This window comes from Vibrio sp. 2132-1 (assembly GCF_033344315.1).
On record NZ_JAWPON010000001.1, the window covers coordinates 312,278 to 411,800 of the forward strand.

The window sequence follows — 99,523 nt, forward strand, 5'->3', positions numbered from 1 at the left end:
TCGCTTACGGCGATATCAACGGAATCTAATGGCGATGAAGCGCAGTCTTCACCTGTCCAAATTAGTTTGGATGTGAGTAGTGATAGCGACGATATTGACCAGTCAACCGCAGTGGACGACAGCTATTTAGTCGGCGGAGACACAGGTACCAACTTGATTGGTGGAGACGGTGACGACGTTATTCTGGGTGGTGATGGTGATGACGTGCTTATCGGTGGCTTAGGCTCAGATATCTTAACGGGTGGAGACGGCAGCGATATCTTCAAGTGGACGGTAGATTCCGTTGATGAAGGGGCAGTGGATACCATTACTGACTTCACTGTTAACGAAGACAGTATCGATTTACGTGAAGTTATCTCTGATCTCAATAACTCAATGATCGACATGGATGATCTGCTTGGTCACATTTCGGCAGACTACGATGCATCGACGGAAAGTGTTTCTCTGAACATTACGACGGATGCAAATGTTCAACAGACTATTGTCGTGGAAAACTTAGGTACTTCAATCGACTTCAACGGTCTCAGCTCCAACGAAATTGTAGAGTCATTGCTCAACAACGGTGTTATTGATAACGGATAAACCTGTATACAACACAAAAATGGGCGGCTCTGATAAGCCGCCCATTTTTTTCGGGAAAGCTTGATTTTAAACAGGAGATATTTGAATCGAAATAGAAATAAAGAGCGAAGCAAAGGGGTTATCTTGTTACTACGTTATAGTGATAGTTGGAAATTAAAATAGCGATAATTTGACGTTAAATCGCCTAAACGTGGATGTCTAGCAAGCTGCCAATGATTTCATTGTTTTTCTCTATGACAGACGCGCCAACTCGGTTATAACCAGCGGCTTGTGCGAGGTTGATGAGAGATTCAACTTTTTGAGAGGGAAGGCTAGGTGTTGAGGCTGTTATTGCGATATCCGCAACCGCAGCTAAATCGATGTTGTGATCAGAAAGCTCTTCTTTTACCTTACTTACATTATTGCTAATGCCATGTGCAGCTTTCTCGGCCATTTGTTGTGACATCTGAACGATGTGGTGTCCAGATTGAATTCCCGATACAGGCATATCACTACTCCCAACATTATGATAGTGAGAGCATAGGTGGAGTTTATAAAACGTTCAAGTGTTTTATATCAATGACTTGATTAGGCAAACAGTTTGGCAAGCATTTCTCTTTCTTCACCAGATAGAACCGGTTTTTGCGCTTTATTTAGTTTCACGCTGATCTCACCTTGTAATGACTTTAACTGACTTGCCGTTAAATCACTGAGCTTTTGCTTAAGTTCATTAAATTGTTGTGCGTTCATCTCAATACCTTCGTCATGATTCGGTTTATCCGTCGTTGCCCGAAATTCTTCATCCTTTGGATACAACATATTTATTCAACCAAAATAGATTAGAATTTGATCGATTGCTTTTTGTCCGAATATTGTCAAGGTGTGTTAAGTGATACGTCAGATTTTTCCTAAGAAGGTACATAATTACCCACTTTGGGGTAGATGGAAACGTAAAAAGAAAAAGGGAAGCGATATAGCGCTTCCCTCTTACATATGGTTTGAATGTTACTAACTTACCCTGACGGCAAACTTACTAGCAAGTGAATGAAGCTCTGGGAGCATGCGATAGATAAGATGAAGTTGCTGCAATACCATGCGGGCAGAGCTGTCGTCTTCATCGCGCCATTCGTTTAAGCGTTGCTCGAGTCCAGCATCATCAATATTAGATAGGTCACACTCCTCACAATGCTGGTGAAGCTGTTTATGAAGTACATCCAGATGCTGATGAATACAACGGTGAGCATCTAAAACGAGTTTATGAATTGACTCATCTTCGATGCGAGTTCTGTGCGCGCCTAATGCAGAAATATAGTTCAACATTGCGTGATTTAACGTTAGGAAGCGAAAACTTTCATCAACAGCTGCGCGATATTTGCCAGGCTCCGCCAGCATCGTACTAATCGCAGAAGATAGTGAGGCATCATTATTGTGGGCCTGGCGGCGAGCGATACGGTAACTCAAATTGTCTTTCTTGCCGATTCTATACTGACCAATGATCTGATCGAGATACTGCTTGTTCGCCTCTATCGCATCCGACATAACTTTGTGAAGCCTTCTCGACTGCCAGTCGGGCAAAATAACTAATACTGCTCCTACTGCAAGCACACACCCGATGAGGGTATCTGCTAGTCGAGGAAGGACAACTGCGTAACCTTCACCTAGTTGATTAAATAAGAAGAGGACGAGCAGTGTAATAAAACCAGTCGCGTACCCATAGTTGTTCATCCGGAAGGCGAAAAACATCACACCAGAGATAACGATAAATACTAACTGGCTTTCTTGAGAAGGGAAAAAAGTCAGCAATGGTACACCAATCAACAAACCAGCTAATGTACCTATTACTCTTGCCGTCAATTTTTGGCGAGTGGCACTGTAGTTCGGTTGGCATACGAATAAAGTGGTTAAGAGTATCCAGTAACCTCGGTCGATGTTGAATATTTGAATGATTCCATAGCCAATCGTTAAGGCAATTGACATACGTAATGCATGCCGAAACAGCATCGAATCTTTGTGTAAATTTGCTGATATACGCTGCCACATCGCCTTTAGCGTGTGTGGGTTGGTATCGGCGAGGGTATCTTCTTCGAGGCCTTCAACATCTGGGTTGTTAATGTTATTAAGTTGTTTTTCTACCGTCGCTAAGTTGTTGAATAAATATGTTAACTGCATCAGCAGACGTTTCCAGTGCCCTTGCTTTTGTTCTTCTAGATAAGCAAGAGAGTTCTGTACTTCAGCTAATGCCAGAATCGATTGATCGGTATGGGAGTATTCATTTCCTAGCTGAATGGCTAGTGCAATATCACGACACGCTTGGGCTTGAGACTCCAAAAGATATTTAAAACGAAACAGCACATCAGAACGTTCAAATTCGGTCGCTAAATCCTGATAGCGATAATGGCTAGAACTGACTCGTTCGTGAATGTCTTGAGCGATGAAATAAATATTTAAAAATCGGTCACTAGGCCCATCAATGTGACCCCGTTTCGATCGGTTAAGTAATGTGGTTTTACAAGCGTTTAGTGCCGTAACCGTGGCAGCATTGCATTTTGCAGCTTCAATCCGTAGCGGTTGTGGCGTCAAGTTGGTCACAGGATGAAAAAGCTTGGCTTTCGCATCAAGATAATTCGCCATTTGGAAGAACACATTGGCTAGGCTTTGTTGCACCGGTTGAAGGGGCCAAAATATCTGCCAAATCATGGACATGAAGTAATACCAGGCGGCACCGGTTAACAGCAGTAGTGGCTGAAACCAAATGTTGGTGCTTTCATGTGCGCCAAGCATAGTATAAATAGCGATTAGCAACGAACCAAAAGCAATACTCGCGTACTTAGGACCTATCGCCCCAAGAATGATGAAGCCGAAGGTTGAGACAAATAATCCCAACGCAAAAGCCCAAGGGGTATCGAACAAGATTTCAATTGAAAAAGCAGCAAGCGCAAAACAGAGAAAGGTGAGAATCAGAGCCTTGATGCGTCCAGTGAAACTGTCATCACTTTCAGCCAAAGCAGCAGCAATAACGCCTAATATTAATGGCGTTATCAGCGTGTTTTGCTCGAAGTACCAAGTTGGGATAACCACACCCAGTAAGGTAATAAGGATAAGAACGCTGTAATTTATCGTCTTGTTTGCCCAATATAGCCGAAATTTAGAAGTTGCTTGCACAATGCGCCTTATGTTTCCGATGAAGAACAGGGGGAATACTACCAGACCCACTATAGCGCGTTTATGATTTACTTTAAGAAAAATTCGTGGTTGCTGATAAAATCAGCAGGGATGTCATTGACTTATATTAAAACTGCCAGGTCATGTATTGAGGATTGTAAAGCCAGCTTCAAATAACCTCAGCTTTAGGTTATTAAATCGACAGTAATGTGAATTTTATTAAAGAATAGAAGAAGAAGCTTACTTAGGTGCTCGCCGTTGCTACAATTTAGCGCCTTAAAATGATATAAATCGACAACTTCTAAACTAAAAGGCGCACGTTTCATGCAGCTTACTGCCACTAACAAAGCACAGTTTTTTATTCAAAATGAGTACCATCACGTCGAAATAAAAGAGAACAGTGTTTTATTAAGCTCGATAGGCAGTGAAGAACATATTCCTTTTACGATCTGGAATGGCAAAGTTAGCGTAAAGCGTGGGTTATTATGGAGCTCTTTACAGTTTTTTGCTCATGAACACGAAGGCAAACAACAAAGCTGGCTAGTCCAAGGTTTACCGTGGCCACAATGCCGAAAGTTCGCGCTTGAGGCCGTTCGTCAATATCAAGAGTGGCACAACACTCAGTGCCGAAAACTGGCTGAGTATCTACCTAAGTGGGAAGAAGAGCTTTACAAACTAAAGCACTTGCCTGCTTACTTATCGCATTCTCAAGTGGTCTCCTGGGTTGAAAGTCTTAACCAAGAGTTAAGCGAGATGAAAACCACCCTAGAAGAAGCCAAAATGCGAATGCCGAATCGTATGTCGCAAATAGAGCCTTGGCTCATTGATACCTCTGAGGCGCTTGGTGAGCGTAATCGCGATTGGCTAGAAGCAGAACGTCCAAATTGGGAAGTGCTGTTTAATCAAATTGAATCCTCTCCTTTGAATTTATCCCAGCAATATGCGGTATTACTCAACGACGACCACAACTTAGTTCTTGCTGGTGCCGGCTCGGGCAAAACCAGCGTTTTAACCGCACGAGTTGCCTATTTGTTGCAAAGCCATCAAGCTCAAGCAGAAGAGCTTCTCATGTTAGCGTTCGGTCGTGATGCGGCGACTGAAATGAAAGAACGCTTAGTAGATAAAGTGGGCATGGCGGCAGACGGTGTGCGCGTAAACACATTCCATCAGTTGGGTTTGTATATTCTTAAACAAGTCGAAGAGCAACCTGTCGAAATTAGTCCTTTAGCGTTGGACGAAAATCAACGAACAGCATGGTGTGTAGACTGGTTGAAAAAACATTGGATGACACCCACCAACTTTAAACGTTGGCAAAAACATTTAGACAAATGGCCGATTGCGTACCTAAAAGGGGATGATGAGTTAGGAAGCCATTCAGAAAATCCAAAACTGATCGCTTGGCTAGATTCGCAGCTGTCTCATTTAGCGTCGGTAGGGTTGACCAAAAAGCAAGTACAAGAAAAGCTCGTAAACCACCAAGACTATACGCGTTTAAATAGTGAACTCGCCTTATGCTGGCCATGTTTTACAGCGTGGCAGAAAATGCTTAAAGAAAGCAACCAAGTGGATTTCCCAACCATGATCAGTCGTGCGACAGATTATGTGAATAAAGGGAAGTTTGTCTCGCCATGGCGCTTTATTATGGTCGATGAGTATCAAGATATCTCTCCAGATCGTCTGGCATTGATTGAAGCACTGTGTGAATCCACTCAGAAACAAGCAGGTGCCACGTTATTTGCTGTTGGCGACGATTGGCAAGCGATCTATCAGTTTGCAGGAGCGGATGTCGATCTTATCACTGGCTTTAAAGAACGCTTTGCTCACTCTACCGTTCATCACTTAGATACAACTTATCGTTTCAACAATCAGATTGGTGATGTAGCGAATACATTCGTGCAGCAAAACCCATCGCAGTTGCCGAAAACACTAAACAGCCACAAACAACGCAAGCAGAAGAGCGTACATACCGCGCCGAGCAATCAAGTGGAAAAGATCTTGGATCACTTGAATCAACAAGCCAAGCAAACCAAGTCAGTTTTATTGCTAGGACGTAACCATTATCATAAGCCCGATTTGTTCGACGATTGGTTGCGACGTTTCCCTAATCTCGATATTCGCTTTATGACTTGCCATGCGAGTAAAGGACGCGAAGCTGACTTTGTGATTATTCTTTCTGTGGATGAGGGGCAATTCCCCGCTAAGAAGAAGCAAATTCACATTGATGGTGCGTTGACGGAGTCCAAAGACAAATTCCCTTACGCAGAAGAGCGCAGGCTATTTTACGTGGCGATTACACGTGCGAAAGAGAAGGTTTGGATCACGCATACTGGCGCGGGATCTGCATTCGTTCAAGAGCTCGTTAATGGTGACTATCCCATCGTGACTTCCCGTTAAATGCAACGTTTAGAATGTTAAAAACAGCAAGGGCGATACTTGGTATCGCCCTTGCTTTATTTGGTTGGCATCAAAGCTTACATGCGCTCAGCAAGATAGGCTTCGTAATCTGGTACTTCGATGTCTACTTCTTGCTCAAGAAGAGGGGAGTTAAACAGGAACTTAGCGGTGGCTCGGTTCGTTGCTACAGGAATATTCCAAACACTAGCAATACGAAGAAGCGCTTTAACATCTGGGTCGTGAGGTACGGCATTCAGTGGATCCCAAAAGAAAACGAGAACGTCGATTTTGCCTTCTGAAATGAGAGCGCCTAGTTGTTGATCACCGCCCATCGGACCACTGATCATGCTCTTGATCGCAAGTCCAGTTTCTTTACTCAGCATGTGTCCTGTCGTGCCAGTTGCGTAAAGGAAGTGACTCTGTAGCTTTTCTTTGTTTTCTTTTACCCAGCGAAGTAGCTCAGGTTTGCAGTTGTCGTGAGCAACCAAAGCCACATGTTTATGGGTTGGCATGGTACGAATGGTTTTTTGCATCAAGATGTTTCCGTTTGTATGATTTTAAAATTGTTGTGACTCAATAGAACACGTTTTTGGTCTTTCAATCAACAGCCTTAACACGGAATGTCGGCCTATATTCTGACGGAGATAACGATTCTTCGATCGTGTCGTCATGAAGCGTCTTCGGAGTCAGTGGTTTGATGGTTGGTGAGGCATGTTTGTCATAAGCTTCACCTCTTAAGTAATGCGTTGCTTGCATCACGGAAAGCCGACCTTGCTGCACCATTTTATCTGTTGGTGCGAAGAGTACTTTGTTACGTAACAGGCCTCGATATACACCATGACTTAAGTACACAGAAACTAAACCGATCTCCTCAGCTTTGCCGGCACTGCGCAGCTCACTGATGGCCGCTTCAATCGCCACTGCACTGCCAACAATGTAATCTATATTTCCCATATCGATCACACGTTGAGCTAGGTTACGTTGTAACTCCTTGTCGTTGTCTGCCCAAAATGAGTCAACAATGTTGATATCACTTCCTTGTATCGCTTCATAAAATCCGGCAGTAACGGGTTTCGTACCACCACGAGTTCGCGGCCCCAAAAGTAAGGCAATGTTGGTTTTTCCTGACCCCTTTGGATGGCGAGCTGCCAAATATTGTCCCGCTTCGTATCCCATCCAATGCCAGTCAACACCAACAGTCCCTTTTAGCAACTCACTTTGTTCTTCATCCAAGTCGAGTTGGTTCACAGTAGCAAAAACGGGAGTATTCCCCACCCAATTTTTAAGTGAATGCTCGTAAGCCTGTGGGTCCACGGTCCCAAGGATAACCGCATCTGCTCCCCATTGGTTACACAGTGCGAGTTGTTGTTCTTGACGGGTTTTGTTTGGGTAGCCGCCCGCTTCAAGGACTCGTAGCTCGACACCTTCTCTTTTCGCTTCGGACACCATTCCATAGTTTACTGACAACCAGTATGAATCCTTTAGGTGAGGGTATATTGCACATATTTTCTCTGCGGCAACCGCTGGTAAAGAAGCAACTAGGGTTAAAATGGCTGCAGAATGTTTGAAAAATGTGCGAAATGCGTGTTGATTTTTAACCATGAAATGAAGTTCGTTGGCATAGATTAAGTAAACACTGCAAAATATAACGTAATATGTCGCTGAACACGAACATTAAGGTCATGAAAATATGCTGCTAGCAACTGCAAGCATCGGTCGTAAACTTTTGTTGTCTTTCATTGCGATGGCAATACTGGTCATGTTATCGGCACTTATTGGTGTGTCTGGATTTTCTTTGGTTGCCAAAACCGAAAGAAATGTCGTGGATTCTGCGATTCCCGCCATGATTGAGGCGAGACAAGTCTCTGAGTTGAGTACTCGTATTATTTCGTCTGTACAAATGTTGTCGAACGCAAGAAACGAGCAGGAAAGAAAGGAGTCAGGGCGAGTGCTGTTCGAACAGCTCGAGTCTTTACTCACTCACATCAAGGAGCTCGGGAGTGAGTCGTTCGATTCTCAATTGTTAGAAGCTTTAGAGAATAACGTCCAGAACGTTATCGACAATTTGGCAGAACTCGGTGTTTCGGTTGAAAAAAAGCTGTGGCTTGCAAAAGAGATAGATACTCGTGTTGAAGAAATGCGTCTGCTCAGTGAAGAGCTAGAACAACTAACTCGTACGCAAGTTCAGAATACAAGCACCATTGCTGTTGCTAACGTCACGCATATTTATGACTTATTAGAATCGAATAAAAAATCGCAAGTTTATCAGGCGCTAGATGCACTGGTGGAGGTCGATCTTGATCTGACTGAGCGATTGCATGAACTGCACTTGTTGGCCTTTAAAATGTTGAATCAGATTGAAGAGGCTCGGACATTAACGAATATTGAGCGAATTCAACAGGTTCAAAGTGATTTCGATAGCAACCTCAAAATCATGCAACGCCGTGTACTCGCTGTGGAAGATCCTACGCGCTCTAAGCAAATGAGCCAACTGCTCATAGAGCTTGGTAAGCGTCAGGTCGTATTTTCTATACTGATGCAGCAATACGAGAATAACGAACAGTCACAACAGCTGATGCAAAAGACATTAGAGTTGTTCTCAGAGCTTAATGGCACGGTCAACAAATTGGTTGATGATTCAAACAAAACCACTACCGTCGCTGTAGACCAATTGACCAGCACACTGAAATTCGCTCAGTGGTCTTTAACCGTTATTTCAATTGTTGGTTTGATTGTATTGGTGCTGATTTTATGGCGTGTGGTGTACCTTTCTGTTGTGAAGCGGTTAGCTGAATATTCCGCTGCGTTGCTGTCTGTGGCGCAGGGTAACTTAGCGGTTGAGTTGGAAGTGAAAGGCAAAGATGAGTTGGCGCATATGGGGCAGGCCATCATCACGGCTCGTAATACCGCGCAAGCACTAAAAGTGGTAGCAGAGGGTGAAGCTCAAGCCAAGCGAGAGCTTGAGGAGCATAAAGAGCATTTAGAAGAGCTCGTTGAGCAGCGCACTTCGCAGTTAAAACAAGCAAACCGCCGTTTGAATGAAGAGGTTTTGAATCACGCTAAAGCTCGCAAGCAAGCAGAGCAAGCGAGCCGAGCAAAATCGGCATTCTTGGCGACGATGAGCCATGAGATAAGAACGCCAATGAACGGAGTGTTGGGGACAGCACGCTTGTTGATTGACTCAGGCCTCAACCCAATTCAAAAGCGTTATGCGGAAATCATTAATCGTAGTGGTAAAACGTTGCTCGCGATCCTTAATGATGTACTGGATTACTCCAAGATTGAAGCGGGGCATTTAGAAATTCGTCACATGGGCTTTGATTTACACCAAATGGTGGAGGACACTTTCCAGTTAATGAACAGTCGAGCACAAGAGAAGAAGCTGCTGTTCTCCTACCATATTGAAAGTGATGTTAGTCGCTACTGGAAAGGGGATGTCACCAGAATCAGTCAGGTGCTGAACAATCTCGTTGGTAACGCGATTAAGTTCACTGACGAAGGAGAAATTGATATCTACGTTAGCCTGAACCCTGAGGACGAGTCGCAAGTCCTGTTTGAAGTATCAGACACTGGAATAGGAATTGCCAAAAAATACCAGAGAACGTTGTTTGATGCCTTCACGCAAGCTGAAGGTGGGATGAGCCAAACTGGAGGCACGGGGCTTGGACTTGCCATCAGTAAGCGAATCATTGAAGCGATGGGCGGTGTTTTAGAAGTCGATTCCGAAGAGGGAAATGGTAGCCGATTCTGGTTCTCTATTCCGTTAGAGGAAAGCGAACCTATTGAAACAGGAACCGTGGCAACCGCACGTTGCAAAGTGAAAGCAAAGGTCTTGCTAGTAGAAGATAATGAAGTCAACCGAGTGGTCGCGGAAGGCTTTCTAGAAAGCATGGGGCACCAAGTCGTGATGGCAGAAAACGGCTCACAAGCAGAGCAACTGATCAGCACACAAGATTTTGATATCGCTTTGGTCGACATCAACCTCCCTGATTGTGATGGAACTGAGTTGATCCAACGCTTAAAGCGGATTGAGTGTGATAAGCCGGCCAATAAAGCGCTTGCCGTCACGCCAATGATTGCAGTGTCTGCGCACGTTTTTGCGGAAGAAGTTGAGCGCTATCTAGCCGCTGGTTTTGACGGATACTTGCCTAAGCCATTGGCAAAAGAGGCACTCGCGGCATTGATTCAGGATGCGCTAGACGGAAAGCCGTTGTTGTTGCCACAAAATGCCGACTGTACCCCGTTTGATCAAATTTCGCCTCAAGAACAAGAGCTACAATCAAAGGTCGTTCAAGCACCTAAAACAAAGGAACCCGATGTGGTTATCATTAATCCGAGCGTGATTGAGTCCGATATGAAAATCTTGGGCAGAGATAAGATGTTGCACATTATTAATCTGTTTAGAGCCACCAGCACCGATGTATTAAGCAAGCTGCAAGCGTCTGCTGAGGACAATGATAGTAAAGAAGTAAAGAACCTTGCCCATAAATTAAAGGGCAGTGCAGGAAGTTTAGGACTAACTGCGCTAATGAACGCTTGCCAAGCAATTGAAGCCGCGCCTCAACCTCTAGATACCTATAATGCGACTAAAGATGATTTAGTTTCTCAAGTGTCTGCATCAATTCAAGCTCTGGATGAGTTAATGGCGAAGTAATCCATCGAGCATTGAAAATAAAAAAACCTCCGGCTTTCCGGAGGTTTTTTCTATTCGGTCATGTCATCTTCCCACTCGAATCGAGTGTCTAGGGCATAAGGGTCATCATCAAAAGGATGTTCCACTTTGCCACGCAAGTATTCGAGTTGATGCTCAAGCATATTGACCGTTTCGTAGTCTCCCTCAGAACAAGCAACGTAAATCTGTTGTTCAAGAGCGGCAATGTTATCTCGGATACCCATGAGAACCCCCTTTAAATCATCATCGATTCTCAAAACGATTATAGTCAAGTAATCCAAATTCGATCGGTTGTTTTGTACGGTACCAATTATGTAAACGATCGCTAAATGACCAGAATTTTTCTGAGCTTCTACGAATCGCAAAATTATCCAATAACTTAACGTAATCGGACTCGTTTTGGATGGCACTAAATTGATCGACAAAATCTTTTACTTGGTTTTCGTTGATCGAGAAAAATGCCGCAGGGTAGCTTCCCACAACGCCGCGTACAATGGTCATGTCATCGTTAGCAAAGTCACGGTTACTTTCTTCATCAAACAAGCTAGAGATGTTTGTGTGTGCATTGTTGTGAAGTAAGGTGAACAGTTCATCTTCCCCTGATTTACTTCTCACCATAAGCATAGTGATTTGCGGAACGGTTTTCAGGCCTTCACCACGAACGTGGTCAATACGTTTTAGTTGCTTTTCACTACTCGCAGAAAGAGCCGTGTCTTGAATTTCGTAGCGAGGCAGAAGCACATCTGAGACATGTTCTCTCAACAACTCCACCAACTCCGTTTTTGGATCGTCACTCTTATACTGAACGCTGGTTGGTTGGTTAAACGGCTTCACATTTCGTTGTAAAAAGTCACTCAACTGCGGGCTTTGATCTTTATACCAGCTAGATTGCAGTTCATGGCGCATATCGGCGGGTAACAACGAGATAAAGTTACTTTCGCCTTCTAGACGCAAGAAGTCCATAAACATTCGTGTCATGAGCTGATGGCCGAAGTTACCGTAAACGTCAAACCCAGCAACAAGCAAATAGTGGATACGCTCTAGTAGCGCGTAGTCAAGAATCCACACTGTTTTAGGCTGCTCACCAACTAACCCTTGAACAACAGAAGCACTATCAAAATGGCGGAATATCGTTAATGCCGCATTATGGTTGGTGCCATTACCGTCCCAAATTACATCGGTGGATAGGTTTTCACCTTCTTTAAACCAGTTATTAGTGAACTCAGATTTAGCCTCTAGGTAGCGAGCTTGCTGGCGCGCGTACTTGACCCAGTTGGTAACAGGTAGCGTGTTACTTTCTTGTTCTGCCGGTAGTTTTAGGTTATCAGCCTGAGATCGGTAAAACTCATTTACTTCTGGGATGTCTGCTTTATCTGGATCAAGGAAAAACACCCAAAAGCGATCATTGATAACATTCAATGCCAGTTGGCCACGACAAACTGGGCCTTTGATGTATGCCATTATTGTATTTTGTGCATTATCTAGCATGAACTTAAAGCGCGATTTCACTGGAAGGTCGATGAATGATGTCATCGGGTTTGCAGCAACTTCTGGTTCATAACTCGGTAGCTGACTAACCATGTAATCAGCATCAATAAACCAAGTTTTCCAGTTCTCTATGCGTTGCTTGTTTAACGCGAATGGCATGTGAGTTTTATCTACGATGGTCCCTTGCTCTGGAATAATTCGATAAAACACACGTTCAACCCCTGGATCATCGTACGGGCGACGCGTTGAAATACGTTTGACGGGCTGTCCTGGTGGTGTAGCAGAGCGGACGAGCGTGAAGAATCGGGGATCTTCATCGAGTTCCGAAAAGTAGAGATGAGATAAAAACAAATGCTCATATATATACCTAGCCATCAGCTGATTTTTCAAATCAGAGTGGTTAAGTAATGCTTCGTACTTATCTATTTGCGCTTGCTCTTTCTCACTAACAGGTCGGTGAACGTTCATTATTGCGCCGTTTTCCAACCAAGTCATGAGTGTGTGGTATTCACTGTTTGATAGGTTTGGCATACCAAAAGGCATTCCCCAGGTCGGGTTATCCTTTTCGTATTGCTCGTATTCTTCAATCGTTGGACAGGTTTGCTCTCGGTCTATCGAAAAGTCAAAGCCTTCTAACTGGACTTGGTCAGGCAATGGGTGGCGCTCTTTTTGTTGTAGCAAACGTGCGATAAGGCCTGCATCAATGTTGGCTGCCATGCTTTGATCACGTTCGTTGAGAACCGGATGAAAACCCGCATCGCGCCACTCTTGGGTTGTTTCTGCATCTTCGAATAAGCGTGTTGGTGCTGCGGCTGTGAGTCTTGTTCCTTCATATACCAGTGCTTTACTCGCACCACGGTCAATGCCCTCAACAGAAGAGAGCTTAAGTTGACATGGTGCATCGTAGCACGCGTGGCAGACGACACAGCGGTTATCCATAATGGGTTTAACTTCGCTTTGGAAGAAGTTTGCTTGAGGGGTTTCCACGTCAACTGTGCGTTCACGCACGAGCTGTGGACCAAACAGTTGGTCATAGTTAAGACCAGCATAGGTTGCACAGCCGGCAAACAAAGTAGCAATGCAAAGTGTAAAAATTAAGCGCAAATTCATTGAGTTATTTTACGTGATTCGAATTTGCATTAATTAAAGCAAAATAAGCGGTCAATTACCAAAAGTTGGGCCAATTAGCGTTAATTTTTCTGTTGATTGTCTGAGCGCTTGAAAATGTAACCCTGGCGGTGGACTGTCTGAATTCTGTCTGTTGGAACGCCTTCGTGAACTAGACGCTTTCTCATTCTGCTCATGTGCATATCGAGTGCTCGATCATGTTCAGTAAATTCACGTTTTAGTACTGTTTCGTAAAGAAAATGCTTACTTAGTACTTGATCTTGATGGTGAGTGAGAGTTTGCAGCAGCTTAAATTGAATGCTTGTTAACTGAACAGATTTCTTGTTTGGCAAGTAATTGAGTACCACAGAGTGAGTGCGCTTATCTAGTAATAGCTCCTCATCATTATGGTGAACGCCGTTGTGTTGGCATTGGTAAGTTTTTCCATTTGAAACCTTGGAGTCAAGCACACGGGTACCTTAATTATTAATAGTAGTAAAACGTATTATCATTAATATTTATATAAAAGCAATCAGGTACTTTATGGGCACTGTGATATGCGTAGACAATCTTAATATTTGAGATTAACAGTAGTGATGAATGGTGCGATGGCGCTCTGAACTAAAGTGCTATTGGAGTGCGTATTAGCTACAAATAACGGTGTAATGTTAGGCGAAGATAGAAAGAATTCTCATTTAGTAAATTCGCTTATCCGCTATTTGTGAACTATACATTCTGTTGCAGGAAGCACTTTTCTAATACACACAGAGGTTTATATGACAGCGAAATATGGCGTTAAACGCCGATTAGCGATTCTTGCCGCCGCTTTAATCGGTGCGACAAGTAGCAGTATCGCAGCAGAGAAACCAAATATTCTCGTCATTTGGGGTGATGATATTGGCCAGTCCAATCTCAGTGCTTACACGTTTGGCTTGATGGGGTACAAAACACCAAATATAGACAGTATCGCCAAAGAAGGCATGATGTTCACTGACTATTACGGTGAGCAATCTTGTACAGCGGGCCGTTCTACTTTCATTACGGGCCAAACCGTTCTTAGAACAGGTTTGAGTAAAGTGGGGCTTCCAGGTGCTGATCTTGGCTTGAAGGAAGAGGACGCAACCATTGCCGAAATGCTGAAGCCGATGGGCTATATGACAGGGCAATTTGGTAAAAACCACTTAGGTGATAAAGATGAGCACCTTCCTACTAATCACGGCTTCGATGAATTTTTTGGCAACCTTTATCACTTGAACGCCGAGGAGGAGCCAGAAAACGTCGATTATCCTAAAGATCCTGAGTTTCGTAAAAAGTTCGGTCCGCGCGGCGTTATCCGTTCGTACGCTGATGGCAAAATTGAGGATACAGGACCTCTAACCCGCAAGCGCATGGAAACCGTGGATGAAGAGACGTTAGATGCGGCACTCGACTTTATGGATCGTGCAGTCAAGGCTGAAAAACCTTTCTTTGTCTGGTGGAACGCAACTCGTATGCACTTCCGTACTCATGTGAAAGAAGAGAACTCTGGAAAAACAGGCATCAGCGAGTATGCAGATGGTATGGTCGAGCATGATAATCATGTAGGTCAGCTGCTGAAAAAAGTGGATGATTTGGGTATTAAAGACAACACAATCGTCTTTTACTCCACCGATAATGGCCCACACATGAACTCGTGGCCAGATGCAGGCACAACGCCATTCCGTGGAGAGAAAAATACCAACTGGGAAGGTGCGTACCGAGTTCCTGCGATGGTACGTTGGCCGGGTAAAATTAAAGCTGGCTCTGTTTCGAATGATATCATGCATCACATGGACTGGATGCCAACGTTCGTTGCTGCCGCGGGTGATGACAATATCAAAGAGAAATTGCTCAAAGGTTATAGTGCGAATGGTAAGAAATTCAAAGTTCACCTAGACGGCTATAACTTCCTACCATATTTGACTGGTAAAGAGGATAAGGCCCCACGTGAAGAAATTTTTTACTTCTCAGATGATGGAGACTTAACTGCACTTCGTTATAACAAATGGAAGCTGGTCTTTATGGAGCAACGAGCAAAAGGCACGTTGCGTATTTGGGCTGAACCATTCACCACACTTCGTGTTCCTAAGATCTTCAACTTGCGTATGGATCCTTACGAAGTGGCTGATATCACTTCTAACACTTACTATGATTGGATGCTAGACCGTGCTTACATGCTTGTTCCTGCGCAAGCTTACGTTGGCAGATTCCTTGAAACGTTTAAAGAGTTCCCACCAAGGCAAAAAGCAGCAAGCTTCTCGCTCGATCAAGTGATGGAGAAACTAAAAGAGAACCCAAATAAGTAAGAAAAGCTAAGTGAAGTTCCACATCTAGAAAGAGGCTCATTAACGTGAGCCTCTTTTTTTATCTGTAAAATTCTATCTATTAAGGTTTGTAGAAAGCTTGATGACGAAAACGCCTAACGCTTCAATTGACAAGATTTATAAACAAATTGGTTCGTAGTGGGCTGCCGTTAAGTTGGCTTTGATTTTTTCACGTAGAGCGATGTGGGCTGGGTTGTTTACCTCTCGCTTATGGTAAACGAACTTGTAAGGGATAGAGCGTATCGAAATGGGGCAGGGCAAAATTTGAAGTTTGAGCGCTTTGCTCCACTTGTTTGCAAAAGATTGAGACACGATCCCTAAACTGTCTCTTTGGGCGACATACAGCGCCATGCCCGCTAGCGAAGATGTGATCAAGTCGACTTTTCTTTCTTGAATTGTTTCCTTTGCTAGTTGCTCGAACCCCGACATGTTGTTCCATTTTCCTGAAAATAAACAGTGAGTTTCCTCATAAAATTGCTCTTTTGTGAGCGTGCCGTGTACACGGGGATGGTTCTCACGACAGATAACCACGGCTTCTTCCTCATAGGCATCTTCAATAATAAACGCTGCATCTTTCGTGATCACCGTATCGATTACTAGATCGACTTTTTGTTGTCTTAACAGCTCAAATAATAGGAATTTTTCGGGTGGTGATTCATAAAAAATAGTGTTCTTTATCGGGTCCATAATGTGCAACAAAATTTCCGAACAACACACTTCAAAATGATTTCTATCAGATATCGCATTGTCAATAATACTAACCGCTTGCTGGAATTGCGGCAGTAATTGATAAGCGGTGGAGGTTAGTGCGATACCTCGTCCTTTTTTAACGAATAATTGCTTATCTACGACTTGCTCTAAACGCTTTATTGCAGCGCTCACAGCAGGTTGTGTAAGCCCTAATTGTTCCGCGGCTTTTGTATAAGATTGAAACTCCGCAACAACAAGAAAAGTTTGGATCAAATTCAAGTCCATAACGTCACTCATAAATTTAATTTATAGGTTAACTAATTTTGACTGCATTTATCGCCTGAAATTAGTGCTTTATCTTATATCAACAATGGTATTGAAAAGCGAATACCGTTTTTTACGCACTAGCGAACTCTTGGAGATAATATGAAAAATGCGACCAAAACGAGCAGTAAAAAACTCGTACTTAACGCATGTACGTTAGCTTTGGGCGCTGCATCTGCAGTTGCACATGCAGCGGACAAACCCAACATTCTTGTCATCTTTGGTGATGATGTTGGTTACTGGAACCTTAGTACCTATAACCAAGGCATGATGGCGTACAACACGCCAAACATCGATAGCATTGCTAAAGAAGGTGCGAAGTTCACTAACTTCTACGCACAGCAAAGCTCGACAGCAGGCCGTTCTGCATTCATCACTGGTCAAATGCCAAAACGTACAGGTCTATCAAAAGTGGGCTTACCAGGCGCTCCGGAAGGTATCTCGGAAAAAGATCCGACGATTGCAACCGTGCTTAAACAAATGGGTTACGCAACCGGACAATTTGGTAAGAACCATTTAGGTGACCGAGACGAGCATCTTCCTACCAACCACGGTTTTGATGAATTCTTCGGCAACCTATACCACTTGAACGCAGAAGAAGAGCCAGAGAACGTGGATTACCCTAAAGATCCGGAGTTCAAGAAGAAATTTGGCCCTCGTGGCGTTATCCATTCTTACGCTGACGGCAAAATCGAAGATACCGGTCCACTAACGCGTAAGCGTATGGAAAATGTTGATGGTGAGTTTCTTGATGCCGCAGAGAGCTTCATAGAAAAGCAAGTAAAAGCGGACAAGCCGTTCTTTACTTGGTTTAACACCACTCGCATGCACAACTTCACACATGTTCCTGAAGAATACCAAGGTAAAACAGGTGCCGGTTTCTACGCGGATGGTGTTAAGCAGCACGATGACCAAATCGGTCAGCTACTTAACAAGATCAAAGAGTTAGGTGTGGATGACAATACAATCATTGTTTACACCACTGACAACGGCCCTATGGTTGATTTGTGGCCGGATGCAGGGATGACACCGTTCCGCTCAGAGAAAAACACTGGCTGGGAAGGGAGTTTCCGTGTGCCAATGTTGATTAAATGGCCTGGAAAAATTGAGGCAGGTAAAACATTCAACGGCATGATGTCATTAGAGGACTTTTTCCCGACACTAGTTGCTGCGGCAGGTGATACCAAAGTTAAAGACGAACTGCTAAAAGGCAAAAAAGTTGGCGATATGGACTACAAAGTTCACCTAGACGGTTACAACCAACTGCCATATTTAACGGGTAAGTCAGACAAATCCGCACGAAATGAGTTCGTTTACTGGAGCGACGACGGCGATCTTGTGGCATTGCGCCAAGGAAAGTACAAGTTCCACTTTATGATTCAAGAGAATGAAACGGGTATGGATGTATGGCGTAAGCCGTTCACTAAACTTCGTGTGCCACTGATCTTTGACTTGAGCATTGATCCATTTGAACGAGGCGATCAAGGCATGGGTTATTCTCGTTGGATGTACGAGCGTTCATTCTTAATGATGCCAGCAATGGATACAGTGAAAGAGGTGATGGGTACATTCAAAGAATTCCCGCCTCGTATGGAAGCAGGTTCGTTCGTACCTAAGTCTTCTAAGTAAATTAAGATTATATAGCGCTTTTTGGAGCGCTATATACCCAAATAGCTTCACTTTTGCTGTACAGCGCTCACGAGGTTATTTGGGTATATGTAATAGTGAGAAACGTATGAGTAAGATTTCCCCTCGCCATTCTACTACTATGCCTATTGTTCCTCTTAAAACGGCGTCTAAAGCGCCTGTTCTGGGCGCGTATGACCGTCGATTCCATGTGATGGCAAAGCCAGGTGGAGCAAAGTGCAACATCGATTGTCAGTACTGCTTTTATCTGCATAAAGAAAATCTACTGCACCAAGAAAAGCAGCCAAAAATGGACGACGCAACACTGGAAGCGTTCGTGAAAAGCTATATCGAAAGTCAGGATGGCGAAGAAATTGTATTCTCATGGCAGGGCGGGGAGCCGACGCTGCTTGGGTTGGACTATTTCCGCAATGTCGTAGCTTTGCAAAAGAAATATCAGCCGAAAGGCGTTCGCATTGAAAACGACCTTCAGACCAACGGCATTTTGCTAAACGATGAGTGGTGTGCGTTTTTAAAAGAGCACAACTTCCTAGTTGGCTTGTCGATTGATGGACCACGAGAGCTGCACGACAAATATCGCAAAACCCGCAGCGGTAAGCCAACGTTTGATCTCGTGATGAAAGCGGTAGATAAGCTCAAAGCGCATGGCGTGAAATTCAACGCGTTGGTCACGGTGAATCGTCACAATGCGAAATACCCGCTCGAAGTATATCGATTTTTAACCCAAGAATTGGGTGTGACTTATATTCAGTTTGCGCCGGTGGTAGAAGCCAACAACTTCCAAACAACCGCGCCGCAGTTTTGGAACGAACAGATGATCCCAACCAAAGGCAGTGATCTGGCTAAACCGGGGCATCCAATGTCGATTGTAACGGATTGGTCAGTCGATCCTGAAGACTGGGGACGCTTTTTAATGGCGACCTTTGAAGAGTGGGTGAATAACGATCTTGGCCGTGTGCTGGTTAATCTGTTTGAAACCGCGGTGGCGCAAGTAATGGGGAAACCGTCTCAGCTTTGCGTGACGGCGGAGTTTTGTGGCAAAGGGTTGGCGATTGAGCACAATGGCGACGTGTTCAGTTGCGACCACTATGTGTATCCAGAATACAAACTCGCCAACATTCATGAACACTCACTGAATGAAATGGCCTTCTCTACAAGACAATATACTTTTGGCATGGCAAAACGCGATTCATTGCCGACGTATTGTAAGCAATGCCCTTACTTGCCTTATTGTTGGGGTGAGTGCCCAAAAAACCGTTTGATCAAAACGCCGAATGGTGAGAGTGGTCTAAACTATTTGTGTTCGGGAGTCAAAATGTTCTTTGATTATGCGTTACCGATGTTGGTTGGTCTTGCACAACTTCTCCAATCTCAAGAACCGCAAAGATAACATAGTGAATATAACCTTAAGTTATTTCATTTGTTCTTATACTTAACTATCGAAAAGACGGCTTAAACCATTGAAAAGGTATCCTATGAACCACGCACAACAAGCGATAAAAGAACTCATCGAACAAACAGAAAAAAGCGTCATTGGACAAAGCCACGTGGTTCGAGCTTTAGTCATCGGGTTATTAACAAATGGGCATATTCTGCTAGAAGGTTTACCGGGAACGGCAAAAACACGTTCCGTAAAATCGTTGGCGAACTTGTTAAACACCAGTTTTGGTCGAATCCAGTTTACGCCGGATCTTTTACCATCTGATGTGACGGGCACTGAGGTTTATCAAGAGCTGGATGGCAAGCCGCAACTACACTTTCAGCCAGGGCCAATTTTTAACAGCATTGTACTTGCTGATGAGGTCAACCGTGCACCAGCCAAAGTACAAGCGGCACTGCTTGAAGCCATGGCCGAAGGCACAATCACGGTAGGCGATAAAACTCACGTATTGCCAGACTTATTTATGGTGCTTGCAACGCAAAACCCTGTAGAGCAAGAGGGCACGTACCCGCTGCCAGAAGCGCAAATGGACCGCTTTATCATGAAGGTTACCGTCGATTATCCAGAAGATGACGCCGAACGTGACATCATTCGTTTGGTGCGCAGTGAAGAATTGGGGGCGGAAACCAGCAGCGAAATTATTACGCCAAAACACATCGAGCCAGACGTGGTGCTAGAAGCGCGTCGTCAGTTACCAAACATCGTGGTATCAGACCTAGTGGAAAACTACATCGTTGCGTTAGTGATGGCGACTCGTAAGCCAGAGCGTTATGCCGATTCAAACTTAGCAAAATGGATTGAGATTGGCTCTAGTCCTCGTGCTTCCATCGCACTCGACAAATGCGCTCGTGCGTATGCGTGGATGCAAGGACGTGACCACGTTACTCCTGACGATGTGCGTGCCATGGTTCCGTCTGTATTGGGCCACCGTTTTTCTTTGACCTACGATGCACTGGCAGATGGGGTCGATCATCAACGAGTCGTACAAGAGCTGCTAGATTGTGTAGAAATTGGGTAAGTGGGAGGCATTATGGCTAAGCCAACTCTTGCGCCAACATCACAGGGGATGGATCCCCGTTTGTACTGCGATTATGCTCGTTTAGTATGTCTGCAAGCACAAGCAGAATCGTTCAGTTTACTTCCTCATCTAAAAGCGGGTAGCGTACTCTCTGGCCGACACAATTCGTTGTTTCGCGGTCGTGGATTGAACTTCGAAGAGCTGCGCCATTACCAATTGGGTGACGATATTCGTAACCTTGATTGGAAAGTTACGATGCGTACAGGTAAGCCGCACGTGCGCAGCTATACAGAAGAAAAAGATCGCAACGTAATCGTGTGTGTCGACCAGAGAAGCACAATGTTTTTTGCTTCGACGCAAGTAATGAAATCGGTTGTCGCGGCAGAGATCGCAGCGATGTGTGGGTGGCGAGTATTAAAAGATGGCGACCGAGTCGGTTTTGTCATCGCATCCCCGCAGGCGTTGTTTCACAGCAAGGCACAGCGTTCGCAAAACGATCTTCTGGCGCAACTTAAACGTCTCGCTAAAGCCAATCAATCGCTCAATGTGGACTCCCGCAACTCCGAAAAAGTAACGTTCAGTCAATGGATTGAGCTCATTAAACGCATGAAGCTCAAGCAATCCACTTTGATTTTTATCAGCGACTGGAGCGACTGCGAGGAGCACCATCTTGATCACCTTAAACAGCTACAACAGCACAACGATGTTCTTGCAGTGATGGTCAGTGACCCATTAGAACAAGCGCTACCAGACGATTTGGCAAAATCGAAATGGGTGGTTGGTGATGGGCAGTATCAACTCAATTTAGACAGCAAAGCAAAGGTAGAAGCTGCGAGCGCAAAGCTTGAGGCTCGAACTAGCTTACAGCGTCAATCACTCTCTCAACTTATGGCGATGAAACACCTTCCGCACATCGAACTCGATACGACAGGTGAGCACATTAAACAATTCCAAAAACTGGTAGGAGGGCGTTAAATGAGTGATCTTCCTACGCCTCCGAGTACCTACATACTCAGAGAGCTGCATGATGTGGCTGTACCACCCAGCGTGAGTTGGTACCCGCAAACTATTGGCTGGAAAATTTTAGCGGCGGTTGTGCTCATTGCATTGGTGTATGTCGTATATCGATTGGCTCGGCAATGGTGGCATAATCGTTACCGAAAAGAAGCTCTACTGGCGATTTCGCAAATCAAATCGAGCGACAAAGACATGCCAAAAGTATTGTTCTCTGTGCTTAAAGTAGTGCTGATTCATATTGATAGCCGCAACGCGAAATTGTTTGATACCGCCTTTCTGCGCAAGCTCGATGCGCTGTATCCGCAAACCGAAGATTCTCAAGCAAACTCGCTTGTGGTCTTTAACGATGAGCTTTCAAAGCGCTGGCTACAAAGTATTGTCGACCCAAGCGTTATGCTAACCAACGAAGATCGTGTAACGCTAATTGCTCGTGCGAAAAACTGGGTGAGTGAACACCGTGGTGATGCTCAAAAAAGCGCGGCAAAGAAATCACCACGATTGAAACGCAAATCACATCAGGGAGGTCAACATGAATGATCTTCTTGCATCGATAACTGGTTTGTCTGGTTTTGAATTTGCTCACCCAATGTGGTTTCTGGTTTTGCCCTTGCCGTTGGTGGTGTACTACTTGGTGCCTGCATATCGCACTAAGCAAATGGCGATCAAAGTGCCGTTTTTTAGTCAGCTGGTGGAAGCGATTGGCGAGACGCCATCAGAAGGTGCAAGCCAGTTGACCCCGAGTTGGTGGCAACGAGCAACGTTAATTCTCTCATGGCTTTTGGTGGTGTGTGCGATGGCAAAACCCACCGTGTTAGGCGAGCCTCAAGTTCGCGAGAGTTTAGGTCGCGATGTGATGGTGGTGGTGGATCTTTCGGGCTCCATGGCCGAGCCAGATTTTACCTCACGTACAGGCGAAAAAATTTCTCGTCTTGATGCGGCAAAAGAAGTGCTGTCGGAGTTTGTTCAGTCTCGTAAAGGTGACCGATTAGGCTTGGTGCTTTTTGGTGATGCTGCTTTCGTGCAAACGCCATTTACCGCAGACCAAAAAGTGTGGCTCGAACTGCTTAACCAAACCGATGTGGCAATGGCAGGGCAGAGTACCCATCTTGGTGATGCGATTGGCTTAGCGATTAAAGTTTTTGAGCAAAGCGATAAGTCGCGTGGTGCTTTAGAACAAGACCAAAACCGTGAAAAAGTCGCGATTGTATTAACCGATGGTAACGACACGGGCAGTTTTGTTGAACCGATTGATGCGGCGAAAGTTGCGAAAGCCAAAGGCGTGAGAGTGCACGTGATTGCGATGGGTGATCCGGAAACGATAGGTGAAACCGCGTTGGATATGGACACAATTCATCGCATTGCGAAAGAATCCGGCGGTGAAGCGTTTGAAGCACTCAACCGTGATGAACTATCGGCTGCCTACGACGAAATTGGCAAACTGGAACCTCAACTTTACGAAAGTACTACATACCGCCCAAAACAAAGCCTTCATCATTACTTGATGGCGTTAGTGGTCATCATGCATTTGCTCGCGTTCAGCGTCGCAACACTCAAAAGAAGGGCTGTTACACGATCATCATTAGGAGAGAGCGATGTTTGATTCTCTTAGTTGGACGCAATTCTTTACGCAGTTTCATTTTATTCGACCACTGTGGTTACTGGCTTTGGTCCCCATGTTTTTCTTGGTGTGGTTACGCTGGCGAGAAGAAAGCAAGCCAAGCTGGAAGGATATTCTGCCCGAACATTTACGCAATGCTTTGACGATAGGTGAGCGAGGCTGGCGTAAGCAACTGCCGCTTAAGCTCTTGATGCTGATTGTGTTCATCGCCATTGTGATTTGTGCAGGCCCAACGTGGCAACGTGAATCTTCCCCCTTTGGCGAAGATAAAGCCTCTATGCTTGTGGTGCTTGATAACAGTGACTCGATGCTGCAAAAAGATCTCCCACCAAGCCGCCTTGAGCGTTCCAAACAGAAAATACGCGATTTGCTAGCCGCGCGAAAAGGCGGAAAAACGGGTTTAGTCGTGTTCGCGGGCAGTGCTCATGTCGCGATGCCTATAACTCAAGACAGCAAAGTATTTGACCCGTTTTTGGCGGCCATCACGCCAGAAATTATGCCCGTGCAAGGTAAGCTTGCCGAAAAAGCATTGCCGTTAATTGACCAACAATTGCAAGGTCAACCAGGCTCCACTGTTCTGTTGGTGAGTGATGGCGTTAATCCAGCCACGATTGAGCAATACCAAGCGTATTTCTCGGGCAAACCTTATCAACTGTTAATTCTTGCGGCAGGGAATGCTGACATTGTGAGTAACAACCCAATGGATTTGGATTCTCTACAAAAACTGGCTAGTCAGACTAACGGTCGATTGGTGGAAGTGACCGTCGATAATAGTGATATCGAGCAACTGAATCGATACGTTGAGCGCAATATGCAGCTTAATGGCGAATCTTCAATGCCTTGGAAAGACATGGGGTATCAACTTCTGTTCCCAATCGCGCTGATCATGATGCTGTGGTTTAGAAAAGGGTGGTTAGTGCAGTGGTGCGTGATTGTAATGGTGAGCGGCACGTTATTGATGCCAACAAGTGCATTGGCCGAGAACATTTCAGTTAAAGCCGAGCAGCCACAAGTTGTGCAAAAAGTGACGGCTTTCGACAAGGTGACGCAATGGTGGTGGGATTTGTGGCTAACGCCAGATCAACAAGGACAGCGTTTGTTCAACCAACAAGCGTATTTAGAAGCCGCGAAACACTTTGTCGATCCATTACGCAAAGGGACGGCGTACTACTACGCTAGCGAGTTTGAACTCGCCCACAGTGCGTTTTTGGAAATGCAAAACGACCCGTCCGAAGAGGTTCGAGATTACGGTCTTTATAATGCGGCGAGTGCATTGGCGCGTCAGCGTGAATATTTGGCTGCACGTGACTTGTTAAAATCCCTAGCCAACAAGCCAACATTAAGCGAGAGGCTAAGACCGGATGTTGAGCATAACTTGAAAGTGATTGGTGGTATTGTAGAGGACATCAACCGGATGAGTGAGAGTCAGGCAGGAACGGAGCAAGAAGCATCAACCGAGCTAGGCGATAACCCTCAAACCGCAGAAGGGGCGGATGAAAAAACGTCAGCGGAGTTGATGATTAAAGAGACGTTAAGTGCAGACGACATCTTAGGTAGCCAAGAATTAGCCGACAAATGGTTAAAGCGAGTCGAAGCGGATCCTAAATACTTCTTAAATGCGAAGTTTCAGATTCAATTGCGTTCAATAGAAACCGGAGAATCAACCTCTACTGCGAACGAAAATACAGAGGAGGCGGTGCAATGATGAAAAGCCACCGTTTTACGCCCTTTGCTTTACCCTTGTGGTTAGTTATCTGTTTCGGTTTCCTCCTGAGCAGTAGTGTGTTGGCTCAAGATATTCGTGACGTTCAACGAGAGCATGGTGTTGAGTTACAAGCGTGGGTTGGTAAACAACCAACGGCTGGAGAGAAGCGTAAAACACCAAGTTTTAGCGTCAATGAGCAAGTTATTTTAACCATCGAAGTGGCAACGCCGCGTTGGTTTACGGGTGGTACGAGAATTGGCAATATTGAAATACCCAATGTTATCGCCAAACAGCGTAATCAACTAGCAACCAACTTTACTGAGCAAAAAGAGGGACAAACTTGGTCGCGTCAACGCTGGGAAGTGACTTTGTATCCACAAGCATCTGGTGATTTTGTGATTCCACCTGTCGCTGTGGGCGTTCAGGTGTCGGCGCCGGATGGCGAGAAGGTGTCAGGCACACTTTATACGCAGCCGATTAAGTTCAAAACTGTCTTGCCATCGGGATTGTTGAGCGGTGATACGCCTTGGTTTTCTGCAACGCACGTAGACGTAAAACAAGAGTGGGAAACCTCCACTGAGTCACTCAAAGTTGGGGATGCAATCACGCGTAAAATCACCATTTTGGCTCATGATTCGCTATCTGTGTTGCTACCAGACTTGTTGAAAGGAGAATCAACAACCCGTTACCAAGCGTATCCTCAACCGCACCGTCTTACAGATACGCAAACACGTGGTGACTACCAGTCAACACGCACAGAAGAGAGTGTGTACGTGATTCAACAAGGTGGTGAATTAACCCTGCCAGATTATGAGTTCCGTTGGTGGAACAGTAAGACTCAACAAGTGGAAACGGTGGTGTTAGAGGGCAAAACATTTGCTGCGAAGCACACGTTGAAATCCTTCATCAAAACGTACTTTGCATGGATTGTATCCACGCTTGTATTTCTGGGTTTTGTGATTATTTCATTGGTAGCCATTAAACGTTACTACCGCAACAGACCGACACCAGCATGGCTGACGTTCCACCGTTTGTTAAAGGCTAAACGTTGGTCTGAAGCAAGGACCATATTGTACAAACAATTGCGTTTAAATACGGCCGAGCTAGAAATGACCAAAGCCGATACGAGTGAATCGTGGCAAAAAAGTGCGTCGCGAATGCAAAATGGTGAAAATAGCGCTCATTTACTGAAGTCGATGTGGCGCAAAGTCCAGACCAAACAAAAACGCTTTAAATTCCGTATTCCGCGAGCGTTACCAGAACTGGACAAAGTCATTGGAAGAGATGGCAATGAATAAAACGGGGCGCTAATATAGCGCCTCGTTTTTATTAGAGAATAGAGTTCAAATGAGCCAAGAGTTTATGCGCCGCGCATTGGAAGTGTCCAAAAATGCGCTTCCTGAATGTCAACCCAACCCGCCGGTTGGCTGCGTGTTAGTGAAAGACAATCAAATCGTTTCTGAAGGTCATACTCAAGCGATTGGTGGCAATCACGCGGAAGTGGAAGCGCTAAATGCGTATCAAGGCTCGTTAGAATCGGTGACGGCATACGTTACGCTGGAACCGTGTTCGTTTGTTGGTCGCACGCCAGCTTGCGCGGTGACATTAGTCAAATCCGGCATAAGCAAAGTCGTCGTAGCCATATTGGACCCCGACCCGCGCAACAGTGGTCGAGGTATCGAGATTCTAAAACAAGCAGGTATAGAGGTAGAAACGGGTTTGTGCGGCGAGGAAGTCAGCGAGTTTCTTACCCCTTACCTAGGCAAAGCCTAAGTCAAGCTTTACGTTGCACTATGGTGCCAGTTTATGTGGTGAATGAAGTGCGTCAAAATTGAGTTAAAACTCATTAAAACAAGCGATACCGCCCATTTATTGCACTTGGCTACGTGAAGGATCATGCTGTTAGATTAAAATAGAGAAAGTGACTTTTGAAAAATTTAATAGCATGAAACCGACCGACCTTAATCTTATTCCCATTTTCACTGCCATCTATGAAGAGCGTAACTTGTCTCGGGCGGCGTCGCGTTTAAACATCACCCAGCCTGCGGTGAGTAAAGCGCTTGCAAGGCTACGTGATATCTACGATGACCCATTGTTTCATCGTTGCGTTAAAGGTGTCGAGCCTACCTCGTTTGCGATGGATATTTATCCTGCTCTTCTAGCTTCAGTACAAAATTTCACTTCGACATTATCGGCCTCTAGTGAGTTTGACCCTAAAGTGTCGAATAGAGTGTTTTCTATTGCCTGTGTGTCCGTTGCAAGCTTTGAGTTGCTACCTCAAGTCATGAAACAAATCCGTGTGTCGGCACCAAATGTTGCATTAGAAGTACATCCGCTTTTTACGGAAGATTTTGAAAGTGATCTGAGGTTACAACGATACGATTTGATCATTGATATCACACCAAGAGCAAGAACGGTGCTAAAACTGGAAACTGTACTTACGGAGCGTTTGGTGGTGGTATGTAGCGAAGCGCATCCACGCCTGAATGACGAGATTACGGCTGAACAATTTTTTGAAGAAGAACACGTAGTGGTTTCGCAGTGGCAGAGTCGTAAGAGCTTGTTAAACGCCGATGACATTGTCGACTTGGATAAGAGAAAGATTAAGTATCGAGCCTCAGGCGTACTAGAAATGCTCCCAATTATTTGTGGTAGTGAATACATTGGTTTAATGCCAGAGTCGATGATCAACTTGTTCAATAACACCTATCATGTTAAATCTTTATCAATGCCATTTGATGAACAAATGTATGAGCTTTGTACAATCTGGCATCCTAGTCGCACAAACGACAGCGCCCATCAGTGGTTGCGTTCACAGATTAAGCAAGCAGGAAAAGTCATCAACCAATAGGAAGTGCAATGAAAAAGACAATACGTGCCATCCTTAACGGAAAAAAAGCTGGGAATACAGAGTTAAGAGATGCAATCATGAAAATGAGAGACAAAGGCATCGACGTACAGGTGCGTGTGACGTGGGAATCTCAAGACATGCCACGGCTAGTAAAAGAAGCGGTTGCTGAAGGCATTGAACGTATTGTTGTCGCTGGTGGCGATGGGACCGTCAATGAGGCGGCTTCTGCGATTATTCAAATTGACAAAGAAAAACGCCCTGAGTTAGCCATTATTCCCCTTGGTACCGCCAATGACTTTGCTACCGCTATTCAAGTACCTAATTCCATTAAGGCGTCTTTATCTCTTGCTGTTGAGGGGCAGTCCGCTTTGGTCGATTGCGTCAAAGCGAACGATCGCTGCTTTATTAACGTGGCAACAGCAGGGTTTGGCGCAGAAGTTACAGCAGAAACGCCTGTTGAACTCAAAAACTTTCTTGGCGGCGGAGCTTACACGCTAACTGGTGTTGTAAAAGCACTTGGCTTTAAACCATATGACGGAACAATAACGATTGAAGGTGGTGCGTATCAGGGAGAAATGTTGCTCGGTGCGTTTTGTAATGGGCGCCTTGCTGGAGGTGGGCAAGAGTTAGCTCCTAAAGCGATGATTAATGATGGGCTGATGGATCTAACATTGGTGCGCCCATTTTTACCTCATGAGCTGCCTAAAGTAATCGACGAGATCAATAACCCGAGTGAGAAAGGAGAGTTTGTGAAGTACACTAAAGCAAGCTGGTTGGAGATAGATTTTCCGAATCCATTGCCTCTTAATTTAGATGGAGAACCTTATCATTCGAGAACCATTAGATTTGATGTTCAGCCTAAGAGTATACGATTAGTCGTACCGCAAGATTGCCCTTGCTTGACTAGCTAAACGAGCGTTTTCCATGATTATTGCGTAACACAGCCACTAAAATGTGGCTGTGTTGTTTGTGTTGAGGTATTAGTCAACTTCTTAACGTTTTTGAATGGTCTCAACGTCTATTTGCGTAGTTGTCCAATCTGCGTCAACCTCTCCTCGAATCATTACGGTATCTTTTGGTGTCACTTCTTGACCCATCCAATCTTCGTTGTCGATCTCTACTTCGATCTCACCAGTGTTGTCTCTGAACAAGTAAGTCTCGTTACCAAATGATTGAACAATATGCCCGGTTAGCACTACAGCGCTGTCGTCGGTTGCGTTGCGCGCCTCTTTCACCGTATTGATTGCACTGACTTCTGGACCATTAAACGCTGCGAAAGCCGAGCTTGAAAGTAGGGCAAGCATGGATGTTAACAATACTCTTTTCATTATCATCTCCTTATATTAGAAGTAATAAGTTGTGCCTACGTTAAAGGATGCAGTGTTTGCGTAGTTGTCTAGTTGGTATTTAGCGTTTGCGCCAATGGTGAGCTTTGGCAACACTTGGTATTCCGCGCCCACAGAGAACATTGCGCCTAACTCGTTGTTTTTCTCTGAGCTATGGAAAAGCGTGTTGCTTATTTCCACATCGTCATTCACGACAAGCTCATATTCTTGATGTTGAGCAACCTTGGCGTCGTATTGCGTGTAAGTTAAACCCGCTTTGAATTTTGTTGTCCATTTATCACTTAATGCATAGCTAAACACTGGTGCTAGCGAGACTTGTTTGGCTGTGATAGAGGAATCCCAATCTATTTCATGATGGTAATCTTTGCCATCAATTGTCTTGATACCAAGGTTCTTAGAACGGCCGTCATCAAGGTCAAACTGGCTGTAACCTAACTCAATTGCCCAATTGTCATTAAACGAGTAACCGATAAAACCTGAGAAAATACCATCCTCAAGTTCTGGGTTAAGTGTTACATTTTCAGCTGAAAAGTGAGGTTCCAAGTCATGGTCAGTGGTGCCTAGTCCATATTCCAGACCTACATAAGGAGCCGCAGATACCGAAACTGAGCAGGTAACGAGTAACGCAAGAATGGTTTTGTTCATTTTATTTTGCCTCTTCAAATCAACTTAATGAGTAGAAGCGCATTGTGTGTGATGAAGCGTGAAGTGATCGTGAAGAAACAAAAATATTTCAGAAAAAGAGCAAGGTGCGGTAAAAAAGAAATTGTTTTAATGAATATGCGCCAAGCTCTTTATATAAAGAGAGTTAACTTGCGGCGACGTAACACACCGCAAATGGCACATTAAGGCGAGTAAACTCTTTAATCCAACGCCATTGGTTATCCTGGAGTTTATCGCCAGGCCCTTTTACTTCAATCCACTCGAACTCGTTTTCTTTAAAAGCAATGAGATCCGGCATCCCATTACGGTAAAGCTTTAGGTCACTCAATTGTATTTTAAATAGCGCCATCAACATGTTAGTTGGGATTGTATCGAGTGCTGTTTCGAGTAGTTCTTTACTTATTAAGCTCCAATGCACAAATGGATTGCTGACACCAAACTTCTCATCGTACTTTGTCAATAACGTATGAGTGCTACCCGTTTCCAATTCGTCAAATGCCGCACCTATCAAAGCTTGGCGCTTGGTAACAAAATCAGAATAGTACAAATCCAGAGGACGATGTTGATAGGCATTGATGAATGCGCCTTCGATGGGAGCGAAAATCGCATCCCAAAAAGTGAGACCAAGTAATGCATTAAGCAGTGCATTTTCGGCGTAGAATACGGTCCAGCCTAAAGACTCAAAATACGCTTTGCTGGCGAGTTCGACTCTCTGTTGAGATAAATCCAGTTCAAGGCGGTATTCCGTACAGGTTGGCTTCGTCACTCTTGGCACTTTCTCGCCTTGTTTTCGTTTTAACCGTTGCTCAAGTTTTTGTGCAACTTCGAGCTCAGACACATCGATCGGTGAGTTAAGCATATCTGTGACAATGTCACCAAATAAATCATCATGGTTTAATTTGTCATAGATACGTGCGCGTCGTTCTCGGCTCGGTGTGAGTTGAGTTTGGCCAAATAGAGATAGGGCGGTCTCTAGATCATTAAGCCGTTCGTAATCACGTGCTATATCATTCAACATGTGCTCGCGTTTACGATCTACGTAACGGTGTTTAACGGGCTGAGGCATTGCCTCAATTAATAAGTCGAGATTGGCTTTGTCTTTTCGGTCAAATTGCCAGTACAGGTTGGCCAACTGGCTCAGTTCAATTAAACGGTCTATTTGCTCACGTGAATCAAAGAAACGGCGCACTTTACTCAATTGATATTGCTCGAACTGATGCAAACCTAAGTCATCAAGCACAAACTGACTTAAGTCTTGATGGGTGTTGGCAAAAAACAGAGTGAGCAACACGTCGATCATATGAGCTGAATTGAGTTTGACGATCGTAAACTCAAGCTTCTCTATACGATCAAATTCCGCATTACTCAAACGTTCGACAAGGGCGTCTTTCTTGAGTGATTTCGGCAGTTCGGGATAAAGCGCAGAGATTTCTGGTTTGGTCAGTAAATTGGCCGCTAACTCTTGATGAGAAAGGGGTGGGGAAAGGGCTACAAACTCATGTTGACTCAATTCCGCCAGCGCTTCATTGATAGAAGGTATTTCTTGATAATTCAGTTTATCACTTCGAAACCAACATCCCTTTCGGCTGTATAAACGTACCAAAAGGCACTGGGCGTGTTTGCTCAAAGAATCAAACGAGCAAAGCCATGCGTGTTCTTCCTTGGTCAGTAAATCGCTGTACCAAGTTACTGCGTGATGAGTCAGCTTAATGAAGTTCTCTAGATAGTAGTCTGGTGCAAGTTCGATAGGGCTTTCCATAAACGACCGATAACAAAAAAGGCTTAACCCATAGGTTAAGCCTTTTTGCTATCAAATCAATTCGCAATTATGCGTTTTTTAGCTGTGCTACTTTCGCATCAGACAATGGCTTAGTGATGAACGCTAGTACGATACATACTGCCATCATTGCTGAAGAAATTGTGTAAGCCAAGGTGTAGCCGTCGCCATTTGTCATCGAGAAACCAACAACCGCTGCGCCGATTGCACCACCGATACCCCATGCTGTGTAAAGCACGCCGTAGTTAGTGCCGTAGTTTTTCAGACCGTAGAACTCAGCCGTTAGAGTAGGGAATACCGCTAGAAGTGTGCCGTAACCTACCGCTGCGATTGCTGTACCGATGATCAGTGTAAACTCAGAGTCGAACGTCGCGAACAGCACCATGTTTACGCCTTGTAGAACGAACGCGAGTAGAAGCGTACGAACACCGCCGATTTTATCTGCAAGCATACCCGCGGCAACACGACCGCCAGAGTTAAATACAGCAAGAATAGACGCTAGGTAAACCGCGTTTGGCAAGTTTGCTTGAACGCTTGCGATTGTCGTGATGTTACCAATGATCATTAGACCAACAGAAGCTGCAAACGCGTACATGATCCATAGAGAGTAGAACTGTGGCGTTTTCAACATTGCTTTCCAAGTTAAGTCATCTGACTTTTTCACCGCTTTAGGTGCTTGGCCTTCTTTTACTTTAGGCTCCGCAGGTGTGTAGTCTGCTGGTGGGTTGTTGATGGTTGCTGCAAGAGGAACCGCAATCGCTAGGATACCAACACCAAGAACCATAAAGCTAGTTTGAATGCCCATGCTGTCTATTAGCGCAGAAGTTACTGGCGCAAGGTAAATAGCCGCTAGACCAAAACCTGCCGCAATAATGCCGTTAACCATACCTTTCTTCGAAGCGTGGAACCACTTCATCGCAGAAGGTGATAGGCATGCGTAACCAAAACCGATACCTGCACCTGTGATCACACCGAAGGTAATGTTCAGCATGAGTGGAGTGTCAACAAAGCCAGACGCGATCATGCCCAGACCTGTAAGAACAGTACCTAGGATAAGGATCATTCGAGGGCCCATGCGGTCTTGAAGAATACCTGCAATAAGAAGACAGATAGAGAAAGTGATGGTTGCAGTTGCGTAAGGTGCAGAAGCTTCTGCAGCACTCCAGCCTGATTCAGTTACCAGTGCCTTGTTGAATACACTCCAAGCATACAGGATGCCAAGACAAAGGTTGATACAGAACCCTGCTAACAGGATGCGCATAGCTTTATCAATCTTGCTCATTTTTATTCTCAGTTTTTCCTCTTATTGGCAATGCCGCAAAGAAGGTTGGTTTAAAGATGTTTTTTCTCAAAATTAGTTTGCGTTTTTCAACGTTTAACGCAATGAGCGCGGATTATAACCAATAAATATGTGATTGGAATCTCTTTTTACGGTTACTGATAAAATAATTTGCAACATTAAAAGTGGATGTGAATTCATGGTTTTGTATGTAGTAAGAACGTTGTAAAAAAGTGATATTTTTTGTTCGCTAATAACGAATGATGAGTCAAGACAGAGAGGTTTTACGCTGTTGAGTGCACAGTTCACATTTCAAATAAAAAATTTCAAAATGTTTCCATGTTAACCATCTGTAACAAAAATGGCGAATTTATCATCTAACTGTCGTAAGTATCAGATGCAAAGGGTTTCTTAATTTTTAATTGTTAACCTTTTGTAATAATTGAAGCTGATTAGCTTTTATGTTCATTAAGTGAGCAAAAAAGTAACTTGTAATTGCTGATTTTAGGCGCAGAATATAGTGAAAAATGAGTTTTCATTTATGAAGGGATGCTTTTTAGATTTGTTGTGAGGTGACTTATGAAACTGTTCCTATTACTCATGGCTTCGGTATCCGCTGGTATCGCATCAGCAGACCACATCCATTCATTTATGTTGGGCTTATCTATTGCTTCTTTAGCGGTAGGTAGCTGTTATTTCTTCGCATTTCGCAGCTCGCGCTTTCCACAGCTTGCTTTATTCCTACTCATTTGCGGTATGCTTTCTAAGTTGACGATAACCGTAGTCGGTGTGATGTGGGGAATGTCCGCGGAATTAATCACGTCTCCAATCGTATTCGCACTTTCATATTTATTCTTTTCGCTTGCCGTTACCTACTTATGGTTTAGCTACAGAGAGAGCATCACTAAGATTCCTGACCGATTTAAGTCAGCGTAAATCAACACATTAGAATAAAAAAAACGCCAGCACATTTGCTGGCGTTTTTAATTAAACGTAATTTTGTTCGGATATTGCTTTTAGTTTGATCGTGGCAATACCGTTAGGCACTCATTGGAACAAGCACCATAGTACCAATAATCACCGTGATAAGGCCTGCTAGAACTGGAACGGATGTGCGTTTTACAACCTCAAACGGGCTGATGTTTGCCATACCTGATGTCGCAACGATTACGCCAGATACTGGTGAGATAGTACGGCCTAGGTTTGATGCTTGAAGCATCGGGATAATTAGGAAAGCAGGGTTTAATCCCATTTTCGCAGCCAAAGATGGTGCTAACTCCACGAACGCATAGAAAGGCGCGTTACCCGAACCCGTTGCAATTGCTGCTGCAACTGTCAATGCAGTTAGAATAAGCATTAAAGCAACGCCGCCTGCACCAGCATTATCTGCTAGATGAAGTAGGTTATCGATAGCTCCGATAGACATCAGACCTTGTGCAAAAACCCCAGCGGCAACCAAAAGCATCACAACGCCTTTGAACGCGTCAGCCATGCCTGCGTAACAAGAATCTAAATCTTCTAGTGATTTCTTACCATCGAACTTATTTACAACATAATGGATCAGAGCTCCAAGGAAAATCGAACCAACCACAATAGTGTAGATGTCTAGACTAAGTCCTGGAATGGTACGACCGTTGAATAGGAAAACGCCGATGATAGGTAGAAAAGGAAGAGCTGCATAAAACGCTGGTGCGTCAGCTTTGATCTCTGATACATCAATTTTTTCCATTGGTGTATTTTCTTTCTTATCTAAGTATTTGTTCCAGAAGAACGCTGCCGCTGCCATGACGATGATTGCGCAAATAGAAACAGGCAACACAGTTTGTACCGCAAACACATCAAGCTCTAAACCAGACTTTTCTGCTGCGATAACAACATCACCAGAAGTAGGAGAAAGGATGATTGCCGCTGGAGAGGCACACACTGCAACGGCTGCTGGACGAGAAATGCCCATCGCGACCATCATTGGGAATAATGTCGCCATTAATAGTACGCCAAGGCCTGTTGCAGAACTTACCGCAAGAGACATTAAACACGCCACAATGTAAGCCGCTACCAAAAGGACGTAAGGAGACTTGATGACAGAAAGCGGTTTAGAGAACTGTTTCACTACCACGTTGTTCGCGCCGATATGAGTCATGTATGACGCAAAACCACAAAGCAGCATGATTTGCATACCAAGACCGCCACCGCGGTATTGAAGCATGTATTTCACGTATTCAAGCGCATCTGTCACCATGTTACCAGTTGAGGTGATTTTTGACGGCAGCACGTCGTGCCCCAAAACGCCAGTCATAAGAAGTAAAGCAATACCAGCGGTCAGTAACACGCCCGCAGCTTTATAGCCTTTGACAATAAAGTAACCCACCGCAATGGTAACCACTAAGCCAATTAAGAGCTCTAACATAGGGACCTCCGAATGTTATGTGAAAAAGAAAGAAACTGTTTCAGTTTATGACAAGGAATTTACAGAATTCTTAGCTGTGGCACGAGACAAATATGGGGCTTGCATGATCTGAGACAAATAATAATTTAATAAATAATTTCGTTAGATTGTATTGTTGGAATTTGGTTTTCTAAGTGTTATGTGCTGGTTTGAAGCTATTTATAGGAAGGAAAATATGACTAGGAAAGTGAATGAATAAAGAGTGAATTGATTCACAATAGGAAAAAGACTTTACTCAGTAAGCAATTATTGGAAAACACTCTTCACAACAAAAAAGCTTCGCCGAAGCGAAGCTAAGTAATCGTAAGAATGAGGATAAACTATGCGTATCGACGAACCATAAGGTTCCAACTACGCTGCTGCCGTTCGAACTCTGCTTTAATTTGCTGGTACTTCATTTTTGTTACAGAACATTCGTATTTTTTTACCACACTGGCAGTTTTGGCACCGAGTACTTCTTTGCGCATCTCGTAGTATTCCTGCATGTGATGAACTAAAGTATCAAACTCGTGCTGTAGCTGATCGAGGATTGTTTGCGTGTTCGGTTTCGATTCTAGCTTTTCTCTTGCTTTCTTCAAAAGTTGACTCGCACGGGCTTTTTCAATTCTAAATGTAGGCGTTGTGCGCAACTTAGATGTGAGTCCTAGCCAAGAACATGACTTTATCAACCACTTCGTTGGGTCGTAATGCCACCAATACACGCCATTGCGATAGTCATTCTCGAAAATATGATGGAAATTATGGTAACCCTCTCCAAATGTGAAAAAGGCGAGTACACCATTATCGCGAGCAGTGTTTTTGTCTGTGAAAGTTTGCTTACCCCAAATATGTGCGAGGGAGTTAATGAAAAAAGTCGTATGGTGACTCATAAAGAGTCGAGCCGCACCAACGACCAATAACATCCCCCAGATATCACCGTAGATCAGTCCGAGCATGACTGGGAAACCAATATTAGTCAGTAGGGCAAGTGGAACATAATACTTATGCTGCCACATGACGATTTTGTCGCGCTTTAGATCACGGCAGTTTGTATATTCGTTTTCCTTTGATTTATTGTAATCACGTAACATCCACCCAATGTGAGAATACCAAAAACCCCGCTTGGCTGAGTACGGATCTTTATCGTTATTGTCGACATGTTTGTGATGCACACGATGATCAGAAGACCAATGTAATGCACTATTTTGCAAAGAAAATGCTCCTCCAATCGCAAAAATGGCGCGCAAAATAGGATGAGCTTCGTATGTTTTGTGGCTCCAGAGACGATGATAGCCTGCTGTAATAGAAAGGTTAGTAAAACTAAATGCAATCACTCCCCAAATTAGATGTTCCCAACCCAGTCCAAAATGATATGCATACCAAGGCATTACAATAAAAGTTAGAACAAAACTGGCAGAAAATATTAATGTATTCAACCAGATAACAGGTGGTTTGTTTTGAGTCACAGGTGTATCCCTAACTTTGAGCTAACAACTGTTCGCCAGAATATCAGCGTACACATGTAAGTCAAATTAAAGTTAGACAAATGTGATGATTCCTTTGGGTGTAGATTAAGGAACTTGATGGGATATTTTGCTTTTAATTGAATAATGAGTAGTATTAAAAAATGAGCTCTGGCTTAAGGTGTATAAAATCTGCCAAGAAACAAGTGTTATAAAGGTGGAATATACCGAGACTCTATAAAGAAGCAAAAATGTAAGAAAATAGGAATACGTAATGGATTTACGATTAGCGGAATATAAGGACTACGAGCGCATTGCGCATCTTCATGCGGATAGCTGGAAGCGTCATTACCGTGGCATTCTTAGTGATAACTATCTTGAGAAAGAAGCGATTGACGACAAACTACTGATTTGGCAAACCCGTTTGACCAACCCACCATTCAATCAGCACATTGTCTTGGCGGAGGAGGGAGGTTTGCTACTTGGCTTTGTTTGTGTGTTCGGCAACCATGATTTCGAGCGTGGAACCTTTATTGACGCATTGCATGTTGATGACAGTTACCGTGGTCGTGGGATTGGTAAGCAGCTATTACTTGCTGTCGCAGAATGGCAACAGCAGTACTTTAAAGACACAGGTCTTTATTTAGAAGTTGTGTCGCAAAACATTTCTGCGATTGAATTCTATCGCCACATTGGTGGTCAAGAGGATCAAGAGCGAACTTGGCGCGCACCTGATGGCAAAGAGGTGTTAGAAAAAGTATTCCGTTGGAAGAACGCCCAGTCATTAGTTAGTGGGATTGAGGAAAACGTGATTTACTCCTAACCTAGCGTTCTAAAACATTAGATAAGAGCAGTCTCAACACTGCTCTTTTTTGTTTATGCACCCTAACGTTATGTTTTAATGAAAGCTTTCTAGAAGTTAACCCCCATGGCTTTTAGTTCGAGCTCACATTGCTGAGCATTTTCAAACTGAATAGCAGCCATGCCAACTGCTCGGGCACCTTCAACATTGTAAGGCATGTCATCAAGAAATACTGTCTCTTCGGGGTTAAGCTGATACTTTGAAAGTAGAGTTTGGTAGATCTCCGCTTGTGGTTTTAGTAATTGAACTTCAGAAGAGATGATTGCTCCATCAAACAGTGGCCAAAACTCATAGGTAGTACGAAGATGTTCCACAATTTCGTTGATGTTGTCTGTGAGCGCATATACGCCATATCCGGCTCTTTTTACTCGTTTTAACAGCTCTATACTGCCGTAAAGTAATATTTGAGTGTGTTTTACATAATAAAAGAAGCGGTCCATTTCTTCCGTCGTTACTTGGTGTTCACGTTGATAACGCTGTTTTGCTTCCCTTTCGGAGATCGTCCCTTTATTTAAATCTTTCCAGATTTGTGATGAAAATAGCATCTGAGCCATTTTCTCTGATTCTACGGAACCACCAAATGTTAAGCGAACGATTTCTACTGGAGACCAGCGTACCAACACATTACCTACATCAAAAATGACATTTTTTATCTGGACAGAATTCATAACACACCCCAAGCCAATTGTTCTTCACCACGCTATATGCGGTGAGTGCTGTTTTTGAATCGTTGGAAAGTCGTGCCAAAGGCGCGACTTAAGTTTCTTACACAAAATGAGATTAACATCCAATTGGATACAGAGCGATTATCGCAAAATTGCACTAAACTATATGCAACTTTGTTTATTTGGTTGTAAATCAAGTGTAGCTGTCTTAAAAGATTGAAACTAAAGATAAGTATTGCGAGCTGTTTACGTCATTTCGCGCTGCTTATAAATGATGATTAATATATAATTAGTTAATAATAAAACGATAAAAGTGAATCAAAATCACACTATTGTGCGTCAGGCGGAGTAAGCAAAACAGATTATATGGACTCGATACGTAAGGTTTATCAATATGCAGAACCAAACCTAACTCTCGTTGGCTGGATGGGGTTTCTTGGCTTTCCGCTGTACTACTTTGTCTGGGAGTTTGCCTTTCCACAGGCTTATGAAAATTTACCTCTTAGATTGTTTTGCTCGTTATTGTTTTTCGGCATCATTTTTAGAAACCGCTTATCATCGACTTGGAGAGATTATGTTCCTATTTACTACCAAGTGACGATAACGCTGTGCTTACCGTTTTTCTTTTTTTATATGTTACTGATGAATGACTGGTCCAATGTATGGGTTATGTCGTTTATGTCTGCAATTTTCTTACACATTTTACTGGTTCATGTTACTAGGGTCATGTTTGCTCAAACCTTTGCTGGGATAGGTTTAGCAACATTCTTCGCTTGGGTTGCAAAAGGGTTCCATCTTGACTTGACCATGGATTGGACTCATGTGCCAATCTTTCTGTTTATTTATGTCTTCGGTAATTTGTTCTATTTTCGTAACCAAGTTGAACATGAAGCGAAAGTCTCGCTGGCAAAATCATTCGGGGCAGGGATCGCACATGAAATGCGTAACCCGTTGAGTGGGCTTTGCACTTCAATAGATGTTATCCAGTCGATCTTGCCCAACATGAAAGAGGCAGGAAAAGAGCAGTACGTCATGAGTGTAGAGGATGTCACCTTATTACGTGAAGTGAGTCAGGATGCAATGAACATTATCCAATCGGGTAATGAAACCATCGATTTATTGCTGACTTCGATTGATGAAAATCGAGTTTCTCGTTCTAGCTTCAAAAAATATTCAGTTCACTCGGTCGTTGAACAGGCAATTGAAAGCTTCAGTTATAAACGTGCCACTGATCGATTTGCCATATCGCTGGATGCGAGAAGTGAGTTTGAGTTTCTAGGTAGTGATACATTACTTAAGTACGTTATGTATAACCTCTTCAAGAATGCCTTCCATCACCGTAAATCTGAAGATTTTCACATACATGTATCCATGATAAGTTCAGAACGCTTTAATCAAATTGTTGTAACCGATAATGGTGCTGGCATTGCTCCTGATGTTCTACGCAATATCTTTCAAGACTTTTACACCACTGGCAAATCAGGAAGTTATGGTTTGGGTCTACCGTTTTGTAAAAAAGTCATGCGTTCATTTGGGGGGAACATTGAGTGTCAATCTCAGTTAGGGGAGTGGTCTCAATTTACGTTAACTTTCCCACTAACGACATCTGATACCGTTACTGAAATCAAAAACGATCTGACTAAACTCAAAACCATTCTAACGGTGACTAGCCAAGATATCTTGGTGTCTAAAGTAACAGATATTAGCCGTTTTATGGGCTTTGACTCGACGATTTTAGATGCCAACCAAGTACTCAAAAAGAAAGAGTACGAGTTCGAATTCGATCTGATTTTTATCGATCTTGAGAGCTTAGATCCAAGAGCAAACCAATTGGATAGATTAGAATCTCTCTTGTCTTTCACTGAAGCACGCATAGTTTATCTTTTTGAGCATCATCCGACTCAGAGAGCACGTAAGGCTGCATATGAACCTATTTGGATCGAAACGCAAGCCTGGTTATTGAATACTAAACCAACTATTGAGCGTCTCTTATATGATTCAAGCTATGTATCGACACCAACGGCCTCGGTGACGTTAGATAATTCAAATAAGCGCACAATTATGGTCGTGGATGATAATGAATCTTTGCGTAAATTCACGGCAATGTTACTTGAAAAGCAAGGCTTTGAAGTGATTCAGAAAGAAGACGGGCAGCAGGCTCTGGATACACTAGAGCAAGAAGATGTTGATCTCATTCTGATGGATATCGAAATGCCAATTATGGATGGTGTAGAAGCGTCTAGGCGAATTCGAAGCTCGGATAAAAACTATGCGTCGGTACCTATTATTGCGCATACAGGGGATAGTTCACCTGTCACGTTGGACAAAATTGGGTCTTCGGGTATGTCTGACTTCATCGTAAAACCGGCGGATAAAAATCGTTTGTTCGATAAAATCGCAAACTGGATCTAATCATTCGCGACTTGTTTTCTTGAGGCGAGTTGCTCACAACGAATAACACGAATAAAGAGCTCAGCAAAACTGTTGAGCTCTTTAGTTTTATCTACACACTAACTTACACAAACTCTAAGTCAGGGTGTGCAAATGCTTGTTGGCAGACAGTGAGTACATGATCAACTTCAGCAGCTGTCATGTCTGCATTGACTGAAAAACGGATGATGTTTTTGTTCCTTCCAGTTGCAGGGCGGCAAAACACTGCGCCGTAAACATTTCGCTCTTCGAGAAAGTCGCGGACTCGCTCAGTGTTTCTCTCGTTACCACATTCTAATGCGATAATTTGTGATTCACTGCGAATAGTAAATCCAATGCGTTTTAAACCAACGGCTAAAGACTTGGCTCTTTCAAACAGAATATCTCGCTTATCATCTGATTTTCTTATGACGTCCAGTGTTTTCTCTAGCCGAATGATCTCTTGCGGTAATACGGTAGAACTAAATATTGCAGGGTACGCCACAAATGGAAGCGTCTTCGCCAGTTTTTCTGGGCCTAAAATCGCGCCAGCACGATAAGCAAATGTCTTGGCAAGACTAACGGTAATAAAATCTACCTTATGAGTTAAGCCAAGACCCTGCAGTATCCCCGCACCTTGTGGACCGTGTGTACCTAAAGAGTGTGATTCATCTACAACCAGGCCGCAGTCAAACTCCTGTGCTATTTCGTAGATATCACGTAGAGGAGCGATGGTTCCGATAGTGCTGTAAACCGAATCCACAACAATGATCCCTGAACCGTGACGTGAAATCTGTTTTCTTAGGTGACTGGTGTTGTTATGCATGAACGGATGAATTTGTGCTCCGGCAATACGTGCGCCTTCCCACAAAGACATATGTGCAAAGAAATCAATGTACACAGGTATGTTCGGTGCACAAATAGTCTGCAATAAACCGACATTCGCAGCCCAACCAGATTGAGAAAGTAGACAACTAGGCATACCAACGAAACTGGCTAGTTGCGTTTCAAATACAGGTTTCGATTCATCGTCTTGTAAGAAAATCGCGGACATCACGACGTTGTCATCGTGCTGGGAAATCGCATCACGATGCGCGTTTTGAATCTCCTTATTATGAGACAGTGCAAGGTAATCATTGCTTTGCAGGACAACGGCATTACACGGTGGGCGTTTACCAAGAACAAGGTGTTTTTTGTTCTCATTCGGTTCGATTAGATCTTGAATATAAAAATCTAGGCGTTCCTCGATAAAGGAGGGAAGTGGTTTGCTTTGTATAGTTTCACTCATAATAAATCTCTTCTTCATATGGAAAAACGCCAGCGCTGACACTTATTCATATTGCGGATTTTGGGGAGAGTGTCACTAACCAGGTTGCATAAGTTTGCAGACCCTTGCAAACTCGACATTTGAGGGTTGGATGGTGGCTGTAACTCTATAGGGGCCCGGGGTCTAAACTAGTTTGTGCTTAAAGTTTATACGGCGATTTTGCGGTGTTTTTTCGTGCTTCATATCTGGGATTTTGGATGAGGAATATAAAGTTTGAAAAGTGAAAAAAATGGGCGCATTAGATAACAAAAAAGGCGCGAAAATCGCGCCTTGAAACATGAGTAGATAAGAGACAAGCTTATCGCTTATTACGTAAATAGCGCTTACGACGCTCTTCTTTACGCTTCGCTTTTTCTTCTTCTTTACGGGCGGTCTCAATCTCGACTTCAATCAGCTCTTGAGTGATCATTTCTGGGCGTTCTAATGTAATTTGGCCCAAAGTGCCTTGACGAAGTTCGTGCAATAAGATCTCTGATACTTTGTGCAAGTCAACACGTCCACCTGCACGTAGTGCACCGCGGCGACGACCAATTTCTTCCATGATCTCGATATCTGATTCTGGAAGCTCTTCAATTTGATAACGCTCTTTAAGCTTGTCTGCATAATGAGCTGCTAGGTATTCAATGGTATAGAATGCGACTTCGTCATATTCCATCGCTGTATCTTTTACCGCGCCGGTAGCCGCAAGGCGGAAGCCACTGTGTGGATTTTCCACTTTTGGCCATAAAATTCCTGGAGTATCAGATAATACGATGCCATTTTGCAGGTTGATACGTTGTTGACGACGTGTAACCGCGGGTTGGTTACCTGTTACAGCGATTGTTCGACCTGCGAGGGTGTTAATGATCGTCGACTTTCCAACGTTTGGGATGCCCATGATCATGGTGCGAATGTTTTTACCAATTTCTTCTCGGTGTGGGGCAAGTTTGCGGCAAAGCTCCATGATTCGATGCACTTCTTGTGGTTCAGAAGTCGTGATCGCCATTGCTTTTACATGTTGCTCTTGCTCCAAGTGCTCAATCCACAGTTGAGTTAATTCTGGATCGGCCAAATCACGTTTGTTCAAAACTTTAACGACAGGTTTGTCACCACGGATTTGAGAAATCAAAGGGTTTTCACTACTGAAAGGAATACGAGCATCCAGTACTTCGATGATCACATCCACTTGAGGGATTGCTTCTTCGATCTCTTTACGTGCTTTGTGCATGTGGCCAGGAAACCACTGGATTGAGTTATTAACCATTTGAATTTAATACCTTAATTTTTCTAATGCTCCAGCGGTTGTAAAAGTAGCAATGTGAGTCTTGAGTAATACAATACTAGAATGCATTTTCTAAAACTGTGTTTACTTCAAGCTGCTCGAAACCGCGGAGTTGAGCTTTCTTTCATGTTAATACGTCAGTTTATCATGGAATGATGATGAATCATTCAAGATGAAAGTAAAAAGCTATGGCGTGCAAACCTAAAAGCACACATCTCTTATATATACCGACTCGCAGTGAATATCCGTCTGGGTGAGAGACCGAACGCAAACGCTGTGTAGTCAAAGGTGGATTGTGTTGTCAGATTGTTCTGACGGATTTTGGTTTTTTGATTTTATATCAAAGCTTTATTTTTATTTCGCTATTGAGCGAAGTTTGACTTTTATCTGACAAAAACTAGTCTGAGCTTCCATTCAGAGGAAGCAGTCATGCTCAGTATTCTTAGAAGTATTACGGTATCGTCCGTCGCCTTAATTTTTTTAGCGAGTTCTTTTTGCTCAACTGCCAAACAGAGTCCTAAACCGAAGGTCATCGTTGGTGTTATTGCGCAAGACGAAGCTAAAGACTCGTTTGACGGTAGCGTTGGTCCTTCGTACGGAATTAGTCTTGAGTATTTGTCTAACATTACTAAAGCTTTGGATTATGAGTTAGAACTTCGGACTTACAAGCATATTCCGTCTTTACTTGCGGATGTCGAAAGCAAGAAGATTGATGGTGCGGTTGGATTTAGTAAAACAGCAGCAAGAGAAAAGCGTTTCTTGTTTTCGATGCCTTTCTTTTCGAGCACTATCGCTGTTTGGTATCGGAATGCCACTTACCGAGATAGTGATGCGCGTGATCTTAAATGGGTGTGTGTTGAGGGCAGTGTGTATTGTGACAACCTCACTGAACGTGGTATCGATAAGATACATTATGTTAAAACACGTTTAGAGGCGTTTAATGAAGTTAAGCGAGGTAAAGCGAACGCTCTGATTTACACTTATGTTGGTATTACCCAATATTTGGATTTGAATGACATTGTAAAAGGGGTTGTCGATATTCCCAGTTGGTTGAAAAACGAAGAGGTGAGTTTTATCGCTTCGTTGGACAAACAGAGTCTGATCGATGACATCAACAAAATCCTTCAGTGGGAGCAAAATGGAAAAAACATTCGCTCCGTCGCCTCGAAAAATCCTTACCATATCAGTGATAAGTTATTGGTAGATTACCGACGTAATCATCAAAACAAACTAGTGATAACTTACAGCAGCAGTGACGAAGCTTATCCGTTTCTCTACCGAGACTCGCAAACGGGCGAGTTAGATGGCTTCTTTCCAGATTTTGTCGACTTATTGCAGTCTCGTACTGGCTTGAGCTTTAAGTATGTGAAGCCGACGTCGAGCCTTTCAAATGGATTAACGGCATTTGATGCCGATATAGTCCCCATCTCTTATGTGGGTGAGCTACCTAAGTCAGATTGGTTGTTCACTAAACCATTCATGCACAGTAATTACGTGGCTATCCAAGCGGAGCAGAGCAAGCGCGATAAATCTGCACTGAAAGAAGCGGGTATTCTGCTCACTTTGAAAAAGCAAGGGTTAGTTCATTTGGGCACTTGGCAGCAAGGCCAAGTTGATCATTATGATGATTTGAAAAAGCTGCTTACCGATTTGAAATCGGGCGTTTTGGATGTGGCTTACATTCCTGACGACATCGTTCACAACATGATTGCACAAGATCAAGTCGATGGCTTGGTGATCAATGCGGAGGACGTTTTGACGTTCTCTAATGCATTTGCGGTTGCAAACCACAATACACAACTTCAACACATGTTGAACAGCATCATCGAAACCATTGATTCTAACGAGATCGAAAAACTGCTGCGTTCTCACCGAAGCTTCAAACTGACTTATGGCTATGACGCGGAGCAGATCGCTACATTTGTTGTTGCTGGTTCATTCATATTCTGTCTCATGTTAATTGCGGCGTATTTCATCTTATCTCACATGCGACTTAAAGTGAGGTTAGCCGAATTTAATGCTGACAATGAGGAAGCGGAAAAGCAATGGCTGATGGACATCATCAAAGAGATCAATAGCTTGGTTTTTATCCATAGTGAAAATAACCATATGGAGATGAGCAATTGTGCCAACTACAACAGTAAACAGTGCCAACAATGTAAGTTGAAAAGTGATTCTGCGCACGCTCCTCTGGTGAATAATTTTGATGAACTGACCACTGTTATCGCTGGAAAGCGTATTTCAGAAGAGGTTGCCTCGTCGGGCTGTGAACTTGATATTAAACATGTATATCGAGAACGCAAAGTCATCGCTTCTCCTAGCGGTAAGAACAAGTTTGTACTGACTGTTATTCAAGATATTACCCAGCAAAAAGAACGTGAGCAGGCGTTAATCGATGCGCAAAAAGAAGCGCAAACCGCGGTACGTGCGCGCGAAAACTTTTTGGCAACCATGAGTCACGAATTAAGAACGCCATTGTCGGCAGCACACGGCATCCTCGATTTGCTAAATCGCCAAGTGACGGCAGATTCAAATCGCGAGTTAATTGCCCAAGCCATACGCTCGCTCAATCATTTGAATACGCTAGTAGACGAAGTACTGGATTATTCAAAATTAGAGGCAGGGCACTTAACCGTCGCCCCAGTTAAGACCGACTTGCTTAAAACCTTGTGCGATGTGTTTCGAAGCTTTGAACCACGAGCGCTTGCGAAAGGTTTGGATTACAAAGTGACAATCAAACCATTTTCGAATGCTTTCATTGAAATCGACGCGCTGCGATTGGTGCAAATTACCACCAATCTACTCTCCAATGCGATGAAATTCACTGCCGAAGGAGAAGTTGGAATCAGTGTCATTCTTCATGAAAAGCAGCTTATTTTGAAAGTGGCGGATTCAGGTATCGGCATGACGGATGACCAACTCGAAGGCATTCTCAATCCTTTTGTTCAAGCGGATGACACTATTACGCGTAAATATGGCGGTACTGGATTGGGGCTGAGCATTGTTGACCGATTGATCGACTGCATGGGCGGCGTGCTCTGCATCGATTCACAATTTGGCTTGGGCACGACGATTACCGTCAAACTGCCAATTGAGCATTGCGACTCTGAGCCAGACGTTTGTTTGAACTGGACGTATAGCGAGAGCTTACCACTTAATATTCGCCAGTGGTGTGACGCGTGGAAAATGCGTCCAGCGACGTTAAAAACAATGGTGGCGAACCTTCACCCTATACACGACAGCGATGCCAGTTTTAATGGCCTAATGCTGCGTGACGAACAAAGGGTACTTGGCAGTCTTACGCTAAGAGAGCTTCAATATCCAGATACATTGTTCAATTTGCTCAGCCAAACGCAGCAAGAAACCAAGCTTAGTGACGCAAATCAAGAAGTGGTTTCTTGGGTTCTCGGCACGGTACTGGTCGCAGAAGATAATCCCATTAACCAAAGTGTGATAGCAATGCAGCTTCATGAACTTGGAATCGAACCTGTCATTGTGAATAACGGCCGCGAAGCATGGGAATACATCAACCAAGATGAAAACATTGTGTTGCTGCTGACCGATTTTCATATGCCAGAAATGGATGGCTATGAGCTTGTTAGGCACGTGAAAAACTCCGAATTTAAAGCAATTCCAATCATCGGTGTGACAGCAGAAGATGCTCGTCTTGCCATTGAACGTACACAGGATATCGACATTGATGATGTGCTCTACAAGCCCTATGACCTTAATCAATTAAAAACCGTTTTGATTCCATTTATTGGCGAAAAAGAGAGGGGTAGGCTGCCCGGCTGGATTAAACGGTTCAAAGCACAGGACGCAAAAGAGATTGCGCGCGTGTTTAGTCAATCAATGTCTACAGATATAAAAAACTTAAACGCCGCATCGACTGAGCGAGACAAAAAACGGGTCATTCATGGCATCAAAGGAGCGGTTGGGGCGATAGGGGTAAGCATGCTGACTGAGCTTTGCATTGAGGCAGAACGAGTTACTGCTGCGGAGTTTGACAGGCGAACAGCGGAGCTAATTTTACGAATCGAGCAGGAGATCGAAAACATAAACTATTGGGTAGAGACAAATGAATACACAATTTAATGTGATGGTGATTGATGACCATCCGCTACAAACCACAATACTTACGCAAATATTGGATCGCTATTGCGCGCAAGTCATCCCTTTTAACTGTGTGGATGCCGCTATTCAGAGTGTGCAGGAACAATATTTTGACGTGATTTTTTGTGATATCCAAATGCCCGGAAAAGACGGCATCGATATGATGGAAATGCTCGATAAAGTCCAGTACCAGGGGCAAGTTGTACTGGTCAGTGCAATGGAATTGACCATTATTTCTGCGGTAAGAGCCATGTGCGAGGGATTTAGTTTTGAAGTATTAGGGAAGCTGCCTAAGCCATACGATGAAAATGAAGTCGTTGATTTGTTGGGTAAAATAAAAGATGAAAAAGCGAAACAAGTCAGCTTTGCGCAACCTATTGAAGTGGAAGATCAAGAATTCCTGTTTGCTCTGGCTGAAGGGCGCGTGAAAAATTATTACCAGCCTTTAGTCGATGTGCAAAGTGGGGAAGTGCTTGGGTATGAAGCGCTCGCGCGTTGGAATCATCCTATTTATGGTGTGTTACCCCCTCATTATTTTTTGCCAATTGTAGAGCGTTGCCGCCTTTCTGGAGAGTTGTTTCAAGCTGTATTGAGTAATGTTATCTATGACATGAAACACCGCGGATTGACGCAAAACGTATCCATCAATGTAGACCATGAAAATTTAGAAGATACGGCGTTCTCTCATTACTTTTTACAGCAATGTTTAGAGAGCGAGATTGACCCATCACAAATCACCATTGAAATTACAGAGCGAGATACATTTCAGACTAGCGCGTCCCTGTACAAGAATTTACTCAAGTTGAGGATGAACGGTGTCACTGTCTCAATAGATGATTTTGGCACGGGGTCATCGACGTTTGAAAAACTGGCTCAACTGCCATTCAACGAGTTAAAAATCGATCGTTCGTTTGTACAAGGTGTCGAATGCGATATCAAAAAACGCAACATCGTTGTTGCTATTTGCGCGTTAGCGAAAAGTTTGAATATACGACTGGTCGCGGAAGGTATTGAAGACGAAGTCACACTGCAAGCGATACGTGAGTATGGCATTGATCTTTGCCAAGGCTTCTACATTGATAAACCCATGCCACTAGAAGCCATAACCATACTAAATGAAAGATATGAATAAATTGAATTACTTGATCTTTGACGATCATCCTCTCGTTTGTGTTGCAATCAAGTCGTTGCTGGAAGAGTTAGGTAAAACAAATGGGGTATTTACTGCAACATCAGCGAAGATGGCATTACAAATATTGAAAAAGGAAGAAATTCAACTGTTGATCTTAGATGTGAACTTGGCAGATTGCGATGGGTTTGATTTCTACAAACGTATCAAATCCCATGGTTATGAAGGCAAAGTCATTTTCTTCTCCGCTGAAACTAGCCAAATGTACAGCCAAATGGCTTTTCGTTCTGGCGCTGATGGCTATGTGTGTAAATCGGAAAATCACGACATTCTTAAAGACGCGATAGAAGCGGTAGAGAAGGGGTATACCTTCTTCAAATTTAAGCAAGTTGTTAATAGCGTTCGAGAAATGCCACAACTTTCAAGCAGAGAAAGCGCAGTAATGAAGTATTTATTACAAGGAAAGTCCAATCGAGAAATCGCTTCAGTGCTATCAATAAGTGACAAAACAGTCAGCACATACAAACGTCGTCTATTGGATAAATTTAACGTAAAGAACATTGTTGAGCTAACAAGAGTGGCGGGGGCGTAAGACCGCATCATGACACTTAAAAGTATCGCGTTGTCTCTTTTCATCGCAACATTACTATTCGTCACTTCTGTCACAATGATTGGTGCGGTGTTAATTTCTTATGAAGTAAAGCAGTTCAACACTTACGCGAATAATTTAGCCAAAATAAAACAAAAAGTAATTCTCATGGGGCTATTGACGGAAGCGCAGCTCGAGCAATACAAAGGCATGAGCGTGAGTGAAGTAGAAGCGCAAACAGAGCTGAGCTTTCAAGATGCGATTTACTCCCTGTCACGTTATGAAAAACTTAATTACGTTGAAGCTGTTGCACGGAAATCGCTTCATCAGGCTGAAGCGTATTTATCAAATGCGTTCAATCGACAAAATGCCGTTATGTATTTTCGTTCTTATACTGGAAACAAACTCATCTTAGAGAGACCGATTGAAGCGCTAGAGGGAGTGAAAGCCACGTTTGATGTTGATTGGTGTAAAAGTAACTATTCTTGTGTGTTAGCCGCGTGGAAAGAGCAACTAACGGACCGGGTATTGTTTTCCCTACCATTTAAAACGACATACTCCGATGACATGGCGATAAGCATCATGAGTCCGGTTTACTTTCAAGGTGAGTTAGTGGGAGAGTTCTCGGAACAATTATACCTCTCGCCGCTTTATAATGATGGGAAAGCGGTGGATGTTCAAATAGCGAATGGGAACAAACAAATGGTGATTTATTTCGCTGGCTACCCCTTTCCATCATTCGCGTACACCCAATCATATGTCGCAGACAACAACAATCTTATCGTTTACATGTACCCATTCAGTAAAATTGTATTGGATTACGTGTTCTTGTTTATCATCTTCTTTTTCGTAACCTTAGCGTATTACAACAAAGCTTATGAATCTAAAGAGAGCAAACTTCGCCTCGCGAAAGCACTGACGAACGTGACGAAAGATGATTTAACGGGATTGTTTAACCGCAGAGTTTTTCAAGATAGCGAGTTCAAACGTCGTTTGGAAACCGCGCCATATTCCGTCATTGCAATAGATGGCGATAGGATCAAGCGAATCAATGACCATTACGGTCACCATGTAGGGGACGAAGTTATTGGAATTATTGCTGATGCTATGTCTAAAGTGTTTCGAAATAGTGATTATCTAGTTCGAACTGGTGGTGATGAGTTTGTTGCGATTCTGCCGGGTTGCAGTATCAGTCAATCTTCAATATTGGCGAAGAAGCTTCGTAGTGTCGTTAAAGATAATCGACTAAAGACCTTGGATATCGAAGTTAGTGTGAGTACTGGTATCGCGGCGAATGAATTACACGAAACGCTTCAGGACGTTATTGTACGTGCAGATGAAGATCTCTATGAGATGAAAAAACACAGACAAAAGTCCCATTAAGCAGCGCTAGTATTGACTCAATGTTAAGCTACGGAACATAACCATGACATAACTGTTTGATTAATTTGACCAAACAGAATGACTGGTCTTTTATATTAGAGCAGTCAACAAATAGTGATTGCTCTATTTATTCTCGACCTTACATCTGGTGTCGCACGTGAACAAAGATCTCGACTTAAACTTACTTAAAATACTTGTCTTACTGGATAAGCACCGTCAGCTCAAACCCGTTGCTAAAGCGATGGGGAAGAGTGAAGCGTCAATTAGCAAATACCTTGCCCGATTGCGACTCCAGCTAAACGATGAATTGTTTATTCGGCATCCTCATCACATGGAACCAACGGACTATTTAAAACGTCAATTACCTAAAATTTCCGATGCACTCGAGAAGCTTGAAACTTGTCTAATTAGAGATGAGTTTGAACCGGAAAATTACGAAAAAGACATCACCATTTGTTTACCGCAAACCGCTCAATACTCATTTGGGCATTTACTTGCAATGGATTTAATGGCGCTGTTTCCCAAGGCGCACATTTCGATAGCAACGATTACAGAGTATACGATAGAAGAGATAATCCTAGGCAAAGTGGATGCGCAGTTACATTACTTCAACGAGGATGTTCCGAAATCTGTTTATCAGAAGTTCATCGGCTATGCGCCTGCTGTGGTAGTTGTCCCTGAAGAGCTGGGAATTACCACCCTAGAAGAAGCAGCCAAACTTCCCTTTATCATGTTAGAGATTATCGGTTGGAAAGAGAAAGAGCAGCTCGTTAAGCGTGCAATGGAAAGCCACGGTATGGTCATCAACCGTATTGCGGCTCTAGACAACGTAAGCAGCGTATTGAAGCTAATTAAACAAAAAAGCGCCGCAACCGTATTACTTGAATATCAGGCGCCAATTGATGGATATAAATTTATAAGAGTGCCAGAACATTTTTACCCAGATGGCTGGCCGAAAGTGGTTGTACAGTTGAAGCAAAGCTTAAGACATGATGCAATGCACCAGTTGTTAATCGGTGCTATTGCAAAATACATGAGCGCTTAGCGGCAAAACTCAATGTTTTCTGACTGAGGAATAGTATGCAGAAGTTCAATCAACGTGTCCGCATGGTACTTTTTCAGAATACGCGTTTTGTAGGTGCTGATTGTTTTAGCGCTGAGTGAAAGTTGTTCAGAAATCTTCTTATTTGAGTAGCCTTGTACAAGATAATGGAACACCATGGCTTCGCGATTTGAAAGTGTTACGTTACCCGACGATGGTGTGTGAGTCGACTTAAACATTGAGTAACCGCGTGAAACACTCACAATTGCGTCAATAATGGTCTCTCTTGTTTCATGTTTGCTTAAGAAGCCATTTGCGCCCATTTCGTACGCTGCTTTAGAAAGACTCGAGTAGTCACGTGAAGAAACAAATAACAGTCGGCCACGATATCCTGTCGCTAAAATGTTTTTGGCTAAACGCATACCATCGCGGTCGCCAAGCACTACGTCTAAAATAATCAAATCAATCTTTTGGCCTCGGACAAGATCCATCACTTCCGCACTGTCAGTGGTTTGAATCACTTCAGCTGCGTTGATTATAGATTCAACTAGAGAAGCAAGTGCTTCGCTATACAATGGTTGAGCGTCGATAATAAGAACATTATTCAAAGTTAACCTCACCTAATACATCAACTAGTGTGCTGTCAGGCGACAGCGCAATTGGATGAATAGGATTGTAGGAAAAACCTTGCTAAGAGGAAGGAAAATGACTCTTTCCAAAAGTGAAAATCAGTGTCTTGATTATGGGAATAACGATGTCAGGTATTGAAATACCTAGTGATAGGATGATTGCTTAAAACTTACGCTGACAGAAAACTAACAAACTGAAAGTGTTCTTTCAGTGTTCTATGCCTTCAGATTTTCTTGCGATGCCTCTAGCGCTTCGATTTAAACTCGTGTGTTCACAAGCGCAGTTTTATACCATGCCACTTGAAGAGAGCTTGTTCTACACCAGGCATGAGCACAGTAGCCAACTTTGCACTGATATCTGTTGGATAGGTTTGGCTATTGACGCTGAACATCACTTCAAATTATTTCTAAACTTTTCATTGACTCGGTCGCTAAAAGTGGAGGTGTTAATTCGCACTTTGGCCACTCATAATGTCGTGTTCAAAAATGAGACAATTTTACATGGTTTGGTATGGAAATGTGCGTTAGCCGTCCTTTTGATGGTTTACAAATTTTGTTGTAACGACTAAAAAGGACTTTTGGATTTTTAGCCAGAGAATGGCTTCTCATGGCGTTTGCATCAAACTTTTTCTGATGCGTATTTTTGGTTGGATAATTGGCTTTATGAGTAACGTAACCAGCACCATTTTGACAGAAAGTGGTACCAATGAGCTTGAAATCATCGAGTTTCATTTAGAAAAAACATTGCCAGATGGCAGCACAAAAACTTGTTATTACGGCATTAACGTTGCGAAAGTACGAGAAGTGATTCGCGTGCCAGAAACAACCGATTATCCAAACGCACAACCTCATATGATTGGTGTGTTCTCATCCAGAGATGTACTGACGCCTTTAGTGGATTTAGCTGGTTGGTTAGGTGTGCCAACACGACAAGATCTGGAGCGCAAGTTTGTAATCGTTACGGATTTCAACAAAATGACCAATGGCTTCTTAATTGACAGCATTTCGCGTATTCATCGCATCTCTTGGAATGATGTGGAATCACCAAGTCAGTTTTTGGAAGCGGGCGAACAAGATTGTGTAGTAGCCGTTGTCCGTAAAGAAGGCAACCTGATCATGATTCTCGACTTTGAAAAAATCATCGCAGACATCAACCCAGAATTGAGTATGGAAAAATACGATGTGAAAGGGGACAAGTCGGTGGATCTCAACCAGAGAATGGTCGGTAAGCGTAATGCTAAAACGATCATGGTGGTGGATGACTCAGCATTTATTCGCTCTTTGATCCAAGATACATTAGCTTCTTCAGGCTACAATGTGATCACATGTAAAGACGGTGGTGAGGCGCATGAGAAGTTGATGAGTTTGATCGAGGTTGCGAAAGAAGAAAACTTGCCAGTTAAAGAGCTATTAGATGCGGTGGTTACGGACGTAGAAATGCCTCGAATGGATGGTATGCACTTAGTGAAGAGACTACGCGATACCGAAGCGTTTCATGAAATGCCGATCATTATGTTCTCGTCATTGATGAGTGAGGATAACCGAGCGAAAGCACTATCTCTTGGCGCAAATGATACGATTACCAAGCCAGAGATTGGCCGCATGGTGAATATGATGGATAAATACGTGTTTAACTTTGCGTAAAAAACCGATCAGATGAAACAAATAAGGCTGCCGATTGGCAGCCTTATTTTTATTGAGGGCAGGGAAGAATATCTAAGGTGTAACTCTCGTTTGGAGTCTGCGGTGGCCCATATAAAATTCCGCATTGTGTAAGGCTAGCTCTTTTTTCGTCGGCTGCAGCAATGACCATTTCGCGAGTTGTTGAACCAGCCGGGTGATGAAATGTTTTCCAATCCGAGTCTTCTTCGTTCAGTCCTTGCACGAGTAACTTCATCGATTCGCTATCAGAATCAGGATATCCATATAAAAAAACACAGCGCTTTGAACCACCAATATTACAGCCGTCAAATGGTAAATCTGCCATTAAAGCACTGTCTACGAAGTTTGAAACGTAAGGCTTGCTTTCCAATCCCGCAATCGCCATTTTCCCATAACCCACGCCTAATGCTGACGCAATAGCGCCTTTCATTCCTTCCAAACGTGCTTCACGTGCATCGCTTTGAAGGTTTAAAAAGCGTGGCGCGGCAGTGACAGCAAGAATACCGAGCACGACAATAACTACGACTAACTCTATTAGAGTAAATCCCGTTTGTTTTTTCATATTATTTTCACAGCAAGTTAAAGGTAGAAAAACACTGACCGTACACTTGTTTATTGTGTAAATAAGTACGGTAATGATAAATCGATCAGTAGTATAAAGAGGTGAGTTGTAAAGTGCTATACCGACGCCGCACTAATTGACTGAATCCATTAAATGCAATGGAGAATTCACGGGTCTAATTCTGCTAGATTTTAAGAGGTCATTAATTCCGCTGAAGAAATGCTGCGTGAACAGGCGAGCATGAATCCTCTTCGATGTAAGCAAACATGTACATCAGCGGAATGAAATACAAAATGCAAATGAGGGCGAACCGCACAAATGGATTGTCTTTTTATTCACTTTGATGAATGCTACGCGGAATTCATATCGCAGCATGCCTGAGGTATTCATCATGCGAATGTGCTTTGGTTTTGTGTTTATTTTTCAAATATAAGAATAATCTAAATGGAATTCGATTCGATAAACTTCCTTGCAATAGGTTTGATATTTCTTGGCTCTTATGTCCAGACCGCAATCGGTTTTGGCTTGGCTATTGTTGCCGCACCTTTACTGATTCTTTGGGCGCCAGAATATGTTCCTGCGCCAATCTGTTTAGTCGCGTTATTTATTTCGTTGATGAATGCGATGAAGCACCGCAGTAGTGTTGAAATCGGCGGCTTAAAGATGGCGTTGATTGGGCGAGTGCCGGGATCAATTGCTGGTGGCTTGCTACTCTTTTTTGTATCTACACAAACTCTCACGCTTTGGATTGGTTTGTTGGTGCTGTTTGCAGTCGTGGTGAGTGTTTTACCGTTTCGGGTTGAGCCTACGCCTTCGCGTATGACATGTGCTGGTTTCTTTTCTGGGTTGTTTGGTACCAGTTCTGCGATTGGAGGCCCTCCGATGGCGTTATTGTTGCAGCATCAAGAAGCAAATCAGTTACGCGGCAACTTATCGGCTTTTTTTGTTTTCAGTTCGATTATTTCACTAATAGTACAAATCCCAGTGGGCTTCTTCACATTGCATCATTTGGTCATTACTATTCCTCTATTACCTGCTGCGGCGCTTGGTTACTGGCTAGCAATGAAAACTACCCAGTCGTTACCAAAAGAAAAGATTCGGTTTGGGGCACTTATGTTGTGTTTTGTGAGTGGCTTTACCGCCGTCGTACAAGCGTTGAGCCAATAATGCCATCTGCATCATAAAGTCACTGCGGGATTGCATTCCTTTTTATGTATGGCGGACTTGTTTACTTACGCCAAATTGGTCGTTTAGATGGGCGATAGTTTTATGAATAACACTCGTTATGGCACTTTTATGGCAGCATTCTCCTTTGTGATCTGGGGATTGCTACCAATTTATTATCGTTATTTACCAAATGCTTCTATGGATGAGTTGCTAGCATGGCGAATCATTGGGTCTGTACCTGTCGGGTTTCTAATTGTACTTGGGATAACCCGTCGAGGGCTGAATTGGAAAGAAATCTGGCTTGATAAAAAATCCTTGTGGTACACGTTTGTGGCGAGCAGTTTGATGTGTATTTCTTGGAGTGCGTTCACTTGGGCTTTGACCCATCATCGGGTCATCGATGCCAGCTTAGGCTTCTTTATTGGGCCATTAGTATCTGTTGCGCTGGGCGTATTTATTCTTGGGGATAGGCTCTCAAAAGGCAAACTTATTGCAATCGTGCTGGCAACAATTGGTGTTATGTATCAAGTGATTCACTATGGTCAGCTGCCCGTTATCGCACTAACGATGGGGTTGTTCTTTGCTTTGTATGGGCTGTACAAGAAGAAGATAAATTATGACTGGAGTACAACCTTGTTTGTTGAGGCGTTGTTACTGACTCCAGTTGCACTCGCATATTTGCTCTATAAACAATGGGCAACTGGTGAACTGGCTTCGGGCACAGATACCACAACATTGCTTTTGTATTTTGGCAGTGCGCCTATCACACTTTTGCCACTCGTATTTTATTCTATCGCAATACGTATAACTAATTTATCAACCGTCGGTCTAATGCAATACATCGAGCCAAGCTTGCAGTTTGTGTTGGCAGTTATGTTTTTTGGCGAGTTGTTTGACGAAGTGAAAGCGGTGACCTTTGCATTTATTTGGGTAGGGCTGTTGTTCACAATTTTTGAAAGTATTATCAAAGGGCATCGGCGCAAAAAGCTGGTCAAACACCCCTTATAGTGGTTTCAATATTCTCACATATTAGCTTCTTTATTCTTATGCCCTCCATTCGAGGGCATTTTTAATGTCATGAAGCATTGGCTTTCGTTTTTTGCCCGAATAGAAATCATAACTTGAGATTATTTGACGCATTATCATAATGATACCGCTATAGTTATAGCCAAGTGACACGCTTATATAAGTGAAAACCAGATCAAGAAGGACGACATATGATCACTGCTCTGTATGCCAACATTCTCGCAATACTCATTATTTGGTTGGCTGTTCAAGTAATTAAGCAACGTCGCTTAAATCAAATTGCTTATGCCGATGGTGGGGTAGAGGCTCTACAAATTGCTCGTAGTGCCCAGAGTAATGCGACAGAATATATCCCCATTACCCTGATTTTAATGGCACTTTTAGAATTTAACAGTGCTTACCCAACATGGATACATCTCACCGGTATTATTTTTGTAATTGGTCGAGTTATTCATGCTAAAGGCATATTGAAAAAAGACTTGAAAAAACGCATTAGAGGGATGCAGGTGACATTTCTGGTGATACTTTCATTGGTTGTGTTAAATATGATTTACCTGCCATACGATAAGTTATGGTAAGTCTGCGACGTTACATTCCACCACCTTGGGTACTCGTTCTGATTGGATTAGTACTGAATATTGGCGCGATCATCGTTACTAGCTTAGTCCTTGATAAGTTGGGTAAACAGCACTCGCAGCTCGCAGAGCAAACAGCAGAAAACTTGTATTCCATCCAACTCGCATGGAACAGTGTGGAAACCCTAGAAAGGAAAAGAGAAGCTTTACTGCTGCATGTGCACATAAGTCAGAGCGTAGCGATACCTTTAGAGCTAGAAGAGGTATTAGCAGGGCATTTATCTTCTTGGGTTCATAACGAGTCGGATGAAATAAAAATTGATCAACTTCCTCAACTAATGTCAAAGATAAATCAGGCACAAGCTTCGTATAGAGACCGCATCGATAATTACTACATTGAGAATGTAGGGCTCAATGAGGTAATGGCAAAGCAGGATGAAAAGATCGCTTGGTACAAGAATATCGGACTCTTCTTGCAAGTATTCGGACTTGCGTTAATCCTTGCACGCGACTTAGCTAGGAAGCAATAAAAGCAAGAGCTAAAGATCAGGTTTATTGCGAAATGCCAATGGTAGTTTGCAAATTGCAATTTATTCTGTGAGCAAACAGTAGCTATTGGTTAAGTTTTAATGAAAGTGATTAAATAACAACCTGTTTTTGTGCGCTGAAAAGTTGGCACGCCTCATGCTTTAGTATGAGTGACCCTTTCTAAGCCGAGGGTCACCTAGCCAACTGACGTTGTTAGTGAACCATCTTGTTCACAAATATATACAGCCAATCACGACTCCTTGTGGTTGGCTTTTTTTTATGCAATCTAGAACTGTGCTTTAATCCAGATCATGCGATGGTCAGAAGATACATCTTTACCATCACCATACTTACCGATACGTGCATCGTTAAATAGTTTACGCCCTTCTTCATAAGACGCTGACCAGTACACACCAGAGTCTATTACATTCAAATTTGCTGAAGGCAAGGCATAGTCTACCCCTAAGCCAAACGTTGAAGTGATGCGATTCGGATATGGGTGAGTTGAGCTGCGGTCAACAGCGTGTTCGGCTGCACCAAAGCTTGTTGGGTAAAGCTCACCATTCATCACGGTTTGATTAACCAATGGATCGTTGTGCAGCTCTTGCATTACAGAGCTAATACCGTCACCAGACACTGGATCAAGGTTTTGATCACCCATCATTACGAATTTAGCGCCGTTCGTTAAGCCACCTGTTTTACCCGCATCGTCGTAAAAATAGTCTTTGCCTTGAATGTAATGATGCCAAAACTCCACTTCTGCTGCGTTTTGCGCTTTGTTTTTACCGGTGTCGAATACTGGTGGAGTAGGATGAGACATCAACAAGTGTACAACTTCTTCGCCGTTGCGAGTTGGAATGATGATTGGTGCGTCAACGTGGTTTTTCGAAGATAGACGCACTTGATCCCATTCTTCCGCTGAGTACCATTCATCACCACACTTCATGCCGTCTGGAATCTTTTGCGAACCATCGCAGATAGTAATGGTTGGAATTTTCGCACCTTCCATATCTTTCCATTTAAATGCTTGGAATGTACGTGTGTTTGCTGTGTCAATTTTATACTTAGACATAAGGGCAAATGCATATTGACCATGGTACATGCCAAAGCCCCATGCATCACCTGGCATTTGACCTGCGGTTCCGTTGTTGTCGAGATCAAACTCACTCAACAACCCTGTATTAGTTGAGTAAGATTCAGCATAAGGGTATTCAATAGGCTCAAGGTTTGCTTCACCGCCCGCGCCATTGATGCTTTGCGCGACAGACAAGTAGTTCTTCTGGAATCCTTCAATGGCTGCTTTGTTTTCGCCTGTTCCCTCGTTGTTGTATTCCGCCATCATAAGAACATCAGGACGATTCTTTTGAATGATTGCTGCAACGTTACGAATTTGAATGACTTTTTCCGCAGTGGTTTTGTCTTCGGCTGCGATTGAACCGTCTAAATAAGAGGTGACCAACGCAGTTTGCTGCGTTGGTTCAATTTGCATTTCATCTACCAAAGTTTCGAAGGTAGCGCGGTCAAAAGAGAGGTTGTAAGTCGCTATTTTTACTTCTTTAGGCTGAACATTGACGTATTCAGTATCGTCATTACATCCAGATAGTAGAGCGGCGCCAACAAGGATAGCGATAGAGGTTTTGATTGCTTTCATGGGTACGTCATACCTTATAATTAATTCGGCTGAATATTAAAGTCATCAGTCATTGTTTTAAGCGATATTAGTCACACAAACGTTTTCATATTTACATGTTCAATTAGTTTTTGTGTGATTTGTGCAATAAATGCAACACTTTCAACACCAGAAGGTTATATGTAAATTGTTAAAAAACGGTGTCGTTATTGATGCGAAATAGAGAGTCCGCCACCGTTAAAAAGAAAAGCGTAGAATTTAAGCGTACATGAGATGTTTGAGTTGTATGTTTATCGCCGTGTTTTATTTTTTATGTTTAAATTTCTGTATATAATAAGCAGTCAATCAGAAGTGAGGACGACCTCACCGCTCTATCTTTTCTCGGGGACGACCCCATCTCGTTGGGAAATGTGACATGGCTTGGGGAATTCTCTTCATTGCGGGCTTGTGTGAAATCGCATGGGCTGTCGGTCTTAAATATTCACAAGGGTTTACCAAATTCGGTGCTTCGGCATTCACTATTGTCTTTATGTTATTGAGCTTTTGGTTGCTTGGCATTGCGTTAAGAACCTTGCCTTTAGGCATTGCTTATGGCGTATGGGTAGGGATTGGCGCAATAGGCACGGCAGTCGTGAGTATTTATCTGTTCAATGAGCCAGCAACACTTATCAAAGCCTTAAGCTTGCTAATGATTGTCGCTGGTATCGCAGGGTTAAAAATATCAGCTTAACGTTAGGCTAAACACAAAACAGCCAGAGTCACTCTGGCTGTTTTTCTAAATGTCGTGTTTACGGTTCTGGGTAGGTATATCAAGCGTTGCGCTTAATAAAAGGTAACCGTAAGTGATGACCAAACGCATTAATTAATGCGCCTGTAACAATCAGACCGCCACCGACGTACGTCCAAATGATCGGAACCTCGCCAAAGAAAATGATGCCCAACAACACAGAAAATACGATCTGGATATACGAATAAGCGGAGGCTTTACCCGCTTGTTGAGTTTGCATCGCTTTGGTTAACCCCAATTGTCCAATTTGGGTAAAGACACCAACTAGAACCAACATGAAAGTCAGATATAGATCGGGCATTACAAAATCGTCGCCAATCAGTAAGAGTGAAGCGGGGAGAGCAACCAACGGGAAATAGAAAATGATCACTGAGCTGTCTTCTGTCTGACTCAGTTTTCTGACAATGACGTAGGCAATTGAGCTACCAAATGCGCCTAAGATCGCAATCATGACGCTAAACATTGGTAAAGCGCTATCTGAGCCTTGCCCAGTTTCTGGGCTTACCATGATATAGATGCCGAGTAAGCACAACGCAATACAAAGGAAAGTTGACGGCTGGATGCGCTCTTTCAAGAAAAATACGGCGAGTAGTGCAGTAAACACCGGATGAATATATTGGAATATCGTCGCTTCTGCCAAAGGTAAGGTGGTCACTGAATAATATACACACATCAGAGCCATCGTGCCCACAGCACCGCGTGCAAATAGTAATGGCTTATTATTGCCCCATACAGAAATTCGTTTTCGCTTTACATCGAAATAACTAATGATAAGTGAAACGAGCGCTCTTGCTGCAACGATTTCAAAAACGGGGATACCGTAGTTGCCGACGTGCTTTACTGTAGCCGACATCAGAGCAAAGCCGAACGCGGAAAGCACCATAAAGCGCACACCGATGGGAATCATAGTGTTGAATGAATTGGACATTTTACTGCTCATTTGTTGCGACAGATCTCACTTTAGCATACTTAGTTAGCGATTAAATCCTCTCAACTCAAACACTTCTGTCGACAAGATGAATAAACAGTAGAATACGTAGCAATTAATCTGTCTCTCTCAGCGTAACAATAAAAACTCGATATTTAAGGAGCTTACATGATCCCGATAAAAGCAACGCATGTTTCAGGCGTTGTCATTTCAAAAATTGATGGCATAGAAAAAATGCTGTTACTCAAACGCGTAAAAGGTGGCTATTGGTGCCATGTTGCAGGTGGTATCGAAGCGGGTGAAGCCGGGTGGCAAACCATTTTAAGAGAGTTAAAAGAAGAGACACGAATTGACCAAGTTGAGTTACATACAGCAGACTTTCTAGAGCAGTTCTACGAAGCAAAAAATAACCGTATCATGGTTATCCCATGTTTTGTGCTACTTTGTCCGCCTAACCAATCAGTTGTTCTCAACGAAGAGCATACCGAGTATCGCTGGTGTACGCTTGAAGAAGCTAAGCAGCTGGCTCCGTTTGCCAATCAGCATCACCTCTATGAACATGTATGGAAACATTATGTAGATGTGGCATCACTAACGCCATTTACGCTGATCGATCAAAAGGGCTAAATGAACGGCAACGGCTTTGATTAGTTTTTATAGAGAGGTTTGTTCTCATAAAATGAAGCGTTAGGATTTGCGCTGAGCGTTCACAATAAAAAGGAATAACATCTATGGATGAAGTCACATGCCAAGAGACGTATCAAGGAAATCACTTACAGAAGCGTTTTTCCGTCTCGCAAAGGGTCTCAATTGAGCCCCTCAACACGAAACACGCGTCCGCTTTACTAGAGGTTGTGAACACTCACCGAGAGAGCCTTGAGGGCTATCTACCTTGGACGGATTCTGTCACGAATCATCGAGAGGCCGTGAACTACATTTCCCAGCGAGTGAACAGTAATGCGCTAGATTCCCACTGGTGCGCAATTTATTTTGATGAGCAACTTACGGGTGTTATTGGTATTAAAGGTGTGGATTCACATACACGTGTTACTGAAATTGGCTACTGGCTTGCCAACAATGGACGAGGCCATCGTGTGATTGATCAAGTACTCGCAGTATTGATCCCTTTTTTGAAGAAGAAAGGGCACGCACAATTCATTCAGTTCCATTGTATGGAAGATAACATCGCTAGCATCAATATTGCTGAGCGTGCAGGCGCCACATTAAAAGAATACGTTGATCATGAGTTCGATATGCTTGACCGCTCTCAACGACTAGGCATTTATGAACTACGTTTGACGTAGTATCCACCCTAGAGATATTTTAATCAGAGTTCGAACTCTAACTTCACGAGCGCTACAATAGTAACATTGTTGCGCTCGTGTTAACTTGGGGCGTCATTGGTAGAAACTAGGTTAGGAGAAGCATCATGAACGCAATCACAGAGGTTGAAGTAGATAACTTGTTACAGCAAAGCCTCGAACGCTTAAAAGCGGCATATGCAGCCGAACCTTATCCTAGTGTGGATGAACGTAAACAGCGCCTCGTTTTGTTAAAAAAATCGCTGCTTGAGAACAAACAAGCTCTGGTTGAAGCGTTAAGTGACGATTTTGGCTATCGCTCAGAATTTGATACCGCTATGACCGACGTTTTGCCAACGGTCTCGCATATTAATTATACCCTCAAACGACTAAAAAAATGGTGCAAACCCAGCAAGCGCGAATCCGGCTTATTGCTCGCACCTTCTAAAGTCACCGTTCAGTATCAACCGTTAGGTGTCGTCGGGATCATTTCGCCGTGGAACTTTCCTGTGATTTTGAGCCTTGCGCCTTTAGTGACAGCATTGGCTGCTGGCAACCGCGTGATGATGAAGCTCAGCGAATTTACGCCAAAAACCAATAAAGTCATCGTCGATATTTGCCGTGGGTTGTCTGAGTATGTCGAAGTTTTTGAGGGTGAAGCAGACGTCGCACAAGCATTCAGCCAACTGCCATTCGATCACCTTTTGTTCACGGGTTCTACGAGTGTTGGTCGCGCAGTGGCAAAAGCGGCAGCGGAAAACCTTACCCCGGTGACGTTAGAGTTGGGTGGAAAGTCCCCGGTGATCATTGCAAAAGATGCAGACATGAAGAAAGCCGTTGATGCTATCTTGTTTGGTAAATGCATTAATGCAGGCCAGATTTGTGTCGCGCCTGACTACGCATTTGTACCGCAAGAACGTGTCGAAGAGTTCATTTCGCTATTCTTAAAACGTTTTGAAAAGCTCTATTTAAAATCCAACAAGAATCAAAAGCTGACCCATATTGTCAACCAACGACAATATGATCTTTTGACTGCGCTACTTGAGGATGCAAAAGCGCAAGGTGCTAACCTTCACACTGTTGAAGCGTCGCCCCAAGAGGAACGACTTCTGTATCCTCATTTGGTCACGGATGTGTCGCCGAATATGCGAATCATGCAAGAGGAGATCTTCGGGCCATTTCTACCTGTTAAGCCCTACAATGCCGTTGATGAAGCGATTGACTACATTAATCAGCACCAAAGACCACTTGCGCTGTATGTTATGTCGGACGACAAATCGACCATCAAACATATTGTACGCAACACCCACAGTGGTGGCGTCGGCGTTAATGATACGGTTTTACATGTTGGCGCTGAAGATGCGCCTTTTGGTGGCGTTGGTGAATCGGGTATTGGGCATTATCACGGAGAGGAAGGATTCAGAACTTTTAGTCATGCGAAAACCATTCTTCACACACCGAAATGGTTGCCAAGAACGAGCGTATTAATGCGCCGTAGGGCTATGGCGATAAAAGCGATCCAAAAGATCTTTGTTCGATAATAATTATGATTTGATTGATAAAAAACCGCCCGAATAGGCGGTTTTTTGTTTCTATATGCTCTGAAACGCTGGGCACCAAAGTTCGAGAAACTTCCTTCGCGTGCTACCAACAAAACAAAGAAAGGCTCTTGCTGAAAGAGCCTTGTTCAGGAAGTGTCGAGAGATCTTGGCAAGTTTAATGCAGAACTTCACTGCTGAATCTTAGATATCTACAGTCGTTCATCAGTTCTTTAAACGCCTTTCGGTCCAGCTTAATCAGAGTTTCATGATCGCCAGCTTCAAGGTAGACATGTTCCAAGTTTGCTAATCTTTCATCGCAAACTGTCGACATGTGGTAAGGACTACCAATCGGTGGAATAGCGCCGTGTTCACAATCGGTGAAGAGTCGGTAAACCATACGCTCTTTCACCAAGTGGAAGGTGGCGTTAAACTCGTCGTTTAATCTCGACAAACTGATTTTGTTGTTGGCAGGTAAGACCGCCATCATATGACACCCTTCATGATCCTCTAGAATCACACCTTTTGCGATATTCATTAAAGGCACACCTGCTGCAACACCACTTTGTAGCGAGCTATGACTGTGGCTGTGATTCACGGTTTGAAAGTGAATGTTATGCTCAGTCAAATATTCATCTAATCGGGTTGCAATCGTCATATAGCCTCCACGTGTATGAGACCCATAAAAAGTATAGGTTAGTCGGGCGACAATCGCGCATTTTACTCGGCGACACTGACGCTCTTTACGCTCCTGTTCTACGCTTATTGCAAGCCAGCGAGAAAGCATGGTTAACAATAATAAATAGGGGGCAACATGAGCAAGCCAATCATCGCTGATAACAAGCCGATCAAAGTAGAGTTGAAAGCTGGGCAAGAATATTACTTCTGCCGATGTGGGCGTTCTAAAAATCAACCTTACTGCGATGGGTCTCATTCGGGAACCGGCTTAAAGCCAATGAGCTTTAGTGCGGAAAAAGACGAAGATGCCTATCTCTGCCAATGTAAGCATACCGCCAATGCTCCTTTTTGTGATGGTACACACAAGCGATTTACCGCAGAGCAAGTCGGTAAAGAGGGACCGGAACAAAAGCGAGAGAAAAGAGACAAACCAACGGCGTCTGCTACTCAAGAAGAGCCAACCCTCGAGTTTATCCACCAATTAGCGAGAGAAGGACTCTCTAAACTCGGTCATCATGGTCCGATGGCTGCAATGGGGGTTCCTAGGCATTTGCTACCACATTGGGATGCTATACAAATCATGGTGGCGCAAATGGCGACACAACCGTTGTTGGAAGACGTTCCTGTGTCTACCGAGTTGATTGTGGGACCAAACGCGCGTAAGCCGCTCAGACTCGCCATTCCTTTGTTGGTGTCGGACATGAGTTTTGGCGCACTTTCTGAAGAGGCGAAAATTGCACTAGCAAAAGGTGCAGAGTTGGCAGGGACTGGGATTTGCTCTGGTGAGGGTGGCATGTTACCGGAAGAGCAAGCCGCCAATTCACGGTATTTCTATGAGCTTGCTAGTGCTCAATTTGGCTACGACGAATCTAAGCTTCTTAATGTTCAGGCGTTTCACTTCAAAGGCGGGCAAGGAGCAAAAACGGGCACGGGTGGTCATCTGCCTGCAAATAAAAATGTAGGTAAGATCTCTCAGGTGAGAGGCATCCCCGAGGGACAACCAGCGATATCACCACCAACGTTCAAAGATCTTCACACTACTCACGATTTCAGAAAGTTTGCTGACAGAGTTCGTGGCATCACAGGCGGTATTCCAATTGGATTTAAACTCAGTGCCAACCATATTGAGCAAGACATTCAGTTTGCGCTTGATGCTGGGGCTGATTATATCATCTTAGATGGTCGCGGTGGTGGCACGGGTGCGGCGCCAACTATGTTCCGTGATCATATTAGTGTACCCACCATCCCTGCATTAGCTCGTGCACGTAAGTACTTAGATGAAAAAGGCGTAAGTGACCGTGTCACATTAATCATCACCGGTGGGTTGCGAGTTCCTACGGATTTTGTCAAAGCGTTGGCACTTGGAGCAGACGGAGTAGCGATAGCAAACAGTGCGATGCAATCGATCGGTTGTGTCGCGGCTCGCATCTGCAACACCAATAATTGCCCGGCAGGCATTGCGACACAAAATGCCGATTTGAGGCAGCGTCTCGACGTTGAAAAGTCATCCCAGCAACTGAAAAATTTCTTCGAATCCTCGGTCGAGCTCATGAAAGTCATGGCGAGGGCGTGTGGTCATCACGCTCTGAATGAATTTAGTCATCATGATTTAGCGACCTGGGATCACAACATGGCGAGGCTGTCTGGGATTAAGTATTCAGGTATGGACTTAAACTGATCTCTATCCATATTTTCTGCATATAGGTACATGTTTGATAACAATTATTTATTCGCTGAAATGTTTGAAATTTTGACTTGGCGTTAACTAAAAAAACAGTGTATGAACTACGCTGTTTGAGGTGGATATTCGATTTATTGAATAACAAAGAGTGGTTACCACAACCACGACACGAAGGAGCATTATATGAGCAAAGCAAACGGCGGTTCGGTAGGTAAATGTCCAGTTATGCATGGTGGGCAAACATCTACAGATAAGTCGGTGATGGATTGGTGGCCGAATGCCTTGAACTTAGACATCCTGCATCAACACGACTCCAAAACCAACCCATTTGGTCAGGACTTTAATTACAAAGAAGAACTGAAAAAGCTAGATGTCGAAGCACTTAAAAAAGATTTAAAAGATTTAATGACTGATAGCCAAGACTGGTGGCCTGCCGACTGGGGACACTACGGTGGTTTAATGATCCGAATGGCATGGCATGCAGCGGGCAGTTATCGTATTGCGGATGGCCGTGGCGGTGCTGCTACAGGCAACCAACGCTTTGCTCCTCTCAACTCTTGGCCAGATAACGCCAACCTCGATAAGGCTCGACGCCTTTTATGGCCAATCAAGAAAAAATATGGCAACAAACTAAGTTGGGCAGACCTGATTGTCCTTGCCGGTAACATGGCGTACGAATCCATGGGCTTTAAGACCTTTGGCTTTGCGTTTGGACGAGAGGACATCTGGCACCCAGAAAAAGACACTTACTGGGGCTCTGAGCAAGAATGGTTAGCCACAAGTGACGCTGATAACAGCCGCTACTCTGGTGAGCGAGATTTAGAAAACCCGCTTGCTGCGGTAATGATGGGTCTTATCTATGTGAACCCTGAAGGGGTAGACGGTAACCCAGATCCTCTCAAAACAGCACATGACATGCGAGTGACCTTTGCGCGAATGGCAATGAACGATGAAGAAACCGTCGCGCTCACAGCTGGTGGTCACACGGTGGGTAAGTGTCATGGTAATGGTGATGCCGCAAACCTTGGCCCAGAGCCCGAAGCAGCAGACGTTCATGAGCAAGGTCTTGGCTGGATTAACCACAAAACACGTGGTATTGGCCGTGACACGGTAACGAGTGGCATTGAAGGTGCTTGGACAACGCACCCTACACAATGGGACTACGGATACTTCCACCTACTATTTAAGTATGACTGGGAACTGAAAAAGAGCCCAGCTGGCGCATGGCAATGGGAGCCAATCGACATTGAAGAACAAGACAAGCCTGTCGATGTTGAAGACGGTTCTAAGCGCTACAATCCAATCATGACCGACGCCGATATGGCGCTCAAAATGGACCCTGAATATCGTAAGATTGCAGAAAAGTTCCAAAATGACCCTGCGTACTTTGATGACGTTTTTGCTCGTGCCTGGTTTAAGTTGACACACCGCGATCTAGGACCAAAATCATGTTATTTCGGCCCTGATGTGCCAAGCGAAGATCTTATTTGGCAAGACCCAACGCCCGCAGGTAAGACAGACTACGATGTTGATTTAGTAAAAACAAAAATCGAAGCAAGTGGCCTATCCATTAGTGAGTTAGTAAGTACGGCGTGGGATAGTGCGCGTATTTACCGTGGCTCTGACCGCCGAGGCGGTGCAAATGGCGCGAGAATTCGCTTGGCTCCGCAAAAAGATTGGCAAGGGAACGAACCTGAACGTCTAAGACGTGTTCTTGCGGTGTTAGAAAAAATAGCAGCAGAAGAGGGCTGTAGTGTTGCAGATGCTATCGTGCTTGCTGGTAACGTAGGTATTGAACTGGCTGCGCGTGCCGCAGGTCATGATGTTTCCGTACCATTCGCGCCAGGCCGAGGTGATGCCACCCAAGAGATGACGGATGTGGAATCGTTCGAAGTACTTGAGCCTGTTGCTGACGGTTTCCGAAATTGGTTGAAGAAAGACTACGCGGTTAAGCCAGAAGAGCTTTTATTAGATCGTGCTCAGCTTATGGGGCTAACGGCGCCAGAAATGACGGTACTTATCGGTGGTATGCGCGTTCTAGGCAGTAACTACGGCGGTGGAAAAGAGGGCGTATTTACTGACCGAGTCGGCACTTTGTCGAATGATTTCTTCGTGAACCTTACTGACATGGCATATGCGTGGCAACCAGTAAGTGCTAATCAGTACGAAATCCGTGATCGTAAAACCGACGCTGTGAAGTGGACGGCAACCCGTGTGGATCTTGTCTTTGGTTCAAACTCGATCCTGCGTTCGTATGCGGAAGTGTATGCGCAAGATGATAATCAGGAAAAATTCATCCATGACTTCATCGCCGCATGGACGAAAGTCATGAACGCGGATCGTTTTGACTTGCAATAAGTGAAACGATGTTCATCGATAGATGCGTAAACAAAGTTGATGAATAAGTAAGAGAGGCGGGCGAAAAGCTCGCCTTTTTCTTTACCTATCTTTTTACTTTGATTGTTACTTTGATTGAAAATTAAGCTCATTTGAACCATAATAACCGGACCATATGAACCACAGGAGCTTGATATGGCAACTGCAGCATTAAAAAGCTTCAAACCGAAACAACCTCATAAAGCCAATTTCTGGTTTATGTTGGGTATTGAAGACGCTGAAACAGGTCGCACTGATGCGGTTCACAAAGGCTTTGAGCCAAAGGTGTATCGCAATATTGTTGAGCGTGTGAAGCTTTCTCAGAGTGAGTTTCAAAACGTCACATTGATACCTGTTAGCACGATCAAGCGTCGTCTAAAAAACGATGAGCGCTTCAATACGCAAGAAAGTGATGCAATCTATCGATTAGCGATGTTATTGAAACTCGCGACAGAACTGTTTGACGACGAAGAGCGCGCGTTAAAATGGATGAGAGAGAATGTGTATGGCTTAGGTGGAAAACGTCCACTTGATATGGTCTCGACCACGGTGGATTTTGAAATCGTAAAAGATTTGATCGGCCGTTTAGAGCACGGGGTATTCTCGTAATATGAAGCTCTATCGTCTCACACAAAAGAAATTTGCTGACACGCCATTCAGCCCCGTTGGCGCAAAGTTATTTGGAGGGCGATGGAACTCAAAAGGAACCGAAGCCCTCTACTTCTCTGAATCGGAATCCCTTTGCTCGTTGGAAGTGTTTGTGCACGTAAACAACGATCCTGCTATCACCAAACTTTACGATTTATATCGTATTGAAATGCCAGAATACCTCATCGCCACCTTAGATGAAGAAGATCTCCCTGTGACGTGGCGAGCAATACCGGCGAGCGAGTCTACGCAGTACATTGGTGATCAGTTTCTCAATGATCCTCATCCAGAGTTTGCCGCGCTGCAAGTGCCTTCAACGATTTCACCTCGTGATAAAAACTACGTGGTGAATCCAAATCATCCCAAAATGAAAGAGATCATCAAGAAAGCCGAAAAGCTCGATTTCGCGTTTGATCCGCGCATTTTCAAATAGACGCCTAGCTTTGTCTTGCTTTAAAGCATTCAGCGCTTACCTGAGATAAGCGCTGAAGCATAAAAGTTTATTTCCTTGGTTATTGTCGATCGTAAGTGAACTGTTGCGCTTCATTTGTAGTGTTGAGGTAATGCCCAAGCACCAACTCAGCACCTTTGTAAGATAAATGGCTGTCATCCGTATACATCGCATTGTTTGCTCCAACTCTCATTCGACATACGCCATTTCTGCAAATGGCATCGGTCAAGTCGACAAACTCAACGTGCTCAAATTGCTCAAAGTAGTTCACTAACTTCGCCACGTTTTGAGGGTGATGTTGTTTGGGAGAAAAGTCGCAGGCAGACTCTTCTGTCTCGCCAAACAAACGCGCTTTCCAAAGGCATTCTCCTACCGCAAACGGTGCAGAAGGGGTTGGACCGAAAACGACCACTTCCTTTCCTTTCAGTTCATTCAATAATTTGGTTAATGATGCTTCATAATCGGCTTGTGAAAGCTCTTTATTGAAATTAGAAGAGATAACAACGCGACGAATGGAAGGGGTACTTAGAATTGTATCGACAGCCTCATTGAAGAACTGTCGGCAAGAAATTGAGCCAGCAGCTTCTAGGATGTCGACATAACCGACCGCACAGGAATCTTGAGTAAGTTGCACCACGCCAGTTGGTGTTACTTCAGATAGACGCTTCACGTAAACCATGCTGTGACTATTGCCTAACACAGCGATGGCGGGCTGCGGCGCAGACGAGCACACATCGTTAACGTTGGTGTTGCCGTTGCAATCTAAACCATAACCGTTGTTAACGCGCATGGCCTCGAAAAATGCGCTTCTTTCTGGAAAACCACCGTTTTGATGACCGATAACGCCGAGCGTTAGCAAGGGCAACGTCAACAACACAATAACCGCGGACACAGTGCGCATGCTCATGGCTTTTCGGCTACGGAACGGCTTTTCAATAAAGCGCCAAGTGAAGTAAGACAGTACAAAAAGAGCGATAACGTAAAGCGGGATATTGACGTCTTGTGTTGTGTCCAACACGTAGCGGTAAAAGACAAATAATGGAATGTGCCACAAGTATAAGCTGTAGCTGATTAAGCCGACGAACACGACCCACTTTAGGCTCAGTAATCTACCGCAGACATTGCCTTTAGAGGCAAACAAAATCACCAACGCGCTACCGATGACCGGCACCAGCAGCGTAATGCCCGCGCCATCTTGCGATTTTTCAAACAAAAGCGCGGAAGCCAATATCAAAACGATGCCAATGGTTGCTAGAGTATCGTTAGATTGAACTTGGACTTTTCTCATCACTAATGCGAGTAATGAACCGGTTGCCAGTTCCCAAGCACGAGAGAAGATCATGTAAAAAGCGAAATCAGGATCGTTGCTCGCGTAGACAATAGTCATCAAACTCAGCGCAAATACCGCGATGAAAAAAGTCAGGTAAAACGCGTTTTTGCCACGAGCGAGTAGCATGAGTAGCAAAGGAATGACAATGTAGTATTGTTCTTCAACGCCCAAGCTCCAAGTGTGAAACAGCGGGTTGGCTTGATCTTCTAAACCGAAGTAATTGTGGCTTTTCAAATACAGAAGAATGTTGGATGCGGAAAGAATGGAAGACACTGCGAACTGACCAACGTCTTTGTGTGCTTGCGGCAAAAATAGCCACCAAGACATCAAATAGCTGACGGCGATCACCACTAGTAAGAGGGGGAGTATGCGACGAATGCGTCGCTCATAAAAATCACCAAGGCTGAACTTCTGGTTTTCTAAGTCGTTAATCACGATGGTAGTGATCAAATAGCCGCTGATCACAAAGAACACGTCGACGCCAATAAAGCCACCAGCGAATTGCTCAACTCCTGCATGAAACAAAATCACCAACGTGACAGCAATCGCCCTTAATCCGTCTACTTCTGCTCTGTAAGTCATATCGTGTTGCTCCAACATTCCGTTTAATGAAGTAGAGCAAAATATGAACCAGAAATAATGTTTATTTAAATCAGTGCCTTAAAGTGATTGTCAAAATGAAAATGCTAGGTGGGTTAACGAATTCCCAAATTGAATTTCAATATGGAAAACCCATAAAGAATGATCTTAAGAAGCGCTAAATCAAAGAACGTAAAGCGCGAGGCACTTAGACTTCATTGAAAATGATTACGCTAAAGAAACGATGACAGAGAATACGATTCAGGAAAAAATTGCCAGCTTTACTTGTATCGAAGAGGCTTTGGATTACTTCGACATCGAGTTTGATAGCCGATTTATCGAAAACAACCGAACCGAGTTGGTTAAGAGGTTTAACGGCTACTTAATCCTCACTAAACCGGATGATTGGTTTTCAGGTCGTCGTGCTTTAAAGAATGCTTACTGTAAAGTACAACGCAGTTTGCTCAGTAAAAAGACGCGCTCTGCGTGTCGAGGTTGTACATCTTGTCAAAGACGTTAATTCTGATGGCTTGCCTAAAAAGAACCCTGCATCTTGGCGTTACAGGGGGAAGAGCAAGGTTCTTTTGGTTTCGCTATTGGTTTGTCGCGAGTTGCGAATCAGCTTTACGTAGATGAATTAACCCGCGTGGTACGCAGGGTAGTCCACTAAGCCTTTTTCACCGCCGCCGAACAATGTGGCAGGGTCATGTTCTGCCAGTGGATAGCCATGCTTGATGCGGCTTGGTAAGTCGGGGTTTGCAACAAACGGACGGCCAAAGCCAATCATGTCAGCTAAACCACTTTCGATCGCGTGTTGCGCCTTTTCATCGTTGTAACGACCGGCATAAATCAGTGTACCTTTGTACGCCTCACGAACTGCGGTTTTAAAGTTGTGCGGAGTGTCTGGCGCGTCGTCCCAATCTACTTCTGCAATGTGAATGTAAACCACATTGAGTTTATCAAGCAGCGCTGCAGCGGCGGTGTAGGTTTCGACTGGCGTACTATCAACGGTGCCATTTAACGAAGTGAATGGCGCAAGACGAACACCAACACGCTCAGCTCCAATGGCTTGCGTCATCGCTTCTATCACTTCACCAAGAAAACGCAGACGGTTTTCAATAGAGCCACCGTATTCATCGGTGCGGTTATTCGCTTCAGAATCGATAAACTGGTTAACCAAGTAGCCATTCGCTGCATGAAGCTCGATACCATCGAATCCGGCTTCTATCGCGTTTAGTGCGGCTTGGCGGTACTCTTCAATAACGTTCTTGATGTCTTGTTTGGTCATTTCACGTGGCTCAACCACGTCGACAAAGCCCGGTTCGTCTGTGCCGTTATCGACAAATACTTTCACGTTTTCTGCTTTTAGCGCAGAAGAAGAAATAGGTTGCTCACCGCCAATGTTATCAGGGTGAGTCACACGACCAACGTGCCACAATTGCGCGAAGATAGTGCCGCCTTTCTCGTGCACTGCATCAGTTACTTTTTTCCAGCCAGCAATTTGCTCTGGGCTGTAAATGCCTGGTGTCCATGCATAGCCTTGACCCATTGGCGAAATTTGTGTGCCTTCAGCAACGATTAGGCCCGCTTCAGCACGTTGAGCATAGTAGGTCGCCATCATGTCGTTAGCGATATTACCTGGTTGAGAAGCACGAGAACGCGTCATCGGAGGCATAACGATACGGTTTTTTAATGAGAGAGAGCCAAGTTGAATGGGTTGAAATAATGCGTCTGTCATAGGAAACCTCGTTATTTTTGAGTTTGGATGAGCTCGATTTGGTAACCATCGGGATCTTTAATGAACGCGATGTGAGTTTCTCCGCCTTTCATTGGACCTGGCTCGCGAGTAACGTTGCCACCAAGCGCTTTAATTTTTTCGCAAGCGGCGTAAATATCTTCAGACCCCAGTGCCATGTGTCCGAATGCGTTACCCAAGTCGTAACTGTCGGTGTCCCAGTTATAAGTTAGCTCGATGGTCGCGCCATCTGGTTGATCAGGGTTACCAACAAACACCAGTGAGTAACGGTATTCTTGGTTTTCAAAACGATCCAAAACACTCATTCCCAGAACTTTTGTATAAAATTCGATAGATTTGTCTAGGTCAGCTACACGGATCATCGTGTGGAGAAACTTCATAAGTCGCCTTTTCATAACGTTGCGTAATCACTATGCAAACCATATCGCCACTCTAAATAAACTGGAAATTATCGTTAATTATTAAAATGATTATTTAGTGTTATGAAAAGCGAGGTTGCTGGCCCTGCAACATGCAAACAAAGATTACTCGCCGTTTCTTTTTAATTGTTGGCATATGCTAATTACTCTTTTGAGAAACCGAGTAACTATCATGTCCACAAACAGCTACTGTCATTACACTCACGAATATCATCATCAATGTGCGGTTTGTTCTTCAATTAATGTGAATCCGAACTCTTTGGCCGTGAACTACCAATACCTAGCCGATGGTTCTGTTGTCGGAGAGTTTCACGTTTTACCGCGTCATCAAGGTTACACAGACCTGTTGCATGGTGGTATTGCCAGTTCGCTTCTCGATGGTGCAATGACGCATTGTTTGTTATCTAGAGACATTCAAGCCCTTACGGCGCAGTTGGATGTGCGCTACCATGCACCTATTCAGTTAGATGATCGAGTCACGATTACTGCACACTGTGAAGGTGAACGACGCGGTATATATCAACTGGTGGCTCAATTGCGGGTCAATAGCGAAGTTAGAGTGACGGCTAAAGGGAAGTTTATTCGTCCTAAAAAGGCATAAATAAAAACGTGTTCTACGGAGAGGCAATGAAGAAATTTGATGAGCTGTATGCAATTGCGACGAGAAAATCTCAATATGACCAAACCAACACTTGGTTTAAAGGCGTAGAGACTTATCTGGAGGCCATTGGCAAAGAAGTTGATGAAGTCCGCGAAGAGATTCGTGAGGATCGCCTTTGTCATTTGGAAGACGAGTTAGGCGATGTGTTGTGGAACTATCTTAACGTATTAAAAGCGCTGGAAAGAGAAAAGGGTATAGATCCTGAGAAAGTACTCGAAAGAGCCTGCAACAAATACGATCAGCGTGTATCTGCGATTGAGTCGGGACGCAGTTGGGATGAGATAAAACAGCAGCAGAAACAAGCCTTGAACGCAGAGCATGAAGCCGCGCAGTTAGAAGATGTAAAGAGCCAATAACTGCGCTTGGTATTGAAAGGATAGGTTAATAGAGAATACCTAGTCAGCCCTTGGAGCTGTTGACCAACAGTAGGTCACAAGGTGGTTGATCAAGTAACGTGTCTACAGTGCTGCCAGACCAAAATTGAGATGACATGCTTCGTTTACATGCCCCCATAATCAAAATCGCTGCTTGTGATTGCTTAACTGCTTTTGGTAACGCCGTTTCAGGGTTTCCTTCCGGTAATAGTAATGGAACTCGCGTTAACTTTTGCGCAGTAATAAAATCTGTAATGCCTGCTTTTTGATTGCTTAATATCTCTGCACGATAGCGAGAGAGGTATGGCGCGACGTATCGGCAGTAAACGAGCGTCATTTTCCCGCTTAAGGTTTGTTCTAATTTTGAGCCTCGCGAGACGATGGCTTTATCTACTATCGACTTTTCATCCCCTCGATGAAGTGGGTCGATTGCACAAAGCATGTTGGCGTGAGAAGGCCATGAACGCTCACTCAGTAGCAACAAGTCGCAATCTTGTTGTGCTAGTTCTGTGAGCATCGTTTGAATCTCGTGTTTGTTAAAGTGTCCCACGAGCAGTAAGTCAGTGTGGTCAACAAGTCGTTTCGCAACTTGCTCAACCCAATGGCTCCCTTTGAAATGCTCGTAAGAGAGCGTTGGTGTTTCAAGCTCTTCTTCTTCACAAAGTTCGACAATTAATGCGTTGAACTTTAAGGTCCAAGCTTCAAACTCAGCTTGTCTTTTTTCTATATGGTCAGAGTTGAAACTGAGAAAATGAGCGAATGCGTGATCTTCACTTCGGCGATGGTCTTCCACTAAAACTACAATAGGCTGAGCCAGCGCTGTCGAAAATTGAATCACTTTACGAAGCACCTTACGACTTGGTAAGGCGGCCTGCTGAGTCAGAAAAAATACAGGTGCCATTGATTACTCCATTATCAAACAAGGCGAATGAGCCTGACACACATTCAAGTCTATACCATGAACTGATGCAGAGGCGTTTTGTTTCTGCGAGCGAAATATAAATTCCGCAATTAAGTCAACTATCGCCTAGAATTTTAACATCAAGAATTCATGCCTTCGGATAGCACATATCGTCAATACGGCGAATGTGGTAGTGAAAGCTATAGGTAAAAGTAATGATAGATTCCAACCAATTGCAAATTAACCGCAAAGTGCCACATTTGCTTGCTGAGATCATTAAAGCGATAGAATCGACCGAAGACTTGAGCTTTTTGAAAGACTATCAAGAAGCACAGATTGCGAACATTTTGGAATCGGTCAACATTGCTTACCGTAAGCGTGTCATAGAAGCAGTGCCGCCTGAGAAGTATTGGACGGTATTAAATTTGCTCCGATACGACACCGCCAAGCACATTCATCAATCACTCAATAAAGACTTACAACATGAACGCTTGGCGTACATAACGGATTCAGAACTGATCATCTTTGCGGACTTTCTACCGACCGAATTTGTAGATGAATACCTTATTGATCAAAGTGAAGAGTCTGTCGCGCATATCCAACAAGCATTGTCGTATGAAGACAACAAAGTTGGACGTTATGCCGAGCCTCACTTTCTGGTCGCAAACCCTAAAAACAGCGTAGGAGGCATCAAAACCGAGCTGCTAAAACGTGGGCAAAGTCCAGTGCGGTTGATTATTGTGCGTGATGCGAGTGGTGTGATTGGTACGATAGAGCCGCAAACCCTGTTGATGCACGAAAATCATATCAAACTTACCGACTTGACCGTAGTTACGCCAATTCTAGAAGATATTCAAACGATTCAAAGCGTCAGCAAACAAGTCTCGATTGATGGTGGAGCACATTGGTTTCCTATCATGGCTGGTGGCAAAATTATGGGCGTCTTGTCGATGGCGACCATCGCGATTACGTTGCGCGAACTCAGCCTACAAGCTGTAGTGGCAGAAAACGTACGAAGCGAAGAAGATTTGTTCACACCATTAAGCGTGGCGACAAGGTTAAGAGCACTTTGGCTAGTGATTAACTTGCTGACCGCTTTCGTAGCCTCCGCCATCATTGGGCTTTTTGATAATGTGGTCGAGCAAGTCGTTGCGCTTGCGATCTTAATGCCTGTCGTGGCGAGCATGGGCGGCATCGCGGGTAGCCAAACCTTAGCGGTGGCCATTCGAGGTATCGCACTAAACCACTTGCACCAAAGTAACTTGAAGCTATTGGTGAATAAGGAATTAAAAATCGCCACCATTAATGGCTTGATCATGGGATTAGTCATCGCGGGTGTCGTCTACATGGTGTTTGACTCTTGGCCATTGGCGCTTATTATCTGTTGTGCAATTTTCCTCAATAGTTTGGCGGCCGCGGCATCGGGGACGTTGATACCATTCACGTTGAAGAAGTTTAACATTGACCCCGCCGTGGCTGGCTCGGTAGTATTGACGACCGTTACCGATGTCGTCGGTTTCTTTGCGTTCTTAGGCTTAGGTGCCATTTTCTTGATATAGATATCCAATTGACGCGTTAACCATCAGAACCAATCGCACCACTTCCCAACCCAGTATTTTGGGCGAGCTTGCTTCGCTCAGCATTCCTCCGTTTTCCATAACCGATGAACACGTCGTTTCGGTTCTTACTTTGTAAATCTCTTCACTGCTCAGTTCTATTCCCCCAAATTTCCCACTACCGATCTCGCTTAACGCTGGCGTGCCAAATTCCAATTTCAAACGCCAGATGATGCCCATTTTCTTGGCTGTACACGCATTACTTCACTCAAACAAAAAATAAGGAAACAATTTTGAATAAACTCATCGTATTCTCTGGTGGTCCCGGTGCAGGGAAAACTTCGGTAATCGAACAGCTAAAAACACAAGGTTTTATCTGCGCGCCAGAAACCGGCCGTCAAATAATACAAACGCAGGTTGCCAATCACGGTTCAGCATTACCTTGGAATGACAAACAAGCTTTTCGAGACGAAATGATGAAGGCAGAAGTGAGCAATTACCGAGCTTTCAATGTCCACCAAGGGAATGTGTTTTTTGATCGCAGTATTGTGGACGTATATGGCTACAGTAAGTTGGAACAACTGCCAATCTCGCATGAGCTCATCACGCATTGCCAGACGCTTCGTTATCATTCTCAAGCATTCATTTTTCCACCGTGGACGTCGATATTCAGCAACGACGAAGAGCGAAAGCAAGACTTTTCTGAAGCGGTGGCTACGTATCAACAGATGGTCAACGCTTATCACAAATTTGGTTATCAATTGATCGAAGTGCCCAAAATGTCAGTCGAAGACAGAGTAGCGTTTATTCTCGGCTCAGTCATCGAACAAGGCTGAAAGATGATTGATGCAAACAAATGCGTAAGGCTATTGTGAGCACGACAACAATATGCGTAAAGGGAGTTATTTATACTGGATAAAATTCAATAACTTAATTGAGTGTTATGTCTTTTAAATATTTTACCTTATTGCTCGCAACGACGAGCATGAGCAGCTTTGCTGATGTAGGCCTGCCTTCGGGGGATGATTGGTTAAACCATGTGACGAATGGCCTAGCCCCATATTGGATGATGGAAAGCGCGCATGGACAACCTGCGGGGAATTTTCCGACTTTTCGTTGTGATAACGGTGTCATTCTCGATCCACAAAAGCCGTGTGGAGAATTAAACAAAGGGTGGATTAGCCCGCACTTCGATCGCGAATACACCCGCATGAAATCGCGCCAAACTTACGCTTATGGCGTGCTTTTTCATCTTACGGGTGACAAGCAAGCATTAGAGCTGGCAAAGAAAGGGGCTTATTACCTGATTGATCATCTACAAGATGAGAAAAACGGCGGCTTTGTGAGCTTTACGCGTAGTGGGAAACCGGGGATGGAGTGGCAACAACGAACTTCTCAAGACCAAGCATACGCCTTAGTGGGTTTGGCGATGTACTACTACTTGACTCAAGATCCAAAGGTCGAACAAGCGCTTATCGACCAGCAAGCGTTTATATTTAAACAATACCGACGAAGCGATGATCGCGGTCTGGCGTGGGTTTTGAAAGACGGTGATGGGGAAAGTGCGAAGCAGCAAGAGCTAGTCGCTCAACTTGACCAGATCAATGGCTATCTGTTGTTAACGGCGCCACTTTTACCAGAACCAGCGCAAGCCAAGTGGAAACAAGATCTGGAGTGGCTGACGCAAGTGATGCTGGATAACTACCACTCCAACAAAGAGCGGCGTTTTTATGGCGCGATACACCACAAAGCGGTAATGATGCCAGATGCGAAACACAATGATTTTGGACACACCATCAAAGCGTATTGGATGACGTATCTCACTGGTCAGTTGTTGGAGAATTCCAATTGGACAGAGTTTGGCTTCAAAGGAATGAAACACACACTTAAACAAGCGCAATACCAGCAAAACTTTGAGCAAGTCAAAGCGCGCTTCTCACCAGAAAGGCAGAGCTATGCTTCTCTTTGATATTATCCGACAAAACGTTAGAGTACTAGCTAATCGAGTACACAATGCAAATCTAGAATCATCTGGCTGCATTTTGATTGTTAATGTGAAGTATTTGAAAGTCGAAAGGGAATATGGGAAAGCTCCTCAACTATCTAGAGTTTCATTAGCAAGTATAATTTCTCAAGAAGACAAGTATAACTTTGATTCGAGTGCTTATGTTCGTGGTCAAATTGCCAATATGTGTGAAGCTAGTGCTAAAGCTCCGATCAATACAAAGTTTCAAATTGTAAGCGGTCAGTATGACGATTCATACTCGACAGCAGTCTTGTTTATCAAATGTACATGGGAATAACATGAGAATTGTTAACGTTTTATTCGTAGTGCTCCTTGTTACGGCATGTAACGATACTACGTCAAAGTTTGAGGCAACTAAAACGACAGAAAGCCTCCTAACTAAGAACCGAGAAGCTCCAGAGCAGTTGTACAGCGAAGCAAATAAATTTTATGAACAAGGTGATGTGCAAGGAGCAAAGTCTTTATTGATCAAAGCTATCGAAGTGGATGATGTTCATAGTAAAGAGCTTTTAGGGGTAATCCTTCTGAAAGAGCCAAAAGTCATGGATGTTAAGCGGGGCTTTTCTTTAATCTCAGAGGCTGCTGATGATGGGTTGGCTAGTGCACAATTTTATTTAGGATCATGTTTGTATGATGATGGCTGTGGTTTACCTGAAAATAAGGTGCTTTCAGCCTATTACTTGACGCAAGCGTTAAATAATGGTGAAGGTGGTGCACAAATGCTACTTGGATTTCTAGATGAAGAAATAGGTGACACTGCGATTGATCAAAAAACATATGCGGTAGAGCTGAATCGCTATATAGAACAACTCAATTAATATTGCGGCTTAATGTTTTATAGGGTTTTAATCGAACCTCAAACAGAGAGTGCTGGACTTCTACAAAGCAGTAGAAGCCACAGCGAATCTGCAACAATAATCGAGTGTGTAATAGAAAATAAAAAGCCGTCAGAACCAACTGGTTTTGACGGCTTTTTATTCTATGACAGGTAGAGGATTCAATTTTCAGCGCGATAGGTCCATGAAAACTTAAGTGAGATTCCAATCACGTCGCATAATCTCACTAGTGTCATTGGAAATAAATGAATTGTTTCTGATACATAGAACGTATTAACTTGGTTGCACTAGGCCCATATGAGTAAACTTATTGAATATACAATTTGAGAGAGAGGGTTTAGTTTTAAAAAATAACAGTTAGTTGGAATCTAGGTTAAATGAAAATAAAACTATTTAAAAAGCTACAAGTTGTATTTCTTGTGGTGTTGTTTCTCTAGGTTGTCCAAGCGGAAGCATGATCTAAAACGCTTATTTTATTCAAATAAATGGAAAGAAATGAAAGTGGAATTAAAAAATAACTATTCAGAATCAGAAATAAACCAGCCACCATCGGTACTTCTTGTTACGTCTCTGTTGTGTCTGGCGTCCGTTTGTTGGGCTGCATTGCTGTTGGCCATTGAATATATTGTTGGGATAGAAATGAGTGGTACAGGCTTTCTTAGCACGTTAATCCCAGCCATGAGTGTTGGTTATTACTTCGGCTACAAGACTGGAGATGTAATGCCATCAAAAACAAGATGGTATGCTGTTTTACTGTGGACTTTAGCAAGTTTGGTAGTGTTCTCTCTTATCTTAATGTCGTTAGATATTTCTCCGTTTTATTTATTATCTGAGCTCGGTGGGGTAAGTATTTTTATTGCTATCATAATGCTAATAACGATTGGCATCGCCTACTTAATTTTAAAAAGTGGTGAGAAAATGGCGATTAGAGTATTACTCAAAGCCAAGGAAAGTCAGTAGATAAAATACAACAAACGATTCAATTAGGATCATGACAAGACGCCAGCCATAATGTGCTGGCGTTTTAGTTTCCTGTTTGTAGGATTTTTTGTCTAAAAGGCAACCCCATTTATTGTGTTGTCGTTTGAGTTAATGGTTTATGCCTTGTACGCAAGATAGCTTAGCAGGTTTATGTATCGAGAAACGTGTGTATAATTCGCCACGAATTACGATTTATAGATATGAAAGGTAAGTATGGCAGTCCTCGAAATTCTCTCCATTCCAGACCCAAGGCTTAAAGTAAAAGCAGAAAAAGTCACTGATGTATCGACAGTACAAACGCTGATAGACGATATGCTAGAAACACTTTACGCAACGGGCAATGGTATCGGTTTAGCTTCAACCCAAGTAGGCAGAAAAGAGGCGGTTGTTGTCATCGATATCTCTGACGAACGCAATGATCCTTTAATCTTGGTTAACCCAGAAGTGGTGAGCGGAGAAAACAAAGCACTTGGTCAAGAAGGGTGCCTATCTGTTCCTGAGTACTACGCAGATGTAGAGCGTTACACGTCAGTTGTTGTTTCTGCACTAGACCGTGATGGCAACCCGATTACAATCGAGAGCGATGAGTTCTTGGCGATTGTGATGCAGCACGAAATTGATCACCTATCTGGTAACTTGTTCATTGATTACCTTTCACCGCTGAAGCAAAAAATGGCGATGAAAAAAGTGAAGAAGTACGTAAAAGCGAAAGCTAAGTAATATGAGAGGAAGTAACCCTCCATGTCGAGTTACTTCCTTTTAAATTAAGAATAGGACGGTAGTGAGAGCGGTTTATCTCTGCTTTTGGGGGACATAACGCTTTACGACCTTCATAAGCCTTTGAAATGAAGAACAGTCCATATGTGACTCATGAGGGCAGGTGGCAACATGGTTTAGGCTGTCTCGCACCGCTTTCAAACGTTTTATTTGCTCATCAATCTCAAGTGCCTTTTTCGTTAGTAAGTCACGATCGATATATGGCTTTGAAACTTCTGATTGATTCAACATTTCTGCCATTTCGTTAAGCGATATTCCAGCGATACGCCCCAAACTAATTAAATTGAGTGTATTGAGTACCTCTGGTGAATATTGGCGTCTCAATCCATTCCTTCCTATCGAGCGAATTAACCCCAGCTGTTCGTAGTACCTGAGCGTTGAAGTCGGCAATCCTGATTTTCTAACCACTTCTGCAATATCCATATTATTCCCCATTGACTTCAAGTTGGCTTTAAGTTGTAGCATGCAACTAAGACCTTAACAAATCAAAAACTTGAGGAGAGAAAAATGCTGCTTTTAATGGGATTGCAAGCTGTGCTAATAGGGATTGGTGCCACTTTGATAATGGATTTATGGGCATGGTTACAAAGGAGAGTGTTTGGTATTCCTTCATTAAACTATGCGTTGGTTGCGCGCTGGGTTTTGTACATGCCCCAAGGAAAGTTTATGCATGCGCCAATTATGGCGTCAGAGGCGATGCCGGGAGAAAAGTCACTTGGCTGGTTTTTGCATTATGCCATCGGCGTTACTTTCGCTTTGGCTCACGTTACTGTTTTTGGTCATCATTGGTTGGTAGAGCCCAGTCTAATGCCCAGCTTAATTACAGGCGTGGTAACGTTGATCTTCCCATTTTTGGTCATTCAACCTTGTCTAGGATTTGGTTTTGCTGCGAGTAAAACCCCAACACCTTGGAAAGCCCGTTTTCTTAGCACATTGGCGCATTTGGGTTATGGTTTGGGTTTATTCATAGCCGGGTTTGCAATCAAAGTTACGAGCCAGTATTTTGCATAGAGAACATGAGCATCATGCAAACGAGTGGTTTTTATCTATGATGCTCAACTCTTGGTTGTTTTTTGCGCTTTGATCATAGTTGACCGATATGTCTAAAGTCTGTTGCATTTATCCAAGACGTAAAGTCGGCGGACATTTAACATTGCCTTAACGTCAGAATGGCAAGCGGTTTACCAAGAAAAACTAAAATTATCTGGTTTGACATAAAGAATATTAAGGGTTTCAGATGGCTTCAAAAGTGGCAGGGATATCAATACTGAGTTTATTGGCAGCGCCAGTTGCGATGGGAGAAACAGCCAGTGCTTATGATTTATGTTTGCTAGACAAAATAAAGCAAAGCAAAGGTGAGGAAACCATAAAGAGCATTCGCGTGCAGTGTGAGCTTGACACAGTAACCAGCACAGTGCCCGCAGATCCAGAAATTGAAGAGCCTGAAGAACTTCAGGAAAGCTTGGTCGACAAGCGTTTGGAATCAGAACGAGAAAACGCGTTCGAACCGTTTAGCCTAGTCGCGCATCGCGTTAACTATATTCTTCCGTTTACGTACAGTGATCGAGTAAATAAACGCGCGTATGCTGACACCAAATACGGCGATGAACTGCGTAAGGAAGAGGCGGAGTTCCAAATCAGTTTTAAAGTACCAATGAACTATGATGACTTGTTGTTTGATGGCGATGGTCTGTTTTTTGGAATGACTCTTAAATCATTTTGGCAGGTATACACGGGTGCAGCATCTCGTCCATTCCGTGAAACCAATTATCGTCCAGAGCTTTTTTACTACACCCCAACTGACTGGATACCACTTGATGGTTCGACTTGGTTAGGTTTTGGTATTGAACATGAGTCTAACGGTCAGAGACAGGAGCTATCGCGCAGTTGGAACCGTGTCTATGCCAACGTAACCTTTGCAAAAGACAATTTTGCGGTTTCTATCCAGCCTTGGTGGCGTATACCTGAAGATGAAAAGACATCGCCTAATGATCCCAAAGGTGATGATAACCCGGATATCGAAGACTATATGGGACACTTTGAGCTATCGAGTGCTTACAAGTGGAATGGTTACGAGTTTACCTTTTTAGGTCGCCAGAACTTTCAAACACATAAGGGTTTTGCAGAACTGGGTGTGTCATTTCCGATTTGGGGCAAAGTTCAGGGGTACGCACAATACTCAGCGGGTTATGGTAAGAGCTTGATCGACTATGATCATAATCAGCAGCGGATTGGTGTTGGTATTGCAATCAACGGTGTTTTGTAGTTTTTCGTAGATGGATAGAAATTAACACTGGCAATTGAAATTTCAATATTTAGAATGCGAGGCTGAAATTGATTTCTAACCTAGAGTGATTTTATGCTTCGTGATTACACCTTCGATTGTCTTGTAACTATGCCTCGCCATGAGCTGGAAGAGTTTAGTGCTCGTATGATCAGTAAAATGGTGCCAGAAGACGTGATGAATGAGCTGTTCACTTTTGATCAAGAAGAAGTGGATAGTGAAGACCGCATGTTGTCTGCACGTCTTGATGCAATGCTACGCATGACAGCAATCGCACTGAGTGAAATTCAACAAGCGTTTGATGACTCAGACAACGCAAAGCAAAATAGCGAGCGAATGACGCGATTGGTGCTTTGGCATTTCTACGCGATCTCATTCCGTTTGGAAGAGGCCATCACGCTAGAAACACACTGTGCTCTAGTGGAAAAACTAATCGAAAATGCACCTTCGGATGTTTTTGCGTGGGTAAAAACATTGACGGAGCTGCTGCACACTTACGCTGAAATCAACGCGAAAGAGAATCCTCAAGACTAAACACCTGTCGTTTATCGTTCAGTAAATTAGAAACAAGGCGAGCCATTTGGTTCGCCTTGTTTTTTCGCGTCAGATAAACCTTCGGGTTTGAAATACCAAACAAGCCTAGACTCAGATTTGTTCGTTCACTAGCGAACGGCGTGATTCCTTCTTACACTAAATCAAGGTGTTTGTTGCTAAACAAGCAAATGCATGACTAAGTCGTGTATTGTTTTCCACTTAAATGCGGATAATTTATGTCGAAGAACCTTCTGGTTTTTAAATTGGAACCGACTATTGAGCGTTCACGCTTTCCAGCTGAGCTTCATCTATCTAAAGGAAGTGAACGATGGATCCGTTAACGCAAGGTTTATTGGGTGCAGCTTTGCCACTGGCCGTGAGCAACAAGCGAAACCTTGCAGTTGTTGGCGTGTTGGGCGTGGTCTCTGGGATGGCTCCGGATTTAGATGTGCTCATCCGTTCTTCAACTGATCCTTTGCTGTATTTGGAATACCATCGCCAATTTACTCACTCGCTCTTGTTTATCCCGTTTGGTAGTTTCATTTGTGCTTTGGTGTTGTATCCATTGTTCGCAAAAAAGCGAGGACTAAGCTTCCGGCAGAGTTGGTTTTACTGCGCGCTTGGTTATAGTACCCATGCGTTATTAGACGCATGCACCAGTTATGGAACACAGCTTCTATGGCCGATAAGCAACACGCGTTATGCTTGGAACACTATTTCGGTAATCGACCCCGCGTTCACACTCCCTATTTTAATATTGCTTTTGTTTGTTGCACTGAAGCGAAGCCCAAACTATGCCCGCATTGCATTTTTATGGTGCCTGGCTTACCTAAGTCTTGGAATGATCCAGCGAGATAGAGCAGAAGTAGCTGGTTGGGAAATCGTCAAAGAGCGACAACACAACGCTGTACAATTAAAAGCCAAACCAAGTTTCAGCAATCTTTTGGTTTGGAAACTAATTTATGAAACGGAAGAGAGCTACTATGTAGATGCCGTAAGGGTGGGGCGTTCAATAAAAATTTACCCTGGCGAATCAACTCCAAAGTTAAATATAAAAGAGCAATTTCCGTGGCTAAACCCGCAATCGCAACAAGCAAGAGACATCGAACGTTTCCGTTGGTTTTCAAACGGTTTTGTAGCGACGGATCCGAATAATGAAATGCGAATTGTTGATATGCGTTATTCCATCGTACCAAACCAAATTAATGCGTTATGGGGCATCAATCTATCCCCAAAAGCCAGCGCAGACGCGCACGTTGAATACACTGCTCATCGAGGAAGTACTGCAGAAGATCGCCAAGTTTTCTTCAACATGCTTACGGATTTTGAGTGATGGCTTTACTTTGGATACCGATGCGGTGTCGTAGTAACCATTACGTAGACTGAAAGTCCTTTACTAGGGTCGGCTTGCTAGCGAAGAAAATCTTGCCAAACAGGGACTTGTACTTCCAGCCAAGAGACAAAAGCCGTTTAGCTAAGTTCTTGTTTTCAATGATTGCAACCTCAACACCTTGGTAGTGGTAAGGATTGCTTTTGATGTAGTCGATAAATGCAGTAAGCACGCCTTGCCCGCGAACGGAGGGTGCAAAGTTGACTGCTACAATAGAAAAGCGTTGGCTACCTGCTGGGCAACGGACTAAACAGTGCCCAAGAGGATGAGTAATAGTCTCAGAAAATTCAGGAAAAGGGCGAGACTCAAGCTCTTGAGAAAGCGCATCGTATCGCTGACATAGATAAGAAAATAGTTGTTTCGCTTCGCTGTTCATATCGGTGCCGCTTTTGTGTTGCTTGGTTTGAAGGCATTGATGTCTCAAACATTGTAACCATAGATAGCAACACAAAACGCGGTAAACTTTTTCAGTAATGATTTCCTATTTTTGAAACCTGAATTGTTACAAATGAAGTTGATTGGGTTTTATATGGTAGTTGTGAACGAGTATTTCTAGTTGAAGGGAGAATACGCTGGTTACTGGATTCTTACTGGAATTCCTTTGTTAAAAGGCGAGCTGCTTGGTTTAATGCCGCTCGTTTAACTGCGAGTGGCATCTTTTGTATTTCGTCACCTTGTACAGCGACGATGGGACATGATGTGGGATCTTCTATCCTAGCTCTTCATGGTCTAAATTATCTCATTAACCACTCAGAGCTAGATTCTTAGTCTCGCCAAGGCTCGCTGGACTGACACAAAAACATCGTTAAACTCCTGTTATTAAATTATTTGGTCCGCCTTTGCTTACTTTTGAACGCTTAACTAGGCGTTACTCCAAGTGCTTAAATTGCAATGCCACAAGTCGCTGATACAACTCACAGCTTTGCATTAATGATTGGTGGTTACCGACATCGACTAACTCGCCATTGTCGAGCACCGCAATTTTATCCGCATGTTGGATAGTCGAAAGACGATGAGCAATAATTAGCGTTGTGCGTCCTTTCATTAGAGCTTCAAGTGCTTGTTGAACGTGATGTTCACTTTCACTATCAAGGGCGCTGGTAGCTTCGTCTAGCAGTAAGATTTTTGGATCTTTTAGAATCGCGCGAGCAATCGCAATGCGCTGCTTTTGTCCGCCCGATAGCCTAACGCCGCGCTCCCCTAAAAAGCTGTGATAGCCCTCGGGAAGCTTCTCAATAAACTCATGGGCATGGGCTTTTTTCGCGGCTTCGATAACTTGTTCATCCGTCGCTTCAGGATTACCGTAGCGAATATTATGGAAAACATCATGGCTAAACAGCGCTGGTTGTTGTGGTACGAGCGCCATTTGACGTCGAAGCTCGTTTGGATCGAACTGTCGAATATCTTCACCACCAAACAACACTTGCCCTTTTTGCGGATCATAAAAGCGTTGCAGCAGTTCGAATAGTGTTGTTTTACCGGCACCAGAAGGGCCGACCAACGCCAACACTTTTCCTTGTTCAGCAGTTAGATTTAATTCTTTGATTGCTGGTTGATTTGGTCGAGAAGGGTAGTTGAAACTCACCGAATTAAAGTTAACCTCAGCAGGCATGTCGGAACGGACAGGCAAATAGTTGCTTGGCGCTTTAATATCACTGTCTACTTGAAGGATCTCAATCAGCCGTTCGGTAGCACCTGCGGCTCTTTGCAATTCACCCATGACTTCGGAAATGGTTGCAGTCGATGAGGCAACCATAATGGCATAAAACACAAATGCGGCTAGGTCACCCGCAGACATTTTTCCGTGAATCACATCGCTGCCGCCTATCCAAAGCATGCCTGAAATCGCGCTGAACACAATCACAATAACGCCTGATATCAGGATCGCGCGCTGTTTTACTCTCTGTCTGCCTACTTCATAAGCTTTTTCCACCTCGACAGCGAAAGCCGCTCGTTCATGCGACTCTGAGCTAAAACTTTGCACGGTTTTAATATGTTCTATCGCTTCTCCAGCGTAGCTTCCGACATCGGCCATTGAGTCCTGACTTTGGCGAGAGAGAGTACGCACGCGTCGTCCATAAAACAAAATTGGCACCAAAACCAAAGGCACAGAAGCAAGCACAATCAGCGTGAGCTTAACGTTGGTAGCGAATAACATAATGATGGCACCAAAACACATCAAAGCGCTACGCATCGCCATCGAGAACGATGAACCAATAATGCTTTGCAGCAATGTGGTATCGGTAGTCAGGCGCGACATTATGTCGCCACTACTGTTAGTCTCAAAATAGCTCGGATGCAGCGTAATCACATGGTTAAACACCGCAAGGCGAATATCCGCACTAACGCGCTCACCTACGGCAGAGACAAGGTAAAAGCGAAAGAAAGTCCCAATGGCAATACACAATGTGACACCGACAATAAACTGAATCGCATTGGTGAGCTCTTGCAATGATTGCTGAGCAAAGCCTTGGTCGATAAGAATGCGCACTCCATAGCCAACGGATAACGTCAAACTTGCTGTCGCGACAAGGGCAACCAAGGCCGCCGCAACCCGCCATTTATAAGGTGCAATAAAGGTGCTGAGTTTAAGAAGAATGCTGAGATTTTTGTTATTTTTTCTGCTCATGAGTGACTCACAAAGCGTTTTAGGTACCTGGCATAGTAAGCCAGTTTGGTTGATGAGACCAGCGAACTACCGCTTTCGGATCAGGAAGTTGAGGAGTTTGATAGAGTAAACATTACTCTATCTGTTTACTTTTAAGTAATCACTTAAGTCACATTGACTACTTACGGAATCCCCATGGGATTGAAATTCAAACTTTCTGATGGGGTTGGTGGCTTCGCAGTTTAAATTAGACATATTTACTCTTTCCTTCATACCGATGACATGATGCCTGAAAATTCCTTTCCAAATAACAACCTTTTGATTGGCAACGGTTGTGGTCACTTCTACACTGCATATTGTTTGAAATAGACCGTCGAAAATACTTAGAACTTTATTCCTTTTTCTGAAAACAGGATCAAACTTGAATTCCCCATTTGTATTCGTGGTGAAGCTACGTTCGAAAGAACGATTTTCTGACCGAATGGTAAGTACTACATTTGCATTCTTTATGGGGGTATCGTTCTTCGTAATACGTCCTTTTATGCTTGGTGTAAACTCTTGAGCTTCCTTACCAAAAAATAAAAAGCCAACAGCAAAAACAGAAATCAGTACGAGTATGAGTAAAGCTGCAAACTGTTCTAAGAACAGAAAAACGTTGTTGATCATCGCTTACAAATCAGTAGTCAGTGAATACACCTCGAATTGTTGCGTATTGTCTCGAGTGACTATAGCGAGTATCTAAATCGGTGAGACATCATTCACGATTTTTTTAGAAGTTTTGGAGGATAGAGTGACCCAGGCGATCTTTGTTTTGAATAAGAAGCACTGCGATATTGACAGATATAGCCAATATCGCATGTATATCGAAAATCACTTAAACGTCGAAGAGACTAGAATCCGCTTTTAGTTCGGAGGGTGTTACGCACGGCTTTTGGCGAGTAGCAGGTCGACTTTTCCTTTAGCTGTTTTACTGACCGTTTGCATCAACTGAAAACTTGGTTTTTCGACGCCTGAGTTTTCTATCCCTTCGACCATTAAGAGCCAAAGCTTGGCTGTCATTTGCGCATCGGCTAGTGCACGGTGGAAAACACCGTCGTTGTCGATATTTTTATAGCGAACAAGTTCACCTAGCTTATGTGATGGGGCTTCTTGAATGAGCCGTCTTGCTACCAGTAAGGAGCAAGCAAACTCACCCGAATAACCACAGTTGATTCGTTCAAGCTCTGCATCTAAAAATCGTTTATCGAAGGACGCGTTGTGAGCGATAAGGTTCTCGCCAGCAATGAACTCACTAAATGACGCCATTACCTCTTCGCAGCTTGGTGCCGAACGCAACATATTGTTGGTAATACCGGTGTAGTTCTCAATGAAAGAACTCACTCTGAAACCGGGATTCATGAGTTGCTGAAAACTATCGACAACCTCGCCACTGACTAACTTTACTGCACCAATTTCTATTGCGCGATCACCTAAAGTAGGAGAGAGACCTGTGGTTTCAAAGTCGAGTACGACCACAGAGTTTGCTTGAGGCATAAAATTTTCCAGCTGAGTAATATTGCGCAAGAGTATTATCGAAAGCGACAGAAAAAGAAAGGCGAACACAATGGTGAATATATGTCTATCTTTACTCCACAAAGTCAGTGTTCGTCGTCCACTGTTTATGGACAGGTACGTTCTGGCTTACCCATCGCGGCTTGTGCGGTAGCCTTATATTTCAAATGTTTTTCGGCTTTTCGATTCATTTCAATTAAGCATTAACTTTCGATACAACATACTGATTATAAATTGATTTTATAAATCAACTTCGGCATCATTCACGGCTTGATTTTGAGTATGAATATCATCACGGCAAAAAATTAGAACAACTTATAATGAGAGGCTAGGGAACGATGGAACCAATGAAGAATCATTATTTAGAGATACCTGAAGAAAGAAAATTGCGTATTTTTCGTGAAGAAGATGAAGATTTCTACAGCTTCTGGGAAAGAATGCTTGATGAAAAACAATCTTTTTATAAGCAACCTCTTAAAAGAATGAAAGGCGATGCTTGGGATTCGCTTCAGGCATTTTTTACTGCTTCAAAATATGGACAACATCAGGCCTCGCCAGCTTATATAAAAAGAGCGCTTGAGTTACTGAATAACGTGTACTTGCTGGCCAATCATTCAGACAAAGTGGTTGAATTCTCCGTTGGGCACCGACATTTTTCGGAAGTAGGTAACCGTTCTATTGCAGGGGGAACGATGGATGCTTGGTTGGATGAAATCTGTTTAGCGATGGCCGCGAGAGATTGGCGCTGCGTAGAGCTGATGACCATCATGGATGAGTCGTTAGTGCGTTTAAAAGATCCATTCGATGTTGCGCTAGTCGAGTTCGTTAACGGTGTATTTAGCAATTCATCAGCGTTACCAGAGTTATTGCAAACTGTGATGGAGAAATCCTCCCCGCAATACTTAGAATCAACCAGAGTGCCATATGTACACTCTTTGTTTATTCCATTTGTGAATGTGTTTGTTGCCATTATCGATGGCGATGAGGCACATTATCAAGAGGCACTGAGGGATGCGTTAGAGGCGCATTACCAGTTCTACATGAATGAAGATGTTCGCTATTCGCCAAAAGGAAATGTTTCTTTGAAACTGACTGGTCTTGCTGCATTAGCATACGATAAGTATGGCTGGACGATTCCAGAAGCCGCATATTTACCGAAATGGCTTGTTTACGGTGAGCATGATCTTCGTTCTGCGTAAATCACTCTTAAGTTAAATCTATGTCCAATCGGAGGTTCAGCATGGAAGCGTAAGCAGAAAATGCATCGCGAAAATGCAGTTTACGCCTCCGTTTTAACAAGTTACATTGTTGAAACTTTGATTCAAAGGACAGAACAATGAGTGCCCACCTAAAACAGCTTTGTCATACCCATCTCCCTGGTAATAAAGAAGATTCTCCAGCCGAACACTTTGTGAAAATGGCAAAGTGGTGCGAAGAAAACAACGTCAATCACGATGTCTACGGTGAGGGAGAAACGATTCAAGCGTTCGAGCAAAAGGTTGCCGATCTGCTAGGTTACGAGGCAGGGCTTTTTGTTGTAACAGGGACGATGACGCAGCCAACGGTGCTCGAAATCGTTACAAGGCAAAAGCGTAATCCTATTATCGCTATGCACGCATCTAGCCATATTCCGGTGCATGAAAAACAAGGCTATCAGCTTCAACATCGCTTTAGTATTTTGCCAGTAGGGAACCCTTATCAAACATGGAAGCTTGAGGATCTCACTGCTTGGCCGGATGAAATCGCAGCCGTTCTTTATGAACTCCCGATGCGAGAAATTGGTGGTCAGCTACCTTCATGGCAAGAACTGGAAGAAATCAAAGCGTACTGCGCCGAAAACAAAATTCATCTCCATATGGATGGCGCAAGACTTTGGGAAACCGCAGCTTACTATCAGAAAGAATACCGCGAGATCGCCGCTGGTTTTGATACGACCTATGTTTCACTTTACAAAGGCATCAACGGCATGGGTGGATCTATGTTGCTTGGCTCAAAGTCGTTCATTGAACTGGCTTCATTGTGGATGAAGCGGCAAGGTGGCAACCTGTATCACAGAACACCTTATGTGGTGTCTGCGGCAATGCAGTTTGATGAAAGGTTGTCACAAATGCCGGTTCTATTTGAGCGAACAAAACAGATCTACAGGATCATTGAAGAGTTCCCACCTTTGGCGGTAAGACCAACCCAGCCTCAAGCAAACATGTTGCACCTTATCCTGCCATTTAGCTGTGAAGAGTTGAAAGAACTCCAATACACGTTTGCCACGGAAAAGGGCATTTGGTTTGGTAACCCGCAAGTCACGGCACATCCAAATCAATCGATTGTTGAATGGTATGTTGGTGACTACCTGCTCAATCTTGGTGATGACGAATTAAGGTCGTTTTTCAATCAGTTACTCGGTAAGAAGGCATAAACTTATCAATATGCGAGCTTACTAACACGCCATACGTGACACTTCATGTATTCTTAATTGAAGCGAAGAAGAGGATTTATCAATGTCAAAAAGCTCCAAACTTCACAATGAAGACAAACTGGTTAAGAAGGCACTAGATATTGGTGGGAAGATGGCGAAGCTACAAGGCTTTGACCTTCCTCAGTCACCACAACCTCTAAGAGTAAAAGCGATTTACCTATTCTTGGTTGATGCCAAACAGATCACCCCATTACCGGAAAGCAAGCTAGACGGCGCAAGCATCAAACACCGACTGGCAGTCTGGATACACAGTGCATTGCCAGACAACGACCCTCTAAAGTAGAAAACCTCATAAGTCATATAGGTCATTAATTAACTAGGCGAGCCAAATGGTTCGCCTTGTTTGATCTTGGCGAGTGCACCGAGGTCTTTTGGCGTGGCGGTATCATTGATTTACAAAACAAAATCAAAAGGACTAAAGATAAATCCCGAGAAGCGCTACAATGCAGGTGTTGCGAGAGTGCAACCAAGATTACTCATTTACAGAAGCCTTGAAGTAACCATACATGTCTAAAGATTTCGAATTCACTACAGAATACATACTCGACAAACCTTTCTTTGCTGAGTGTTATGATCAAACTAGCCAGCCAACGAAGTTCCCACAAGCGTACCTAAAAGGGATGCTGTTTCTTATCTTTGGTGTGGTTTTATTGGAGTTTGAACTGCTACCTAACGGTTACGTCGGTTGGTTCTTTATCGTATTGAGTGTGATTGAAGCGTGCAGCGTTTACTTCAAAAGAACTTGGTGGCTGTGGCGTCAAACCATCAGCTCAAGTCGCGGCAGTAAAGTGGTGTTTGAAGTGAATGCAGATGGCGTACGCTACAAAAGCGGTAAAGTTGACCGCAGCCTCGCTTGGAATGATATCGACCAACTCGAACAAACTGATTTGGGCTTTATCCTTCACCTTGGTAAACAACGCCAATACATCAGCAAATCTTGCTTAAACGAAGAAGTGATCGCGTTTATGGTAGAGCAGCACGCGGCATCAAAAGCGAGCTAACAAAAAAGCGAGTCCGTGGGTTTGCTTTTTTGATCTTAGGGTTTGATGCTTATGGGGTAGCTCTGATTCAGGCTCAAAATCTGAACCACTACACTCGGTGTTTCTGGTTGCGTCTTTCCAGTATATGGACTCCTTAAGTGTGCTGCGGAGTTAGTGTGTAAACTGAACCAAAAAAGTGACAATGAGATAGTTTATTGTGAGCCTACAGTGATGACGCCAACTTCTAGAGCATTTTTGCTCGATTACTATGTTCGGCAAAGGTTTGACATTCGTTAGTTTGTTGGGTTTTCCCTAATAAAGTTCATGTGGCCAGTGTTGGACTTATGCGTCTAAAGGTAACTTCTATGCGGAAGAAACTTATTCGATTTGAGGGGGCTATCCATGGAATTGCGATTCGAGCCCCATGGGAGGCGTTCGAAGCTTTAGGTAAAGTAGCCTATGAGAATGGAGTGTACAGCGAGAATCGAACCTACATCATCATCAGCTTGGAAGGGGGCGCAGTTCGGGTTTTGTAAGAGCCATTTCCCATTAAATCTATTTAATGTCAATTGTTTAAGTTACTTTTCCAACAGAAATCCAAAAACAGTTGAAACTGTAAACCTACATTTTGGCTCCTAATCACGAATTTGAAAATAGTGAAAAATTCATTATTTTCAAATTCGTTTTGATAAATCGCGACCCGATTTGGTTAGAAAGTTTCATCTAAAAAGTGCTTAATAAGAATCCCATTTAGCGGCGTTATGTCAATGTCACCAGTTAACTTATGAGGTGACGAGTTCACCTCTAACTAAGCATTCACGTTACTATGCCATTGCAATGGTTAGGTTAACTTAGCAACGATATCGCTTGTTTAGATACTCTGACTAGTCGTCCAATGGTTCTTTCGAAAACCCATCTAATGAATCGGGCGGATAGATCCTCAACTATGGTCCCATAGTGACCGGCAAAAACAAGCATATGGCCTAATAAGCCTTTTAGTTGCTCTTCATTGCGCTTAGATGATTTAGCAACGGCTTCTAGCTTTCTTGAAAGCCAATCATAAAAGGTCAAGCCAGCAATCACGCCTGCTTGAATCGTTACCGTTGACAAAAGAGCCACATCTTTCAAATAGGTGATAAGTGCGCCCTGTATTCTATCGGCCCAATACTCCGAAAAAGAAGCTTGATTTCGTTGCTCATACTTTAGACGGATAGGGGTAAATAAGTGGTCATTCGATTTCCTCTTCAACGCTCCCCAAGAATCCGAGGAAGCAGTGTTTAAGTAACCCGGATTTTTGTTTCTTGCCATCAAATGGGCTGATATGCTTAACCCAGTGCCAGAGTCCAAGCGGTACTCGCCTGTTGAGATTGGAGCATGAATAAATGGCCAAAGCGGTATTTTTGGTACAGGATCAGCACCATGCGTACATCGATAAACACCATCGTTTAGCTTTTCCGATGAGCGTGCGTATGCTTCCAGACCAACTCTAGGAGCGCCAAAGGTGTATAAGGTGGTTCTGACCTTCATCTCATTACGCACCCAATCAGCGCAAAGTGATGCGAGTGCTCCACCTAAGCTGTGCCCAACGCAATGTATACGTTTTGGTTTAGGATTCATCTGCATAATATACTGCTTCAACTTGGGGCTAAGACTTTGAAAACAATTGTTGAAACCAGCATGAGCGGGCGAACCGTTTGGTGATCCTTTCACCCCTATATTCGCATTTGTGATCCAGTCATTAGCATTTTGTGTTCCTCGAATTGAAATGACAATTTCATTCTCAAATGTAGAACCTTTACCAGTGCCAACCACTGCAAACGCCTCTGAAGTTCTCATCAAGCCAGGGATAACTTTACGCAATACCGGTACATTGGATAAACCCGCTACACCGCCTGTAAAACCATCAAATACATCATCTTCAGAAAAAGAAAAGTGATTTGAAAAACTGTTTTTGCCCGGCATGATAAAACGGCCATTATTTTCATAAGCTTTGTAAGGAATATCCGCTATTTCTGAAGCCATTTTTGGTGTTAACTTTGCCATTACGTGTCCTTATTTAGTAATATTTTTTCAGAAAATCCTTTCAAATCACACCTACTAATAATTTCAAGATCGAGGCCATTCTCAACAAATTTATTTTTAAAAAAGTAACGATATTCGTCCGAATTAATCTCACAACTTAAATCAAGAAGATTATCTGAAATAAATTCATAGGGTTTCACGTCAGAAAAGCGAGTCTCTAGTAAGTAGTATTTTTTGCCATCTACAAAAATGTAAATACCAATGTAGCTAGAGGATTCATGAAGGGCAGGTTCTTTAAACGTCTGATAGTGGTATGTAGGTTCGAAATGAAAATAACCATTTTCTGACGTAATTGTCTCGGTGATATAACGGTTTTTAGAAAAAGCCGTGTGTAGATAAACTACCTCGCTAGTAAACGCTTTCCCGTCTAAGTATAAGCGACCAGTGATCTCTGAGCTAAGTATGTATTGAAACTTTTTTGATTTGAAGAAATTAAACATATCTGCGTTACAACCTGTTGAGAGCAATAATATTGTGGCACTCATAAGGGAAACCAGTATTTTAGTCATTTGTTTACCAATATTGTACATAGGTCAACCCATATCCACGCGTGAGACGATACTATGTCCTAATGCTCTCAAGTGCTAGCCTAGGACCGCCCCAATTCTCAAAAATAAGTCATGTCAAAGCTTATATCTAGGCATACTTTAAAAAATAATGTAAATGACATGTCTATTACTTTCATGGGTTAAACATAAGTAGACTCCCTCTGGCAAAAAATACCGAGCTATTCGTTAAAGTACTTATCCACGTCCATTTCGTAAGCTTGCATACTCGTTGTCTCATTCTGAATTCTTATCATGAAGATCAGTTAACAATAGCCACCGCGCAGATGGTTGTTTTTTTATAACCGATAAAACATGGCGCCATCTCAACTTTTTCAGCACCATTGCTATATCACAGCGAAAATACCTCGAGTTCACTATAAAGCTCATCGATGTGCCTGGGCAGGTTGGAGTGGTGTCAAAGATGAGCTTCCGAAAGCGAATGTTACTCTCGACTGGTTCCATGTAGTGCATTTATTTACACGAGCTGTTGATGACGCTCGAAAACAATGGCACGCAAAAAGCTCTTCGTTGGGCGGTGTTAAAGGATGTTGAGAGTCCGATGACAGATAAGCAAGCACAAGCTTTAGTTGACTAGAGCCAGTAAGAAAAGTCCTAACAACCTTAGAAAAGCACCCAGAGAGAATACTTCAACGTTGGAGCTCGACCTATGCTAATACTGAGAATTTTGACTGACCGAGGCACTGAATACTGTGGCTGTGTTGAACAGCATGATTACCAACTCTACCTAGCTATCAATGAAATCGACCAACTCGAACAAACTGATTTGGGCTTTATCCTTCACCTTGGTAAACAACGCCAATACATCAGCAAATCTTGCTTAAACGAAGAAGTGATCGCGTTTATGGTAGAGCGGCACGCGGCATCAAAAGCGAGCTAACCAACTCACATCAAGCTGGAATGAGCGCTCGAAAAAGTAGGTGATATATGATCGAACATTGTAACAAGTATATGGTCGGTTCTGAATCAATGGGGTTTGATGTAGAAAGCTAATAAGGTTTAGAGGTTTCTCTTTCGGACATACTGCTTCGGTGTCATGCGCGCAATCTGCTTACACTCTCTAGTCATGTGTGCTTGATCGGAAAAACCTTGCTCCAGCGCCAACTCCGATAAAGTAAGATCGGGTTGCGCTCGGAGTTGCTCTAAAGTGTGCTTCACTCGTTTAATGCGTTGGTAATGTTTAGGAGTAATCCCCAACCATTTCTGAAAATTGCGCTCTCTCTGGCGCTGACTGATGGTCCCTGTAGGTTGGTCAATAATGTGGCCGACATACTGCGGTTCATATTCCTCAATCAGTGTTTGAACCCAGCGATATAACGTAGAAATCCTTGCATATGGCGAACGCGCTGTTTGCAGAGACTCAAATGTTGCTAGCGCAGAAGAAGCCAAAGGGTGGTCGTCTTGAATCCGCAATAGCTGTTCTAGACGTTTACCAAATAGTTGATAACCAACAGCAGGATGAAAGCGTACGCCAGTCATCACCGCGCCTGGCGGTAGGCAGACCTGATGTGCCAGAATGCTTATAGGCAGTAGGACAACCCCTGGCGTTTGCCACTCACCATCCATTTGTACTTCATTCTGTAAAATGAATACCACACCTGTACCAGCATCACTGAGTAATTGTTTATGTACGGTTTGCGTCGTATCAGGTTTGACGGATGCTGACCAAATGGCTTGAACATAGCCAGCTAAAGCCTTTTGAGGTTTTAAAATATCAAATTCTAAGTTCAAATGAATCATCCTATTTAACCTCAACTTAAATGAGAAAGTGATACACATGTACTTTTCATCCTATTAAGTTGAGGTATAAGCAGCGGCTTACAAGTAAGAACCGTCAAATAGAATTATCGAGGTTTATAGACTCCAACCTTTGGCTTAAATGCCTTAACTATTCGGTTCCAACTATTGATCGCGTTGATCGCAATTGTTAGGTTGACCATAGCTTCTTCTCCAAAGGTATTCAAGGTCAGCTGATAGGTATCATCATCTACTGGTAGGCCAGCAGTTAGTAGTTCAGCCCAGCCTAGTGCAACGTGTTCTGCATCGCTGTAGAATGGCATATCTTTCCATGCACTAAGCCCCCATATGCGTTCCGGCTTTTCACCTAACTGAAGCGCATCTTTACTATGCATGCCGATACAAAATGCGCATTGATTGATTTGCGATATGCGTAACTTAACCAGTTCCCATATGATCATGTTCATGGTTTCTGATTGGCTAAATTGTTCATGGAAGTAAGCCTCCTGAGCGTATAGGATTTCTATTGCTTTTGGCGCTACTTCAATATAGTCGAGTCGTTTTTTCATGGTCATTCTCCTCTGTTTTTTACATAGTAAAAAACGCTCTTAGCAAAAGATTGAAGATTTTCGACATGTACTCAATAAAGTTAGATAAAAGAGTGAACGACGAAAGCGAAAAGTGTACCTATTGGAAACCAAGAAAACTTATGCCAATTAACAAAGTATTGCTCTAAATAATGGACTTAAGGTTGGCGTCTATTTTTACTCCACCACCTTCCGTAAACGAGCAAAAGGTGCTGAGTTACCTATATACACACCAGCCGCAACGATAAAGACGCCTAAAACATTTTCCCATTGAGCCTGCTCACCAGAAATGAACGAAATCAGTAGAGTGAATACCGGCATAATATTAAATAATGGAGACATCTTATCTGGACCAAGAACGATAGCGCCTTTCATCCAAAAGTAATAAGCAATCAAAGTTCCAAACAGGCTCATGTAAGCTATTAATGCTAGGTCTTTAAATGTTATGGCATTTAAGCTACGGCTAAAGTCGCCGTGGTACATCGCTATAGCGACCATTTGAATGGCACCAATACTTAACACTGAGGAATCCCCTAATGATTTTGATAAAAATCATAAATTTAAGGTAGATGCACATCTTGTCATGTGATCAAATGGT

91 protein-coding genes and 3 pseudogenes (1 of these 94 only partly in view) are annotated in these 99,523 nt (G+C 43.5%); 56 read left to right on the top strand and 38 right to left on the bottom strand.

The window, feature by feature from the left end; translation table 11 throughout:
* On the top strand, positions 1-582 hold the 3' end of the coding sequence (locus R8N47_RS01235; protein ID WP_213913561.1) for a retention module-containing protein. The gene continues 18,039 nt to the left of window position 1, outside the view; 582 of the gene's 18,621 nt are visible here — the last part of the coding sequence; its start codon lies beyond the left edge, outside the window; its stop codon occupies positions 580-582.
* Between the two features lie 184 nt (positions 583-766).
* On the opposite strand, the gene R8N47_RS01240 is transcribed toward R8N47_RS01235, so the two are convergent.
* From R8N47_RS01240 to yccS, 3 genes are all read right to left on the bottom strand, one after another.
* Entirely contained in the window at positions 767-1,069 is a 303-nt protein-coding gene (locus R8N47_RS01240) for a hypothetical protein (RefSeq protein ID WP_017821544.1), read from the bottom strand.
* A gap of 80 nt (positions 1,070-1,149) precedes the next feature.
* Entirely contained in the window at positions 1,150-1,380 is a 231-nt protein-coding gene (locus R8N47_RS01245) for a hypothetical protein (protein ID WP_005376575.1), read from the bottom strand.
* Between the two features lie 189 nt (positions 1,381-1,569).
* On the bottom strand, positions 1,570-3,723 hold the full coding sequence (gene yccS / locus R8N47_RS01250) for a YccS family putative transporter (protein ID WP_064354722.1): 2,154 nt from the start codon (positions 3,721-3,723) through the stop codon (positions 1,570-1,572).
* A gap of 324 nt (positions 3,724-4,047) precedes the next feature.
* Here yccS and helD point away from each other — a divergent pair, with 324 nt between their 5' ends.
* Positions 4,048-6,117, top strand: coding sequence for a DNA helicase IV (gene helD, locus R8N47_RS01255; RefSeq protein ID WP_064354723.1), 2,070 nt, complete (start codon positions 4,048-4,050; stop codon positions 6,115-6,117).
* Positions 6,118-6,194: 77 nt separating this feature from the next.
* Here the strand turns inward: helD and R8N47_RS01260 are convergent, their stop codons facing one another.
* Positions 6,195-6,650: a methylglyoxal synthase gene (locus R8N47_RS01260; protein ID WP_005376571.1), complete on the bottom strand. Its 456-nt coding sequence runs from the start codon at positions 6,648-6,650 to the stop codon at positions 6,195-6,197.
* A 64-nt stretch (positions 6,651-6,714) separates the two neighbouring features.
* Positions 6,715-7,764 (bottom strand): TMAO reductase system periplasmic protein TorT, encoded by a 1,050-nt coding sequence (gene torT / locus R8N47_RS01265; protein WP_258478160.1) that lies wholly within the window; start codon positions 7,762-7,764, stop codon positions 6,715-6,717.
* A 43-nt stretch (positions 7,765-7,807) separates the two neighbouring features.
* Between torT and torS the strand changes: the two genes are divergently transcribed.
* Entirely contained in the window at positions 7,808-10,771 is a 2,964-nt protein-coding gene (gene torS / locus R8N47_RS01270; RefSeq protein WP_005376567.1) for a TMAO reductase system sensor histidine kinase/response regulator TorS, read from the top strand.
* A 50-nt stretch (positions 10,772-10,821) separates the two neighbouring features.
* Here the strand turns inward: torS and R8N47_RS01275 are convergent, their stop codons facing one another.
* From R8N47_RS01275 to R8N47_RS01285, 3 genes are all read right to left on the bottom strand, one after another.
* Positions 10,822-11,013, bottom strand: a complete 192-nt coding sequence (locus R8N47_RS01275; RefSeq protein WP_005376565.1) for a hypothetical protein — start codon at positions 11,011-11,013, stop codon at positions 10,822-10,824.
* A 19-nt stretch (positions 11,014-11,032) separates the two neighbouring features.
* Positions 11,033-13,387, bottom strand: coding sequence for a fatty acid cis/trans isomerase (locus tag R8N47_RS01280; RefSeq protein WP_021707546.1), 2,355 nt, complete (start codon positions 13,385-13,387; stop codon positions 11,033-11,035).
* A gap of 80 nt (positions 13,388-13,467) precedes the next feature.
* On the bottom strand, positions 13,468-13,854 hold the full coding sequence (locus R8N47_RS01285; protein ID WP_017635365.1) for a winged helix-turn-helix domain-containing protein: 387 nt from the start codon (positions 13,852-13,854) through the stop codon (positions 13,468-13,470).
* 306 nt (positions 13,855-14,160) lie between these two features.
* Between R8N47_RS01285 and R8N47_RS01290 the strand changes: the two genes are divergently transcribed.
* Positions 14,161-15,708 carry an arylsulfatase gene (locus R8N47_RS01290; RefSeq protein WP_005376560.1) on the top strand — a complete coding sequence of 516 codons (1,548 nt, stop codon included), beginning with the start codon at positions 14,161-14,163 and terminating at the stop codon, positions 15,706-15,708.
* Between the two features lie 135 nt (positions 15,709-15,843).
* Here R8N47_RS01290 and R8N47_RS01295 read toward each other — a convergent pair whose 3' ends face one another.
* Positions 15,844-16,701 (bottom strand): LysR family transcriptional regulator, encoded by an 858-nt coding sequence (locus R8N47_RS01295; RefSeq protein WP_005376559.1) that lies wholly within the window; start codon positions 16,699-16,701, stop codon positions 15,844-15,846.
* A gap of 141 nt (positions 16,702-16,842) precedes the next feature.
* Between R8N47_RS01295 and R8N47_RS01300 the strand changes: the two genes are divergently transcribed.
* The 11 genes from R8N47_RS01300 to yegS all read left to right on the top strand — a co-directional run bounded on the left by R8N47_RS01300 (position 16,843) and on the right by yegS (position 28,948).
* On the top strand, positions 16,843-18,369 hold the full coding sequence (locus R8N47_RS01300) for an arylsulfatase (RefSeq protein ID WP_017635363.1): 1,527 nt from the start codon (positions 16,843-16,845) through the stop codon (positions 18,367-18,369).
* Between the two features lie 106 nt (positions 18,370-18,475).
* Positions 18,476-19,777: an anaerobic sulfatase maturase gene (locus R8N47_RS01305; RefSeq protein WP_025767858.1), complete on the top strand. Its 1,302-nt coding sequence runs from the start codon at positions 18,476-18,478 to the stop codon at positions 19,775-19,777.
* An 85-nt stretch (positions 19,778-19,862) separates the two neighbouring features.
* Entirely contained in the window at positions 19,863-20,846 is a 984-nt protein-coding gene (locus tag R8N47_RS01310; protein WP_005376549.1) for an AAA family ATPase, read from the top strand.
* Positions 20,847-20,858: 12 nt separating this feature from the next.
* Positions 20,859-21,821, top strand: coding sequence for a DUF58 domain-containing protein (locus tag R8N47_RS01315; protein WP_064354725.1), 963 nt, complete (start codon positions 20,859-20,861; stop codon positions 21,819-21,821).
* The gene (locus R8N47_RS01320; protein WP_025767856.1) at positions 21,822-22,400 is read left to right on the top strand and encodes a DUF4381 domain-containing protein; all 579 of its coding nucleotides are present in this window, start codon (positions 21,822-21,824) and stop codon (positions 22,398-22,400) included.
* Complete coding sequence (locus tag R8N47_RS01325; RefSeq protein ID WP_025767855.1) at positions 22,393-23,463, top strand: vWA domain-containing protein; 1,071 nt, start codon at positions 22,393-22,395, stop codon at positions 23,461-23,463. Before R8N47_RS01320 ends, R8N47_RS01325 begins: the two co-directional genes overlap by 8 nt.
* The gene (locus tag R8N47_RS01330) at positions 23,456-25,186 is read left to right on the top strand and encodes a VWA domain-containing protein (protein ID WP_025767854.1); all 1,731 of its coding nucleotides are present in this window, start codon (positions 23,456-23,458) and stop codon (positions 25,184-25,186) included. Before R8N47_RS01325 ends, R8N47_RS01330 begins: the two co-directional genes overlap by 8 nt.
* On the top strand, positions 25,183-26,484 hold the full coding sequence (locus R8N47_RS01335) for a BatD family protein (RefSeq protein ID WP_025767853.1): 1,302 nt from the start codon (positions 25,183-25,185) through the stop codon (positions 26,482-26,484). Before R8N47_RS01330 ends, R8N47_RS01335 begins: the two co-directional genes overlap by 4 nt.
* Positions 26,485-26,533: 49 nt before the next feature.
* Positions 26,534-26,959, top strand: coding sequence for a bifunctional diaminohydroxyphosphoribosylaminopyrimidine deaminase/5-amino-6-(5-phosphoribosylamino)uracil reductase RibD (locus tag R8N47_RS01340; RefSeq protein ID WP_005376542.1), 426 nt, complete (start codon positions 26,534-26,536; stop codon positions 26,957-26,959).
* Between the two features lie 172 nt (positions 26,960-27,131).
* A complete protein-coding gene (locus R8N47_RS01345; protein ID WP_025767852.1) occupies positions 27,132-28,037 on the top strand; it encodes a LysR family transcriptional regulator in 906 nt (301 codons plus the stop codon).
* A gap of 8 nt (positions 28,038-28,045) precedes the next feature.
* Positions 28,046-28,948 carry a lipid kinase YegS gene (gene yegS / locus R8N47_RS01350; protein WP_064354726.1) on the top strand — a complete coding sequence of 301 codons (903 nt, stop codon included), beginning with the start codon at positions 28,046-28,048 and terminating at the stop codon, positions 28,946-28,948.
* Between the two features lie 81 nt (positions 28,949-29,029).
* Here yegS and R8N47_RS01355 read toward each other — a convergent pair whose 3' ends face one another.
* The 4 genes from R8N47_RS01355 to R8N47_RS01370 form a co-directional block, all read right to left on the bottom strand.
* The gene (locus R8N47_RS01355; protein ID WP_064354727.1) at positions 29,030-29,365 is read right to left on the bottom strand and encodes a YgiW/YdeI family stress tolerance OB fold protein; all 336 of its coding nucleotides are present in this window, start codon (positions 29,363-29,365) and stop codon (positions 29,030-29,032) included.
* A 15-nt stretch (positions 29,366-29,380) separates the two neighbouring features.
* The gene (locus R8N47_RS01360) at positions 29,381-30,028 is read right to left on the bottom strand and encodes an AcfA family outer membrane beta-barrel protein (protein WP_064354728.1); all 648 of its coding nucleotides are present in this window, start codon (positions 30,026-30,028) and stop codon (positions 29,381-29,383) included.
* 163 nt (positions 30,029-30,191) lie between these two features.
* Positions 30,192-31,805, bottom strand: coding sequence for a VRR-NUC domain-containing protein (locus R8N47_RS01365; RefSeq protein WP_064354729.1), 1,614 nt, complete (start codon positions 31,803-31,805; stop codon positions 30,192-30,194).
* A gap of 67 nt (positions 31,806-31,872) precedes the next feature.
* Positions 31,873-33,105 (bottom strand): OFA family MFS transporter, encoded by a 1,233-nt coding sequence (locus tag R8N47_RS01370; protein WP_053303514.1) that lies wholly within the window; start codon positions 33,103-33,105, stop codon positions 31,873-31,875.
* Between the two features lie 576 nt (positions 33,106-33,681).
* Here R8N47_RS01370 and R8N47_RS01375 point away from each other — a divergent pair.
* Entirely contained in the window at positions 33,682-34,038 is a 357-nt protein-coding gene (locus R8N47_RS01375) for a hypothetical protein (protein ID WP_005376535.1), read from the top strand.
* Positions 34,039-34,141: 103 nt separating this feature from the next.
* On the opposite strand, the gene dcuC is transcribed toward R8N47_RS01375, so the two are convergent.
* Entirely contained in the window at positions 34,142-35,509 is a 1,368-nt protein-coding gene (dcuC, locus tag R8N47_RS01380) for an anaerobic C4-dicarboxylate transporter DcuC (protein WP_005376528.1), read from the bottom strand.
* Positions 35,510-35,868: 359 nt separating this feature from the next.
* Complete coding sequence (locus R8N47_RS01385) at positions 35,869-36,993, bottom strand: acyl-CoA desaturase (RefSeq protein WP_017821552.1); 1,125 nt, start codon at positions 36,991-36,993, stop codon at positions 35,869-35,871.
* A 271-nt stretch (positions 36,994-37,264) separates the two neighbouring features.
* Between R8N47_RS01385 and R8N47_RS01390 the strand changes: the two genes are divergently transcribed.
* Complete coding sequence (locus R8N47_RS01390) at positions 37,265-37,813, top strand: GNAT family N-acetyltransferase (protein WP_005376525.1); 549 nt, start codon at positions 37,265-37,267, stop codon at positions 37,811-37,813.
* Positions 37,814-37,902: 89 nt separating this feature from the next.
* Here the strand turns inward: R8N47_RS01390 and R8N47_RS01395 are convergent, their stop codons facing one another.
* Positions 37,903-38,520, bottom strand: coding sequence for an HAD family hydrolase (locus R8N47_RS01395; protein WP_017635351.1), 618 nt, complete (start codon positions 38,518-38,520; stop codon positions 37,903-37,905).
* Positions 38,521-38,883: 363 nt separating this feature from the next.
* Here R8N47_RS01395 and R8N47_RS01400 point away from each other — a divergent pair, with 363 nt between their 5' ends.
* On the top strand, positions 38,884-40,929 hold the full coding sequence (locus tag R8N47_RS01400) for a response regulator (RefSeq protein ID WP_033906489.1): 2,046 nt from the start codon (positions 38,884-38,886) through the stop codon (positions 40,927-40,929).
* 103 nt (positions 40,930-41,032) lie between these two features.
* Here the strand turns inward: R8N47_RS01400 and cqsA are convergent, their stop codons facing one another.
* Complete coding sequence (cqsA, locus tag R8N47_RS01405; protein WP_017635350.1) at positions 41,033-42,214, bottom strand: alpha-hydroxyketone-type quorum-sensing autoinducer synthase; 1,182 nt, start codon at positions 42,212-42,214, stop codon at positions 41,033-41,035.
* 337 nt (positions 42,215-42,551) lie between these two features.
* Complete coding sequence (ylqF, locus tag R8N47_RS01410) at positions 42,552-43,496, bottom strand: ribosome biogenesis GTPase YlqF (RefSeq protein ID WP_005376521.1); 945 nt, start codon at positions 43,494-43,496, stop codon at positions 42,552-42,554.
* 447 nt (positions 43,497-43,943) lie between these two features.
* On the opposite strand from ylqF, the gene R8N47_RS01415 reads away from it, so the two are divergent.
* The 5 genes from R8N47_RS01415 to R8N47_RS01435 all read left to right on the top strand — a co-directional run bounded on the left by R8N47_RS01415 (position 43,944) and on the right by R8N47_RS01435 (position 51,773).
* Entirely contained in the window at positions 43,944-47,609 is a 3,666-nt protein-coding gene (locus R8N47_RS01415) for an ATP-binding protein (RefSeq protein ID WP_053307628.1), read from the top strand.
* Positions 47,593-48,759, top strand: coding sequence for an EAL domain-containing protein (locus R8N47_RS01420; RefSeq protein ID WP_064354730.1), 1,167 nt, complete (start codon positions 47,593-47,595; stop codon positions 48,757-48,759). The genes R8N47_RS01415 and R8N47_RS01420 overlap by 17 nt, the downstream gene beginning before the upstream one ends.
* Entirely contained in the window at positions 48,752-49,348 is a 597-nt protein-coding gene (locus tag R8N47_RS01425; RefSeq protein ID WP_017635347.1) for a response regulator transcription factor, read from the top strand. Before R8N47_RS01420 ends, R8N47_RS01425 begins: the two co-directional genes overlap by 8 nt.
* A 9-nt stretch (positions 49,349-49,357) precedes the next feature.
* Positions 49,358-50,728, top strand: a complete 1,371-nt coding sequence (locus tag R8N47_RS01430) for a GGDEF domain-containing protein (RefSeq protein WP_017635346.1) — start codon at positions 49,358-49,360, stop codon at positions 50,726-50,728.
* Positions 50,729-50,885: 157 nt separating this feature from the next.
* Positions 50,886-51,773, top strand: coding sequence for a LysR family transcriptional regulator (locus R8N47_RS01435; RefSeq protein ID WP_054576032.1), 888 nt, complete (start codon positions 50,886-50,888; stop codon positions 51,771-51,773).
* Here R8N47_RS01435 and R8N47_RS01440 read toward each other — a convergent pair.
* The gene (locus R8N47_RS01440) at positions 51,770-52,378 is read right to left on the bottom strand and encodes a response regulator transcription factor (protein ID WP_017635344.1); all 609 of its coding nucleotides are present in this window, start codon (positions 52,376-52,378) and stop codon (positions 51,770-51,772) included. The genes R8N47_RS01435 and R8N47_RS01440 overlap by 4 nt on opposite strands.
* A 684-nt stretch (positions 52,379-53,062) precedes the next feature.
* Here R8N47_RS01440 and R8N47_RS01445 point away from each other — a divergent pair.
* The gene (locus R8N47_RS01445; protein ID WP_025998672.1) at positions 53,063-54,043 is read left to right on the top strand and encodes a chemotaxis protein; all 981 of its coding nucleotides are present in this window, start codon (positions 53,063-53,065) and stop codon (positions 54,041-54,043) included.
* Positions 54,044-54,092: 49 nt separating this feature from the next.
* Here R8N47_RS01445 and R8N47_RS01450 read toward each other — a convergent pair whose 3' ends face one another.
* Positions 54,093-54,623: a prepilin-type N-terminal cleavage/methylation domain-containing protein gene (locus R8N47_RS01450; protein WP_005376513.1), complete on the bottom strand. Its 531-nt coding sequence runs from the start codon at positions 54,621-54,623 to the stop codon at positions 54,093-54,095.
* 444 nt (positions 54,624-55,067) lie between these two features.
* Here R8N47_RS01450 and R8N47_RS01455 point away from each other — a divergent pair, with 444 nt between their 5' ends.
* From R8N47_RS01455 to R8N47_RS01470, 4 genes are all read left to right on the top strand, one after another.
* Positions 55,068-55,790 carry a sulfite exporter TauE/SafE family protein gene (locus R8N47_RS01455; RefSeq protein WP_042520743.1) on the top strand — a complete coding sequence of 241 codons (723 nt, stop codon included), beginning with the start codon at positions 55,068-55,070 and terminating at the stop codon, positions 55,788-55,790.
* A gap of 102 nt (positions 55,791-55,892) precedes the next feature.
* Positions 55,893-56,798 (top strand): EamA family transporter RarD, encoded by a 906-nt coding sequence (gene rarD / locus R8N47_RS01460; RefSeq protein ID WP_031778926.1) that lies wholly within the window; start codon positions 55,893-55,895, stop codon positions 56,796-56,798.
* A gap of 209 nt (positions 56,799-57,007) precedes the next feature.
* The gene (locus tag R8N47_RS01465) at positions 57,008-57,394 is read left to right on the top strand and encodes an MAPEG family protein (RefSeq protein ID WP_005376510.1); all 387 of its coding nucleotides are present in this window, start codon (positions 57,008-57,010) and stop codon (positions 57,392-57,394) included.
* Entirely contained in the window at positions 57,388-57,921 is a 534-nt protein-coding gene (locus R8N47_RS01470) for a hypothetical protein (RefSeq protein WP_064354731.1), read from the top strand. The genes R8N47_RS01465 and R8N47_RS01470 overlap by 7 nt, the downstream gene beginning before the upstream one ends.
* Positions 57,922-58,205: 284 nt before the next feature.
* Here the strand turns inward: R8N47_RS01470 and R8N47_RS01475 are convergent, their stop codons facing one another.
* Complete coding sequence (locus tag R8N47_RS01475) at positions 58,206-59,570, bottom strand: endonuclease/exonuclease/phosphatase family protein (RefSeq protein ID WP_005376507.1); 1,365 nt, start codon at positions 59,568-59,570, stop codon at positions 58,206-58,208.
* A 394-nt stretch (positions 59,571-59,964) separates the two neighbouring features.
* On the opposite strand from R8N47_RS01475, the gene R8N47_RS01480 reads away from it, so the two are divergent.
* Complete coding sequence (locus R8N47_RS01480; protein ID WP_005376506.1) at positions 59,965-60,279, top strand: DMT family transporter; 315 nt, start codon at positions 59,965-59,967, stop codon at positions 60,277-60,279.
* Between the two features lie 79 nt (positions 60,280-60,358).
* On the opposite strand, the gene R8N47_RS01485 is transcribed toward R8N47_RS01480, so the two are convergent.
* A complete protein-coding gene (locus tag R8N47_RS01485) occupies positions 60,359-61,264 on the bottom strand; it encodes a DMT family transporter (RefSeq protein ID WP_005376505.1) in 906 nt (301 codons plus the stop codon).
* A gap of 168 nt (positions 61,265-61,432) precedes the next feature.
* Between R8N47_RS01485 and R8N47_RS01490 the strand changes: the two genes are divergently transcribed.
* The 3 genes from R8N47_RS01490 to R8N47_RS01500 all read left to right on the top strand — a co-directional run bounded on the left by R8N47_RS01490 (position 61,433) and on the right by R8N47_RS01500 (position 64,106).
* A complete protein-coding gene (locus R8N47_RS01490; protein WP_025767835.1) occupies positions 61,433-61,891 on the top strand; it encodes an NUDIX hydrolase in 459 nt (152 codons plus the stop codon).
* Between the two features lie 104 nt (positions 61,892-61,995).
* Complete coding sequence (locus R8N47_RS01495) at positions 61,996-62,568, top strand: GNAT family N-acetyltransferase (protein ID WP_025767834.1); 573 nt, start codon at positions 61,996-61,998, stop codon at positions 62,566-62,568.
* Between the two features lie 125 nt (positions 62,569-62,693).
* A complete protein-coding gene (locus tag R8N47_RS01500; protein WP_064354732.1) occupies positions 62,694-64,106 on the top strand; it encodes a coniferyl aldehyde dehydrogenase in 1,413 nt (470 codons plus the stop codon).
* 175 nt (positions 64,107-64,281) lie between these two features.
* Here the strand turns inward: R8N47_RS01500 and R8N47_RS01505 are convergent, their stop codons facing one another.
* On the bottom strand, positions 64,282-64,761 hold the full coding sequence (locus R8N47_RS01505) for an aminoacyl-tRNA deacylase (RefSeq protein WP_064354733.1): 480 nt from the start codon (positions 64,759-64,761) through the stop codon (positions 64,282-64,284).
* Positions 64,762-64,917: 156 nt separating this feature from the next.
* Between R8N47_RS01505 and R8N47_RS01510 the strand changes: the two genes are divergently transcribed.
* The 4 genes from R8N47_RS01510 (at position 64,918) to R8N47_RS01525 (ending at position 69,919) form a co-directional block, all read left to right on the top strand.
* The gene (locus tag R8N47_RS01510; RefSeq protein ID WP_064354734.1) at positions 64,918-66,459 is read left to right on the top strand and encodes a glutamate synthase-related protein; all 1,542 of its coding nucleotides are present in this window, start codon (positions 64,918-64,920) and stop codon (positions 66,457-66,459) included.
* 186 nt (positions 66,460-66,645) lie between these two features.
* Complete coding sequence (gene katG, locus R8N47_RS01515; RefSeq protein ID WP_064354735.1) at positions 66,646-68,820, top strand: catalase/peroxidase HPI; 2,175 nt, start codon at positions 66,646-66,648, stop codon at positions 68,818-68,820.
* 174 nt (positions 68,821-68,994) lie between these two features.
* A complete protein-coding gene (locus tag R8N47_RS01520; protein ID WP_017820987.1) occupies positions 68,995-69,447 on the top strand; it encodes an antitoxin Xre/MbcA/ParS toxin-binding domain-containing protein in 453 nt (150 codons plus the stop codon).
* A 1-nt stretch (position 69,448) separates the two neighbouring features.
* Positions 69,449-69,919 (top strand): RES family NAD+ phosphorylase, encoded by a 471-nt coding sequence (locus R8N47_RS01525; protein ID WP_005376497.1) that lies wholly within the window; start codon positions 69,449-69,451, stop codon positions 69,917-69,919.
* A gap of 79 nt (positions 69,920-69,998) precedes the next feature.
* Here the strand turns inward: R8N47_RS01525 and R8N47_RS01530 are convergent, their stop codons facing one another.
* Positions 69,999-71,849: an acyltransferase family protein gene (locus tag R8N47_RS01530; RefSeq protein ID WP_064354736.1), complete on the bottom strand. Its 1,851-nt coding sequence runs from the start codon at positions 71,847-71,849 to the stop codon at positions 69,999-70,001.
* 241 nt (positions 71,850-72,090) lie between these two features.
* On the opposite strand from R8N47_RS01530, the gene R8N47_RS01535 reads away from it, so the two are divergent.
* Positions 72,091-72,366 carry a nitrogenase-stabilizing/protective protein NifW gene (locus R8N47_RS01535; protein ID WP_005376494.1) on the top strand — a complete coding sequence of 92 codons (276 nt, stop codon included), beginning with the start codon at positions 72,091-72,093 and terminating at the stop codon, positions 72,364-72,366.
* 117 nt (positions 72,367-72,483) lie between these two features.
* Here R8N47_RS01535 and R8N47_RS01540 read toward each other — a convergent pair whose 3' ends face one another.
* Together R8N47_RS01540 and gloA are read right to left on the bottom strand one after the other, a co-directional pair.
* A complete protein-coding gene (locus R8N47_RS01540; RefSeq protein ID WP_005376492.1) occupies positions 72,484-73,584 on the bottom strand; it encodes an alkene reductase in 1,101 nt (366 codons plus the stop codon).
* Between the two features lie 11 nt (positions 73,585-73,595).
* Complete coding sequence (gene gloA, locus R8N47_RS01545; protein WP_005376490.1) at positions 73,596-73,982, bottom strand: lactoylglutathione lyase; 387 nt, start codon at positions 73,980-73,982, stop codon at positions 73,596-73,598.
* Positions 73,983-74,193: 211 nt separating this feature from the next.
* On the opposite strand from gloA, the gene R8N47_RS01550 reads away from it, so the two are divergent.
* The gene (locus R8N47_RS01550) at positions 74,194-74,622 is read left to right on the top strand and encodes a PaaI family thioesterase (RefSeq protein WP_005376488.1); all 429 of its coding nucleotides are present in this window, start codon (positions 74,194-74,196) and stop codon (positions 74,620-74,622) included.
* Between the two features lie 26 nt (positions 74,623-74,648).
* Entirely contained in the window at positions 74,649-75,038 is a 390-nt protein-coding gene (locus R8N47_RS01555; protein ID WP_005376487.1) for a MazG nucleotide pyrophosphohydrolase domain-containing protein, read from the top strand.
* Positions 75,039-75,081: 43 nt separating this feature from the next.
* Here the strand turns inward: R8N47_RS01555 and R8N47_RS01560 are convergent, their stop codons facing one another.
* Positions 75,082-75,957 carry a universal stress protein gene (locus tag R8N47_RS01560; RefSeq protein WP_005376485.1) on the bottom strand — a complete coding sequence of 292 codons (876 nt, stop codon included), beginning with the start codon at positions 75,955-75,957 and terminating at the stop codon, positions 75,082-75,084.
* A gap of 215 nt (positions 75,958-76,172) precedes the next feature.
* On the opposite strand from R8N47_RS01560, the gene R8N47_RS01565 reads away from it, so the two are divergent.
* Positions 76,173-77,516: a magnesium transporter gene (locus R8N47_RS01565; RefSeq protein ID WP_005376484.1), complete on the top strand. Its 1,344-nt coding sequence runs from the start codon at positions 76,173-76,175 to the stop codon at positions 77,514-77,516.
* On the opposite strand, the gene R8N47_RS01570 is transcribed toward R8N47_RS01565, so the two are convergent.
* Entirely contained in the window at positions 77,493-77,753 is a 261-nt protein-coding gene (locus R8N47_RS01570; protein ID WP_005376483.1) for a hypothetical protein, read from the bottom strand. The two genes, R8N47_RS01565 and R8N47_RS01570, sit on opposite strands and share 24 nt — an antisense overlap.
* A gap of 53 nt (positions 77,754-77,806) precedes the next feature.
* Between R8N47_RS01570 and R8N47_RS01575 the strand changes: the two genes are divergently transcribed.
* The 5 genes and pseudogenes from R8N47_RS01575 to def all read left to right on the top strand — a co-directional run bounded on the left by R8N47_RS01575 (position 77,807) and on the right by def (position 82,076).
* Positions 77,807-78,349 carry an AAA family ATPase gene (locus R8N47_RS01575; RefSeq protein WP_005376482.1) on the top strand — a complete coding sequence of 181 codons (543 nt, stop codon included), beginning with the start codon at positions 77,807-77,809 and terminating at the stop codon, positions 78,347-78,349.
* 107 nt (positions 78,350-78,456) lie between these two features.
* Positions 78,457-79,467, top strand: a pseudogene (locus R8N47_RS01580) (AGE family epimerase/isomerase); the annotation flags it as partial.
* Between the two features lie 350 nt (positions 79,468-79,817).
* Positions 79,818-80,357 (top strand): tetratricopeptide repeat protein, encoded by a 540-nt coding sequence (locus R8N47_RS01585; protein WP_064354738.1) that lies wholly within the window; start codon positions 79,818-79,820, stop codon positions 80,355-80,357.
* A 513-nt stretch (positions 80,358-80,870) separates the two neighbouring features.
* Positions 80,871-81,335 (top strand): ABZJ_00895 family protein, encoded by a 465-nt coding sequence (locus tag R8N47_RS01590; RefSeq protein WP_017635325.1) that lies wholly within the window; start codon positions 80,871-80,873, stop codon positions 81,333-81,335.
* 234 nt (positions 81,336-81,569) lie between these two features.
* On the top strand, positions 81,570-82,076 hold the full coding sequence (gene def, locus R8N47_RS01595; RefSeq protein ID WP_017635324.1) for a peptide deformylase: 507 nt from the start codon (positions 81,570-81,572) through the stop codon (positions 82,074-82,076).
* 72 nt (positions 82,077-82,148) lie between these two features.
* Here the strand turns inward: def and R8N47_RS01600 are convergent, their stop codons facing one another.
* On the bottom strand, positions 82,149-82,556 hold the full coding sequence (locus R8N47_RS01600) for a helix-turn-helix domain-containing protein (protein ID WP_021707542.1): 408 nt from the start codon (positions 82,554-82,556) through the stop codon (positions 82,149-82,151).
* An 84-nt stretch (positions 82,557-82,640) separates the two neighbouring features.
* Between R8N47_RS01600 and R8N47_RS01605 the strand changes: the two genes are divergently transcribed.
* From R8N47_RS01605 to R8N47_RS01620, 4 genes are all read left to right on the top strand, one after another.
* Positions 82,641-83,144, top strand: a complete 504-nt coding sequence (locus R8N47_RS01605; protein ID WP_025767821.1) for a DUF2938 domain-containing protein — start codon at positions 82,641-82,643, stop codon at positions 83,142-83,144.
* Positions 83,145-83,370: 226 nt separating this feature from the next.
* A complete protein-coding gene (locus tag R8N47_RS01610; RefSeq protein WP_064354739.1) occupies positions 83,371-84,399 on the top strand; it encodes a phospholipase A in 1,029 nt (342 codons plus the stop codon).
* Between the two features lie 93 nt (positions 84,400-84,492).
* Positions 84,493-84,951, top strand: coding sequence for a hypothetical protein (locus tag R8N47_RS01615; protein ID WP_005388759.1), 459 nt, complete (start codon positions 84,493-84,495; stop codon positions 84,949-84,951).
* Positions 84,952-85,279: 328 nt separating this feature from the next.
* Complete coding sequence (locus R8N47_RS01620; RefSeq protein WP_064354740.1) at positions 85,280-86,284, top strand: metal-dependent hydrolase; 1,005 nt, start codon at positions 85,280-85,282, stop codon at positions 86,282-86,284.
* 40 nt (positions 86,285-86,324) lie between these two features.
* Here the strand turns inward: R8N47_RS01620 and R8N47_RS01625 are convergent, their stop codons facing one another.
* From R8N47_RS01625 to R8N47_RS01640, 4 genes are all read right to left on the bottom strand, one after another.
* Positions 86,325-86,717, bottom strand: a complete 393-nt coding sequence (locus R8N47_RS01625; RefSeq protein WP_064354741.1) for a hypothetical protein — start codon at positions 86,715-86,717, stop codon at positions 86,325-86,327.
* 492 nt (positions 86,718-87,209) lie between these two features.
* Positions 87,210-88,970, bottom strand: coding sequence for an ABC transporter ATP-binding protein/permease (locus tag R8N47_RS01630; RefSeq protein ID WP_064354742.1), 1,761 nt, complete (start codon positions 88,968-88,970; stop codon positions 87,210-87,212).
* A 117-nt stretch (positions 88,971-89,087) separates the two neighbouring features.
* Entirely contained in the window at positions 89,088-89,615 is a 528-nt protein-coding gene (locus R8N47_RS01635; protein ID WP_064354743.1) for a DUF6795 domain-containing protein, read from the bottom strand.
* A 252-nt stretch (positions 89,616-89,867) separates the two neighbouring features.
* Positions 89,868-90,482, bottom strand: coding sequence for a PolC-type DNA polymerase III (locus tag R8N47_RS01640; protein WP_064354744.1), 615 nt, complete (start codon positions 90,480-90,482; stop codon positions 89,868-89,870).
* 356 nt (positions 90,483-90,838) lie between these two features.
* Between R8N47_RS01640 and R8N47_RS01645 the strand changes: the two genes are divergently transcribed.
* The 5 genes from R8N47_RS01645 (at position 90,839) to R8N47_RS01665 (ending at position 94,489) form a co-directional block, all read left to right on the top strand.
* Entirely contained in the window at positions 90,839-91,699 is an 861-nt protein-coding gene (locus tag R8N47_RS01645) for an immunity 49 family protein (protein WP_064354745.1), read from the top strand.
* 137 nt (positions 91,700-91,836) lie between these two features.
* Positions 91,837-92,913 (top strand): threonine aldolase family protein, encoded by a 1,077-nt coding sequence (locus tag R8N47_RS01650; RefSeq protein WP_064354746.1) that lies wholly within the window; start codon positions 91,837-91,839, stop codon positions 92,911-92,913.
* A gap of 82 nt (positions 92,914-92,995) precedes the next feature.
* The gene (locus R8N47_RS01655; protein ID WP_064354747.1) at positions 92,996-93,256 is read left to right on the top strand and encodes a DUF5062 family protein; all 261 of its coding nucleotides are present in this window, start codon (positions 92,996-92,998) and stop codon (positions 93,254-93,256) included.
* Positions 93,257-93,479: 223 nt separating this feature from the next.
* Positions 93,480-93,974: a YcxB family protein gene (locus R8N47_RS01660; RefSeq protein WP_025767813.1), complete on the top strand. Its 495-nt coding sequence runs from the start codon at positions 93,480-93,482 to the stop codon at positions 93,972-93,974.
* A gap of 344 nt (positions 93,975-94,318) precedes the next feature.
* A complete protein-coding gene (locus R8N47_RS01665) occupies positions 94,319-94,489 on the top strand; it encodes a hypothetical protein (protein ID WP_162564176.1) in 171 nt (56 codons plus the stop codon).
* Between the two features lie 310 nt (positions 94,490-94,799).
* On the opposite strand, the gene R8N47_RS01670 is transcribed toward R8N47_RS01665, so the two are convergent.
* Positions 94,800-95,996: a lipase family protein gene (locus R8N47_RS01670; RefSeq protein ID WP_033906522.1), complete on the bottom strand. Its 1,197-nt coding sequence runs from the start codon at positions 95,994-95,996 to the stop codon at positions 94,800-94,802.
* Positions 95,996-96,544: a DUF6795 domain-containing protein gene (locus R8N47_RS01675; protein ID WP_047104127.1), complete on the bottom strand. Its 549-nt coding sequence runs from the start codon at positions 96,542-96,544 to the stop codon at positions 95,996-95,998. The genes R8N47_RS01670 and R8N47_RS01675 overlap by 1 nt, the downstream gene beginning before the upstream one ends.
* Positions 96,545-96,895: 351 nt before the next feature.
* On the opposite strand from R8N47_RS01675, the pseudogene R8N47_RS28825 reads away from it, so the two are divergent.
* Both R8N47_RS28825 and R8N47_RS01680 read left to right on the top strand, forming a co-directional pair.
* Positions 96,896-97,051: pseudogene (locus tag R8N47_RS28825) on the top strand (hypothetical protein); the annotation flags it as partial.
* 277 nt (positions 97,052-97,328) lie between these two features.
* A pseudogene (locus tag R8N47_RS01680) lies at positions 97,329-97,481 on the top strand (YcxB family protein); the annotation flags it as partial.
* 119 nt (positions 97,482-97,600) lie between these two features.
* On the opposite strand, the gene R8N47_RS01685 reads toward R8N47_RS01680, so the two are convergent.
* From R8N47_RS01685 to R8N47_RS01695, 3 genes are all read right to left on the bottom strand, one after another.
* Positions 97,601-98,341, bottom strand: a complete 741-nt coding sequence (locus R8N47_RS01685; RefSeq protein ID WP_198039120.1) for a helix-turn-helix domain-containing protein — start codon at positions 98,339-98,341, stop codon at positions 97,601-97,603.
* Between the two features lie 104 nt (positions 98,342-98,445).
* The gene (locus R8N47_RS01690) at positions 98,446-98,907 is read right to left on the bottom strand and encodes a carboxymuconolactone decarboxylase family protein (protein ID WP_064354749.1); all 462 of its coding nucleotides are present in this window, start codon (positions 98,905-98,907) and stop codon (positions 98,446-98,448) included.
* Between the two features lie 195 nt (positions 98,908-99,102).
* Positions 99,103-99,447: an EamA family transporter gene (locus R8N47_RS01695; RefSeq protein WP_318070294.1), complete on the bottom strand. Its 345-nt coding sequence runs from the start codon at positions 99,445-99,447 to the stop codon at positions 99,103-99,105.
* Positions 99,448-99,523: the final 76 nt, after the last annotated feature.

Bases quoted from the DNA above. Each gene is read 5' to 3' on its own strand.
- R8N47_RS01400 (WP_033906489.1), top strand. From the start codon at position 38,884: ATGGACTCGATACGTAAGGTTTATCAATATGCAGAACCAAACCTAACT.
- R8N47_RS01425 (WP_017635347.1), top strand. From the start codon at position 48,752: ATGAATAAATTGAATTACTTGATCTTTGACGATCATCCTCTCGTTTGT.
- rarD (WP_031778926.1), top strand. From the start codon at position 55,893: ATGAATAACACTCGTTATGGCACTTTTATGGCAGCATTCTCCTTTGTG.
- torS (WP_005376567.1), top strand. From the start codon at position 7,808: ATGCTGCTAGCAACTGCAAGCATCGGTCGTAAACTTTTGTTGTCTTTC.
- R8N47_RS01395 (WP_017635351.1), bottom strand. From the start codon at position 38,520: ATGAATTCTGTCCAGATAAAAAATGTCATTTTTGATGTAGGTAATGTG.
- R8N47_RS01275 (WP_005376565.1), bottom strand. From the start codon at position 11,013: ATGGGTATCCGAGATAACATTGCCGCTCTTGAACAACAGATTTACGTT.
- dcuC (WP_005376528.1), bottom strand. From the start codon at position 35,509: ATGTTAGAGCTCTTAATTGGCTTAGTGGTTACCATTGCGGTGGGTTAC.
- R8N47_RS01495 (WP_025767834.1), top strand. From the start codon at position 61,996: ATGGATGAAGTCACATGCCAAGAGACGTATCAAGGAAATCACTTACAG.
- R8N47_RS01600 (WP_021707542.1), bottom strand. From the start codon at position 82,556: ATGGATATTGCAGAAGTGGTTAGAAAATCAGGATTGCCGACTTCAACG.
- R8N47_RS01325 (WP_025767855.1), top strand. From the start codon at position 22,393: ATGAATGATCTTCTTGCATCGATAACTGGTTTGTCTGGTTTTGAATTT.
- R8N47_RS01505 (WP_064354733.1), bottom strand. From the start codon at position 64,761: ATGACGATTGCAACCCGATTAGATGAATATTTGACTGAGCATAACATT.
- R8N47_RS01475 (WP_005376507.1), bottom strand. From the start codon at position 59,570: ATGAAAGCAATCAAAACCTCTATCGCTATCCTTGTTGGCGCCGCTCTA.
- R8N47_RS01365 (WP_064354729.1), bottom strand. From the start codon at position 31,805: ATGGAAAGCCCTATCGAACTTGCACCAGACTACTATCTAGAGAACTTC.
- R8N47_RS01615 (WP_005388759.1), top strand. From the start codon at position 84,493: ATGCTTCGTGATTACACCTTCGATTGTCTTGTAACTATGCCTCGCCAT.
- R8N47_RS01455 (WP_042520743.1), top strand. From the start codon at position 55,068: ATGGAATTCGATTCGATAAACTTCCTTGCAATAGGTTTGATATTTCTT.
- R8N47_RS01605 (WP_025767821.1), top strand. From the start codon at position 82,641: ATGCTGCTTTTAATGGGATTGCAAGCTGTGCTAATAGGGATTGGTGCC.
- R8N47_RS01310 (WP_005376549.1), top strand. From the start codon at position 19,863: ATGAACCACGCACAACAAGCGATAAAAGAACTCATCGAACAAACAGAA.
- R8N47_RS01670 (WP_033906522.1), bottom strand. From the start codon at position 95,996: ATGGCAAAGTTAACACCAAAAATGGCTTCAGAAATAGCGGATATTCCT.
- R8N47_RS01445 (WP_025998672.1), top strand. From the start codon at position 53,063: ATGAGTAACGTAACCAGCACCATTTTGACAGAAAGTGGTACCAATGAG.
- R8N47_RS01585 (WP_064354738.1), top strand. From the start codon at position 79,818: ATGAGAATTGTTAACGTTTTATTCGTAGTGCTCCTTGTTACGGCATGT.
- R8N47_RS01335 (WP_025767853.1), top strand. From the start codon at position 25,183: ATGATGAAAAGCCACCGTTTTACGCCCTTTGCTTTACCCTTGTGGTTA.
- R8N47_RS01320 (WP_025767856.1), top strand. From the start codon at position 21,822: ATGAGTGATCTTCCTACGCCTCCGAGTACCTACATACTCAGAGAGCTG.
- R8N47_RS01375 (WP_005376535.1), top strand. From the start codon at position 33,682: ATGAAACTGTTCCTATTACTCATGGCTTCGGTATCCGCTGGTATCGCA.
- R8N47_RS01345 (WP_025767852.1), top strand. From the start codon at position 27,132: ATGAAACCGACCGACCTTAATCTTATTCCCATTTTCACTGCCATCTAT.
- katG (WP_064354735.1), top strand. From the start codon at position 66,646: ATGAGCAAAGCAAACGGCGGTTCGGTAGGTAAATGTCCAGTTATGCAT.
- R8N47_RS01660 (WP_025767813.1), top strand. From the start codon at position 93,480: ATGTCTAAAGATTTCGAATTCACTACAGAATACATACTCGACAAACCT.
- R8N47_RS01540 (WP_005376492.1), bottom strand. From the start codon at position 73,584: ATGACAGACGCATTATTTCAACCCATTCAACTTGGCTCTCTCTCATTA.
- R8N47_RS01480 (WP_005376506.1), top strand. From the start codon at position 59,965: ATGGCTTGGGGAATTCTCTTCATTGCGGGCTTGTGTGAAATCGCATGG.
- R8N47_RS01290 (WP_005376560.1), top strand. From the start codon at position 14,161: ATGACAGCGAAATATGGCGTTAAACGCCGATTAGCGATTCTTGCCGCC.
- R8N47_RS01675 (WP_047104127.1), bottom strand. From the start codon at position 96,544: ATGACTAAAATACTGGTTTCCCTTATGAGTGCCACAATATTATTGCTC.
- R8N47_RS01415 (WP_053307628.1), top strand. From the start codon at position 43,944: ATGCTCAGTATTCTTAGAAGTATTACGGTATCGTCCGTCGCCTTAATT.
- R8N47_RS01300 (WP_017635363.1), top strand. From the start codon at position 16,843: ATGAAAAATGCGACCAAAACGAGCAGTAAAAAACTCGTACTTAACGCA.
- R8N47_RS01360 (WP_064354728.1), bottom strand. From the start codon at position 30,028: ATGAACAAAACCATTCTTGCGTTACTCGTTACCTGCTCAGTTTCGGTA.
- R8N47_RS01690 (WP_064354749.1), bottom strand. From the start codon at position 98,907: ATGAAAAAACGACTCGACTATATTGAAGTAGCGCCAAAAGCAATAGAA.
- R8N47_RS01430 (WP_017635346.1), top strand. From the start codon at position 49,358: ATGACACTTAAAAGTATCGCGTTGTCTCTTTTCATCGCAACATTACTA.
- R8N47_RS01560 (WP_005376485.1), bottom strand. From the start codon at position 75,957: ATGGCACCTGTATTTTTTCTGACTCAGCAGGCCGCCTTACCAAGTCGT.
- yegS (WP_064354726.1), top strand. From the start codon at position 28,046: ATGAAAAAGACAATACGTGCCATCCTTAACGGAAAAAAAGCTGGGAAT.
- R8N47_RS01295 (WP_005376559.1), bottom strand. From the start codon at position 16,701: ATGGACTTGAATTTGATCCAAACTTTTCTTGTTGTTGCGGAGTTTCAA.
- R8N47_RS01370 (WP_053303514.1), bottom strand. From the start codon at position 33,105: ATGAGCAAGATTGATAAAGCTATGCGCATCCTGTTAGCAGGGTTCTGT.
- R8N47_RS01570 (WP_005376483.1), bottom strand. From the start codon at position 77,753: ATGGGCATCATCTGGCGTTTGAAATTGGAATTTGGCACGCCAGCGTTA.
- R8N47_RS01240 (WP_017821544.1), bottom strand. From the start codon at position 1,069: ATGCCTGTATCGGGAATTCAATCTGGACACCACATCGTTCAGATGTCA.
- R8N47_RS01280 (WP_021707546.1), bottom strand. From the start codon at position 13,387: ATGAATTTGCGCTTAATTTTTACACTTTGCATTGCTACTTTGTTTGCC.
- R8N47_RS01340 (WP_005376542.1), top strand. From the start codon at position 26,534: ATGAGCCAAGAGTTTATGCGCCGCGCATTGGAAGTGTCCAAAAATGCG.
- R8N47_RS01315 (WP_064354725.1), top strand. From the start codon at position 20,859: ATGGCTAAGCCAACTCTTGCGCCAACATCACAGGGGATGGATCCCCGT.
- R8N47_RS01465 (WP_005376510.1), top strand. From the start codon at position 57,008: ATGATCACTGCTCTGTATGCCAACATTCTCGCAATACTCATTATTTGG.
- R8N47_RS01510 (WP_064354734.1), top strand. From the start codon at position 64,918: ATGAGCAAGCCAATCATCGCTGATAACAAGCCGATCAAAGTAGAGTTG.
- gloA (WP_005376490.1), bottom strand. From the start codon at position 73,982: ATGAAGTTTCTCCACACGATGATCCGTGTAGCTGACCTAGACAAATCT.
- R8N47_RS01260 (WP_005376571.1), bottom strand. From the start codon at position 6,650: ATGCAAAAAACCATTCGTACCATGCCAACCCATAAACATGTGGCTTTG.
- R8N47_RS01470 (WP_064354731.1), top strand. From the start codon at position 57,388: ATGGTAAGTCTGCGACGTTACATTCCACCACCTTGGGTACTCGTTCTG.
- R8N47_RS01330 (WP_025767854.1), top strand. From the start codon at position 23,456: ATGTTTGATTCTCTTAGTTGGACGCAATTCTTTACGCAGTTTCATTTT.
- R8N47_RS01590 (WP_017635325.1), top strand. From the start codon at position 80,871: ATGAAAGTGGAATTAAAAAATAACTATTCAGAATCAGAAATAAACCAG.
- R8N47_RS01390 (WP_005376525.1), top strand. From the start codon at position 37,265: ATGGATTTACGATTAGCGGAATATAAGGACTACGAGCGCATTGCGCAT.
- R8N47_RS01305 (WP_025767858.1), top strand. From the start codon at position 18,476: ATGAGTAAGATTTCCCCTCGCCATTCTACTACTATGCCTATTGTTCCT.
- R8N47_RS01535 (WP_005376494.1), top strand. From the start codon at position 72,091: ATGACAGAGAATACGATTCAGGAAAAAATTGCCAGCTTTACTTGTATC.
- R8N47_RS01665 (WP_162564176.1), top strand. From the start codon at position 94,319: ATGCGGAAGAAACTTATTCGATTTGAGGGGGCTATCCATGGAATTGCG.
- R8N47_RS01640 (WP_064354744.1), bottom strand. From the start codon at position 90,482: ATGCCTCAAGCAAACTCTGTGGTCGTACTCGACTTTGAAACCACAGGT.
- R8N47_RS01630 (WP_064354742.1), bottom strand. From the start codon at position 88,970: ATGAGCAGAAAAAATAACAAAAATCTCAGCATTCTTCTTAAACTCAGC.
- R8N47_RS01420 (WP_064354730.1), top strand. From the start codon at position 47,593: ATGAATACACAATTTAATGTGATGGTGATTGATGACCATCCGCTACAA.
- cqsA (WP_017635350.1), bottom strand. From the start codon at position 42,214: ATGAGTGAAACTATACAAAGCAAACCACTTCCCTCCTTTATCGAGGAA.
- ylqF (WP_005376521.1), bottom strand. From the start codon at position 43,496: ATGGTTAATAACTCAATCCAGTGGTTTCCTGGCCACATGCACAAAGCA.
- R8N47_RS01500 (WP_064354732.1), top strand. From the start codon at position 62,694: ATGAACGCAATCACAGAGGTTGAAGTAGATAACTTGTTACAGCAAAGC.
- R8N47_RS01490 (WP_025767835.1), top strand. From the start codon at position 61,433: ATGATCCCGATAAAAGCAACGCATGTTTCAGGCGTTGTCATTTCAAAA.
- R8N47_RS01685 (WP_198039120.1), bottom strand. From the start codon at position 98,341: ATGATTCATTTGAACTTAGAATTTGATATTTTAAAACCTCAAAAGGCT.
- R8N47_RS01355 (WP_064354727.1), bottom strand. From the start codon at position 29,365: ATGAAAAGAGTATTGTTAACATCCATGCTTGCCCTACTTTCAAGCTCG.
- R8N47_RS01565 (WP_005376484.1), top strand. From the start codon at position 76,173: ATGATAGATTCCAACCAATTGCAAATTAACCGCAAAGTGCCACATTTG.
- R8N47_RS01645 (WP_064354745.1), top strand. From the start codon at position 90,839: ATGGAACCAATGAAGAATCATTATTTAGAGATACCTGAAGAAAGAAAA.
- def (WP_017635324.1), top strand. From the start codon at position 81,570: ATGGCAGTCCTCGAAATTCTCTCCATTCCAGACCCAAGGCTTAAAGTA.
- R8N47_RS01635 (WP_064354743.1), bottom strand. From the start codon at position 89,615: ATGATCAACAACGTTTTTCTGTTCTTAGAACAGTTTGCAGCTTTACTC.
- R8N47_RS01650 (WP_064354746.1), top strand. From the start codon at position 91,837: ATGAGTGCCCACCTAAAACAGCTTTGTCATACCCATCTCCCTGGTAAT.
- R8N47_RS01520 (WP_017820987.1), top strand. From the start codon at position 68,995: ATGGCAACTGCAGCATTAAAAAGCTTCAAACCGAAACAACCTCATAAA.
- R8N47_RS01485 (WP_005376505.1), bottom strand. From the start codon at position 61,264: ATGTCCAATTCATTCAACACTATGATTCCCATCGGTGTGCGCTTTATG.
- R8N47_RS01245 (WP_005376575.1), bottom strand. From the start codon at position 1,380: ATGTTGTATCCAAAGGATGAAGAATTTCGGGCAACGACGGATAAACCG.
- R8N47_RS01625 (WP_064354741.1), bottom strand. From the start codon at position 86,717: ATGAACAGCGAAGCGAAACAACTATTTTCTTATCTATGTCAGCGATAC.
- helD (WP_064354723.1), top strand. From the start codon at position 4,048: ATGCAGCTTACTGCCACTAACAAAGCACAGTTTTTTATTCAAAATGAG.
- R8N47_RS01450 (WP_005376513.1), bottom strand. From the start codon at position 54,623: ATGAAAAAACAAACGGGATTTACTCTAATAGAGTTAGTCGTAGTTATT.
- R8N47_RS01620 (WP_064354740.1), top strand. From the start codon at position 85,280: ATGGATCCGTTAACGCAAGGTTTATTGGGTGCAGCTTTGCCACTGGCC.
- R8N47_RS01550 (WP_005376488.1), top strand. From the start codon at position 74,194: ATGTCCACAAACAGCTACTGTCATTACACTCACGAATATCATCATCAA.
- R8N47_RS01610 (WP_064354739.1), top strand. From the start codon at position 83,371: ATGGCTTCAAAAGTGGCAGGGATATCAATACTGAGTTTATTGGCAGCG.
- R8N47_RS01530 (WP_064354736.1), bottom strand. From the start codon at position 71,849: ATGACTTACAGAGCAGAAGTAGACGGATTAAGGGCGATTGCTGTCACG.
- R8N47_RS01655 (WP_064354747.1), top strand. From the start codon at position 92,996: ATGTCAAAAAGCTCCAAACTTCACAATGAAGACAAACTGGTTAAGAAG.
- R8N47_RS01555 (WP_005376487.1), top strand. From the start codon at position 74,649: ATGAAGAAATTTGATGAGCTGTATGCAATTGCGACGAGAAAATCTCAA.
- R8N47_RS01525 (WP_005376497.1), top strand. From the start codon at position 69,449: ATGAAGCTCTATCGTCTCACACAAAAGAAATTTGCTGACACGCCATTC.